This is a genomic window from Pedobacter sp. SAFR-022 (assembly GCF_051965375.1).
GTDB lineage: Bacteria > Bacteroidota > Bacteroidia > Sphingobacteriales > Sphingobacteriaceae > Pedobacter.
On record NZ_JBQCME010000003.1, the window covers coordinates 57,672 to 171,220 of the forward strand.

Annotated in this window: 116 protein-coding genes, 1 tRNA gene and 1 pseudogene (1 of these 118 only partly in view); 48 read left to right on the forward strand and 70 right to left on the reverse strand. The window is 43.7% G+C overall.

Annotation, left to right across the window (positions count from 1 at the left end):
• From hemN to ACTHQF_RS08590, 4 genes are all read right to left on the reverse strand, one after another.
• Positions 1-983 carry the 5' portion of an oxygen-independent coproporphyrinogen III oxidase gene (gene hemN / locus ACTHQF_RS08575; RefSeq protein ID WP_440429699.1) on the reverse strand. Its footprint begins 379 nt before the window's first position, so 983 of the gene's 1,362 nt are visible here — the first part of the coding sequence; its start codon is at positions 981-983; its stop codon lies off the left edge, out of view.
• Positions 973-1,446, reverse strand: a complete 474-nt coding sequence (locus ACTHQF_RS08580; RefSeq protein ID WP_440429700.1) for a lactate dehydrogenase — start codon at positions 1,444-1,446, stop codon at positions 973-975. The genes hemN and ACTHQF_RS08580 overlap by 11 nt, the downstream gene beginning before the upstream one ends.
• Positions 1,447-1,524: 78 nt before the next feature.
• Complete coding sequence (locus ACTHQF_RS08585; protein ID WP_440429701.1) at positions 1,525-2,583, reverse strand: response regulator; 1,059 nt, start codon at positions 2,581-2,583, stop codon at positions 1,525-1,527.
• Positions 2,576-3,766 carry a PAS domain-containing sensor histidine kinase gene (locus tag ACTHQF_RS08590; protein ID WP_440429702.1) on the reverse strand — a complete coding sequence of 397 codons (1,191 nt, stop codon included), beginning with the start codon at positions 3,764-3,766 and terminating at the stop codon, positions 2,576-2,578. The genes ACTHQF_RS08585 and ACTHQF_RS08590 overlap by 8 nt, the downstream gene beginning before the upstream one ends.
• Before the next feature lie 128 nt (positions 3,767-3,894).
• Between ACTHQF_RS08590 and ACTHQF_RS08595 the strand changes: the two genes are divergently transcribed.
• Together ACTHQF_RS08595 and ftsA are read left to right on the forward strand one after the other, a co-directional pair.
• Positions 3,895-5,688, forward strand: a complete 1,794-nt coding sequence (locus ACTHQF_RS08595; protein ID WP_440429703.1) for a hypothetical protein — start codon at positions 3,895-3,897, stop codon at positions 5,686-5,688.
• Between the two features lie 406 nt (positions 5,689-6,094).
• The gene (gene ftsA / locus ACTHQF_RS08600; RefSeq protein ID WP_440429704.1) at positions 6,095-7,426 is read left to right on the forward strand and encodes a cell division protein FtsA; all 1,332 of its coding nucleotides are present in this window, start codon (positions 6,095-6,097) and stop codon (positions 7,424-7,426) included.
• A 1-nt stretch (position 7,427) separates the two neighbouring features.
• On the opposite strand, the gene ACTHQF_RS08605 is transcribed toward ftsA, so the two are convergent.
• Positions 7,428-8,552: a glycosyltransferase gene (locus ACTHQF_RS08605; RefSeq protein WP_440429705.1), complete on the reverse strand. Its 1,125-nt coding sequence runs from the start codon at positions 8,550-8,552 to the stop codon at positions 7,428-7,430.
• A gap of 129 nt (positions 8,553-8,681) precedes the next feature.
• Here ACTHQF_RS08605 and ACTHQF_RS08610 point away from each other — a divergent pair, with 129 nt between their 5' ends.
• The 4 genes from ACTHQF_RS08610 (at position 8,682) to ACTHQF_RS08625 (ending at position 11,615) form a co-directional block, all read left to right on the forward strand.
• Positions 8,682-9,464, forward strand: a complete 783-nt coding sequence (locus ACTHQF_RS08610) for a glucose 1-dehydrogenase (RefSeq protein WP_440429706.1) — start codon at positions 8,682-8,684, stop codon at positions 9,462-9,464.
• An 83-nt stretch (positions 9,465-9,547) separates the two neighbouring features.
• A complete protein-coding gene (locus tag ACTHQF_RS08615) occupies positions 9,548-9,841 on the forward strand; it encodes a GNAT family N-acetyltransferase (protein ID WP_440429707.1) in 294 nt (97 codons plus the stop codon).
• 73 nt (positions 9,842-9,914) lie between these two features.
• On the forward strand, positions 9,915-10,568 hold the full coding sequence (locus ACTHQF_RS08620; RefSeq protein ID WP_440429708.1) for a DsbA family oxidoreductase: 654 nt from the start codon (positions 9,915-9,917) through the stop codon (positions 10,566-10,568).
• Between the two features lie 126 nt (positions 10,569-10,694).
• The gene (locus ACTHQF_RS08625; RefSeq protein ID WP_440429710.1) at positions 10,695-11,615 is read left to right on the forward strand and encodes a DsbA family protein; all 921 of its coding nucleotides are present in this window, start codon (positions 10,695-10,697) and stop codon (positions 11,613-11,615) included.
• On the opposite strand, the gene ACTHQF_RS08630 is transcribed toward ACTHQF_RS08625, so the two are convergent.
• From ACTHQF_RS08630 to ACTHQF_RS08640, 3 genes are read right to left on the reverse strand one after another with little or no spacing between them, the layout of a single operon-like run.
• Positions 11,608-13,866, reverse strand: a complete 2,259-nt coding sequence (locus ACTHQF_RS08630) for a cellulase family glycosylhydrolase (RefSeq protein WP_440429711.1) — start codon at positions 13,864-13,866, stop codon at positions 11,608-11,610. The two genes, ACTHQF_RS08625 and ACTHQF_RS08630, sit on opposite strands and share 8 nt — an antisense overlap.
• A 32-nt stretch (positions 13,867-13,898) precedes the next feature.
• A complete protein-coding gene (locus ACTHQF_RS08635; protein ID WP_440429712.1) occupies positions 13,899-17,573 on the reverse strand; it encodes an AAA family ATPase in 3,675 nt (1,224 codons plus the stop codon).
• A complete protein-coding gene (locus ACTHQF_RS08640; RefSeq protein ID WP_440429713.1) occupies positions 17,570-18,787 on the reverse strand; it encodes an exonuclease SbcCD subunit D C-terminal domain-containing protein in 1,218 nt (405 codons plus the stop codon). Before ACTHQF_RS08640 ends, ACTHQF_RS08635 begins: the two co-directional genes overlap by 4 nt.
• A gap of 119 nt (positions 18,788-18,906) precedes the next feature.
• Between ACTHQF_RS08640 and ACTHQF_RS08645 the strand changes: the two genes are divergently transcribed.
• A complete protein-coding gene (locus ACTHQF_RS08645) occupies positions 18,907-19,536 on the forward strand; it encodes a DUF4142 domain-containing protein (protein ID WP_440429714.1) in 630 nt (209 codons plus the stop codon).
• Positions 19,537-19,569: 33 nt separating this feature from the next.
• Here ACTHQF_RS08645 and ACTHQF_RS08650 read toward each other — a convergent pair whose 3' ends face one another.
• Both ACTHQF_RS08650 and ACTHQF_RS08655 read right to left on the reverse strand, forming a co-directional pair.
• Positions 19,570-20,055: a CinA family protein gene (locus ACTHQF_RS08650; protein WP_440429715.1), complete on the reverse strand. Its 486-nt coding sequence runs from the start codon at positions 20,053-20,055 to the stop codon at positions 19,570-19,572.
• A 9-nt stretch (positions 20,056-20,064) separates the two neighbouring features.
• The gene (locus tag ACTHQF_RS08655) at positions 20,065-20,343 is read right to left on the reverse strand and encodes a hypothetical protein (protein ID WP_440429716.1); all 279 of its coding nucleotides are present in this window, start codon (positions 20,341-20,343) and stop codon (positions 20,065-20,067) included.
• Between the two features lie 137 nt (positions 20,344-20,480).
• On the opposite strand from ACTHQF_RS08655, the gene ACTHQF_RS08660 reads away from it, so the two are divergent.
• Together ACTHQF_RS08660 and ACTHQF_RS08665 are read left to right on the forward strand one after the other, a co-directional pair.
• Complete coding sequence (locus tag ACTHQF_RS08660; protein WP_440429717.1) at positions 20,481-21,008, forward strand: sigma-70 family RNA polymerase sigma factor; 528 nt, start codon at positions 20,481-20,483, stop codon at positions 21,006-21,008.
• Between the two features lie 10 nt (positions 21,009-21,018).
• A complete protein-coding gene (locus ACTHQF_RS08665; protein ID WP_440429718.1) occupies positions 21,019-21,759 on the forward strand; it encodes an endonuclease in 741 nt (246 codons plus the stop codon).
• Here the strand turns inward: ACTHQF_RS08665 and ACTHQF_RS08670 are convergent.
• Positions 21,745-22,524: a DNA-formamidopyrimidine glycosylase family protein gene (locus tag ACTHQF_RS08670; protein ID WP_440429719.1), complete on the reverse strand. Its 780-nt coding sequence runs from the start codon at positions 22,522-22,524 to the stop codon at positions 21,745-21,747. The genes ACTHQF_RS08665 and ACTHQF_RS08670 overlap by 15 nt on opposite strands.
• A 65-nt stretch (positions 22,525-22,589) precedes the next feature.
• Here ACTHQF_RS08670 and ACTHQF_RS08675 point away from each other — a divergent pair, with 65 nt between their 5' ends.
• Positions 22,590-23,708, forward strand: coding sequence for a hypothetical protein (locus ACTHQF_RS08675; protein WP_440429720.1), 1,119 nt, complete (start codon positions 22,590-22,592; stop codon positions 23,706-23,708).
• Between the two features lie 213 nt (positions 23,709-23,921).
• Here ACTHQF_RS08675 and ACTHQF_RS08680 read toward each other — a convergent pair whose 3' ends face one another.
• Together ACTHQF_RS08680 and ACTHQF_RS08685 are read right to left on the reverse strand one after the other, a co-directional pair.
• Positions 23,922-24,197, reverse strand: coding sequence for a hypothetical protein (locus ACTHQF_RS08680; protein WP_440429721.1), 276 nt, complete (start codon positions 24,195-24,197; stop codon positions 23,922-23,924).
• 79 nt (positions 24,198-24,276) lie between these two features.
• Entirely contained in the window at positions 24,277-25,011 is a 735-nt protein-coding gene (locus tag ACTHQF_RS08685) for a DUF481 domain-containing protein (protein ID WP_440429722.1), read from the reverse strand.
• Positions 25,012-25,211: 200 nt separating this feature from the next.
• On the opposite strand from ACTHQF_RS08685, the gene ACTHQF_RS08690 reads away from it, so the two are divergent.
• The 4 genes from ACTHQF_RS08690 to ACTHQF_RS08705 all read left to right on the forward strand — a co-directional run bounded on the left by ACTHQF_RS08690 (position 25,212) and on the right by ACTHQF_RS08705 (position 29,972).
• Entirely contained in the window at positions 25,212-26,390 is a 1,179-nt protein-coding gene (locus ACTHQF_RS08690) for an acetyl-CoA C-acyltransferase (RefSeq protein ID WP_440430181.1), read from the forward strand.
• Positions 26,391-26,396: 6 nt separating this feature from the next.
• Positions 26,397-27,302, forward strand: coding sequence for a hypothetical protein (locus tag ACTHQF_RS08695; RefSeq protein WP_440429723.1), 906 nt, complete (start codon positions 26,397-26,399; stop codon positions 27,300-27,302).
• A 136-nt stretch (positions 27,303-27,438) separates the two neighbouring features.
• Complete coding sequence (locus ACTHQF_RS08700; RefSeq protein ID WP_440429724.1) at positions 27,439-29,139, forward strand: peptide MFS transporter; 1,701 nt, start codon at positions 27,439-27,441, stop codon at positions 29,137-29,139.
• 104 nt (positions 29,140-29,243) lie between these two features.
• Positions 29,244-29,972 carry a polyprenol monophosphomannose synthase gene (locus tag ACTHQF_RS08705; RefSeq protein ID WP_440429726.1) on the forward strand — a complete coding sequence of 243 codons (729 nt, stop codon included), beginning with the start codon at positions 29,244-29,246 and terminating at the stop codon, positions 29,970-29,972.
• Here the strand turns inward: ACTHQF_RS08705 and ACTHQF_RS08710 are convergent.
• The 3 genes from ACTHQF_RS08710 to proS are packed head-to-tail and all read right to left on the reverse strand — an operon-like array spanning position 29,969 to position 33,411.
• Positions 29,969-30,748: a TIGR02757 family protein gene (locus tag ACTHQF_RS08710; protein ID WP_440429728.1), complete on the reverse strand. Its 780-nt coding sequence runs from the start codon at positions 30,746-30,748 to the stop codon at positions 29,969-29,971. The genes ACTHQF_RS08705 and ACTHQF_RS08710 overlap by 4 nt on opposite strands.
• Before the next feature lie 5 nt (positions 30,749-30,753).
• Entirely contained in the window at positions 30,754-31,893 is a 1,140-nt protein-coding gene (locus tag ACTHQF_RS08715) for a cystathionine gamma-synthase (protein ID WP_440430182.1), read from the reverse strand.
• Positions 31,894-31,938: 45 nt separating this feature from the next.
• Entirely contained in the window at positions 31,939-33,411 is a 1,473-nt protein-coding gene (proS, locus tag ACTHQF_RS08720) for a proline--tRNA ligase (RefSeq protein ID WP_440429729.1), read from the reverse strand.
• A 109-nt stretch (positions 33,412-33,520) separates the two neighbouring features.
• Here proS and ACTHQF_RS08725 point away from each other — a divergent pair, with 109 nt between their 5' ends.
• Complete coding sequence (locus ACTHQF_RS08725) at positions 33,521-34,471, forward strand: hypothetical protein (RefSeq protein WP_440429731.1); 951 nt, start codon at positions 33,521-33,523, stop codon at positions 34,469-34,471.
• Between the two features lie 17 nt (positions 34,472-34,488).
• The gene (locus ACTHQF_RS08730) at positions 34,489-36,018 is read left to right on the forward strand and encodes an OmpP1/FadL family transporter (RefSeq protein ID WP_440429732.1); all 1,530 of its coding nucleotides are present in this window, start codon (positions 34,489-34,491) and stop codon (positions 36,016-36,018) included.
• A 93-nt stretch (positions 36,019-36,111) separates the two neighbouring features.
• Here ACTHQF_RS08730 and ACTHQF_RS08735 read toward each other — a convergent pair whose 3' ends face one another.
• On the reverse strand, positions 36,112-37,938 hold the full coding sequence (locus tag ACTHQF_RS08735; protein WP_440429733.1) for a UbiD family decarboxylase: 1,827 nt from the start codon (positions 37,936-37,938) through the stop codon (positions 36,112-36,114).
• 90 nt (positions 37,939-38,028) lie between these two features.
• Complete coding sequence (locus ACTHQF_RS08740; protein ID WP_440429734.1) at positions 38,029-38,508, reverse strand: Dps family protein; 480 nt, start codon at positions 38,506-38,508, stop codon at positions 38,029-38,031.
• A gap of 174 nt (positions 38,509-38,682) precedes the next feature.
• Between ACTHQF_RS08740 and ACTHQF_RS08745 the strand changes: the two genes are divergently transcribed.
• Positions 38,683-39,864 carry a LysM peptidoglycan-binding domain-containing protein gene (locus tag ACTHQF_RS08745; RefSeq protein WP_440429735.1) on the forward strand — a complete coding sequence of 394 codons (1,182 nt, stop codon included), beginning with the start codon at positions 38,683-38,685 and terminating at the stop codon, positions 39,862-39,864.
• Positions 39,854-40,504: a uridine kinase family protein gene (locus tag ACTHQF_RS08750; RefSeq protein ID WP_440429736.1), complete on the forward strand. Its 651-nt coding sequence runs from the start codon at positions 39,854-39,856 to the stop codon at positions 40,502-40,504. The genes ACTHQF_RS08745 and ACTHQF_RS08750 overlap by 11 nt, the downstream gene beginning before the upstream one ends.
• Here ACTHQF_RS08750 and ACTHQF_RS08755 read toward each other — a convergent pair.
• The 4 genes from ACTHQF_RS08755 to ACTHQF_RS08770 are packed head-to-tail and all read right to left on the reverse strand — an operon-like array spanning position 40,501 to position 44,628.
• Positions 40,501-41,160, reverse strand: coding sequence for a CoA transferase subunit B (locus ACTHQF_RS08755; protein ID WP_440429737.1), 660 nt, complete (start codon positions 41,158-41,160; stop codon positions 40,501-40,503). The two genes, ACTHQF_RS08750 and ACTHQF_RS08755, sit on opposite strands and share 4 nt — an antisense overlap.
• 11 nt (positions 41,161-41,171) lie before the next feature.
• Positions 41,172-41,876, reverse strand: coding sequence for a CoA transferase subunit A (locus tag ACTHQF_RS08760; protein WP_440429738.1), 705 nt, complete (start codon positions 41,874-41,876; stop codon positions 41,172-41,174).
• Positions 41,877-41,896: 20 nt separating this feature from the next.
• Entirely contained in the window at positions 41,897-44,269 is a 2,373-nt protein-coding gene (locus ACTHQF_RS08765; protein WP_440429739.1) for an endonuclease MutS2, read from the reverse strand.
• A complete protein-coding gene (locus tag ACTHQF_RS08770; RefSeq protein WP_440429740.1) occupies positions 44,266-44,628 on the reverse strand; it encodes a DUF4296 domain-containing protein in 363 nt (120 codons plus the stop codon). The genes ACTHQF_RS08765 and ACTHQF_RS08770 overlap by 4 nt, the downstream gene beginning before the upstream one ends.
• 70 nt (positions 44,629-44,698) lie before the next feature.
• Here ACTHQF_RS08770 and ACTHQF_RS08775 point away from each other — a divergent pair, with 70 nt between their 5' ends.
• The 5 genes from ACTHQF_RS08775 (at position 44,699) to ACTHQF_RS08795 (ending at position 49,340) form a co-directional block, all read left to right on the forward strand.
• On the forward strand, positions 44,699-45,379 hold the full coding sequence (locus ACTHQF_RS08775; RefSeq protein ID WP_440429741.1) for a YggS family pyridoxal phosphate-dependent enzyme: 681 nt from the start codon (positions 44,699-44,701) through the stop codon (positions 45,377-45,379).
• A complete protein-coding gene (locus tag ACTHQF_RS08780) occupies positions 45,379-45,837 on the forward strand; it encodes an N-acetyltransferase family protein (RefSeq protein ID WP_440429743.1) in 459 nt (152 codons plus the stop codon). Before ACTHQF_RS08775 ends, ACTHQF_RS08780 begins: the two co-directional genes overlap by 1 nt.
• A 9-nt stretch (positions 45,838-45,846) precedes the next feature.
• On the forward strand, positions 45,847-46,683 hold the full coding sequence (locus ACTHQF_RS08785) for a DUF3298 domain-containing protein (protein WP_440429744.1): 837 nt from the start codon (positions 45,847-45,849) through the stop codon (positions 46,681-46,683).
• Positions 46,670-47,944 (forward strand): aspartate kinase, encoded by a 1,275-nt coding sequence (locus ACTHQF_RS08790; protein ID WP_440429746.1) that lies wholly within the window; start codon positions 46,670-46,672, stop codon positions 47,942-47,944. Before ACTHQF_RS08785 ends, ACTHQF_RS08790 begins: the two co-directional genes overlap by 14 nt.
• A 91-nt stretch (positions 47,945-48,035) precedes the next feature.
• Positions 48,036-49,340 carry a THUMP-like domain-containing protein gene (locus ACTHQF_RS08795; RefSeq protein ID WP_440429747.1) on the forward strand — a complete coding sequence of 435 codons (1,305 nt, stop codon included), beginning with the start codon at positions 48,036-48,038 and terminating at the stop codon, positions 49,338-49,340.
• A 6-nt stretch (positions 49,341-49,346) separates the two neighbouring features.
• Here ACTHQF_RS08795 and ACTHQF_RS08800 read toward each other — a convergent pair whose 3' ends face one another.
• The 3 genes from ACTHQF_RS08800 to ACTHQF_RS08810 all read right to left on the reverse strand — a co-directional run bounded on the left by ACTHQF_RS08800 (position 49,347) and on the right by ACTHQF_RS08810 (position 51,922).
• Positions 49,347-49,982 carry a peroxiredoxin gene (locus tag ACTHQF_RS08800; protein WP_440429749.1) on the reverse strand — a complete coding sequence of 212 codons (636 nt, stop codon included), beginning with the start codon at positions 49,980-49,982 and terminating at the stop codon, positions 49,347-49,349.
• A gap of 275 nt (positions 49,983-50,257) precedes the next feature.
• Positions 50,258-51,352, reverse strand: a complete 1,095-nt coding sequence (locus ACTHQF_RS08805) for a S1C family serine protease (RefSeq protein WP_440429751.1) — start codon at positions 51,350-51,352, stop codon at positions 50,258-50,260.
• A 3-nt stretch (positions 51,353-51,355) separates the two neighbouring features.
• Positions 51,356-51,922 (reverse strand): RNA polymerase sigma factor, encoded by a 567-nt coding sequence (locus ACTHQF_RS08810; protein ID WP_440429752.1) that lies wholly within the window; start codon positions 51,920-51,922, stop codon positions 51,356-51,358.
• A 139-nt stretch (positions 51,923-52,061) separates the two neighbouring features.
• Between ACTHQF_RS08810 and ACTHQF_RS08815 the strand changes: the two genes are divergently transcribed.
• From ACTHQF_RS08815 to ACTHQF_RS08825, 3 genes are all read left to right on the forward strand, one after another.
• Positions 52,062-52,280, forward strand: coding sequence for a hypothetical protein (locus ACTHQF_RS08815; protein WP_440429754.1), 219 nt, complete (start codon positions 52,062-52,064; stop codon positions 52,278-52,280).
• A gap of 104 nt (positions 52,281-52,384) precedes the next feature.
• Complete coding sequence (purB, locus tag ACTHQF_RS08820) at positions 52,385-53,731, forward strand: adenylosuccinate lyase (protein ID WP_440429755.1); 1,347 nt, start codon at positions 52,385-52,387, stop codon at positions 53,729-53,731.
• Positions 53,732-53,809: 78 nt separating this feature from the next.
• Positions 53,810-54,367, forward strand: coding sequence for a NifU family protein (locus ACTHQF_RS08825; protein ID WP_440429756.1), 558 nt, complete (start codon positions 53,810-53,812; stop codon positions 54,365-54,367).
• A gap of 170 nt (positions 54,368-54,537) precedes the next feature.
• Here ACTHQF_RS08825 and ACTHQF_RS08830 read toward each other — a convergent pair whose 3' ends face one another.
• Genes ACTHQF_RS08830 through ACTHQF_RS08845 form a run of 4 tightly spaced genes read right to left on the reverse strand, consistent with a single transcriptional unit; the run spans position 54,538 to position 58,441 of the window.
• A complete protein-coding gene (locus ACTHQF_RS08830) occupies positions 54,538-55,329 on the reverse strand; it encodes an inositol monophosphatase family protein (protein ID WP_440429757.1) in 792 nt (263 codons plus the stop codon).
• A gap of 10 nt (positions 55,330-55,339) precedes the next feature.
• Complete coding sequence (locus ACTHQF_RS08835; protein WP_440429759.1) at positions 55,340-56,494, reverse strand: prolipoprotein diacylglyceryl transferase; 1,155 nt, start codon at positions 56,492-56,494, stop codon at positions 55,340-55,342.
• A 29-nt stretch (positions 56,495-56,523) separates the two neighbouring features.
• Entirely contained in the window at positions 56,524-57,843 is a 1,320-nt protein-coding gene (gene mtaB / locus ACTHQF_RS08840) for a tRNA (N(6)-L-threonylcarbamoyladenosine(37)-C(2))-methylthiotransferase MtaB (protein WP_440429761.1), read from the reverse strand.
• 34 nt (positions 57,844-57,877) lie between these two features.
• Complete coding sequence (locus ACTHQF_RS08845; RefSeq protein WP_440429763.1) at positions 57,878-58,441, reverse strand: UbiX family flavin prenyltransferase; 564 nt, start codon at positions 58,439-58,441, stop codon at positions 57,878-57,880.
• Positions 58,442-58,692: 251 nt separating this feature from the next.
• Here ACTHQF_RS08845 and ACTHQF_RS08850 point away from each other — a divergent pair, with 251 nt between their 5' ends.
• A complete protein-coding gene (locus tag ACTHQF_RS08850; RefSeq protein ID WP_440429765.1) occupies positions 58,693-60,609 on the forward strand; it encodes an ATP-dependent DNA helicase in 1,917 nt (638 codons plus the stop codon).
• Positions 60,610-60,706: 97 nt separating this feature from the next.
• On the opposite strand, the gene ACTHQF_RS08855 is transcribed toward ACTHQF_RS08850, so the two are convergent.
• From ACTHQF_RS08855 to ACTHQF_RS08880, 6 genes are all read right to left on the reverse strand, one after another.
• The gene (locus ACTHQF_RS08855; RefSeq protein WP_440429767.1) at positions 60,707-61,609 is read right to left on the reverse strand and encodes a helix-turn-helix domain-containing protein; all 903 of its coding nucleotides are present in this window, start codon (positions 61,607-61,609) and stop codon (positions 60,707-60,709) included.
• Between the two features lie 74 nt (positions 61,610-61,683).
• Positions 61,684-62,523 carry an SDR family NAD(P)-dependent oxidoreductase gene (locus ACTHQF_RS08860; protein ID WP_440429769.1) on the reverse strand — a complete coding sequence of 280 codons (840 nt, stop codon included), beginning with the start codon at positions 62,521-62,523 and terminating at the stop codon, positions 61,684-61,686.
• A gap of 108 nt (positions 62,524-62,631) precedes the next feature.
• Positions 62,632-62,925, reverse strand: coding sequence for a helix-turn-helix transcriptional regulator (locus ACTHQF_RS08865; protein WP_440429771.1), 294 nt, complete (start codon positions 62,923-62,925; stop codon positions 62,632-62,634).
• Positions 62,870-63,250, reverse strand: a complete 381-nt coding sequence (locus ACTHQF_RS08870; protein ID WP_440429773.1) for a VOC family protein — start codon at positions 63,248-63,250, stop codon at positions 62,870-62,872. Before ACTHQF_RS08870 ends, ACTHQF_RS08865 begins: the two co-directional genes overlap by 56 nt.
• A 105-nt stretch (positions 63,251-63,355) precedes the next feature.
• On the reverse strand, positions 63,356-64,186 hold the full coding sequence (locus ACTHQF_RS08875) for a ferritin-like domain-containing protein (RefSeq protein WP_440429774.1): 831 nt from the start codon (positions 64,184-64,186) through the stop codon (positions 63,356-63,358).
• Between the two features lie 9 nt (positions 64,187-64,195).
• Positions 64,196-64,876 carry a ferritin-like domain-containing protein gene (locus tag ACTHQF_RS08880; RefSeq protein ID WP_440429776.1) on the reverse strand — a complete coding sequence of 227 codons (681 nt, stop codon included), beginning with the start codon at positions 64,874-64,876 and terminating at the stop codon, positions 64,196-64,198.
• Between the two features lie 142 nt (positions 64,877-65,018).
• Here ACTHQF_RS08880 and ACTHQF_RS08885 point away from each other — a divergent pair, with 142 nt between their 5' ends.
• The gene (locus tag ACTHQF_RS08885) at positions 65,019-65,486 is read left to right on the forward strand and encodes a DinB family protein (protein ID WP_440429778.1); all 468 of its coding nucleotides are present in this window, start codon (positions 65,019-65,021) and stop codon (positions 65,484-65,486) included.
• Positions 65,487-65,492: 6 nt separating this feature from the next.
• On the opposite strand, the gene ACTHQF_RS08890 is transcribed toward ACTHQF_RS08885, so the two are convergent.
• Both ACTHQF_RS08890 and ACTHQF_RS08895 read right to left on the reverse strand, forming a co-directional pair.
• Positions 65,493-66,761, reverse strand: a complete 1,269-nt coding sequence (locus tag ACTHQF_RS08890) for an Hsp70 family protein (protein ID WP_440429780.1) — start codon at positions 66,759-66,761, stop codon at positions 65,493-65,495.
• A 41-nt stretch (positions 66,762-66,802) separates the two neighbouring features.
• A complete protein-coding gene (locus ACTHQF_RS08895) occupies positions 66,803-68,827 on the reverse strand; it encodes a BCCT family transporter (protein ID WP_440429782.1) in 2,025 nt (674 codons plus the stop codon).
• Between the two features lie 125 nt (positions 68,828-68,952).
• On the opposite strand from ACTHQF_RS08895, the gene ACTHQF_RS08900 reads away from it, so the two are divergent.
• On the forward strand, positions 68,953-69,528 hold the full coding sequence (locus tag ACTHQF_RS08900) for a cupin domain-containing protein (RefSeq protein WP_440429784.1): 576 nt from the start codon (positions 68,953-68,955) through the stop codon (positions 69,526-69,528).
• Here the strand turns inward: ACTHQF_RS08900 and ACTHQF_RS08905 are convergent.
• Positions 69,525-69,842 (reverse strand): hypothetical protein, encoded by a 318-nt coding sequence (locus ACTHQF_RS08905; RefSeq protein WP_440429785.1) that lies wholly within the window; start codon positions 69,840-69,842, stop codon positions 69,525-69,527. The genes ACTHQF_RS08900 and ACTHQF_RS08905 overlap by 4 nt on opposite strands.
• Before the next feature lie 122 nt (positions 69,843-69,964).
• On the opposite strand from ACTHQF_RS08905, the gene ACTHQF_RS08910 reads away from it, so the two are divergent.
• The 3 genes from ACTHQF_RS08910 to ACTHQF_RS08920 all read left to right on the forward strand — a co-directional run bounded on the left by ACTHQF_RS08910 (position 69,965) and on the right by ACTHQF_RS08920 (position 72,649).
• Positions 69,965-70,879 (forward strand): pirin family protein, encoded by a 915-nt coding sequence (locus tag ACTHQF_RS08910; protein WP_440429787.1) that lies wholly within the window; start codon positions 69,965-69,967, stop codon positions 70,877-70,879.
• A 163-nt stretch (positions 70,880-71,042) separates the two neighbouring features.
• Complete coding sequence (locus tag ACTHQF_RS08915) at positions 71,043-71,270, forward strand: hypothetical protein (RefSeq protein WP_440429788.1); 228 nt, start codon at positions 71,043-71,045, stop codon at positions 71,268-71,270.
• A 239-nt stretch (positions 71,271-71,509) separates the two neighbouring features.
• A complete protein-coding gene (locus tag ACTHQF_RS08920) occupies positions 71,510-72,649 on the forward strand; it encodes a PAS domain-containing protein (RefSeq protein WP_440429790.1) in 1,140 nt (379 codons plus the stop codon).
• Here ACTHQF_RS08920 and ACTHQF_RS08925 read toward each other — a convergent pair whose 3' ends face one another.
• Positions 72,650-73,048: a hypothetical protein gene (locus ACTHQF_RS08925; protein WP_440429792.1), complete on the reverse strand. Its 399-nt coding sequence runs from the start codon at positions 73,046-73,048 to the stop codon at positions 72,650-72,652. It abuts the gene before it with no gap.
• 106 nt (positions 73,049-73,154) lie between these two features.
• Between ACTHQF_RS08925 and ACTHQF_RS08930 the strand changes: the two genes are divergently transcribed.
• Positions 73,155-74,045 (forward strand): bestrophin family protein, encoded by an 891-nt coding sequence (locus ACTHQF_RS08930; protein WP_440429793.1) that lies wholly within the window; start codon positions 73,155-73,157, stop codon positions 74,043-74,045.
• Positions 74,046-74,069: 24 nt separating this feature from the next.
• Here ACTHQF_RS08930 and ACTHQF_RS08935 read toward each other — a convergent pair whose 3' ends face one another.
• The 4 genes from ACTHQF_RS08935 to ACTHQF_RS08950 form a co-directional block, all read right to left on the reverse strand.
• On the reverse strand, positions 74,070-74,966 hold the full coding sequence (locus tag ACTHQF_RS08935) for an NmrA family NAD(P)-binding protein (RefSeq protein WP_440429794.1): 897 nt from the start codon (positions 74,964-74,966) through the stop codon (positions 74,070-74,072).
• Positions 74,967-74,988: 22 nt separating this feature from the next.
• The gene (locus tag ACTHQF_RS08940; RefSeq protein WP_440429795.1) at positions 74,989-75,927 is read right to left on the reverse strand and encodes an alpha/beta fold hydrolase; all 939 of its coding nucleotides are present in this window, start codon (positions 75,925-75,927) and stop codon (positions 74,989-74,991) included.
• Positions 75,928-76,004: 77 nt separating this feature from the next.
• Positions 76,005-76,580 (reverse strand): Crp/Fnr family transcriptional regulator, encoded by a 576-nt coding sequence (locus ACTHQF_RS08945; RefSeq protein ID WP_440429796.1) that lies wholly within the window; start codon positions 76,578-76,580, stop codon positions 76,005-76,007.
• Positions 76,581-76,584: 4 nt separating this feature from the next.
• The gene (locus tag ACTHQF_RS08950; protein WP_440429797.1) at positions 76,585-76,962 is read right to left on the reverse strand and encodes a winged helix-turn-helix transcriptional regulator; all 378 of its coding nucleotides are present in this window, start codon (positions 76,960-76,962) and stop codon (positions 76,585-76,587) included.
• Positions 76,963-77,122: 160 nt separating this feature from the next.
• Here ACTHQF_RS08950 and ACTHQF_RS08955 point away from each other — a divergent pair, with 160 nt between their 5' ends.
• Positions 77,123-77,725, forward strand: coding sequence for an FMN-dependent NADH-azoreductase (locus tag ACTHQF_RS08955; protein ID WP_440429798.1), 603 nt, complete (start codon positions 77,123-77,125; stop codon positions 77,723-77,725).
• 59 nt (positions 77,726-77,784) lie between these two features.
• Here ACTHQF_RS08955 and ACTHQF_RS08960 read toward each other — a convergent pair whose 3' ends face one another.
• The 5 genes from ACTHQF_RS08960 to ACTHQF_RS08980 form a co-directional block, all read right to left on the reverse strand.
• The gene (locus ACTHQF_RS08960; protein WP_440429799.1) at positions 77,785-78,177 is read right to left on the reverse strand and encodes a putative quinol monooxygenase; all 393 of its coding nucleotides are present in this window, start codon (positions 78,175-78,177) and stop codon (positions 77,785-77,787) included.
• Positions 78,178-78,237: 60 nt separating this feature from the next.
• Positions 78,238-79,029, reverse strand: coding sequence for a 3-keto-disaccharide hydrolase (locus tag ACTHQF_RS08965; RefSeq protein ID WP_440429800.1), 792 nt, complete (start codon positions 79,027-79,029; stop codon positions 78,238-78,240).
• Positions 79,030-79,108: 79 nt separating this feature from the next.
• A complete protein-coding gene (locus ACTHQF_RS08970; protein WP_440429802.1) occupies positions 79,109-80,692 on the reverse strand; it encodes a glycoside hydrolase in 1,584 nt (527 codons plus the stop codon).
• 37 nt (positions 80,693-80,729) lie between these two features.
• A complete protein-coding gene (locus tag ACTHQF_RS08975) occupies positions 80,730-81,194 on the reverse strand; it encodes a DinB family protein (protein WP_440429803.1) in 465 nt (154 codons plus the stop codon).
• 22 nt (positions 81,195-81,216) lie between these two features.
• Complete coding sequence (locus tag ACTHQF_RS08980) at positions 81,217-81,564, reverse strand: aldo/keto reductase (protein WP_440429804.1); 348 nt, start codon at positions 81,562-81,564, stop codon at positions 81,217-81,219.
• 210 nt (positions 81,565-81,774) lie between these two features.
• Between ACTHQF_RS08980 and ACTHQF_RS08985 the strand changes: the two genes are divergently transcribed.
• The gene (locus ACTHQF_RS08985) at positions 81,775-82,797 is read left to right on the forward strand and encodes an LLM class flavin-dependent oxidoreductase (RefSeq protein WP_440429805.1); all 1,023 of its coding nucleotides are present in this window, start codon (positions 81,775-81,777) and stop codon (positions 82,795-82,797) included.
• Between the two features lie 12 nt (positions 82,798-82,809).
• Here ACTHQF_RS08985 and ACTHQF_RS08990 read toward each other — a convergent pair whose 3' ends face one another.
• Entirely contained in the window at positions 82,810-83,526 is a 717-nt protein-coding gene (locus tag ACTHQF_RS08990) for a helix-turn-helix transcriptional regulator (protein ID WP_440429806.1), read from the reverse strand.
• Between the two features lie 328 nt (positions 83,527-83,854).
• Here ACTHQF_RS08990 and ACTHQF_RS08995 point away from each other — a divergent pair, with 328 nt between their 5' ends.
• From ACTHQF_RS08995 to ACTHQF_RS09040, 10 genes are all read left to right on the forward strand, one after another.
• Positions 83,855-86,116 carry a TonB-dependent receptor gene (locus ACTHQF_RS08995; protein ID WP_440429807.1) on the forward strand — a complete coding sequence of 754 codons (2,262 nt, stop codon included), beginning with the start codon at positions 83,855-83,857 and terminating at the stop codon, positions 86,114-86,116.
• A gap of 28 nt (positions 86,117-86,144) precedes the next feature.
• Entirely contained in the window at positions 86,145-87,512 is a 1,368-nt protein-coding gene (locus ACTHQF_RS09000) for an HmuY family protein (protein ID WP_440429808.1), read from the forward strand.
• A 44-nt stretch (positions 87,513-87,556) separates the two neighbouring features.
• Positions 87,557-88,408 (forward strand): heme/hemin ABC transporter substrate-binding protein, encoded by an 852-nt coding sequence (locus tag ACTHQF_RS09005; protein WP_440429809.1) that lies wholly within the window; start codon positions 87,557-87,559, stop codon positions 88,406-88,408.
• Complete coding sequence (locus ACTHQF_RS09010) at positions 88,408-89,454, forward strand: FecCD family ABC transporter permease (protein ID WP_440429810.1); 1,047 nt, start codon at positions 88,408-88,410, stop codon at positions 89,452-89,454. Before ACTHQF_RS09005 ends, ACTHQF_RS09010 begins: the two co-directional genes overlap by 1 nt.
• Positions 89,451-90,236: a heme ABC transporter ATP-binding protein gene (locus ACTHQF_RS09015; protein WP_440429811.1), complete on the forward strand. Its 786-nt coding sequence runs from the start codon at positions 89,451-89,453 to the stop codon at positions 90,234-90,236. Before ACTHQF_RS09010 ends, ACTHQF_RS09015 begins: the two co-directional genes overlap by 4 nt.
• Positions 90,237-90,247: 11 nt before the next feature.
• Entirely contained in the window at positions 90,248-91,264 is a 1,017-nt protein-coding gene (locus ACTHQF_RS09020; protein ID WP_440429812.1) for a hemin-degrading factor, read from the forward strand.
• Between the two features lie 200 nt (positions 91,265-91,464).
• Positions 91,465-91,602, forward strand: a complete 138-nt coding sequence (locus ACTHQF_RS09025; RefSeq protein ID WP_440429813.1) for a hypothetical protein — start codon at positions 91,465-91,467, stop codon at positions 91,600-91,602.
• 56 nt (positions 91,603-91,658) lie between these two features.
• The gene (locus ACTHQF_RS09030; RefSeq protein WP_440429815.1) at positions 91,659-91,865 is read left to right on the forward strand and encodes a sigma factor-like helix-turn-helix DNA-binding protein; all 207 of its coding nucleotides are present in this window, start codon (positions 91,659-91,661) and stop codon (positions 91,863-91,865) included.
• A gap of 96 nt (positions 91,866-91,961) precedes the next feature.
• The gene (locus tag ACTHQF_RS09035; protein WP_440429816.1) at positions 91,962-92,243 is read left to right on the forward strand and encodes a hypothetical protein; all 282 of its coding nucleotides are present in this window, start codon (positions 91,962-91,964) and stop codon (positions 92,241-92,243) included.
• A 180-nt stretch (positions 92,244-92,423) separates the two neighbouring features.
• Complete coding sequence (locus ACTHQF_RS09040; RefSeq protein WP_440429818.1) at positions 92,424-93,242, forward strand: alpha/beta fold hydrolase; 819 nt, start codon at positions 92,424-92,426, stop codon at positions 93,240-93,242.
• Between the two features lie 66 nt (positions 93,243-93,308).
• Here the strand turns inward: ACTHQF_RS09040 and ACTHQF_RS09045 are convergent, their stop codons facing one another.
• The 6 genes from ACTHQF_RS09045 to ACTHQF_RS09070 form a co-directional block, all read right to left on the reverse strand.
• The gene (locus ACTHQF_RS09045) at positions 93,309-94,196 is read right to left on the reverse strand and encodes an NmrA family NAD(P)-binding protein (protein WP_440429820.1); all 888 of its coding nucleotides are present in this window, start codon (positions 94,194-94,196) and stop codon (positions 93,309-93,311) included.
• A 23-nt stretch (positions 94,197-94,219) separates the two neighbouring features.
• Positions 94,220-95,284, reverse strand: coding sequence for an alkene reductase (locus ACTHQF_RS09050; protein WP_440429821.1), 1,065 nt, complete (start codon positions 95,282-95,284; stop codon positions 94,220-94,222).
• Positions 95,285-95,382: 98 nt separating this feature from the next.
• A complete protein-coding gene (locus ACTHQF_RS09055; RefSeq protein ID WP_440429823.1) occupies positions 95,383-96,366 on the reverse strand; it encodes a helix-turn-helix domain-containing protein in 984 nt (327 codons plus the stop codon).
• A 38-nt stretch (positions 96,367-96,404) separates the two neighbouring features.
• Positions 96,405-96,923, reverse strand: a complete 519-nt coding sequence (locus ACTHQF_RS09060) for a DUF4269 domain-containing protein (RefSeq protein ID WP_440429824.1) — start codon at positions 96,921-96,923, stop codon at positions 96,405-96,407.
• A 37-nt stretch (positions 96,924-96,960) separates the two neighbouring features.
• Entirely contained in the window at positions 96,961-97,779 is an 819-nt protein-coding gene (locus ACTHQF_RS09065) for a helix-turn-helix domain-containing protein (RefSeq protein ID WP_440429825.1), read from the reverse strand.
• 114 nt (positions 97,780-97,893) lie between these two features.
• Positions 97,894-98,706, reverse strand: coding sequence for an oxidoreductase (locus tag ACTHQF_RS09070; protein WP_440429827.1), 813 nt, complete (start codon positions 98,704-98,706; stop codon positions 97,894-97,896).
• 214 nt (positions 98,707-98,920) lie between these two features.
• Between ACTHQF_RS09070 and ACTHQF_RS09075 the strand changes: the two genes are divergently transcribed.
• Positions 98,921-99,385 (forward strand): YciI family protein, encoded by a 465-nt coding sequence (locus ACTHQF_RS09075; RefSeq protein ID WP_440429829.1) that lies wholly within the window; start codon positions 98,921-98,923, stop codon positions 99,383-99,385.
• Between the two features lie 75 nt (positions 99,386-99,460).
• Here ACTHQF_RS09075 and ACTHQF_RS09080 read toward each other — a convergent pair whose 3' ends face one another.
• The 5 genes from ACTHQF_RS09080 to ACTHQF_RS09100 form a co-directional block, all read right to left on the reverse strand.
• A complete protein-coding gene (locus ACTHQF_RS09080) occupies positions 99,461-100,384 on the reverse strand; it encodes a helix-turn-helix domain-containing protein (RefSeq protein ID WP_440429830.1) in 924 nt (307 codons plus the stop codon).
• 151 nt (positions 100,385-100,535) lie between these two features.
• The gene (locus ACTHQF_RS09085; protein ID WP_440429831.1) at positions 100,536-101,390 is read right to left on the reverse strand and encodes an SDR family NAD(P)-dependent oxidoreductase; all 855 of its coding nucleotides are present in this window, start codon (positions 101,388-101,390) and stop codon (positions 100,536-100,538) included.
• Between the two features lie 297 nt (positions 101,391-101,687).
• Entirely contained in the window at positions 101,688-102,332 is a 645-nt protein-coding gene (locus ACTHQF_RS09090; RefSeq protein WP_440429832.1) for a response regulator, read from the reverse strand.
• A 29-nt stretch (positions 102,333-102,361) separates the two neighbouring features.
• A complete protein-coding gene (locus tag ACTHQF_RS09095; RefSeq protein WP_440429833.1) occupies positions 102,362-103,126 on the reverse strand; it encodes a sensor histidine kinase in 765 nt (254 codons plus the stop codon).
• A gap of 610 nt (positions 103,127-103,736) precedes the next feature.
• Positions 103,737-104,315, reverse strand: a complete 579-nt coding sequence (locus ACTHQF_RS09100; protein WP_440429834.1) for a hypothetical protein — start codon at positions 104,313-104,315, stop codon at positions 103,737-103,739.
• Positions 104,316-104,540: 225 nt separating this feature from the next.
• On the opposite strand from ACTHQF_RS09100, the gene ACTHQF_RS09105 reads away from it, so the two are divergent.
• Complete coding sequence (locus ACTHQF_RS09105) at positions 104,541-105,329, forward strand: DUF3575 domain-containing protein (protein ID WP_440429835.1); 789 nt, start codon at positions 104,541-104,543, stop codon at positions 105,327-105,329.
• A gap of 87 nt (positions 105,330-105,416) precedes the next feature.
• Positions 105,417-106,847, forward strand: coding sequence for a YfaP family protein (locus ACTHQF_RS09110; RefSeq protein ID WP_440429836.1), 1,431 nt, complete (start codon positions 105,417-105,419; stop codon positions 106,845-106,847).
• 308 nt (positions 106,848-107,155) lie between these two features.
• Here the strand turns inward: ACTHQF_RS09110 and ACTHQF_RS09115 are convergent.
• From ACTHQF_RS09115 to ACTHQF_RS09160, 10 genes and pseudogenes are all read right to left on the reverse strand, one after another.
• Positions 107,156-107,232, reverse strand: a tRNA-His gene (locus ACTHQF_RS09115).
• Positions 107,233-107,537: 305 nt separating this feature from the next.
• Complete coding sequence (locus tag ACTHQF_RS09120) at positions 107,538-107,783, reverse strand: hypothetical protein (protein ID WP_440429837.1); 246 nt, start codon at positions 107,781-107,783, stop codon at positions 107,538-107,540.
• A 70-nt stretch (positions 107,784-107,853) separates the two neighbouring features.
• Complete coding sequence (locus tag ACTHQF_RS09125) at positions 107,854-108,993, reverse strand: hypothetical protein (RefSeq protein WP_440429838.1); 1,140 nt, start codon at positions 108,991-108,993, stop codon at positions 107,854-107,856.
• Between the two features lie 8 nt (positions 108,994-109,001).
• Positions 109,002-109,988: a hypothetical protein gene (locus ACTHQF_RS09130; RefSeq protein ID WP_440429839.1), complete on the reverse strand. Its 987-nt coding sequence runs from the start codon at positions 109,986-109,988 to the stop codon at positions 109,002-109,004.
• Positions 109,989-109,991: 3 nt separating this feature from the next.
• Complete coding sequence (locus ACTHQF_RS09135; RefSeq protein WP_440429840.1) at positions 109,992-110,819, reverse strand: hypothetical protein; 828 nt, start codon at positions 110,817-110,819, stop codon at positions 109,992-109,994.
• Positions 110,820-110,827: 8 nt separating this feature from the next.
• A complete protein-coding gene (locus ACTHQF_RS09140) occupies positions 110,828-111,679 on the reverse strand; it encodes a GNAT family N-acetyltransferase (protein ID WP_440429841.1) in 852 nt (283 codons plus the stop codon).
• A gap of 139 nt (positions 111,680-111,818) precedes the next feature.
• Positions 111,819-112,253 (reverse strand): annotated as a pseudogene (locus ACTHQF_RS09145) (DUF6908 domain-containing protein).
• A 48-nt stretch (positions 112,254-112,301) separates the two neighbouring features.
• A complete protein-coding gene (locus ACTHQF_RS09150) occupies positions 112,302-112,775 on the reverse strand; it encodes a J domain-containing protein (protein WP_440429842.1) in 474 nt (157 codons plus the stop codon).
• On the reverse strand, positions 112,772-112,915 hold the full coding sequence (locus ACTHQF_RS09155) for a hypothetical protein (RefSeq protein WP_440429843.1): 144 nt from the start codon (positions 112,913-112,915) through the stop codon (positions 112,772-112,774). Before ACTHQF_RS09155 ends, ACTHQF_RS09150 begins: the two co-directional genes overlap by 4 nt.
• A gap of 56 nt (positions 112,916-112,971) precedes the next feature.
• Entirely contained in the window at positions 112,972-113,517 is a 546-nt protein-coding gene (locus ACTHQF_RS09160) for a hypothetical protein (protein ID WP_440429844.1), read from the reverse strand.
• Positions 113,518-113,549: the final 32 nt, after the last annotated feature.

The window sequence follows — 113,549 nt, forward strand, 5'->3', positions numbered from 1 at the left end:
GAAGAAACACCAAGTCCAATCATCAATCTGCTATACTGATCGGTGTAGCCCATGAAATTGCGATGCAGTTTGCCTTCCTGTGCGGCAAGGTACAGGCTATCGGTTTTAAGGGTAAAATGATCCATGCCGATTTCTTCGTAACCAGCAGCTTTTAACATCTGGCGACCGGTATCATAGAGCTTTTGCTTAAGGGCCGCATCCGGCAGGTCCTTTTCGGTATAACGGCGCTGGCCAGGTTTAACCCATGGTACATGGGCGTAACTGTAAAAAGCAATGCGGTCTGGTTTAAGACGGATCACCTCTGCTACGGTTTCTTGTAAACCTTCAAGTGTTTGGAGCGGAAGTCCATAAATGAGGTCGTAGTTAATGGAATTATATCCAGTTTCTCTGGCGACGGTGGTTGTATGTTCCACCTCTTCTACGGTTTGGATACGATTGATGATCAGCTGTACACGAGGATCAAAATCCTGTATTCCAAGACTCAGACGTTTGAAACCAAGCTGATGCAGCGTTTCCAGATGCGCCTGTGTCGTGTTGCCTGGATGGCCCTCAAAGCTGAAAGCAGCATCCTGGTGTACGGTTGCATGGTCCAAGATCCCCTGGATCAGCATCTGCAAATTGGCTGCGCTGAAAAATGTGGGTGTACCACCACCAAGGTGCAGTTCCCTGATTACCGGCTTTTTGCCAATGAGGTCGAGGTACATTTGCCACTCCTGAAGCACCGCTTTAATGTATGGCTCTTCTACTTTGTGGTTTTTGGTAATCCTTGTATTGCAGCCACAATAGGTACATAGACTTTCACAGAACGGCAAATGGATGTAAAGACTGATGCCTTCGCCAGCTTCGGTATTTTTAATGGCATCGATCACGGTTTTGCCCCAGGCATCGGGTGTAAAATAGGTCGCATCCCAGTAAGGAACCGTTGGATAACTTGTATACCTTGGCACCGGTACATTATATTTATGAGCTAAATTAGTGTTCATGTTTGGCGATTGCTGGGTTAAGGAAATCTACAGGGTCGCGGTCGCATGATCTGGAGCAAACACAGGCATTGCCTAAACAGGATTTTCCCTGCCAGGCATCAAGGTTTATAATGGTTTGCTCAGCAAGAGTTGCGGCGATTTCATCCATGGTTTTGGTTTGGAGTAAATCCGGAGGTACGGCTGCAATCTTGATATTCATTTCCCCAGCAGTATCGATATTGATGTGCTCCGTTGATACTGAACGTGTAGCGATGTACTTAACGCCTAATTCAGACAGCTTTCGTATAACCTGATCAGACAAGTCATCTTCTTTGGTTACCACCACAGCAACCTTTCCTGCAGCAAACAAGGCCGTATCCACGTTTAGGGGATTGGAAATCAGGGTGATTTCATGTTTCTTTCGGTTAGCCACTGCCAGCGGCTCTTTTTCAAAAGATTTGATATTGTAAGCGACTACTCTCATAATAAATATTTACCATCAAAAGTAGTCGCCTGCCACTGAAGGAGGAATGAGGTTAGTCAGCAGTAAAAATGATCTTCGTCAGTTTTTCATTTCCTGCAACATTTGAAGATTCAGGATCTGAATGTGGCTGCCTTTGCGTTCAATGATGTTCTCTGACTTGAAATCACTCAGAATACGGCTGACCGTCTCGGTAGCCATTCCTGCTAATGCAGCAAGATTGTCCCTGGACACCTTGATGTTCAGAGGATCGCTGGATTGTTCCTGTTTGTACAGTCGGATCAGCACTTCGGCAAGGCGTTTACGCACGGAGAAATAGGCAAGTTGCAGTAGCTGCTGTTCCCGGTCGAGCAGATTATTCGACAGGATCTTGATGAACTGGCGGCCGATGTCCGGGTATTTATTCAAGAGTTCTTCCATCAGCTCTTTCGGGAGCATACAAATGGTGCTGTCTTCCATGGCTTCTGCAGTCTCCGCATGCGGTTCATTGAGCAGCAATGAAGGGATGCCAAAGTACTGATCGTCGGTATAGATACCCACCATAAGCTCACGGCCATCGGGTGTCAATTTAAAAGTCTTTACCTTTCCACGCATCACCAGATAAATGCCAGCAATAGAATCACCTTCATAGTAAATTACCTGCTTTTTCTTGATACTGCGCATCTTGCGCTGGGCAATGGCTTTGCTAAGCGCCTGCATACCTGAGGCAGTGCCGATCAGATCATGAATATTTTCCAGCGATTTGCTGTAGAACTGCTCTTGTTTAATCTTCTTGTTAAGACGACTTTCCACCGCATTCAGCAGCTCCATGTCGTCAAAAGGTTTGGTCAGGTAATCATCCGCGCCCATCTCCATACCTTTACGCATATCTATGCGCTCTGCCTTAGCAGTAAGAAAGATGAATGGTATGGAGGCTGTCTGCGGGTTCTTACTAAGCAAGTATAGTACCCCATAACCATCAAGCTCTGGCATCATGATATCACAAAGGATTAAATCTGGCAGATGCTGATTGGCGAGTTCAATGCCCTTCTTGCCATTATCGGCAGCAATAACTTCGTAGTTGGCAAGTTCAAGTATTTCAACGATGCTCTCGCGGATATCGTCATTGTCCTCAATGATTTGTATTCTAGCTTTATCCATGATTTTCAAACGACAGTATAAAAGTAGTCTCCTTGTTGATGATGCTTTTGAATTGCAGCGTACCTTTCATCAGGCTGGCATAGCGGCGAACAATGTTCAAACCAAGCCCCGTTCCTGGAATGTTGCCGGTATTATGTGCTCTGAAGAAAGGTTCAAACAGATACACCTGATCCGTTTCTGGTATACCGATACCATTATCCTTTACAATCACATTGCAACCCTCCTCATTGATTTCGGTATTGAATTCTATGAAGGTGTTCTCTCCAGAGTACTTGATGGCATTACTGATCAGGTTGATCATGCAGTTTTTTAGCAGGTTCTGATCCAGGTGCACGAGACTTTTTGCACCAGTATGCTGGTAAATGATATGTTGGTTTTGTTTGGCAATCATTTGCATTTCTTCAGTGACCTCCTCGGAGAGCTTTACCAGATCAAAGGTGCTAGGGTTTACTTCCACCCGCCCGGCTTCCAGTTTTTCCAGAGAAAGGAAGTCATTAAGTATGGTCGTGAGGTTTCCTACCGCATTCTTTATCTTGTTAACATGTTTTTGAATGGGTTTACTGTCAAAAGGTTCGGCATACTTCTGGATCAAAGAGGCGGATAACTGTACCGAACTTAGCGGCGTACGAAATTCATGAGAGGCCATTGAGACAAAGCGGCTCTTCATCTGGCCGAGCTCCTTCTCCTTTTCGAGTGAGATGCTCACCTCTTCCTTTGCATCACGAAGGGCTTTAACAATCTCTTTCAGGGAGTTGGTGCGTTCATCAACCAGTTCTTCGAGTTTGGCAGCATACTGTCTTAATTGCTCTTCCGCTTCTTTTTCTTTAGATAGATCATGAACAAAGCCCGTGTAGATCTTACGGTCTTCATACTGAACCTCGCTTACAGCTAGTCGGAAAGGGAAAGTAGTTCCATCTTTTCGTAAGCCCCGCACTTCACGCCCTTTACCAATTATACGTTTTTCTCCGCTATGGTCATACCGGTGTAAATAGCCGTCATGGGCCGACTTGTCGGGCTCAGGCATCAGCACGCTGATGTTCTTGCCGATGACTTCGGTCTCCTCGTACCCAAACAACTTCAAGGCTGCCGGATTCAGGCTTTCAATTAAACCACGATTATCTATAGTGATTATACCATCTATTGCTGATTCAATAATGGCTTTCAGTAATGTTGCTTTTTCCATCGGAGTTTACAAATATATAATTTTTGTATTGCCATGAAACTTGATTACGATCATGCCATAAAGGTGACTTGGATCATCTTTTATAATTCAAAATGTCCGCTTCTTTGTCACAATCTATTAATTCATTCATGAGTCACACATTTCATATTCCCGTTCTAGGTCTAGGTTATTCTATTGATACCCCGTTGAAAGTTGCCCGTTTTGGGATTTCATCCGTTGTTTCTATCGTTGATGATGAGCTTGTTGAACGCATGCGTAAACACCATAGTTTAACTAACGGGCTGAGCTATGAACCCATAGCTGTTAAAGATCCGGACAGCCGGGCAAAACGAATTAGCGCTTATCTAAATCTCCTGAACATTCTGGTGAAACAACAGGTGGAAACGATGAAAGCACAGGAATTCATTCCGGGAAGTGATTTATGTAAGTACTTCGAAATTCTACCATCAAACTCGGCACTTAGACGCAAATACGAAGAATTCAAGGCGCTACCAGCCGGCGAAATAAAGGCTTCAACTGGCTTGGAATTAAAAAAAGAGATTAAGGCCGGCAGTATCGATGTGAACATTATGTCGAAGGTTGACAAGGCAAATTATACTGCTAATGGCGAGTATGCTGGTGATGATTTCACCGATGCGTTGGCTGCCATGCGGGGCTTCGAGGAGAGCGATCTAAAGTCTTCTGTAATTATCTCTGCAGGCTTAAATCCCCGACTATATGCCTATATGGAAAAATGCCTCAGCTTTTTTCCCGTAAATGGTACACCCTTGAAGAAGATCATTCTGAAAGTAAGTGATTATCGTTCCGCGATTATCCAGGCGAAGATGCTGGCAAAAAGGGCACTCTGGGTCGCTGAGTTTCGTGTAGAATCCGGTTTAAACTGTGGAGGACATGCCTTTGCGACAGATGGATTACTCATGGGTCCAATCCTGGAGGAATTTAAGGAAAACAGAACAACATTGTACGAGGACATCCTCAAGATCTATTTAGCGGCAAGTCTTGCGAAAGGCCTGAGGGTTTCGGAAAACCCTAAGCAGACGGTTACTTATCAGGGTGGTATCGGCACTGCCGAGGAACACCGCTTCCTTATGGAGCATTATAATCTTGACGCTGCTGGATGGGGAAGTCCCTTTCTGCTTGTTCCAGAGGCAACAAACGTAGATAACAAAACGCTGGATGCCTTGGTAACTGCAGAAGAAAAAGACTTTTACATCAGCAATGCCTCACCTTTAGGGGTACTATTTAATAATTTCAGGCACAGCACTGCGGAACAACTCAGATTGGACCGCATTGAAAAAGGACGACCTGGAAGTCCTTGCAAAAAAAAATACTTATGCACCAACACGGAGTTCACAGAAAAGCCAATCTGTACGGCATCCCGTGAATACCAGAACCTGAAAATTGATCAGCTAAAAGGCATGGGACTTCCCGAACCTGCCTACCGGGCACAATTTAATTCCATTACGGAAAAGGTATGTTTATGTGAAGGGCTTTGTGCTTCAGCCTACCTTAAGAACGAACTTCTGAGACCAAAGGAAAGTGATGCTGTGAGTATCTGTCCGGGGCCAAACCTCGCCTATTTCTCAGGCAAATACAGCCTAACAGAGATGATAGATCATATCTATGGCAGAATTGATCTGCTGAAGCAAGTAAACCGGCCCAATCTATTTGTTAACGAACTACGCTTGTACCTGGATTATCTTAAAAAAGACATGGAAACCCAGCTTGAGGTTGTGAACGATAAGAAGATAAAATATTGGAAAAAGTTTTCCGAACAGATGCATCAAGGGATCGCTTATTATAAAAACCTGATCCCTAAACTTAAATCAGGAAAGGAAGAACTCATCCGGAATATGGATCAGCAGCTTGCAGAAGCAGAGCAGCTTTTAGTAGACCTTTCTCAACCAGTCTGTACAGCATAATTCTAACTAAAATATTATGTATCACGGATGTGTACATATTCAACACCAGCGGTAAATATATTGTGCGTCTTGTTTTACACAATAAGCTGCAGCTGTTTACGATTATTGTTACCATACAGCAGGTGCGAACACAGGTTTTAAGGGTATGGTATTGGGAAAACCTCCGGAGAAACCTGTGTTTTTGTCTAACATTTTTCAGTGCATCTGCTGCAGTGCTTAGTCAAGAACTTAGTATTAGATTGAGTCGGTTCTACAGCTGAAATGCTCATTGATGAAGATCCAGCCTTTACGGATCAGCGGCGTTTTTAAATAAAGGCCTTTGAAATGAGCTTCAAAGCGTTCGCGAGCAAACAATTTTAAAAAACTATTCGTTTGTATAGAGAAGTTTATCTATACTTCACCCTATATGAAGAAAAAAGGCCTGCTCGCAATGTTTGAGCGTTTTAGTTCCGGCCAGTTTCCACAATTCAAATCGCTTTGGACAGAAGATAAGGAAACTTCACATGAGCCCGGGTTGCAAACCACCTCAACGGCTGCCCCGGAAGCTGCAATGCCGGTCATTTTAAACGATAATCCTAACGGGATAGCTGTGGGCTTGGACGTAGGATCAAGTAAAGTGGTTGCTGTAATCGGGCGCTTGGATACAAACCGCCAGATAGAAGTGTTGGGCATCGGTGAAGCGCTTTCTGAAGGATTGACAAGAGGTTCAGTTTCAAATCTTACAAAAACGACCACTGCCATCAAAGAAGCGCTGGCGGCGGCAAGCAAAACTACCAATCTGGAGATTAATCAGGTTATTGCCAACTACTCTGGTGTTTGTAATAACCTTGATCAACGCGGTGTAATCATCCGTGAAGACATGATCAGGGACATTCGAGCGGAAGATATCATCCGCCTGAAGAAGGAAATGGAAGGAAACCCCTATCCTGCCGGCGAACAGATCGTTTATCTGGAACCACAACATTTTATTATCGATGATGAACCAGATATTCGTGATCCCATAGGGATGTCCGGGCAACTTTTTGAATCTGATTTCCACGTCATCACCGGAGAAGTCACTGCCCTGAGCAATCTACATAAGTGTGTGCGTCAGGCGGGAAGTGGCATTAAGACCATCTATCCCACTGCCATTGCTTCTGCTGAAGCCGTGGTCTGTGAGGAAGAAAAAGAAGAAGGGATTGCGGTGATCGATATCGGCGCAGCAGTGACAAGCATCGTGGTATACAAGAGTGGCATCATGCGGTATGCGAACACGATTTTGCTTGGTGGAAATTCAATAACCGCAGACATTAAACAGTTTACAGGCTTGAGCAATAAACAAGCTGAATTACTCAAGAAAACCTATGGTTCTGTGCTGCCTGAGTATTCTGACCCTGCTGAAATCATCCAGTATAAGATCCTGAATGGCACCAAAGACCGTTTCATCTCCAAGGTCGATCTTGCACTTATCATTCAGTCGAGAATGGAAGAGCTTATCGGTGCTGCCTACAATGACATCGTACAGGCATTAAATGGTCGGTCACTAACTTGCGGAATTGTATTTACAGGCGGTGACTCAGCCCTGCAAAACCTTAGAAAGCTTGGCGAACAGATTACAGGACTTAAATGTCATGCAGGAACCCCTATCCTGCATCTGAAAACAGATCTTTTTGGAGCCAGGTTTGCTGAAAAGCTAAATAACCCTGTTTACGCGACCAGCATTGGATTGCTAAAAATGGGATTAACAAAGCTGGTATAATTTAAGCAGGTTGTTTTAGCTTGTACCTATCGCAATGAAAACGTATATGCGCTTTCCAATTCATTTCTGTAAATCCAGCGGCAGATTTTCCATAGCCATTCCGCTCAAGCGCATCAATATTGTATTCCTGCTCGAAATGGCTTGCTACACAAAGCATGAATACCCGGTTTAGAATGCCCGTGTATATGGTTCCATTTCCACCATGGCAAATCATGAGATTGGACCTTTCAAGTACTTTATTCAAGTTCAAGAACTTCCGATTGATGATGTGATCAGCCGAAAGTACACCTGCTTGATCGCCTGCAGTGATAATGGTGTACCTGCTATAATAGGGGTCATTTAAAAAGCGCAGCAGCTCCCAGTTGCCAGTACTTCCCATACATACACAGATCAGCGGCTTATTCCAGTTTACTTGATCCTGCCAATCAGGCTGATCTTCCGGGTGATGATAGATTAAGGGTCCGATGAAGCGGTAAGCAGCTGGAAGAAACTTCTGTGGAAATAGTTCAGGCATATCACAGATCAGATTTTCATCACCTTCTAGTTCCTCCAGATAGTCCTTTACTGCTGGCAAATTGTATTTCTTCCTTAAACTATCAAATGGAGCATGTATTTTCCTGAAGGCCAGCCGTTCCCCGACAGTCGTTAATGCTTCCGCAAAACGGGCTGGCAGTTGCTGCATCAGTTCATATGCCTTGTGTTTTCTGGGGATCTTCCGTGTCGCTGCATAATATCTGGTCATATAGCCATTTACAAGTGTAATATGCTTCACACCGGCAAGTTCAGCGGCCATTCTCAAGGTAGGGGCCACATCGCCAATCACCACATCTGCCTTCATCGCATTAATACACTTCACCTGACCGATCAGGACACGTTCAATATCCGTTCTATTGAGCCACTCAAAACTAAAATTATTGGTACAATGCATGACAAACTCAGCATCAAAACTCGCACAGGAGAACACTTCGTAACCCCGGGCCTTCACATACGTATTGTATCTATCCGAGCTTAGAAAGCGAATATCGTACGCAGTTTTGTCATAGGAATCTGCCAGCACCAAACACCTCAAGTAATGCGAAAGAAGATTAAGGGGGAAGAATAAAACACGTTTTCTTTTGCCTGCCATAACATAAGCTGAAATCTACTGCTGAACAGCATTAAGGCGAGTTTGTTTCCAAATAAATGTAACTTAGGAAAAATAACTTACGTACTGAATGTTACATTTTCAAATGACACTTAAAACTATATTGACGATATGAAGAGACTTGAAGGTAAAGTTATCGTAATAACAGGCGCTGCAATGGGCTTAGGGCAAGCCACAGCTATGGAATGCGCAAAAGAAGGCGCAAAATTATCATTAGTAGACTACAATGCTGCCGAACTGGAAAATGTCAGGAAGCTGTTAGCAAGTGAATACCCAAACACCAAGGTTTTAACCATTACCGCAGATGTTTCAGATGAAGCAGCGGTGAAGGCTTATGTCGTTCAGACTGTATCCGAATTTGGGACCATTGATGGTTTTTACAACAACGCTGGCGTTGAAGGAAAACAGGCGAAGCTTGCCGTGTATGATATGGAATCTTTCAAGAAAGTTATCGACATCAATTTGATGGGTGTTTACTACGGTATGCGCTATGTCATTCCAGTTATGCAGGCCCAGAAAAGTGGTCGCATTGTCAATGCAACCTCCGTGGGTGGTATCCGAGGAGTCTTAAATGAAGGGCCATACGTTGCAAGTAAACATGCGGTATCTGGATTAACTAAGAATGCCGCGGTAGAGTATGCAGAAGATGGTATTCTGATCAATGCCATCGCACCCGGCGCGATCCTCACGCCTATGGTTGAAGAAGCTTTCAAACAGATGAATCCGGAAAACCCAAAACAGGCAGAGCAAGCCTTCTCTCTTAATAACCCATCAAAACGTCTGGGCCTGCCCGAAGAGGTTGCGAAACTAGTCGTGTTTCTTATGAGTGACGATTGTGCCTATGTTAATGGCCAGATCATTGCCATAGACGGTGGACAATCAAACAGCTACTAGTCCAGCGTTGAACAATCCCACAATTCCAACACAATACAGGTTTGAAGTTGTTTATAGCTGAAATCGAGGATAAGCGATCAAATATGAAATATCAAGATATCGAACTTAAAGACAACAAAACTCAGCATGCCTTGGAATTGTGGGTTGAAGGACAACGCTCCTTTATCGGTTATGAGCTGGAAGGTGATAAGATCTACCTGATGCATACTGAGGTGCCTGAAGAACAGACCGGTAAAGGTGTGGCGGCTGATCTGGTAGAAAAGTCTTTCATCTATCTGGAGGGGAAGAACCTGAAGGTTGTACCGGCATGTTCATACGTGCGGGCCTATCTTAAAAGGCATCCCGAATGGAACAGGATTGTCGCAGAAGACCATTAAGCCAGGAATTCTTGCAATTCATCAACACTTGAATGTGTAGACAAAGCTACATTTGGAAAACTAATACACATATATGGAAGTTAAAATCTGGTCGGACGTAAGATGCCCGTTCTGCTACATCGGGAAAAGAAAGTTTGAAGCTGCACTAGCCGACTTTGCACATCAAGAGGAGGTGACCATCACCTGGAAGAGCTTTGAGCTTGATCCAAATCTTCAAACCGTTGAAGACACTAGCATCTATGATTATTTCGCAGCGGCTAAAGGCATTCCGCAAAGCGAGGCGGTCGAAATGTTTGACAACGTAACCAGGACCGCCGCGGAAGTGGGCCTTAACTTCAAGCTTGAACAATCTGTAGTTGCAAATTCCTTTAAAGCACACAGACTTATACAACTTGCAAAAACCAAAAACCTCGGAAACGAAATCGAAGAGGAACTATTCAGCATACATTTTACACAGGGTAAGAACATTGATGATGAGGGTGTCCTTATTGCTGCAGGCAAAAGTGTAGGGATACCGGAAGAAGAGCTTAGCGCGCTGTTTAGCTCCGAGGACTTTGATGCAGAGGTCAGGATTGACCAGCTGGAAGCGCAGCGTATTGGGATCCGTGGTGTTCCATTCTTCGTTTTTGATGATAAGTATGCAGTATCCGGTGCGCAGGCACCTGAATTGTTCCTGCAAACTATGAAAAAGGCCTGGGAATCCAAGGCTGATGTTAAAAAAGGTTAAACCGTCGGTAAATATTTATTTAATTTCCTATCTTGAGCTCGATTCACACACATGAGCCCTATCCATTCGTTTAATTTTCTAACATAGTAGACTATTGCTGAAAAATAAATATTCAAGATAACGGACATGAGTGAAGAAACTAAGTTCTTCTGTGATATTGAGGCTGGAACCTGCAACCTTCCTACCCATAGCCAAACTGCTTTAAAAAATCCCGGCTCAGCACCTGAGCAAAAGATAAGTATTCTATATTTTACCGATCCAATCTGCTCTTCCTGCTGGGGTATTGAACCACATCTCAGGAAGTTGAAACTTGAATATGGTGATTTCTTCAATCTGGAATACCGGATGGGGGGATTGCTGGCAAGCTGGTCTGCCTACAAAGGTAATGACGTGAAAAAGCCGGAAGATGTTGCGGGTCACTGGGATCAAGCCAGTAAACATTATGACATGCCTATAGATGGTGACATCTGGTTGGAAGACCCCCTACACTCTTCCTTTCCCGCAGCAATAGCTTTTAAGGCTGCACAACTTCAAGATCCTAATAAGGCACTGACTTTCTACCGCAGGATAAAGGAAATGGTATTCCTGGAAAAGAAGAATATCACGCGTGTACAACACCTGAAAACAGCTGCATTGCAGAGCCAACTTAATCCCGTGCAACTGGAACGTGACATGAACGGTCCTGCAGTGACAGATTTTGAGAACGACGTAAAATTGGCAAGAAGTTTTGGTATAAAAGGCTTTCCTTCCATCTTGTTCAGTGATGCCGATCAGCAATCCTATTTACTGTATGGTGTTAAACCTTACGAAGAGTTCGAACAAGCCATTCAAAAGTGGAACCCTTTAGCAACAAAAAAGCCGATAAACACGAATTACTTGAATCTGTTTAGCTACTACCCTACTATGACAACCAAAGAGTATGCGGTACTGACCCATAAGAACAAGGCTGAGGCAGAAACCTTTTTAAACCAGCTCTTTGAGCTGGACCGTTTGGACAGGTACAGATCAAAGAGCGGTTATCTTTGGCGTTTAAAGAATACTATTTAACCAGTTCAATTCGCTTTATACGAACTTCGTTCTGCTGGTCATCACCCTGCAGCAACACCTGGACCTTTTCAAGCTTCTGAATATTGAAGACCTGCTTTCCCTTGCGCTCAAACTGAAGTGCCTGGAAACCAGGATATGGGCGGGGCAGCAGCATAAAACTGCCAGGTTCCATGCTATTAATTAAGACCTTAACTGCATTACCGGTTGTTCCAATCTTTATCGTAGCGGAGACCGCATTTGCGTCCTGGTCTACTAAAACGATCTTACCTGCAGTCTCTTGCTGAGCCTCAACTTGCAGGGAAATGGTTTTGTAATCCAAAAGGCTGGAGCCTGCATTGCCGGGAATTCCCTTAACATATACCTGCATACCACTATTCTGCCCTTTTCCTGAAGGCTTGTGTTTAAGGTTCAGTGAACCACCATCTTGTTCTGTCCAGGTAAATGTATAAGGATCCGTGTCCCAGTCAGGTGAATATACAGCGACATTACTGGACTTATCTGTTCCATCGAATAATACTCGCCGGACACCGTTTCCTGCGCTTGCAGTTAAGTCCTGTCCGGCAGTTAGAGGCGCTGTTCTACTATAGACCTGCTCTGGAGCAACGAACTCCTTCAAGCCCAGCGTTCCAAGTTTCATTTGAGCTGCAGGCCTAAATACAAGCCCTTTACGTTTTATCAGGTAGGTACCTGGCGCAATGGTAAATTCATTGCCTTTGACCTTAGCCAGGTGTTTGTTACCATCATTTAGCGGCACAACCTCGAAACCGGCTCCCAGGTCCGGCAGGTTGACCCTCATCAGATGTTCTGCCCAGATGGTTGTCGTTACCGGTTTATCAAGCTCGTTCATGCCAAACGGATCTGTCAACGCCTTCACATCAGGCATCAGCTCCAGGCGCCACACGCCATCCTTTACTTTATCCAGGAAATACGCACCCGAGCCTTCATATTTCAGCACAACTGAAGAACCTACGCCTGCTATATGTTGCAGGGTCTTGATGTTTATGGGCTTAGATGAACTTCCACTGGTGTAATAGTATTCTTGCTCTGTATTCATCTCTGCAGCCGCAGCCTGCGGATCTAACTTAAACCCCGCGAAAGTCGTATTCGCAGGAAAGCTACCCAACTCCTTATATGCCGGAAGATGATGAAAGATCCTGGAAGCAATCAACAAACTGATCGCCTTCGATGGTGTGTAAGCCAGGTTTAGATAATGTGTCTGATATTCAGTATTTACATGGGCTGTACCCATCGGATCATAGGCAAACTGCGTAGCCCATTGCATACCTGCTGCTTTGAAGCTCCTCGCCATCGCAGGGTACATGTATGGTTTTAACACGTCTGCAGATTCAAACTCATAGATCATCCGGGGTTTATTCCGAAAAGCCGGAATCGTGTCAAACGGGATATGGTAGCGGTCTACATGTGGCAACAAGTTACCCTGTTGCTCATGTCCGGCGACAAGGCCGGTCGGATACCATTGAAAGCTGAATCCGTCTGCATTTGAACCTGCGACAGCATCCGCATAGCTTGGCGATTCACTGATATTGTAGAAGATTGGCTTGCTCCATCCGGTTTGCCGTACCGCTTTAACCATCCTGTTCACATATTCGGTTGCACGGGCTTTCGGGCCGGTATGTTTAGGCTCGTTATTGATTTCGGCAGCAATCACAAAAGGATCTTCGCCGTAAGACTTCTTCGTGTATGGATTTACATGCCTGAAAAACTGATCCAGGTAGCGTTCCTGAGCGATAAAGGCCTGCTCATTTACCACTGCGCCGCCCTTGCCATAAACTTCCACAAAACTTCCTGTTTTTTCATCTTGATCAGGATAGCCATTACCCCAAAACGCTATCGGTGTAATTAGAATCCTGATGTTCCGTTCCTCAAGTTTGGCGATAAGGTAATCGAATAACCGCAGGTGTTCGTTATTCTTCAGATTACCAAGTGAGTCACTGATCTCGGTATCCCAAACATGCACGCGAAAAGCGTTAATACCGAGCCGTGCGAGATGATAAACATCCTTATCAATGGCTTTTTCGAGATCAATATTCAGCTTCTTATGCGAGCGATAGCCGTAAGCAAATGGCAAGGTATAGTTCACCCCGAAGTAGCTGGCTTCGCGATTATCAGACTGCAATCGCAACAATCCCTTTTTATCAATGTAGATCTCATTCTTTGGATTACTTGTTTGTTGAGCCGTTGTTAATAGGGGGACAAACAGCAGAGCCAGTATGGAACGCTTAATTTTCATGTATTCTTCTAAATGATTTATAAGGGTGCAGGTTATACCATAACCGCACCATAATGTTGAATTCTGATCTTGCTGGAACCTCCAGGCTGTTTTTCAACCTGAATTTGCGTACCGATGCGATCCTTTAATGCTTCGACGTGCGATATGATGCCAACTGTCTTTCCTTTTGCCTGCAAATTCTCCAATGCGGAAATCGCGACATCCAGCGTGTCAGCATCCAAAGTCCCGAAGCCCTCATCAATAAACAAGGTGTTGATTTGAACCTTATGGCTCGCCAGATCAGAAAGCCCGAGCGCGAGTGCAAGGCTCACCAGAAAACTTTCTCCACCGGAGAGTGTCGCCATCGGCCTTGTGGCATCTGCCTGGTAATGATCTTCAATCTCGAGCCCAAGATCCTTATCCTTGCTTTTCAAAATGCTATAGCGGTTGGTCAGCTGTGCCAGGTGCTTATTAGCTAATTCCGTGAGTCTCGCCAGGGTCAATCCCTGTGCAAACATCCTGAAGCTGTTCCCATCCGCAGAACCAATCAAATTGCATAGCTTATTCCAACGGCTAAATTCCTGTTGCTGCAAATGAATCTGCCCGGTAATGGTTTCATGTTGACGGATCGTTGCTTCATCAGCAGCAAAAATCCCCTTAATGCGGCCAATTTCCTGGTTTAAGGCAGATAGCGCATCCCCGATCGTGTTTATCTGCGCCTGTAAGCTTTCCAGCGGAGTGCTGGTAAGCGCTTTCTTCAACTCCAGCTCCAGCTCCTGCTCCGTACGTTTGATCAACTCCTGATTGGTGCTGATACTTTCTTCAAGTTGACGTTTTAGATCTGCCAGCTCCACAGCCTGCGTCTCTGGAAGCAGGAGTCCCACAATCGCGCCAATACCAGCAATGCCTTCCTTCTGAAGTTGAACAGTCAGTTCCTCCTCTAACCGCTCCAGCTTGGCACGCAGTAAGCGTTGGTTTTCTTTAAGCTGGCGGATAGAAATTTCAGCTTCAGAATGTTCTTTTTGCATCTCCTGCTGCAACACCAGCGCCTTATCTTTGGCCAGACTGAGATTGCGGATCTCCAGGGTCAATCGGTTACGTTCTTCGATTGGATCTTTATCTCCAAACAGGGAAGCACGTTCAGCACTTAAATCCGACAGCTGCCTCGACAGTGCTGCAATTTGAATTTGCATCCGCTCCGCAGCTTTTAAATTTTCCTGCAGATTAAAGGCAAGTGGATCAAGTTCTTTTCCAAGCCTGGCGGTTTCCTCGCTGAGGGTTTTCAACTTTCTTTCAGATTCCTGATACCGCTCCGAACGTAATTTCAAGGTACTATGAATTTCATCCAATGTGTTCTGATCGAAGGCAATCTGAAGTGGATCCAGCAACGCCTGTATGCCAGACACAGCCTCCGCCTGGCGCTCTTCCAGCTGTTTGGTCACCAGCTGAATTCGTTCCAGCTGCTCCTCATTATTCTTAATGTTCTCTTTGATCAGCGCGGTATCACCTTCCAGGTTAATGGTTGTAATCTTTACTTCATCTTGTTGTTTCTGAAATTTGGTTACTGACTCCTTTCGCTGCTTCGCAAGTTGCAAGCTGCTTTTCAAGGTTTCCCATCGCGTTCTCGTGGCATTCCGGAGCTGTTCAATCACAAGCGGATCTTTGTCCCCTACGGCCTCTGGTAGTTCGTTGTTTATGGCCTCAAATTTCAGCTTCAAAGTCTTGCCTGCATCTAGTTTATCCTGCAGGGACTTGTCTGCATTCTCGACGGTAAGTTTAAGTTTCTGAACTTCCATTCTAGAAGCCAGCAGCTTTTTATCAAGAATATCGACAACCTTCCGCTGCTCTTCAAGCTGTCGCCGGGCCTCCGATAGTTGATGCTCGTGTGTACCCGAGGCAAAAGGATGATGCAAGGCCCCGCATAATGCACAAGGCTCCCCATCTTTCAAATGCACCCGGTCAGCCTCATACTTCTGAAAGCGCTGCTCCGCTTCGACAAGCCTTTCGTGTACTTCCAGGAGTTTCCTTGATGCCTCATATTCCAGCTCCAGCTTCGCAAATCGCTCTTCTTCTACACCTAGTTGCAAAGCCGCTGCTTTAAGAGAAGTTTGTATCGTGGCATATTCCTTCCGGAAAGTTACCAGCGCGGTTACAGTGTCCCATTGCTGTTGATAATGATTGATCAGCAAGGGTAAACCTTCCACCTCGGCCTCCAACTTTTCAAGCTCCCTACCCTGTAATCCATGGAGCAACTGCTCTTCCAAAGCAGTGATCTCACGCCCTAAATCTGCATAGCGCGTTTCGGCCGTCTTCAGTTGTGCCGCATGCTTTTCCAAGCTAAGCTGACCTTCTTTGATAAGATTTACCGTTTTTAATCGATCACGTTCTGCAACAGACAAAGCATTTAAAACCTCGTTTAATCGCTGCAGCTGCTGTTCAAATACCAATAATTGCCTATCTAAGTTGGCATCTGCCGTGTTTGCAAGCTGATAATCCTGAAGCTGCTGAAGTTCTACCGTAAAACGCTTTATTCTGGATTCATAATCTTCTTTTTTAGTGCTGATGGCAACAATCTCGGGCTGAATGGCTTTATGCTCGGCCTCAGCGGCAGCTAAGGCGCCAGCTAGACCTTTAAGGCCCTCGTCCTTTTTGATTGCTTCATCAATCAATGGATTTTGCTGTTCCAAAAGCCGTTCTGCATCAACATGACGCGCTACCGCAAGCTTCAGGGAGGCAATTGCACTTTTCAATTGTTCCGCTAACACGGGTAGCCCGGCTTCCATGTGCTGCAAGTTTACTGCAGTTTTCTGCTCTTCGGTAATCAGCTCATTGATGTTGTCGTACTGGGGCTTAAACCGGTAAGCCGCATGGTGCCATTTTAACTTTTCGAAGTCCTCCTGCGCTGCTGCAAATTTACCACTCAGCAGTGTTGCCTCCGTATTCAGGCTTGTTTTTCTGAGCTCAAGCTTTTGGATATTTTCTATCCAGGCGATATTCAAGGATGTCGCCTGTTGTTCCGCCCTGAGTTTGCTTTCTTGCGCAAAAAGCTCAGCATATTGTTGCTCATAGGCTGATTTTTCATCCGCACTTAGCAGTTTTACGTTGCCAAGCTGGCTTTCCAAGGCACTGAGTTTCTCTCTTTCTTCCTTCAGCTTATCAAATACAAACACGGATATCTGAGAATAGATTTCAGTGCCGGTGATGTTCTCCAACAAGAAACTACGATCTCTGTCGCTCGACTTCAAAAATTGTGTGAAATCTCCCTGGCATAGAATCACGGAACGCAGAAACTGCTGGTAATCCAGGCCGCAGATACTTTCAATCTGCTGGCGGATCTGTGTAACCCGATGTTCACCAATCATGACGTAGTCGCCATCCCGAAATTCGGACAGTTCCATCTTCTCTGCTTGCAACTTGCCGTCCGGCTTACCTCCCGCGCGGTGCAAAGACCATTTTGCACGGTACACCTGATTCCTTGCTTCAAACTCCAGTTCGGAATAACAGTCGCCCGTATGTCTGGACATAATCTCATCTACATCCCTGTTATGTCGGTGCACCTTTCCATATAAGGCTACGGTGATCGCATCAAGAATGGTGGTTTTACCAGCACCGGTAGGACCAGTGATGGCGAATAACCCGGTTTCTGAAAATGGAACCTGGCCAAAGTCAATTTTATGCTCCCCTCGCAGCGAGTTGAGGTTTTTAAATTTTACGCTTAGTATTTTCATTCTGCCTTCTGCCCCATTAATTCCAATGCTTCCTCAAACGTTTTCATTAGTTCAGGGAACTCTTCTTCAGCGACCTTTGATTCACAGCGTTTCACAAATACGGCTTTGGGTGTAAGGTCCTTCAATGCGAGTTCCTCCTGAAAAGCGTCAAGCGTTTTGTGCTGCCGTGTCCGGTTCTGCCTAGGAAAGAAACGTTCAATAAAAGGTTTTTCCGCCTGTATCTGCGCAAGCTGCTGATCCAGATCCAGAATCGCAGTTTCTGTTTCAACCTGTACCTCTACCCAGGGCTTATATTTCAGTCCTGGGTCTTCCAATGCCAGCAACTTTCGCTTCACACTTTCCAGATCACCTTTAATCCGGATGAGCTTACGGCCACAAGGTACCTCGTGTGGCACCAGGCTGATCAGGGTACCTGCTTGAAATTCGAGTATCAGCACCTGCTTTCTATCTTCATTCTCTGAAAAGCTCAACGGAATTGGTGAGCCCGAATAACGGATATGCTCCATCCGGTTCACCAGCTGTGGTCTGTGGATGTGTCCAAGCGCGATATAATTAAACTCCACCGGGAAATGATCACCATGTACCTGACCCAAGTTGCCAACATGGATCTCCTTCTCACTTTCAGACGTTGTGGAACCTGCAGCAAACAAATGGCCGGTTGCAATCACGGGAACGTTTGCTTCTTTATAAGTGGTGATGTGTTCCACGAAACGATGATAATGATCACTGATTCCCTGTTTTATGCGTTGCTCCCGCTCCTCATTACTTTCACCGGATATGGAAAGCCTGATGTCGCGGTCGCGAAGAAAAGGCACGGCACAAACCACGAGTTCGAGTTTGCCCTGCTGATCATGTATTGGAATGATCTGTTCTGTAAACACCTCTGGAACGCCACCAACAATATGTACGTTAAAATATTTTAATAGCGCCTTAGGTGCATTGAGCGTACTGATGGAATCATGATTACCGCCAATAATTACCACCTCCCTGCAACAGGTATCTTTCACCATACGTAGAAAGTGATAATATTGTTCTAATGCGGTATTAGAGGGTGATCCGGTATCAAACACATCTCCCGCAATGATTAACACGTCAATGCATTCTGCGCGAAGTTTTTCGATCAGCCAATCCAAAAAATCCTGGTGTTCCTCAGTCCGTTCACACTGCTCCAGTTTTTTGCCTAAGTGCCAGTCGGCCGTATGTAGTATCTTCATAAATAGTCTCCCTAAGTTACGGCAATATTTCTTTCAGCGCTATTGGGCTGGGCTTGCCGCCTTCAAAAAACACAAACTTTATTCGGAGTTGTAATGTTTATTATACAAAAATGACAACTATGAAAAAGAATATCGCCTATTGCTTTCTAACAAGCTTGATTTTTGTATTACCGGCCTGCCAGAGTCCGGAGACGCGTGCCGTAAACCAAAATACGACTGAAGATACCACATTCCAAAGTGATGCTGCCGGTTCAGCCTCTAAGGAGCTCAGCAGTTCCCCTGAACCTGGAGGTAATCGACCAAACGATAATAACATTTCCCAGCACACCAAAGTGTCTGACGACGATAAAATCTTTATGGATGGCGCCAAAGCATCTGGCTTGTTGGAGATCACTATGGCTAAACAGGCACTGCAGGTAAGTACCAATCCTAAAATCAAAGCCTTCGCAGAAATGATGATCAAGGATCATACACAGATGGATAAAGAAGCCGAAGCACTTGCAACAGAAAGCCAGATAATTCTCAAAGGTGATTTTAGCAAAGAGCAACGTGAAGAGCTGGATATGATGAAAGGCCTTAAAGGTGCGCAGTTCGACAAACACTATAAGGACATGATGATCAATAGTCACAATAAAGCGGTGCAACTATTCAAGTTTGGCGCAAATACCAGGGAAGAGAAGGTGAAACAATTTGCAGAGAAATCACTAGCCGTGATTCAAAGCCATTATGAGGCTGCACAGAAATTGTAACTGTGCTTAAATGCAACTACAAATAAGCCCCGATCAATGATCAGGGCTTATTTTTTGTATCAACTTTCCGGCGAAATGTTCGATACATTTCATGATGATCACCTCTTTACCGCCGGTAAATTCTATGCGGTCCGCAAATTCAAACTGATCGGAAATACAATGGATAAACATCGTCCCCACGGGCTTCTCTTCAGACTCGCTGCCGCCTGGGCAGGTTAATCCTGTAATGGCGACGTGAATAGATGCAGGCATGAGCGCCCTTAAACCTTTTGCCGCAGCTTCGGTAACTTCTGCCGATTCCGGACTGAACTGCTCCACCAGTTCATCATCTACCTTCAACAGATCTTCCTTTACACCGGCATCGTAACAAACTATTCCACCCTTTAAAATCTTCCCTGCTTCGTCCGTGAGCCCGAATTCGGCAGCCATACGGCCAACTGTTGCACTTTCGGCGAAGGCAATATTAAGCTCCTGCGCAGCTAACAACTTTGCACATTCTTCAACTACTTTTGCTGGCATAAACGCTCCTTATATTTTCGTGGGGTCAAAAGCACCCTCAGCAGAGTCATTATTCATCGCATCCTGATCCTGATCGAACTCTTCACGCATTTCCTTGATGCTTTTATTGGAATCGATATTACCGGATCTTTTATCATCCCGGCCTTCCATCTGCTCATCATGATCATCACCAGATTCCGCGAAACCGGGATCTACACTTGGATTTTCAAAATCAGTGTCGTTGTTCAATTTTACAGACTCCTCATCCGGCGTACCGCCGTTCTGATTTTTTAAATTTTCGTTCTCCATGTCCATCTTATTTGTTTAACTTATAAACAGCAAAGCTGATACTTAGTTTGGGACCGTATTTAAAAACATATTCGCAGGTATTAATACTTTGGTACATAGATTGTTCTGAAACTGAAACATCCTATAAATTAAAACCTATGAAAAATTTAGACATCAATTTACAGATCTGTGACCACAAGAATGCGCTTCAGGCGTTTGCCCTAAAATACACTCAAGATATTGATGATGCCAATGATTTGGTCCAGGATACATTGCTAAAAGCTTTCCGGTATTCAGGACTTTTTAAACAAGGAACTAATTTACGTGGATGGTTGTTTACCATCTTAAAGAACACCTACATCAACGAATACAGAAGGATCAAAAGAAAAGAAAACGTGATCGTCCAGACAGAGGAGATCAGTAATCAAAATCTCTCCAATAATGCTGAATCAAACACCTGCAACAGCAAGTTTGTAACAGACGACATCAACAAAATTCTCTCTAAACTACAACCAGAATACTACACCCCCTTCGTAAAATACTTTGAAGGCTACAAATACCAGGAAATCGCTGAAATGCTCGAAATTCCAATCGGTACAGTAAAAACCCGGATACACCTGGCTAGACAAATCCTGAAATCCAGATTGAAAGTTTACGCCGAAAACATGCATGAAATCGTTGATTAATCCAGCGTAAATGCCAGAGGGTCCCTCCATCATTATTCTTAAAGAAATTGTAGACGCACTGGAACTTAAAGGGCAGTATGTAAAAGGCGTAAGCGGCAATACTAAGATTGATAGCGAACGCATGTTAAACCAGCAGATTTTAGATTTTAAAAGCTGGGGTAAACAGTTTTTGATCTGCTTTGATGGTTTTAGCCTTCGTGTACACTTTCTACTCTTTGGCACTTATCTGATCAACGAGCGTAAAGATCGGGAACCAAGGCTGCGCCTGAACTTTGATCAGGATGAAATAAATCTCTATGGCTGTTCTGTTCAATACCTGGAAGGCGACGTCAACCTGCATTATGACTGGTCTGCAGATGTGATGTCGCCCTCCTGGAACGCTGCCGCAGCCCTGCTGAAGCTTCATGCCAAGCCTAAATTGATGGCATGCGATGCCTTACTTGATCAGGATATTTTCGCTGGTGTGGGCAACATCATCAAGAATGAGGTATTGTTCCGCATTAAGGTCCATCCGGCAAGTGTTATTGGCGCTTTACCGGAAACAAAACTCAAGGCCTTGATCAAGGAAGCAAAAACTTATAGCTTCGAGTTTCTGGAATGGAAAAAGGAATATACACTGAAAGCACATTGGCTTGCACATACGAAAAAGATATGTCCACGATGCCAGATCCCCTTTCATAAAGCATATTTAGGCAAAACAAACCGCCGCTCCTACTTTTGCACGAATTGTCAAAAGCTATACCTCATATAACACTTGCTCATCGGTAAAATAGGTTTTCCTGGCGCCGTTCTTCTTAATTTCAATCTTGTGCCCTGTTGGGCTTTCTGGATTTTTCGACTGGTGAATAACCATAAAATCGCGCAGTTCACCAGAAATGATGTCGGGCTGTTCTGCAAGTATTTTATCAATGGCTTGTTCTAGCACCTCCTTTATAGATGCTATCAATTTTCGGAGCGTTTTATCTGGCAATGCAGCGCTGACGGAGAAGGGCGATATCCGGGCATGCCAGAGAATTTCATCCGCATAGGCGTTTCCAATGCCCCTAATGGCATCCTGGTCTAACAGGACATTCTTGATGATTGCCTTTTTACCAGATAACAGCGTTTTTAAATAGGCAACATCAAGCCTATCTGATAGCGCATCGGGCACGTTTGATGGTTCAGGGTTTAAGGTCGGACGTGCTTGTTTCTGAAAATCGGACAATACCAGCTTTTCTTTACTATCCAGCAGGAGTTCGAAAACACTAAATTTCGGCTGCTCCTCTGCTTGCACAACATGTAATTCACCGTGCAACATGAGGTGTAAACCTAAAAGTACATCGTTCGAAAACCTAAGGCGCAACTGCTTACCTTCCCGGAACACGGCCTTGATATGCTGTCCTTTCAGCACCTGCTCCAGCTCGGCAGCTGTTACATTCGACTTCTTAGAAGTTAAAATTACGCCGCTAACCTTTTTCCCAGCAAGGCGCCGTTGAAGGTTTTGGCTAAAAGCCTGCAGGTCCGGTAGCTCTGGCATATGATATTGTTTTGATGATGAATTTGAATAATTAGAATAACTTAGCTCCAAATTACAAGAATCCGATGAAGAAAATAGTACCGGTAAAATCTAAAAGTGATTTAACATCCTTTATAGATTTTCCTCATGATCTATATGCACATGATCCAAACTATGTACCCGAATTGTTTATCGCACAGCGGGATCTGCTAACAACCCACCCTTTCCATAAACATTCTTCGCTACAATGTTTCCTCTTGTTCGACGGAAACAAGATTATCGGCCGCATCGCTGCTATCCATAACACTGCTCACAATGAATTTAACGGAACCAACGACGGATTTTTTGGTTTCTTCGATTGTATAAATGATCAGGAGACAGCCAATCTCCTATTAGATCAGGCGAAAAGCTGGTTGCTGGAAAAAGGACTCTCGACAATCGTGGGTCCGGTAAATTTCTCGACCAATGAGTCCTGCGGGTTATTAATTGAAGGCTTTGACTCTCCTCCTGTGGTCATGATGCCCTATAACGCCCCGTATTATGCGACCTTATTGGAGAACTGGCAGTTGGCAAAGAAGGTGGATCTGCTTGCCTGGAAATGGAACGGCGAAAACTATGACGACCGTTCGGTTAAGTTGATGGACAGACTTGAAGAACGGCTTCTGCGCAATGACATTGTGATCCGCAAGATCAACATGAAAAAATTCAAAGAGGAAGCAGAAGCGCTACGTGAGGTTTATAACAAGGCCTGGGACAAAAACCTTGGCTTTGTGCCGCTAAATGATGAGGAATACGATTACCAGGCTAAAGATCTGAAGATGATCCTTGACCCGGATTTCTGTTTCATTGCGGAGCAACATGGCAAGGTTATCGGTTTTGGCGCAGCCATCCCGGATCTAAATGAAATCTTGATAAAAATTAAGAGAGGTCGCCTGCTGCCCACCGGTATCTTCAAACTACTATTGGGCAAAAAGAAGATTAAAGGCATCCGCATTTTGCTGTTGGGCGTGGTTGATGGCTACCGCAAAATGGGTATCGAAGCTTGTATCTATGGTTCTATTATCAAATCGTACCGTAAGAAAGGTCTGGAATATGCAGAGGCAGGCTGGACACTGGAACACAATGATCTGGTAAATAACGCCATTATCGCAATCAAGGGTACACCGTACAAACGTTACCGCATCTACGAGAAATCCATTCCGTAAAGCTTACTGCTGTAAATACGAGAGGGCCAATTGCTTAAACAATTGGCCCTCTTTTTTTCTGTTCCCTGCTTTGGATCAACCGCAGATGAGCCGCACATCAAGCCCAGATCAACCGCACATCAGCCGCACACGGTAGGTGTGTTCGTTCTGCGTTTCATCTGGGTCTTAACTGAAGCTGATCACCGTACGTATTGGATCCACTTACAGGCTTTCCTAACTTTTTACGTTACTTTCTTCGTCAGATTGTCTCGGTGCAATTCCAGCCTCTGGATCAAGTGTGAAAGAAGGCTCAGCAGAATCCATAGCTTGTTCCAGGAGTTCAGATTCTGGCATCTGGATGCCGTCGTTATCTTCATCATCTTCCTTAAGCTGGTTTAAGACGAACTCGTCACTTAAACCATTGGAATGTACGTCCTGCTGACTTGATTGTTCATCAAAGTCCTGTCCCATGCTGTCGTCTAATGGTAATTTATTTTCTGGAGTGTCCATAGCTTTTCAATTTTAGTTTCTCTTGTATAACAACCCGGTTCTAGGGTTGTTTGGATAGTCAGGAAACTTAGTCGGGAGATTAGAAATACCGTTCGAAGCTCAAGCCATAACTAAGCAACAGGTTTTCACGATTGTTGCGGTTCACACGGTTGTAATCTACCTGCGCATTTAAATTTAGCCACTTGTTAAATTTCAAACCAAGGCGGTTCGTGGTTTTGATGTTGAAGTCATTCTTATTGGAAAGGGAATTCTGGATAAAGTTAGAGCCGTTAAAAACGATCTTTCCTTTGATCACAAAGTTGTAGTTGAAACGAAATGAGTTGCGTAGTGTTTCATATTTATCTGCAGTGCCATCTTCCAAAACAAGGTCGCTATGATCAACCAGAACACCGTCACTCAGGTTCAGGTAGGCATTCTCTTTGTCAATAATACTATAGGCGATCCCCACACCAGCAAGCCATTGCTGATTGATCTTAAGCGAAAAGCTCTTATTGAAATTCGCTAGTCCCCAGTAGTTAAAGTGCGGGAAGGTCTTGTAAAGGTTTATGTCAAATGCAGAGGATAAATCATCATTGGTAAGCTGTCCGTTCTGCTTACCAAAGACGTAGGCGTTGTTAAAATTCATGGACACACTCTTTTTCTTCATGCCAAGTTTAACGGCATTGTTGAGCAGATGTGCCGTTCCATCATCCGTTTTATTGATCGATCCGGTAAAAGCATAGCCAAAAAAGTAATGTGTGCTATCTGAATATTGCGCAAAGGCGTTTATACTGAGGAATAGAGAGAAACACAAGATTAGTAGGCTTCGGGTCATAGTTGTTCGTAAAATCTAAAAACAAGTCCTCCTGCAAAAGGTTTTCAAACGAATGCCTCATTGGCTGGCTAAGCTTATTTTGTTAACTTTGTTAGAACCAAATTATATAAACAAGTATGGAAACGATCATGATCTTTTATTTTAAAATATGAATGTTTAAGATCATGATCGTATCATCAGGAAAATGAAATATGAACAAGATGAAAGAAGTTGTTATCGTATCTGCAGTTAGAACACCAATAGGCGCTTTTGGTGGTAGCTTAGCAGGATTCTCCGCCACTCAGCTGGGTGGTTTCGCCATAAAGGGAGCCATTGAACGTGCCGGCATCAAGCCGGAGGACGTTCAGGAAGTGTATATGGGAAATGTGTTGTCCGCAAATCTTGGACAAGCTCCGGCAACGCAAGCCGCTAAAAATGCGGGTTTACATGATCTGCCAGCCACGACCGTCAATAAAGTTTGTGCTTCTGGAACAAAGGCAATTATGCTTGCTGCACAAAGTATTGCTTTAGGTGAACAGAACATTATTGTTGCCGGTGGGATGGAAAGCATGAGTAATGTACCGTTCTACCTGGATAAAGCCCGGACGGGGTACCGCCTGGGTCATGGTACCTTAACCGATGGGTTGGTAAAAGATGGACTTTGGGATGTTTATAACGATTATCATATGGGTTCGGCGGCAGAACTTTGCGCCAGCACTTGTGAAATTACCAGGGAACAACAGGACGCCTATGCCATAGCTTCGTACCAGCGTGCGCAGGCAGCAAATGAATCCGGCAAGTTCAAGACCGAGATTGTTGCTATTGAGAGCAAGGATCGCAAAGGCAACATTAGCGTAATAGATCAGGACGAAGAACCATCAACGGTGAAGTTTGATAAAATCCCAGGTTTAAAGCCGGTATTTGCAAAAGAAGGTACCGTAACGGCAGCGAACGCTTCGACCTTAAATGATGGGGCCGCCGCCTTGGTGTTGATGAGCATGGAAAAGGCCCTGGAGCTTGGACTTAAGCCGTTGGCGAAAATCATCAGCTATGCTGATGCACAACAGGCTCCGGAATGGTTCACCACTGCCCCTTCCAAAGCGATTCCGCTGGCACTGAAAAGAGGAAACATCGACATCAAGGATGTTGATTATTTCGAGATCAACGAGGCTTTCTCCGTTGTGGCAATTGCTAACAATCAGGCCTTGGAACTTGATGGTGAGAAGGTAAACATCAATGGCGGTGCAGTGGCATTAGGGCACCCGCTTGGCGCGTCCGGCGCCCGTATTGTGGTTACTTTGGTTAATGTACTTCATCAGAATGATGGTAAAATCGGCGTTGCGGGTATCTGTAATGGTGGTGGTGGTGCAAGTGCAATTGTTATCGAGAAACTAAATTAAAATCTAATGCGAAAGGCTTTAAGAGCTTTTATCATAATGGGTTATCTTTGCTGCGCTGGGTTTCAAGGCCGGGCGCAGCAAAATACACCCCATACGTTATCTCAACTTCAGGATAGCTTAAGCAGGATCAGCGAAGACATTACAAACGCGACAGAAAACACTGCGCGGTTTGAGCAAAATGCCAGGTTCATAAAAACACTTGTACAAGCCCTCAGGCTGCCAGGTTCGTTCGACTTCCCATTCGATTCTTTGCGCATGATCTCTGCGGTGAAGTCCCCGGACGGCGCTTTTAAACTTTACACCTGGTTTGTACCGACCAATGAAGGCGGCTTCAGGTATTTCGGTACCATTCAGATGCCATCAAAGAATATACTACAGCTATTTCCCTTAATAGACCATACAGAGAATTTACCGGATAGCAATGCTGTAGCTGAGCCGAAGACATGGTTCGGCAGTCGATATTATGAGATTGTGCCTGTGCAAAATGGAAAAGAAACCTATTATGCCCTACTCGGCTGGAAGGGTAACAGCCCAAAAACAACCAGCAAAGTGATTGAGATCTTGTCTTTTAAAAATGGCACACCAGTATTTGGCAAACCTGTGTTCGAGCAGGCGGGAAAGCTAAGTGCCAGGAACCGCTTGATTTTCACCTACAACAAGATGAACTCCATGACACTTAGGTTCGATAAGAAAGTGAATATGATCGTTCTTGATCATCTGGCGCCTTATGATCCGGCAATGGAAGGGAATTTTGAATACTACGCGTCAGACTCTAGCTTTGATGGTTATGCGATCAGTAAGGGCCGCCTGAAACTGCTGGAAAACATCGAGCTGAACAATGATCCCGATGATCAGGATGCCTTGTATATCGATCCTTCCCGTAAGGATATTCCAGCCAAAAAGAAGTTTTAAATAGCCCCTTGCAGCACATACAGCCACGTTGGGCCAACGATTTAATATTTGCGACTTTGACAATGTCTGATTAACTTGCCCAACTTTGATAATTTAGTTTTCTACGTCTAACATATTATTTACTTATAAACACACAATGGAAGAAATTCTACAACCTGAACACCACACAGGCACCAAAAAGGGACACCCGAAGGGCTTGTATGTGCTATTTACGACAGAGATGTGGGAGCGTTTCAATTTCTATGGAATGCGTGCCCTACTTACACTGTTCTTGGTTAACGCACTCGCGTTTTCAGATAAAGACTCCTCAATTATTTACGGTGGTTTCTTAGGCCTCTGTTATCTGACGCCAATGTTGGGCGGATTTGTAGCAGACAGGTTCCTGGGTAACCGGAATTGTATTATGCTGGGTGGTCTGGTAATGGGTATCGGACAGTTGTTGCTTTTCATGAGCGGATCGACTTACGACACCAATCTTGAACTTGCCAAAAACATGATGTGGATCGCACTGGGTACGATCATTCTAGGAAATGGTTTCTTCAAACCGAATATCTCCTCTATGGTGGGGCAATTATACCATAAAGGCGATAACAGGTTGGACTCCGCCTTTACGATCTTTTATATGGGTATCAACGTTGGTGCCTTTCTGGGCATGTCAATTTGCCCGTTCTTAGGCGACGTTAAAGTTGGTGAGGTCCGTGTGGTAGAAGCTTTTAGGTGGGGATTCCTTGCTGCAGGTCTGGCCATGTTCCTGGGAACACTGTTGTTCTTCATGCTTAAAAACAAGTATGTCGTAGACCCTAACGGTAAGCCTGTAGGTGCTAAACCAGATTTCAGCAAGAATGCTGCAGGTGAAGAGGTTGAAAAAGCGAATTTCACTAAACCAGCGATGCTGGGCTGTGTCATTTTGATGGTGGTACTTTATTTTTCTTTCCACTATTTATCGATTGACCCTAACCCGATAAAAAGCTGGGTATACCCATTCATCTATGCTGCTGCAATCAGTCTTGCCGTATTGATTCTTACTGATAAGTCTATAACGAAGGTAGAACGCGACAGGATTATTGTAATGTACATCATCGCCTTCTTTGTGATCTTCTTCTGGTCCGCCTTTGAGCAAGCGGGATCTTCGCTAACCTTCGTGGCGGATAAGCAGACCGATCTAAACTTCCTCGGCTTCCAACTACCTCCAAGTTTTGTACAAAACGCAAACTCGATCTTTATCGTTGTTTTCGCACTTCCTTTCAGCTGGTTATGGCTTAAACTTCAGGCCAGGAACCTGGAGCCAATTTCCCCGGTAAAACAAGCGATCGGTTTATTCCTTCTAGCCGTTGGTTATTACATCATTGCGGTGCAGATCGCAAAAATTGGTGACACTGGTAAACTTGCCGTACACTGGTTATTTATCATGTACCTTTTCCATACCCTTGGGGAATTATGCCTTTCTCCTATCGGCTTATCACTGGTGGCGAAACTGGCACCAAAACGTTTCTCCTCATTGTTAATGGGTGTATGGTTTATTGGTAATGCAGCAGGTTATGCACTTGCAGGTACTTTGGGTGCATTGATTCCACCAACAGGTGACAAATACGAATTTGCCGCTTCAAAAGGTATCGACCTGAAAGGTATTCTGGATGGTAACGTAACCGCCACTGCCGAACAAATTGCGATCATGACCAATGAGAAAATCGACCTGGTATACCCTACTTTTGTTGGATTTACCATCCACAACCTATATGAGTTCTTTATGGTGTTTGTTACCCTATCGGGCGTTGCAGCATTGGTATTGTTCCTGATTTCAGGTTTCCTTAAAAAAATGATGCATGGCGTGAGATAATATGGCTCGCCTCTAAATACAAACCCGTAGTAAGTTTTTACTACGGGTTTTTTAATTTTTAATCAATAGTTTTGCAGGACACATTTAAACCACCAATGCCCCGCGTGAGAGACAGCTTAGTAATTATTCCTACTTATAATGAAAAAGAGAATATTGAGAAAATTATAAGGAAGGTAATTGAACTGAATTCCGGATTTGAAATTCTAATTATTGATGATGGCTCACCAGACGGCACTGCAGCCATTGTGCAAAGCCTTCAAGCGGAGTTCCCTGGCTTATTGCACTTAGAGCAGCGAATTGGTAAGTTGGGTCTTGGCACCGCCTATATTCACGGATTTAAATGGGCATTGAGCCGGCAATACGAGTACATCTTTGAGATGGACGCGGACTTTTCCCACAATCCACTTGATTTGATTCGCCTTAAAGAAGCCTGCGTAAATGGTGCCGATGTTGCAATTGGCTCCCGTTATGTGAAAGGTGTCAATGTAGTGAACTGGCCGATGAGCCGGGTGCTGATGTCCTATTTCGCCTCCATGTATGTAAGACTGATTACCAGGATTGACATCCAGGATGCAACTGCAGGATTTAAATGCTACCGCAGAGTTGTGCTGGAAACCATCCCAATGGACAAGATCAAGTTTGTGGGCTATGCATTTCAGATTGAAATGAAGTTCACCGCCATTCAGTATGGCTTTAAAGTAGTTGAGGTGCCTATTATTTTTACCGACCGTACCGAAGGTGTATCCAAAATGAGCACCAGGATTTTCAGGGAGGCGTTCTTAGGGGTAATACAAATGAAAGTTAACAGCTGGTTCAGGAATTATAAGCGTTAAAATTTAGCCTCTACACCCAAACCAAACAAAGCGAAATCATACTTCACCGGATCCTCAGGATCAAACTCCCGTAATTTGGCCGTAAGTTCTACCGCAGTTAACCAATCCGTCTGTTTTCGAGATATCAGCCCCAAAATTCTGGCTACCCGGTCAACATGTACATCACAAGGACATACTAGCGCAGCGGGCCTTATTTTGCGCCAGAGGCCAAAGTCTACGCCACAGTTGTCACGCCTAACCATCCAGCGAAGAAACATGTTCAGCCGCTTACAGGTAGATTTCTGCATTGGCGAAGAAATGTGTTTCCTGGTACGATGCGGGAAGTCCGGCAAACTGAAGAAATAGGAACGGAAATGGTTCAACACCTGTTCCCCATCGAAAGAGCCGCTTCGTGCTTTTGGATTTGGTAAAAAGGCATCTTCAAGGGAGTCGGATTGACTATAATGGAACTTAAAGAATTCGACGAAATAAAGCAGGTCCGTATCATTGAAGGTACGGTGTTTAAATCCGAGCAAACGCTTAAGGTCGGCATCTTCATGCTGAAGCATAAATTGATATGGCGCGTTATCCATTCTGTTAAACAGCTCATTACATTTATTGATGATCGTTTCGCGCTGACCCCAAGCCAAAATTGCCGCAAAAAATGCGGCAATTTCGATGTCTTGCTTAACATGGTATTGATGTGGGATGCAAATCGGGTCATTGGCGATAAAGCCAGGCTGATTGTACTCCCGCACCTTTAGATCCAAAAAGGTTTGTAATTCTAAAAACTCCAAAGTATTTAGCTAAGTGCCTGATCAAGGTCAGCAAGCAAATCTTCGATATCTTCTACACCTACACTTAAGCGTAAAAGGTTATCTGTAACACCAACTTTCTCCCGTTCTTCCTTTGGTATAGAACCGTGGGTCATGCTGGTAGGGTGATTCACCAGTGACTCCACGCCACCGAGTGATTCTGCCAATGCAAAGACTTTAAACCTGGATGCGATACGGAACGTTTCCTGGAGGTCGGCATCTTTGATGGTAATGGAAACCATACCGCCGAAATCACGCATTTGTTTCTTTGCGACATCATGGTTAGGATGATCTTCAAAACCCGGCCAGTAGATCTTGTCGATCTTAGGATGGTGTTTCAGGTAAGCCGCTATACGGGCGCCATTTTCGCAATGCGCCTTCATGCGAAGGTGTAAGGTTTTAATACCACGAAGTACCAGGAAGGCGTCCTGTGGACCTGGTGTAGCACCGCAGGCATTGTAAATGAACCAGAGATTTTTGTAAAGCTCATCATCATTCACCAGCAATGCGCCCATCACTACATCGGAGTGACCGCCGATATACTTCGTTACAGAGTGCATAACGATGTCGGCACCCAGATCCATTGGATTCTGCAAGTAAGGTGAAGCAAATGTATTGTCTACCGTTAAGAGGATATTGTTTGCCTTGGTGATGTTTGCAATACCTTCAATATCAACGATCTGCATCGTTGGGTTGGTCGGGGTTTCAATCCAAACCAGCTTTGTCTTGTCGTTGATGTAAGGCTGGATATTTTCAGGCTTGGAAAGATCAAGGAAATGAAACTTAATACCATACTTCATATAGATCTTGGTGAAAATCCGGTATGAACCACCATACAGGTCATTACCGGTAATTACTTCATCGCCTGGCTGGAGCAATTTCATCACAGCGTCTGTGGCACCCATACCGCTGGAGAAAGCAAGTCCGTATTTGGCATTTTCAAGTGCAGCAAGGCAGGCCTCTAGCGCCTGGCGTGTTGGATTGGTCCCTCTGGAGTATTCAAACCCTTTATGGTCTCCAGGTGCTCGCTGTGCGTAGGTAGATGTTTGGTAAATTGGCGTCATCACCGCACCGGTTGTTGGATCAGGTTCCTGACCAGCATGAATGGCTTTAGTGGCAAATTTCATATTTTCTTTCATCACATGATTTAATTTATAGATGCAAGTATTGTTCTAGTATGCTCTTGCAAACAGCACACGCTGGCTAGAGGTTTTGCCGGAATAGATGCAAACGCCATCTTCCTGCTTGTTATTTAACGGGATACATCTGATTGTAGCCTTAGTTTCTTCTTTTATTTTTTGTTCCGTCTCCGGCGTTCCATCCCAGTGCGCTGCAATAAACCCTGCTTTGCCATCTAGCAATTCCTTAAATTCTTCATAAGAATTTGCTTCTGTGATGTGTTCGTTACGGAAGGTTTCGGCTTTGTTATAGATATTCTCTTGAATTTCGTTAAGGAGTTGTGCGATGTAGATCTCCAACCCTTCCTGCGTTACCGTTTGTTTTTCTCTGGTATCCCGTCTCGCAATTTCTACCGTTTGGTTTTCCATATCACGAGCACCAATAGCTACACGAACTGGCACACCTTTTAACTCATATTCAGCGAACTTGAAGCCTGGTCGTTGCGTATCGCGGTCATCGTACTTAACAGAAATACCCATTGCTTTTAGCTTTGGCATCAGCTTATCCACGAAGTTGGAAATGTTTTTAAGATCTTCATCACTCTTGTAGATAGGAACGATAACCACCTGAATAGGTGCAAGTTTTGGTGGAAGCACCAAACCAGCATCATCGCTGTGTGCCATGATCAATGCTCCAATTAAGCGCGTTGATACCCCCCAGGAAGAAGCCCATACATGATCGATCTTTCCTTCTTTATTGGTGAATTTAACGTCGAATGCTTTAGCGAAATTCTGTCCAAGGAAGTGTGATGTTCCAGCCTGCAATGCTTTACCATCCTGCATCAATGCTTCAATGCAGTAAGTGTCCAAAGCACCTGCAAAACGTTCGTTTGCTGTCTTTTTACCACGTACAACCGGAAGTGCCATCCAGTTTTCGGCGAAATCAGCATAGACATCCAACATACGCTCGGTTTCTTCTACTGCCTCCTGAGAAGTTGCATGTGCCGTATGGCCTTCCTGCCACAGGAATTCGGTTGTTCTAAGGAACAGGCGCGTTCTCATCTCCCATCGAACGACATTGGCCCACTGGTTAACCAATAGTGGCAAGTCGCGGTAGGATTGGATCCAACCTTTGAAGGTGTTCCATATAATGGTTTCAGAGGTCGGCCGAACGATTAATTCTTCTTCCAGTTTGGCAGTTTCATCTACGACAATATTGCCATTTCCGTCATTCTTGAGACGATAATGTGTCACAACAGCACATTCAGTCGCAAAGCCTTCAACGTGAGCAGCTTCTTTGGAGAAAAATGACTTAGGAATGAATAATGGAAAATAAGCGTTGCTGTGTCCAGTATCTTTGAATTTCTGGTCTAAAACCGCCTGCATTTTCTCCCAAATGGAATAGCCATAGGGTTTTATAACCATACAGCCTTTAACAGATGAATGCTCAGCCAGATCAGCTTTTATAACAATGTCGTTATACCACTGAGAATAATCTTCATTTTTGCTTGTAATACCTTTGCTCATAGCTGCTTGGAACGTTTTTTGTGTTTGATGACTTGTAATAATAGCTACAAATCTATAAATTTATAGCTATTAACGATTCAATATTCAACACACACAAACAATCAGATATATGAAACCAATCTATTTATTCAGCGGTCTGCTCGCGTGGACTTCCTTGGTTGTCACATCCTGTTCGACTCCCAAGATGGCGCAGAGCGTAGACATTCAGGATGATGTTTACAATTCGACCACCACTGCGGTAGCCTATGAACGGCCTGCGCCCTCTGCAGCTGCAAGGTATCAGGATTCGATTTCTAGCAACGAATATGGCAGCAGTGACCCGAACTATGATATGGATTACTATTCCCGTATAAACAGGTTTTACTATGGCGGTCCTTTCCGCTCGTATTATGACCCATACTTCGATCCATATTTTGACGGCTTTTACGGCGCCGGTCTTTATTCACCATTTTATTCTGGGTTTTCTTTCGGCCTTGGCCTAAACTATGGCTGGGGTAATTACTGGGGTCCATATTCCTATGGCGGCTTGTATTCACCTTTCTGGGGATATCGTGTATGGCCATATGGCGGTTACATGGGCGGCGGCTATTATGGAGGCGGATTCTTAGGCGGTGGTTACTATGGCGGTGGATACCTTGTTGGCAATGGTAATGTGACCAGAGGTGGCCGACCAAGCAGAGGTCGTGAAAACGGCATTGACTATAACAACGGCTCAACCAGGATAAACAATGGTATGGGTTCCAGAGGCACCAGAAGTTCAGGTGGTGGTGTGGTTCTTGGCGGAAGAAGTGACCGTCCGGCAACTTACAACCCGAACCGTGGCGCTACTTTGAGCACCAGACCAGGCGGATCAGGTGCTGCAGTGGGTAGACCAGCAAGAACAACCAGTGGCAGAGAAGGTAATCAAAGACCTACCAGAACAGAGAGTTATACCCCGGATAGATCCAGCAGACCAACCTACACCCCAGCACCAAGCAGCGGCGGCTCAAGATCAAGCGGTAGCATGGGCGGCGGTGGCGGCGGTGCCAGCAGACCAACAAGAGGTGGAGGACGAGGCTAATTAACGTAAACTCATAAATGAAGAAATTTTTATCGACGCTGATACTAGCTACAGTAGCTGGCACAGGAACATTATATGCACAATACGCCGAGGATGCCTTGAGATTTTCTCAGGGCAACTATGGCAGCTCATCAAGATTTAAAGGTTTAGGCGGTGCTCAGATTGGATTAGGAGGAGACATGAGTTCTCTTGGGGGTAACCCGGCAGGATTAGGTATGTTTACCAGATCTGAATTCAGCATCACACCGGAATTTAATAACACTGGCGCTAAATCGAATTATCTTGGTCAAACTACAAACGAATCAAAAAGTCAGCTGAACCTTAATCAGGCTGGTGCAGTATTCTTTAGCCCGATCCGGAAACGTCAGGGTGCGGCACTCGACAAAGGTGCGCTGAGTATTGTCTGGGGTATTGGTTACAACAGAAACAATGACTTCAGTTCAAACTATAGGTATGAGGGTCAGAATAACAACAACTCTATCGCTGATTATTATTCAGAGTTGGCGAATGGTGCTGGCGTTGTTCAGGAAGATTTCCAATCGGGTTCATTGGAAGCTATGGCTTACGATAACTACCTGATCGATGCCATTGCTGGTAATGCGACGCAATATCAGCCAGCAACCAGTCAGGAGAACTTTCAGCGGAATTATGACAATAGAACAGGTTCGACCTCGGAGTTGAATATCGCTGCAGGTTTAAACATCTCCAATCAGCTTTACTTAGGTGCTTCGATCGGCCTGGTTAATGTACGTTATGACAGGAACTTCGAATACCTGGAATCAGGACAGAACATATCGACTGACCCAAATAACAAAGAAGTTGGAAAAGACTACCTTTTATCTTACCGAATAAATCAGGTTACTGATGGATCTGGTGTAAACGGCCGTTTGGGTTTAATTTTCAAGCCTACAAATCAATTGAGGATCGGTGCCACTTTCCAAACGCCAACCTGGTTGCATATTCAGGATAACTTCTCTGAAGTGCTCAACACAGATTATACTGGCAATGGAACATCAACTCGTTACACCAATAATCCGACAAACTATCCTGCGGAATATAACCTGAGGACGCCTTACAAAGGTTCATTGGGTGCAAGTTTAGTTCTGGGCAATAACGCTTTGATCTCGGCAGACATCGATTACGTTGATTATGCCAGCATGAAGTTTAGTAACTCAGACAACTATGCGAGCAATATGATGATTGCAGATAACAACGCTGAGGTTCAATCTACTTATACTAATGCGATTAACTATCGTGTAGGTGGAGAATATAAGTTAGGTCAACTTGCTTTGAGAGCTGGTTTCGGCTTAAACGGATCTCCATATAAGAATGATGACGACAATTTTTATGACACCAAATTCTATAGCGGAGGTTTAGGTTACCGTTATCATAACTATTATTTCGACGTGGCTTACCAACGTGTAGAGACCAACAATATATTTAGTCCTTACACACTTGCGAATGATAACCCAGTTGGTCCAGCACCAACCGCAGACGTAAAGCTTGCGAAGAATAATGTATTTTTGACCTTTGGAGTTCGGTTTTAGACTTACGAATGTTATTTATACAAAAAAGGTCCTGTGCAAATGCACAGGACCTTTTTTGTATATGGCTTATTGAACTTAAAAGTCTTTTGAGCTCTATTTGTTAAACTGCAGTGTACGCAATATCCTGATTGTGTTTTCCTCAACTGCAGGATCTTTAATAAGTTCCGGTGCATGGTGTGGCTTTTTTCGGGCATCAATAATAACGGGCCCCTCGCAACCCCAATGCTTATGATTGGTGCTGCTCCGGATACCATATATATCAGCTGCCGGATTACTCCGGGTAAAGGTAACCCATACCAGGTTGTTGATGTTCATCGCTGTGAAGGCACTGTCATCGCAAAGCACAATCATGGCCGTACCGCTAAGATCCAGCCCTTTGACCGCTCCGTCCAGCAGCTGTATATCGCGCTCCGCCTGTTCAGCGGTACTGAATGCATCCATCTCTAAGGTGATTACCCCAGGCATAGCAATTCGTGGGTTTTTATAGGTAACTGGCAGGCTGAGTCCTGACGGTAACTGATTGGATAATGTTCTTTTTACCGCGCCAGCCGCTGCAAACACGACTTTAGATCCTGAATTCAATCCGGTTCCTGTATAATCAAGCGTATCAATTGTGGTCTGGGTATGGAAGTGCAGATCACGTGTGAAATCTATTCTTGAGAGTACATGCATCAGGAAATGCTGAAGATCGTGTGTGGTCAACTTTTCATCATCTTCCCTGGCTGCGATGAATAGGTATTTAGCCAGGCTAAGTTGGTTTTTACCGAGGATGTGGTTTGAAATCGTAAGGATTTCTTGTGGTCTTCGCTCCTTCAAGTATGGTGTATAGCGTTCACTTCCGATGGCAAAAAGTAGCGGGTGTACACCTGCTGCGTCAACGGCATTCACCTCTTTCAGGCCATGGATCTCTTTCGGCAGTGCGGATCCTGTGATTTCATGTATGAGCGCCCCGAAACTGGTATCTTCCTGCGGTGGTCGCCCAACCACAGTGAAAGACCAGATCGCGTTTTCACGATGGTAAACATTATGTACCTTCATTACTGGGAAAGGATGTGTGAGGCTGTAGTATCCCAGGTGGTCACCGAAGGGTCCTTCAGGCTTGTTATCGTTGGGGTAAACTGTTCCAGTGATAACAAAATCTGCATCGGCAGAGATGCAGAAGCCTTCTTCATCATAGAAATACCGGAAACGCCTGTTTCCTAATGCACCTGCAAATGTCATCTCAGAGAGACCTTCTGGCAGGGGCATAACAGCGGCTAAAGGATGTGAAGGTGGTCCTCCGACAAAAATACTGACCTTCAATGGCTTTCCGGCGGCATTTGCCTTGGATTGGTGCACGCCTATACCCCTGTGGATTTGGTAGTGCAATCCGATTTCCTGATCCGGCAGGTATTCATTACCAGCAAGTTGAATGCGATACATACCGAGATTAGCATTGAGGATACCCGGTCTTTCAATATCTTCAGTGTAGACCTGTGGCATGGTAATGAAAGGACCGCCATCCATGGGCCAATTGACGATCTGGGGTAGGGCCGAGATGGTTGTTTTTTTAAAGGTAGACTTAAACAAGCTTTGTTTCATCGGCAATGCAGATAAGGCCGTAAGCCCCGCCCCTGCCGTTTTGATTGGGTTCTTGACAGCTTTAATTGGGTCCGTTCGCAAGGCTACCAATTGCTCCACATTCTTGAGACTGTCGCGGAACATGAACTTGGATCGCTCCAGGGTCCCAAAAAGGTTGGAAACCGCAGGAAACTTGGATCCCTTTATATTTTCAAACAAGATTGCCGGGCCTTGTTCCTCATATACCCGTAAATGTATAGAGGCCATTTCAAGGTAAGGGTCCACCTGTTCCTTGATACGAATCAAATGACCGTGCTTTTCTAAATCTTCAACGCATGCTGCTAAACTCGAATATCCCATCAGGATCAAAGGTATAAACTAATTATTTAGAAAAATCACTAACAAAAAAAAGCCACGCTTGGGGGCGTGGCTTTTTTTGTTAAGGTGTTATTATTTTTTGTTTGCAAAGGATCTAAGCATCCAGGTGTTTTTCTCTTTGAACTGCATGAAGCGGTTGACCATATCATTTGTGCCTTCATCTCCGGCTTGTTCCGTTTCCTCCAGAAGTTCACGTTCCATCTCGATCAGCTGTGCCATATCATCTAAAATTGCGTCGATCATAGCCATATCCTGCATGCCGATGGTGTCAATTTCTTTAATGCGGGATTCATTAATGTAATCAGCAAAACGACTGTGTGGTGGCTTACCCAAGGTTAATACACGTTCCGCAATTTCATCTATAGTCGTCTGAGCTTCGGTATATAACTCTTCAAATTTGACATGTAAAGTAAAAAAGTTCTGACCTTTGATATTCCAATGACATCCACGTAATTTCTGGTAATGTATGTGATAGTTAGCTAGATAGTCATTTAAAAGATCAACAACTGGCTTAACTTCTTGCTCGTCTAAGCTTATTTCTTTTGCGTCCATGGTTTATTATTTTTTAATTTGTAATATTATTGAAACAGGTAATTATAACAAAGCTCCATTCAAATGGTTTCCATCAGAGGCAATTTGATACAATAGAGCGGTAATTTCCTCGTTTACTATTCGGAATAAGGATCAACTAAGATTTTCTCATTCGATTAACTTATAAAAATATTAATGTATAAATATATTACTGTTCTATTGGCTGCTAATTTAATGTTTCTGGCCAATATAAAAGCTAATGCTGTTGTTGACTCTATTGGTGTAGAAAATCTGAATGGCAGCAAGGTGATCATCCACCAGATCGTAAAAAATGACACCTACTACTCTATTGGAAGAAGATACAATGTATCGCCAAAAGAGATCATGACCTTTAATGAGAACAAGTACCTTCAGGTAGGTGTTTTAATAAAGGTTCCGACCAAAATCCCCTTCGAAAACCAATCTACATCAGGCAGTGCAATCAACAAGGCTACGGGTGCTGCTAATACAACTGAACCTGCTTTCATCGAGTATGAAGTTAAGCCTAAAGACAACCTAAACAACATTGCACGAACACATGGTACAACGGTGAATGAACTTAAGCGAATTAACGAGCTAAGGACTATAAACCTAAGAATTGGTCAGGTGCTGAAAGTTCCATCAACAGGCGTCAACACACAACCTGAGTCTTCAACTACCACAGCAGTTTCAACACCTTCAGCTACAAGCAGCTATCCGGGTAAGCCAATGGAACAACCGAAGCCAATTCTTCCTCCAGGATCAAACAACGCTGCCAAACCTGCACCGAAGTCTGTAGATAGTACAACGCAAAAACCTGGGGCTGACGAAAAATTCATCGAACATACAGTAGCGTCTAATGAGACAATGTATTCCATTGCTACGACCTACCACATGACCGTTGATCAGCTGAAAGCGAAAAATAATTTACCAAATAGCTCTTTACGTGTTGGGCAGAAACTATTAATCAGCGGACAGTATCCGCCGAAAAATCAACCTGTAGCTGATAGCCTTGATGATGCAACAATCAAAGATCCCTCTTTGAGAGGTGATGCTAGCAGGTATGGTCTAAATCAAGTTGATGAAAAAGGTACTGCCATCTGGATCACGGATCAAGATCTGGATCCTGTTAAAATGCTTGTGCTGCATCGTACTGCTCCAGTGGGCACCATCGTTAAAATTACTAATCCGATGACAAACAGATCGGCTTTTGCGAAAGTTGTCGGAAAATATACCGAAAATGAGTCTACAAGAGATGTAATCCTGGTGATGACCAAAGCGGTTGCAGATTCTATAGGTGCAATTGACAAGAGATTTTTTTGCAACATAACGTACAGCGGACAAGATAATGAGCAGTAAGAAGCCTTTTATTATAGGCGTAGCAGGTGGTAGTGGTTCAGGTAAAACGTTCTTTCTTAAATGTTTTTTACACCATTTTAAACCGGAGGAGGTTAGTTTAATATCACAAGATGATTATTACCGACCTAAAGCAGAACAGAAGATCGATGAAAATGGCTGGATAAACTTTGACTTACCCGAAGGGATAGATGATCAGCGTTTACTGCATGATCTAAAAAAACTTATTGCCGGGGAATCGATCGAGAAAAAAGAATATACGTTCAATGTTAATGAGGAAAATGCCAAACTTTTGAATATTGCCTCAGCGCCGATCATTATTGTTGAAGGTTTGTTTGTGTTTCACTTCAGGGAAATTGCAGAATTGTTTGACATGAAGATCTTTATGGATGCCGATGAAGAGGTGACATTAAACCGGCGGATTTCGAGAGATGAAATTGAGCGTGGGTACACACGAGATATGGTGATGTACCAATGGGTTAATCATGTTCTACCTGCTTATAAACAGTTTTTGCTGCCTTATAAAAACAGCTGCCACAAGATTATCATGAATAATAAGCATGTGGCAGATGATATCATAACCGCTTCTCAACAGATTTCTGATGAGTTAAAGCATCTTCTTGAAGTCCGGGAAGACGCTTAATCAAGGCGCATTTCAGGTGTGTTTTCCGGCGCGATCAGGCGGCCGGCAGTGGATTGTTTGATATATTCTATGCTTACACCGGGCGCTCTTTCCAGCAAATGGAAACCTCCTTCAGGTAGTATATCGAGCACGGCAAGTTCTGTAACCACTTTCTTAATGCAGTTTACGCCTGTTAAGGGTAAGGTACATTTTGGCAATAGCTTACTTTCACCAGCTTTATTTACATGTTGCATAGCAACAATGATGTTTTTTGCAGAAGCCACAAGATCCATCGCTCCCCCCATTCCTTTTACCATCTTTCCGGGAATTTTCCAGTTCGCGATATCGCCGTGCTCGGAAACCTCCATGGCGCCGAGAATTGTCAGGTCTATTTTCTGGCTCCTGATCATACCAAAACTTAGCGCAGAATCAAAGATCGAGCTTCCAGGTAATGTTGTAATGGTCTGTTTACCTGCATTTATAAGGTCAGGATCCTCCTCGCCTTCAAAAGGGAAGGGCCCCATCCCCAGTAAGCCGTTCTCTGATTGTAGCACAACGTTGATATTTTCAGGGATATAATTGGCAACCAAAGTTGGAATTCCAATACCCAGGTTTACGTAAAAACCGTCTTTTAACTCTTTTGCAATTCTTTTTGCAATACCGTTCTTATCTAACATGTTCTGTGCGTTTATGGGTTCTTGGATCTAACGGTTCTCTGCTCAATGCGTTTCTCATAGTTCTCGCCTTGGAAGATCCGGTGTACGTACACTCCTGGCGTATGGATTTGATCAGGATCAAGCTCACCCGCCTCTACGAGGATTTCCACTTCAGCAATAGTGACCTTACCTGCGGTGGCCATAACAGGATTGAAGTTCCGGGCAGTGGACTTATAAATCAGGTTACCTGCAGTATCCCCTTTCCAGGCTTTTACCAAGGCAAAGTCCGCTTCAAAAGCATATTCCATCAGATATTCTTTGCCATTAAAAGTTCTTGTTTCTTTTCCTTCAGCGACCTCAGTGCCAACCCCTGCCGGGGTGAATATTGCCGGCATACCGTAGCCTGCCGCAAGACAGCGAGTGGCTAAAGTACCCTGAGGAATCAATTCCACCTCAAGTTCAGCTCTAAGCAACTGCCGCTCGAACTCCGCATTTTCACCTACATAAGAGGAAATCATTTTTTTAACCTGACGCTGCTTGAGTAGCAGCCCAATTCCGAAATCATCTACACCTGCATTGTTTGAAATACAGGTAAGGTCCCTTATTCCTTTTTTTACTAAAGCATTTATGCAATTTTCCGGAATGCCGCAAAGACCAAAGCCACCAAGCATTAAGGTCTGCCCGTCTTTTAAATCATGGATTGCTTCATCAGCACCCGACACTACTTTGTTGATCATATATTTGGTTTGCGGCTAATTTAATTAAAATATACATAAGAGATGCCATCTCCCCCACGGTCCTGATGTTCATCTTCCACCCGGTTTACCTGGCTGTATTTTCTAACATATTCACGGATCAGCTTTCTCAATATGCCATCACCCTTGCCATGTATGATTTTTACGTACGGAAAGCCCAGCATGATCGCTTTGTCAAGGTACTTTTCAACCTCATAGATTGCATCTTCTCCGCGCATTCCTCTGAGATCAAGCTCAGCGTTAAAGTTGGTGATTGCATCGGAAATCCGCCCTGAGAAGGAATTACTTTGCACAACTTTCTTAGCCTGCTTGTTACTGATCTTCTCTACGCGATCTTTTTTGACTACCGAGCGAAGATCACCAATGGCAAGAACCAGATTACCCCGATTGATTTCAAGCACTTGCCCGGTGGTTTCTGTATTACGTAACTGGACCCAGTCGCCGACCACTATTGGCGTGTTACTCACCACAACAGGTTCTGGCTTTTTGTCTTCTTTTACCTGATGGTTCAGCAGTTCTTTCTGAAGGTTCTGGCGCAACTGCTTGGTAACGGTCTTATCTGCCTGCTTCTCCTTGATTTGAGAAATGGTGTTCTCCACGAGCTTATTGGCATCCTTGATTATCCGTTGTGCTTCAAGCTTCGCTTCTTTAATTAGCACCTTTTTATTCTCTTCCAGGTACTGCTTCAGCTTCTCGTTCTCAGCTGCAAGATTCTTTGCTTTATTCTGTTGATTTGCAAGCTGCACTTTTTTATCGTAAATCTCCTTTTTCTCGCGCTCCAGATCTACAAGAAGGCTGTCGATCCGGTTTTGATTGGTTCCTGTCTTCTTTCTGGCAAGCTCTAGAACTTCTTTCTGCAGGCCTATATTTTGTGCAATCTCGAAAGCATATGAACTTCCAGGCTTTCCGATTTCTAGCACGTACAAAGGACGCATCTTGGTGTTATCGAACAGCATGGAAGCATTTTCCAAGCCTTCAGTATCACCAGCAAACAGTTTCAGATTGGAATAGTGCGTCGTAATTACCCCTCGGACTTTCTTATTATTTAAAACCTCTAAAACCGCTTCGGCCATTGGACCTCCAAACTGCGGATCGGTCCCTGTACCAAACTCATCGATAAGCATCAGTGATTTGGGTGTGGCATGAGCCACGAAGTAACGCATCTTGGTAAGATGGGCACTATAGGTACTTAAATCGCTCTCAATCGACTGGTCATCACCGATATCGGCGAAGATCTGGTCGAAGATTCCGACCTCCGAAGCCTCATCTACCGGGATAAGCAGCCCTGATTGAATCATGATCTGAAGTAAACCTACAGTTTTCATGCAAACAGACTTTCCTCCGGCATTTGGTCCAGAGACCAACAAAATCCGCAGGCGTTCATCCAGATGAATGTTCAAAGGGACAACAGTTCTCTGCTCTTCCCGGAAGGATAGCAGCAGTAAAGGATGGCAGGCATTGATCAGCTTCGTCTTGGCTTCTTTGAGCAACACTGGCATATCTGCTTCTACTTCAATGGCAAATAGAGCTTTTGCACGCACAAAATCGAGTTTGGTGAGAAAGCCATGGTAAGATAAGAGTAATGCCGTGTATGGCCTTAAATCTGTAGTGAGTGCGATGAGAATACGTATAACCTCTCTTCGCTTATCAAACTCAAGGTCGCGAAGTTTGTTATTGAGTGTAAAGACTTCTTCAGGCTCCATGTAAACCGTCTGTCCGCTGGCAGACTCATCATGGATGAATCCTTTTAGTTTACGCTTATTCTCCGCGAGAAGAGGGATACACATCCGCCCGTCACGTATCGTTAAGCTTCCATCAGCGACCCAGTTACGGCTTACAGCCATCTTGTAAATGGAATCCATCCGTTTACGAACCTCCTGCTCACCTTTCGCAATATCTCCGATGATCTCCAGTAAGGCAGGCGATGCATTTGGTTTGATCTTACCTTTTGGATCTAAAACTGTTTCGATCTTCTTAAGGATGTTTTTTTCCATCGGAAGATGCTCAAACAGCGCCTCCAGGTTGGGATATGTCTCTTGCCGATCTTCGAAAAAGCGAATTACCGTGAATACCGTCTGCAGCGAGATATACATCTGGAAGAGTTCTTCTTCCACTAGGTAACTTCCTTCCGCACGGATCTTGTCTGCAAGGTATTTCAGATCATAGAACGCGCTGATCTGAAGTGGCTCCTGATTTTCGAGGATACTTTTAAATTCTTTGGTTTGTCGTAAAAATTTATTGATCTGGTCATACTTTGTCATGACCTGCATTTTGCTGACCAATTGCCGGCCCATTGGACTCAGGCAGTATTGGGTTATGCGTTGTTTGACTTCATCAAATCCAAGTCTTTCTAAACAACTTTCGGGGTATATCATATAGCGGCTACCGGTTTAACGGAAACTGTGTCTTGCTTTTGTTTTGTTTTCTCAAGATCTGTTTTAATCTTCTCATACATTTCCGTTAGTAGCGCAGGATGGTTGTAATAATAATCCATGCTTTTATTATATTGAACGGAGTCTGTTTTGAACTTCTTATATATGCCTCTGTAGAATGCAGAAGAGACCTTCTTTGCGGAATCTGCATCACCAATGGTCGTGACATAGGCATCAACCACGTGGATATCATACAGGATTTTTTCCATCTGCTTTGGCGGAATGATCTCCTTTGGGATCTCTTTAGATTTGCAACAGATTAAAGATAAACTGATAAAAATTAGCGAGAGAAGTTTCCTCATTTAGTTAAAACATTACGTTTTCTTAGCCATTGTAGACTAAGGTTGTTAATTTTACCAAAAATACTGATTAATGAGCATAGCGAATAACTTATTAAAATATAAAAAAGAACTTGATGCCAGCGCCGTACAGCTTGTTGCCGTATCTAAATTTCAGGATGCTGATGCGGTACTTGAAGCCTACAACGCCGGACAACGGGTTTTCGGGGAAAATATCGTGCAAGAACTTGTCGAAAAACAAGCAGTGCTGCCGAAAGATATTGAATGGCACCTGATAGGACATCTGCAAACGAATAAAGTAAAATACATCGCCCCATTTATCTCAGTTATTGAGTCTGTAGATAGCATGAAGTTGCTTCAGGAGATCAACAAACAAGCGCTAAAAAATAAGCGGATCATTGACTGCCTTTTGCAGGTTTACATTGCTGATGAGGATACGAAATTCGGTCTCGGCTTTGACGAAGTCATTGAATTACTTAGATCCGATGAGTTCCAGGAAATGAAGAATGTGCGCATCATCGGCTTAATGGGCATCGCCAGTAACACCGACACAGAGAAGCAGATTCGGGATGAGTTTGAAGAATTGAAAGTTCTGTTTGACGGGGTTAAACTTTCTTACTTTAGAAAAGAAGATTCGTTCAAAGAACTTTCCATGGGTATGTCGTCCGACTACAAAATTGCTGTCGAAGAAGGCAGCACCATGGTAAGAATTGGCAGCAGTATTTTTGGTAAAAGAAAAACGAAAAACGATTAATGGATATTAACATCAGGTATGCTGTCGAAGCAGATTGCGAGCGATTACTAGAACTTATTCACGAACTCGCTTTGTATGAAAAAGCACCGCAGGAAGTCACTGTAACATTAGAGGAGTTTGTGACTGCAGGGTTTGGAGCAAATCCGGTCTGGAAGGCGTTCGTCGCCGAACGGGACGGCAAAATTCTCGGCTTTGCCTTATTCTATATCCGCTACTCTACCTGGAAGGGCTGCAGATTGTATCTCGAAGATTTTATTGTTACTGAGGACGAGCGCGGCAAAGGAATTGGAAAAATCTTATTTGAACGTGTAATGCAGGAAGCAAAAGATAAGGGCTACAATGGAATGTCCTGGCAGGTACTCGACTGGAATGCTCCAGCAATAAATTTCTACAATAAATATCAGGCAAATCTGGAAGCAGGCTGGTTGAATGCTTCTTTCGCCAAGGAACAATTATAAACAAATGCCATGAGGAAATTAGCAATCGGGCTTATCTGCCTGGGTATGCTTGCATGCCAGAGCGAGAATAAGGATAAAAGAAACTTAGATTCCGCTGCGAATGCTAATAGTGCATCTGCTGCAGATTCGCTGAAATATAGCTATGACTCGGTTAAAGTTGTCAGTAAACATGTAGTCTCTGGTGAGGAGCGATTTTCCGATACCACTAAAGCTGTAATAACGTTTCCAAAATTTCAGGAAGCCGACTTAAACAAGCTTGTTGAAGACCGGGTATGTCGCAATGCTTCTACGCCTGATAGGACCTTCAAAACTTACCAGGAGGTTGCTAACAATTTCGTTAGGGGTTTTGATGATTATCTAAGCTATAATGAAGATAATATTCAAACCTGGTTTCTCGATGTTAATGTGGATGTGATCTTACAAAATCAGGCGCTACTCGCACTAAAATTCACCCAGGCCGATTATATGGGCGGGGCACATCCAAACTCGAGCTTTAACTACCTGAACTACGATCGACAGGCCAAGGCGGTACTAACCTTGGATTCTATATTACAGCCAAATACTTTCTCCAAACTAGAAGCTGTGGCTGAGCAGATCTTCCGAAAAAACGAAGGATTGACACCAACACAGAGCCTCGCCGATGCATACTTTTTTGATAAAGATGTATTTCACCTGAACGCAAACTTCACCTTAACAAACAGCGGCATTGAGTTCCTCTATAACCCATATGAAATCAAGCCGTATGTAGCAGGCACAACAAAACTAGTGATCCCCTACACAGCAATCAAAGACTTAATCAAACCGAATTCAATCATTTACAGACTTAACAATAATGCAGGTATATAAATTTGGTGGTGCCTCAATCAAAAACGCAGATGCGATAAGAAACGTTAGCGAAATTCTGAAAGGCGTCGAAGAAGATCAACTTCTGATTGTCATTTCCGCCATTGGCCAGACGACAAATAAGTTGGTTGCCCTCACAAATGCTTACTTGAATTTACAAGCAAATGTAAATGACTTACTGGAAGACATTAAACAAGATCATTTTACAATACTTCAGGATCTTTTTGGTGCGGGCAACCATCGGATATTTGATGAGGTTAGCAATGCTTTTGTAGAAGTTGAGTGGCTTTTAGAAGATGAACCTGCAGACACGCCCGACTACATTTACGATCAGATCGTCTCTATAGGCGAAGTGGTTTCCAGTAAAATCATGGCAGCCTATTTAAACGAAGTCGGCTGCATGTCCACCTGGGTGGATGCAAGGAATTACATCAAGACAGACAACAATTACCGGGAAGCTAATGTGGACTGGCATAAAACCGAGCTGGAGATGAAGAGAACCTTACCCGCCATATTAAACAAGGGATACGTGATTACTCAGGGATTTATTGGCGGGACCAGCGAAAACTTTACGACCACCCTTGGAAGAGAGGGATCGGATTATTCTGCAGCGATCTTTAGTGCATGTTTAGATGCAACTGCCTTAACAATATGGAAAGACGTCCCTGGCGTTTTAAATGCAGATCCAAAGTGGTTTGAGCGAACAGAAAAAATACCGGAATTGTCTTATCATGATGCCATAGAGTTAACCTATTACGGGGCTACAGTGATCCATCCGAAAACGATCAAGCCACTTCAAAACCATAACATTCCATTGTTCGTACGATCGTTCAAAGATCCTGGAGAGCCAGGAACCAAGATCAGCAGTGTGGCTGCTCCGGTTAATATTCCATCATTCATTTTTAAGGTTAACCAGGTACTGATCTCAATAATGCCCAAGGATTTATCTTTTATCATCGAAGAAAACCTGAGTGACATTTTTCAAATCTTCCACGGCTACAAAGTAAAAGTGAATACCATGCACAATTCAGCAGTGAGCTTTTCAATCAGTGCCGACTATGAAGAAAACGAGATCACGAAACTCATCGCTGAACTTTCCAATAAGTATCACATTAAGTACAATACCGGCGTGGAGCTTGTAACGATCAGATACTACAACCAAAGTACCATCGATAGGGTCACGCTCAATAAGGACATTCTCCTGGAAATTAAAAGCAGGCATACCTGTCAGTTATTGATGAAAAACAAGCCCAGTACCGAATAAAAGCAGATTTACAGAAGTCAAACAGGCAAACTAGCGCGCTTGGCAGCCACAAACAACCTTGGCTTTAAGCCGGAAAAACCAGTATCAACAATTGAACAAAGCGATATTAGATAAAGCGGTACAAGAATATATAAATGTGCATTTGAAAGATGATGTACATAGAATCGCCATGTCTAAAAGTCCCTTTGAGGCGGTCAGTGCTCAAGAACTTGCAGGCCAGATAGCGGCTAAGAATCGCGCTGAGAAAAAACTGCCGACTTGGTTTGAAAGTTCAGGAATTTATTATCCACAGCTACTCTCGATCGAACAATGCTCGTCAGAAACTGCTGCCGCATACAAGGCAACATTGGCGGTTGGGTCTCAGGTGCTAGATGTAACTGGCGGCTTCGGTGTAGATAGCTTTTTTTTCAGCAAAGTTGCAGCAAAAGTCACTCATTGTGAAGTACTTCCTGAACTTTCCGAAATTGCGGCGCATAACGCCAGCATTCTTCTTGTCAATAACATCGATTTCAGGAATACCGACGGCATCCAATTCCTTTCAGAAACCCAGGAACAATTTACAACCATCTATATTGACCCTGCTCGCCGAGGGAAAGCCGGGAAAGTGTTTATGCTAAAGGATTGTAGTCCCAACGTAGTGGAACACCTTGATTTGTTACTGGAAAAAGCTGCAAGGGTCATTGTCAAAACTTCACCTTTACTTGATATTTCAGCAGGCGTTAGAGAACTCCGGAATGTATCTGAAGTACAGATCATCAGCCTTAAAAACGAGTGTAAGGAACTATTATTTATCCTCGATGCCGATTATAGTGACGGGCCTTTAAAGATCACCAGCGTCACGATCAACGAAGAAATAAAGAAGGTAAGCTTTCAGAAAAGCGAGAACGGTTTTCAGCAGGCACACCTAGAATTTGGCACGACAAAAAATCACAACTTAGAGCTCCAGAATACACCGGTTCCCAAATCATCAACGACAAGAGGTGTAACGGATCCTGAAGCGCCTGAGGTTCTTCCCTCCAGTCCACTCGCACACGGATTAAAAAGCTACCTGTACGAGCCTGATGTCGCATTGTTAAAAAGTGGTGCATTCGATGCTATCGCTGAGCTCTTTGATCTTGAGAAGCTGGATGTACAATCTCAGTTATATACGGCCGATCATTTTAATCCAGATTTCCCAGGAAGAATATTTAGCATCAAGGAGGTGCTTAACAAGAAAGAGCTGAAAAAACAGAAAGACCTGACCGGAAACGTCATTGTAAGAAACTTTCCAGCTAAGCCGGAAGAATTAATCAAAGCCTTCAAAATCAAATCTTCTAAAGAAGAGTTCCTGATATTCACCAAAGTTCGGAAAACAGGCTATTTGATTCTGAAAGCTTTAATTTTACAGCACTACTAACCAGATCTACCTGTTTGGCTGTGGTGTTGTTCTTAGATACGGTTTGATAATCTTATGTCCTTTTGGAAAGCGCTCCGGGATTTCCTCATTTTTGATGCTGTTCATAATTACCACGTCATCTCCATCATTCCAGTCAGCAGGTGTAGCAACACTGTAGTTTGCCGTAAGCTGAAGTGAATCGATTACACGCAAAACTTCGGTAAAATTTCTTCCTGTAGATGCCGGATAAGTCAACATCAATTTAACCTTCTTATCGGGTGATATAATGAATAACGATCTTACCGTCAAAGTCTCAGATGCATTTGGATGAATCATATCGTATAAGTCAGCAATCTTTTTATCTTCGTCAGCGATGATCGGGAAATCAACATTTGTATTCTGAGTCTCATTGATATCGTTGATCCAACCCTTGTGAGATTCAGCAGAATCAACACTCAATGCCAGCACCTTCACATTTCGCTTTTCAAACTCATCCTTCAAAGCAGCTGTCCGGCCTAGCTCTGTGGTACAAACAGGCGTGTAGTCGGCCGGATGCGAGAACAAGACGCCCCAGCTGTCTCCTAGAAATTCATAAAAATCAATGTCTCCAATGGATGTTTTTGCCTGAAAATTTGGTGCAACGTCTCCTATTCTGATACTCATAATTCTGGTTTTAAGTTTAGTATCTGAAATTAAGAATCTTATTATAAAAACAAGAAGCAAGCGGGATATTTGTTCGTGCTGTGCAGGTAGCATCAGAAGCAATCACTGCTGTATAGAATAACATCTAGAAAACACACTGAACACCTGCGACCCTACTTGGAATACCCGACGTGCCGTTCAGAAACCACAACCTCCCTATTATACGTTAGACCAACTGGCTTAAAAAACCCCGAAGATTTCGCTTCAGGGTTTTCATACTTTTTACTAGATAAAGCCTAGTTGTATACTTTGATCATGAAAACATGATCCTGAATTTTTTCGATCTGCTCCGTGCGGTGTAAACCTTGTAGAGGATTTTTCTTATTTAGTTTTACTGTACTTCCCAATGAATCCTGTGGGATCGCACGAAGGGCTTCAAGTACGTACTTGGATTTGATCGCGTATGCTGCCCCATCGATAGAGGTTTCTTTTGCACTGATCACGCCAATGATGTTGCCTTGATTGTCTAACAAGGGACCACCACTGTTACCCGGGTTTACACGGATGTCGACTTGGTAAGACAATGTATCCCCCCCGAAACCAGTATTCGAACTCAGGTAACCCTCACCCAACACGGCATCGTCTTTAGGGAATCCGAGTGTGTACACATGCTCACCCATTCCGGCATTGTTCAACTTCAATTTGTATGGTAAAGCATTCAGGGCGGTAAATTGCGAATCTACTATCTTCAAAATTGCAAGATCATACTGTGGATCCTGATAAACTACCTTCACCTTGTAAGAATCACCTTTACTGTTCTGTACATAAATCGAGTCAGCTTTATCGATTACATGATAGTTTGTACACAAGTATCCGTTAGATGTTAGTGCAAAACCGGTCCCCCCAAACTGTGCCGGATTCACGGGAGCCTTCACTGCTTTATTATTAGAGTTTACATTCCGGATCAATCGGTTTTGTGAGTTCTGGATCTTTACCAGTTCCCGGCGCATCATCTCATAACTACCGTTTTGTTTGCTGCTATGTGAAATCGAATAAATAGAAACAAAGGTCAACACCAGGAACGATGCGGCAACAGCAAAAGCAGATTTGTTCTTTCTCCAAAGATTTACAATGAAAGATGGGTGTGGCCTTAACTCTTCACTAAGCGTATCTACGTCAATCGTTGAATGTATCTTATTTAACTTGTCTTTCAAAGAACTTTGGTTCCCAAAATCACTTAAGGACTCGAGAAACATCTTATGAGCAACCACCTTATGATCCAGTTGTGGGTCTTGAGCACGTCTCAATTCAAACGCATTCGCTTCCGCTTCACTAAGCCGGCCACTTAAGTAATCCTCAATCAATACTTCTAATTCTATCTCGTTTCTCATAAATTAAATCTGAAAAAACAACTTCTTCAATCGTTGCAGGCACTTATATTTCTGCGTTTTTGCGTTATCGGTATTCGTATAACCAAACTTCTCCGAAATATCCTGCATGGATAAATTGTTGATGTAAAAATCCTGAATAATCGTCTTGCAAGGTTCTCCGAGGCTTTCCAGCGCAGTTCCCATCTTCTCAAACTGAAGGTCCTTTGCCTCATGAAGCTCTACATCAGTTTCAACAGCAATAACATCTTCAAACTCTGAAATGTTGTTCGACTTCTTACTATGCTGTGCAAGTTTCTTCAACCAGATTCGTCTGCTAACCGAATAGATATAAGTCTTTAGTTTACTCGTTAACTCAAATTCGCCAGTCTTGATCTTATTATATAATATAATAATACACTCCTGGTAAACGTCCTTAGCATCATCCTCATCCCCGTTATTATTTAAAATAAATTGTAGTACCATCGGAAAATAGCCAGTGTACAATTTATTTAACGCATCCTCAGAATCATTTAATATCCCTAATACGACCTCTCTATCTGTTGGAACTGAATTGCTTAACTTCTTATTCACTAATTAATACGTTTAAACCTGAATGGTAACCCAACCATAACAAAAATATTTTTAAAAGTTTTTTTCAAAACCTGGGTTACCTTTTACCCTTACGAGTATTAATCAGTAAAATTAATTAATTATTTAAAACAGAATTGAAATGAAAAACTTATTTAAATTTGGCTTTTTAGCTTTAGCAATCTCTTTATCAGTAGCAGCTTGTAGCTCAGAAGGTTCTGGTTCAGGATCTGATACTACAATGACTGATTCTTCAGCAGTTATCACTGACACTACTGCAACTGACACTACTATCACTGACTCAACTGTTCAAGATACTACTGTTAAAGTTGAAACTTCTACTACTGAAGTTAAACCATAATTTAACTTTACTCATAAAAAAAGAGGCTTTCCTAACCGGAAGCCTCTTTTTTTATGCATTAACAATTAATGTTACCTTTGCAGGGTATCAATAGACCCTTATTCATGAATTTCTCTGCACTTCAAGCCATCTCACCGGTAGATGGACGTTACAGGCTAACTACACAAAACCTGGCCAATTACTTTTCTGAGTCTGCACTTATTAAATACCGCGTTTTTGTAGAAGTAGAATACTTCATCGCTTTGTGTAATGCCGGACTTCCAGGATTAACTGCATTTGACAATACAAGATTCGAAGGACTCAGAAGTATTTACCTCGAATTTTCAGAGGCAGATGCACAAGAAGTGAAGGATACCGAAAAGGTAACGAACCATGACGTGAAAGCTGTTGAGTACTTCATCAAGAAAAAATTTGATAGTCTTGGTTTAGCTGAATACAAAGAATTCATCCATTTCGGTCTAACTTCTCAAGACATCAACAACACCGCAATTCCTTACACTTTCAAGTTAGCCTTGGAAGAAGTCTACTATCCTGGTATCGAACAGCTCATCCAGAAAATTACTGAACTTGCTGAAAACTGGAAAGATGTACCCCTGCTTGCACATACACACGGACAACCTGCATCACCGACCAAACTGGGTAAAGAATTCATGGTGTTCGCGGAGCGGATGAAGATCCAGCTAGAGAATCTAAAAAGAATTCCCAATGCAGCGAAATTTGGTGGTGCTACCGGAAATTTCAATGCACACCATATTGCCTATCCGGCCATCAACTGGGTTGATTTCTCAAATGATTTTGTAAACAACACCTTAGGCTTAAGCCGTTCACAATATACCACTCAGATTGAGCACTATGATCAGTTTGCTGCACAATGCGATGCCTTGAAACGTATTAATAACATCATCATCGATCTTGACCGCGACATCTGGACCTACATCTCGAAAAACTATTTCAAGCAAAAAATTAAAGAAGGCGAAATTGGTTCTTCGGCAATGCCACACAAAGTAAATCCAATTGACTTTGAGAATGCCGAGGGCAATGCAGGGATCGCTAATGCCTTATTTGAATTTTTCGCAGCCAAACTTCCAATATCAAGATTACAACGCGACTTAACGGATTCAACTGTACTACGTAATGTAGGCGTGCCAATGGCCCACACCATGATCACCATCAACTCCACACTAAAAGGATTAAACAAGATCATCTTGAACAATGAAGCGATTGACGCGGACCTTGAAAATAACTGGGCAGTCGTGGCAGAAGCAATCCAGACCATCCTGAGAAGAGAGGCCTATCCAAATCCATATGAAGCTTTAAAAGATCTGACCAGGACCAATCATAAGATCACTGCAGACACCATGGCAACATTCATCAACGGACTGGAAGTCAGCGACTCCGTTAAAGCCGAGCTCAAGCTGATCACGCCATTTTCGTACACCGGTATCTTTTAAACATAATGACCTAAAACAGACATCGATGTCTTAGATTAGAATGTTTATTAATTATTTTTGTAATAAAAAAAGAAGACAATGACGATCAACGTATATACAGAACAAACGCCTAATCCTGCTACAATGAAATTCATGGTCAATAAATTATTGATCAATGGCAGTGAAGATTTCGCTACAAAAGAAAGTGCAGAGCACTCTCCTTTCGCTAAAGAACTGTTTAAGTTCAACTTTGTAACCGGTGTGTTTTTCGCAAGTAACTTCGTTACCATTACAAAATCAGAAGACGCGGACTGGGCAGACATCGAACCAATTTTGAAGGAGTTTGTAAAAGGCGCGGTTGAATCTGAATACAAGATTAAGGAAGAGACATCTGATGAGGCACCGAACTTTGAAGGTTCCGATATTGAAAAGAAAATCCAGCAAATCCTTCATGACTATGTTCGTCCCGCTGTTGAGCAAGATGGTGGCGCAATCAGCTACAAGTCTTTCGATGAAGGTGAAGGAGTTGTTACCGTAGAGCTTAGAGGTTCATGCAGCGGTTGTCCTTCTTCTACCATCACCCTAAAATCAGGCATACAAAACCTGCTACAACGCATGGTTCCTGAAGTGAAAGAAGTTGTGTCTGAAGCACTTTAGTGCGTAACCGGTACTTAGCCTAGATATATAATAAATAAAAAAGACCCGTTCAGCGGGTCTTTTTTATTTTATAAGAAAATCAAACATCCAGTATATGCTGCAAATATTGATGCGGGAGTAAAAACGCCTGCTGAGGAACACCCCCACGCCCGAACTGAAACCGGAAAATATTATTTGAAATGCTGCTGAATATATCCAAGCAGCTCCGCATCCACCCTGCTGTTCGTCGCGAGTAGCTCTCGGGTTTCCACAAACTCCTCATCACCAGAGAAATTCATTATACGGCCACCCGCCTGTTGCACAATAAATGCACCCGCAGCAACATCCCAGGCATTCAGGTTGTACTCGAAAAAGGCGTCAAAGCGGCCACATGCCACGTAAGCCAGGTCTACTGCTGCTGAACCAATTCTTCTTAGCCCATGACACTTACGCATCAGCTCCGTAAATAGCGCCATATACTGGGGCTGCTTCTCAAAATCATAATATGGAAAGCCTGTCGCCAATAAGGTGTCAGCGATCAGATCCCGGTTGGATACACGAATAACTTTATTGTTCAGATAGGCTGCCCCACCTTTGTAGGCATAGAACATCTCTGCACGATTGATCTCGTAAACTACACCGATAACCGGAGCGCCATGTTCATAAAGTGCGACGCTTACCGAATAAGTTGGTACACCATGTATGAAATTTGTTGTACCATCTAAAGGGTCAATGATCCAGTTGTAGACCTCCCCTGTTTTATTAATGGTCTGCTCTTCAGTGATAAATCCAGATTCTGGCAGCAGTTCAGCAAGATTGTCGACCAGGATTCTTTCAGCTTGTTTATCTACATAAGAAACGAGGTCATTCAATCCTTTAAACTCGATTCTGTTGTTGTCGAAATTCATTGATTCTTTCCTGATGAAGTTACCCGCCAAGCGGACAACACCCAGGACCTTGGTACATAACAATTCATAATCCATGCTTACAGATTTAGTAGTTAGCGTGTTTTTCCTTGTTCTTGATGGCAAACAATACCATAACCAAGCCAGAAATAAAGAGAATAGTAGAGATTAATTCAGCTTGTGTAAAGGCAATATCTCCGACGTGATATTTGGTATTAACGCGAATCAACTCCACCAGGAAACGTTCCAGACCGTTAAACATCAGGTAAATCCCAAACAACATTCCAGGATAATTGATCTTGTGGCGGATTTGCCAAAGAATAAGGAACAAAATGAAGGCAGCAATTACTTCATATATCGGCGTTGGATAAACCGGCTGTGGAAGCTCAAAGCAGAACTTGCCAACGCAGTTGGGTATCTTCAGCCCTTCCATGGCAACGTTATTTGGATAGGTATATGCCCACAGCCAGTCTGGCAACCAGCTGAAAGGTTTAGGGTTCAGGTTCACAATGCCCCAGTCACCATCGCCCGACATATGACAACCGATACGGCCTACGCTGTAAGCCAGCATCATTCCGGGACCACCCACATCCAGCATATGCAAAGGCTTGATACCATTTTTTTTGGCAATGATCAAAACCGCGGCACCGCCACAAATCAATCCTCCATAAAATGTCAAACCGCTGAAGGATAACAATCCACCAATAGGGTCCTGGATAAAAGTATCCCAGTGCTCCAGGTTGTCAAAGATCTTAGCCCCTAAGAAACCCCATACCGCCGCCCAGACAATCAAATTGCCCATCAGCTGATGTGGATATTCCGTTACTTCTACCGTCTTCGGTTTATCAAGTTTGTGTTTGTTTTTTTCCTGGATATCCCAGTAGATGAACAATCCCGCAAATGCAAGACCACCAAGAATATTTCCTTTAGTCGACAGCAAAACGGTTTGGGCGTCATAAACAAATTGACTATAGTTGATTAAAGCATATACCAGTTTGTATCCGACCAGAAATCCAAAGACACCGTTCATCACAAGCTCCGTGGTGGTTGCCTTTTTGCCAATTACATATGTTTTTTTCCGTGGATGTAAGATCCCAAGCGACTCCTTACGTTGCATTTCCTTCGTAAACGCCCAGTACCCGGCAATAAAGGCCAGTGCAACAAAAACGCCGAAAGTATTAAAAGGTAGAGGGATCTGTACGCCGAAAAGGTATTCTAAAAAATGCGAGACGGTAGGGAACATATATAAAAGTAGTTTATGCGAATATAGGATTAATGATGTAAAACCGCTTCTGCTTCGGCAACTTCAACTTCACCCTCTGCAGTCATAGACAAAAGTTGAACCGCCTTAAGCTCATTCACCATCACTGGATCATATTTCGCCCTTACCTTAACATAGTTCTTGGTAAAGCCGTGCATAAAACCACCTTTCTGGTCATCTTCGAAAAGCACTTCGCCTACTTTCCCAATCTGAGATTGGTAAAACGCCCGTCTTTTCTTATCAGACAAAATATGTAACATCTTACTCCGGTCAGCACGGGTGCTGCCTGACACCACGTCCGGCATTTCAGCAGCCGCCGTTTGTTCACGTTCAGAGTAGGTGAAAACATGTAAATAGGAAACATCCAGGCCATTTAAGAACTGATAGGTATCAAGAAAATCCTCCTGTGTTTCACCAGGGAACCCAACAATCACATCAACACCAATACAGCAATCTGGCATCACTGCTTTGATGGCAGCAACACGTTCAGTGTATAACTCACGTCGGTAACGACGTTTCATCAAACCAAGGATCTTGTTGGAACCAGATTGTAATGGAATATGGAAGTGTGGTACAAAACGTTTTGATGTAGAGACAAACTGAATGATCTCATTGCTCAGTAGATTTGGCTCTATAGACGAAATGCGGATTCGCTCAATGCCTTCCACTTCATCCAATGCCTTTACCAGGTCGAAGAACTTATCTTCTCGCTGACCATTCCGTATCCCGAAATCGCCGAGATTAACGCCGGTAAGTACAATTTCTTTAACACCGCTAGCCGCAATCTGTCTTGCGCGGTTCACCACATTTTCAATGGTGTCGCTGCGACTTCCGCCCCTGGCCAAGGGAATGGTACAGTAAGTACAAGGGTAGTCACAACCGTCCTGCACTTTCAGGAAGGTACGGGTCCTGTCGCCAATAGAATAAGCGGCAATGAAATTATGATTTACTTTCTCTATATTTTGCTGGTGTATAACGGCCTTCGGCTGTTTGGTGAGGTCAGAAATAAATTCCACAATACGGAATTTCTCTGCTGCACCAAGCACCATGTCTACGCCTTCAATTTCTGCAATCTCCTGAGGCTTTAACTGTGCATAACAGCCAACGATGGTCACATAAGCGTTCGGCGAGTACTTCAATGCCTCTTTAACCACCTTACGGCACTTTTTATCTGCATGTTCGGTAACCGAACAGGTATTGATCACATAAACATCTGCACCCTCGGTAAATTCTACAACCGAGTAGCCAGCGTCTGTAAACAGTCGACCTATGGAAGAGGTCTCTGAAAAATTTAACTTACAACCTAATGTATAAAATGCAACTTTCTTCATTTCGAGTGTGCAAAGATAGGTTTTTTTCTAGTAATCAATCATTCCAGCGGTAGCTATCCTGTTCCAGGCCAGCAAGATCAATAACGCGGCTTACCACCGTTTGTGCCACCTCTTCAATCGTCTTCGGCATACTATAAAAGGAAGGATTAGCTGGGCAGATGATCCCCCCTGCTTCGGTGACGGCTTTCATATTGTTGATGTGTATCAGGCTGAAAGGCGTATCCCGCACCACTGTGATGAGTTTTCTACGTTCCTTCAAAATCACATCGGCAGCCCGCGTGATCAGGTCGATCGAGATCCCCGTTGCAATTCTTCCAAGGGTTCCCATAGAACATGGAATGATAATCATTGTGTCAAACTTTGCAGAGCCCGAGGCAAAAGGTGCATTGAAGTCCATTTTCGGATAAAAGTCAAAGTTATAATCATCGTATGCATCATTACCCAATTCAAAGCGCCAGACTTCCTTGGCATTGTCGGACATCACCACGCCTACCCGCTCAATCTGATCGGCCATTTGCGCCAAACTGTCCAACAATAATTTCGCATAAATGGCGCCGCTGGCACCGGTAACGGCAACAATGATTTTCTTTTTTCTCATCAGTTAAAATAGATACATAAGCTATGCCATAAAAAAGGGCCGAATACAAGTATTCGACCCTACATCTACCTATGAAAAACATACCCCCTAAAGGGTAAGCCCAAATGTAATTTATTTTTTTAATAAAAAAAGTTACTTTCTTGAATATTTCACACTTTCTTTCATACAATGAGCAATAATTATAACGTATAGTAGAGTAACTCTCTTTAATCTACAAATCCCTGAAGCATAAATTCTCGTAAATTTGCCGCATGATCGATGCCACACCATCAAACTTCGTTGCTGATAAAGTATTAGAATTTATAGAATACACCAAACAGAATATTTTCCTGACCGGCAAGGCCGGAACCGGGAAAACTACGCTTCTGAGAAAGATTCAATCCAGTACATCTAAAAAGATGGTGATCCTGGCACCTACAGGTGTTGCCGCAATGAATGCCAAAGGAACAACGATCAACTCCTTCTTCCAGTTGCCGCCCGGATCCTTCTTTCCTGGTGATATCAGTATGGAAAACCTCCAATCGGGGATTCTATCAATACAGTCGATGGTTGCTGACCTTAGCTACAGTAAAGAAAAGACAGATCTTTTTAGACTCCTTGAACTGCTTGTGATCGATGAGGTGTCTATGGTGCGCTGCGACTTGCTCGATGTGATAGATGCCATTCTAAGAAAAGTTCGTGGCATCAATGAAGCTTTCGGTGGTGTGCAGCTGCTGCTTATCGGTGATCTATACCAGCTCCCTCCCGTGACCAAAAGGGAAGAATGGTCATTCCTGAACAGGGCATATGCTTCGCCTTATTTCTTCGATGCCCAGGTGATCCGCCGTAGTCCGGTATTGCAGGTAGAACTTACCCAGGTCTTCCGCCAAACAGAACCAGCGTTCATTAATATTCTGAACGACATCAGGAACAATACCATCAGCGAAACCAGCTTAAATCTCCTGAATGAAAGATATGATCCGGATTTTAAAGCAAGCGAATCGCTGAACCCCATTATCATTACTTCACACAACGCCGAAGCCAATGCCATCAATAAGCAAAAGCTGGAAGAACTTCCTGGTCAGGAATACACCTTTGAGGGCGAAACTAACGGTACCTTCCGCGACCTCGGCTTACAGGCAGAGCAGAGCCTGAAACTTAAAACAGGTGCGCAAGTCATGTTCATCAAGAACGACGTGGGCGAAAACCGCAGATATTACAATGGAAAGATCGGCAAGGTCAAATCGATCTCTCTTGATGCAACTGAAATTTACATTGCCTTCCCAGGTGAAGAAGATATGCTCCTGAAGAAAAGTTCATGGCAGTCTTTCGAGTATAAAGCTGAGGGTGATGAAGACATTATGCAACAACAGGTGGGCGAGTTCAGCCAATATCCAATTAAGCTTGCCTGGGCTGTGACCATTCACAAAAGCCAGGGCTTAACCTTCGACCATGCCATCATTGACGCAGGTAAGTCCTTTATCGCCGGACAGGTATATGTAGCATTAAGCCGTGTACGAACTTTAAACGGACTAATCCTCCGATCCAGAATCAGTACAGAAAGTTTAAGGTCGAACCCAGAAGTTATTAACTTCATGAAGCCTGCGTCGGTGAAAGTTTTGAATAGCCAAATTACCACTGCCCAGGAAAGGTTTATCCTCCAACTGATCCTCAGGAACTACACTTTAATTAGTCTTAGAGACGGACTGGATAGCCTGGTCAACAACCCAGATGTAAAAAAAACTGGCCTTCCAGAGCTGCAAATCGCACTGAACCATATGGACAAGTCAATTGATGACCTGAGTACTTTGCTTGGGCGCTTCCATGGTCAGCTCATGTCCCTGCATGATAGTAAAGGCTTTGATCAGGAGCAACTCGCGAGCAGGCTGGATGCAGCATTTCAATACTTCAGCAAGGAATTAACCCTTCAGCTGTTAAACCCACTCAACAAGAGTATCCGCGTAAAATCGAAGACAAAAGTGCAGCAACACGTACAACAGCTGCTCATTAAATTCAGACAAACCATAGAACATAAGCTGATTCAAATGCAGCAATCTCTTGAGCTCTTAAAAGAACCGATTAAACCTGAAGGCTACAAAGCCTGGATAAGCAAGCAGAAAACACAACTAACTACAAAACCTGCGAACCCTGCTGGAAACAGCAATGCGGTAAACCTGCAACTTTTTTAAGGGTATTCCCTATTTGGGCACTGCGACATCTGATGGTCTGAACCGGCTTAAAATAATGATTATTAGGTGAAAGTTGGTTGATTTGGTGGACTTAACCTTAAACATTCCGGAACGATCCCGGCGTCAGATGCACATTTTTCTTGAAGAAGTGGATAAAATGTGGCAACTCCTCGAAGCCCAGACACCAGGCAATCTCAGAAATGTTCCAATTGGTATGCTTCAGCAATGCCCTGGCCTCCTGCAAAATCCTTTCTGCAATAAGCTGTGAAGTCGTCTTTTCAGTCACTTCTTTCAGCGAGCGGTTCAAGTGATTTACATGAATACACAAATGATCCGCAAAGTCCGCAGGCGTACGCAATTTCATCTGCTGCATCGGTGACTCAATTGGAAACTGCCGTTCTAAAAGCTCAATAAACAAGGAAGCTACGCGAACAGCAGCTTTCTGTTTTCCAACTGGATTGGACGTTGCAGGCTTAAACTTCAAAGCGCTATGAATGATCTCGAATACCAAACTTCGCAGCACATCGTACTTGTAAACGTAATCTGACGAGATCTCTTCAAACATCCTGGAGAAAATTCTACGAATTTCCTGACGCTGTTCCTCATCTAAACTATAAACCGCATCGGCACCAGGTTTAAACACCGGGTATTCTTTAAAGTTGCCATATTGTTGAAAGAAGGCATCAGTGAAGATGCAGAAAAATCCACTTTGTGCATCATCCAGCGACTCCCAATTATAAGGGACCTGAGGATTCGCAAATAGTAAAGCAAATTCATCAATAACCACGGTCTTATCCGCATAATAGATGTTGTTCCGACCCTCAATAAGGCTGATCTTGTAAAAGTCCTTACGACTGTAAGGAATCGGCTTTGCATGGCAGCCAACAAAATCATCCAACTCGAATACATTGAAGTGCCCCATCTCCTTCTTTAGGTTGTCAGGTATCCAGTTCAACTTGGACTGGTAAAACTCTTCTATACTCTGCGCTTTATCCATCATTCAAAAATAACTTAAATTGTTGTTAGCAGAAAGTATCCCTGTCGGCCTTCACAGGGATACTTAACCGGTTTTTATTAATCGTTGAAAGCTGTTGAAGTCGCCAGATATTTCAGCAGTTCCATTTCCCGCTCAACATTTCTAATCTTTTCGTTGACCATTTCGTAGGCATCATGACCTAAAAACAAGTGTAAAGGTGCCTGGTCAAGTTCAGCAGCTTCAATGAATACATCTGCGGCTTTTTCAGGATCATTCGGCTGGTTACCGTTTATCTGTTCCTGGTGCATGGACTGCGAAGCGCGAACAGCCTCATAGGCTTCGATTGGAGTAGATGGTGTCGCAAGCGATGAATCCAGAAAGTTCGTTCTGAAATAGCCCGGTGAAACAATGGTCACTTTGATGCCGAAGGGTTCTACCTCGGTAGCAAGCGACTCTGACAAGCCATGAACGGCAAATTTGGTCGCACAGTAAATACCAAAGCCGGGGAAGCTTCCGGTGAAACCGCCAACAGAAGCAACATTAAAGATATGTCCGGATCCTTGTTTCCGCATCTGCGGCAATACATTCCTGATCACGTTCAACATTCCAAATACGTTCACATCGAAGTTGCTTCTGCTTTCCTGGTCGCTTAGCTCCTCCAACCCACCAACCAAGCCATAGCCGGCATTATTCACCACGACATCCACGCTACCAAACTTCTCCACCGTGGCGTTCAGCGCTGCAGCTACACTGTCTTCACTGGTTAGATTAACCTCCAGCGGCAATAGATTTTCATGTTTACCGGCAGCTTTTTCAAGATCTGCAAGACGTCTGGATGTTGCTGCCACCCGGTGGCCCTGACTGATTAATTTGTTGATCAAGGTTAGCCCCAAACCCTTTGAAGCACCTGTTACGAACCATACTCTTTTATTTTCCATAATATTATGATTTGATTGAGAACAAAGGTATTTCAATGGCTGTCCGGCCTTCATGCGGCGATCAATCCGATAGTTGTAAAAATCAAACAAGCGCTGCCGTCACCGCCGCTAGTCACTGAAAAGCTGCCGGAAGTTCAAAGGTGATGGACCAGTTTTTTGCTTAAAGAGCTTATTAAAGGATTGTGGATGTTCGAAGCCCAGCTGGTAGGCCACTTCTGCGATTGTTGAAGAACTGGTAGGAAGCAATCTTTTTGCTTGTTCAATCAGTCTGTTATGAATATGTTGCTGCGTACTATGACCTATCAAGGATCTAAGCATATCCGATAAATATCTGGGAGAGACCTTGTCAGTGTACAAGTGATGTGATCCACCACGTATTCCCAAATGGATCCAACACCCCACAGGTTCTACCGTAGTTCTGGTCTGAGAGCTCCATCACGGTACTTGCGCCATGTAAAAGTGCCAAATGATAAGTGTCATCTGCGCTGTCTACATAAACAAACAGATTTGCATTGGCGAGAGGCCACTGAGCATCGGTGTCTGCAAACATGATTGTACTACCGGCAATTATGATTTCAGCGTGCATGATCAGATCAGGCCGTTCATCCCGCATTTCCTTCATGCCCTCAGTAGCGTTGAAGACGTTTCTGGTAAATCCAATAAATCCTTCGGCATTGTTTAACATCAGGTAGGGCATTACACCCTGATGGTTTTCAGGTATCCTCATAGCTAAAGTTCTTAGTTCACCTTAAGTTACTAACTTGGCATTTAAAATAGGTTCAAAAACGAAAAAAGCAGCCTTACAGCTGCTTCTTCAACCTAATAAAACATCTTATTTAATAAAAAGACTGGCAATTGCATTGACATCAGCCATAGTTAAAGTTTCATCGAAAGCCTCTGTGGCAACTTTTTCGGAATAACCGAGATTTCTGATGTTCACACCCCCTTGGGTAGTATTCTCTTCTCCTTTGTAAACGGCATCGACCTGTGGTACACCGCTGTCATTGCCACCGGTGATCCAGGGTTTCATTGCCGTTAACCCACCGCCAGCAGGTGCCCGGCGCATCTGACGAATATGTGAAGCATGCCGTGCTTCTACCGAATGAATCTGCAAAGCTGTTTGAAGTACCCCAGGACTGGACATTAAATTGCCGGCCTGCCCCTTGTAAGCCCTTACTCCAGTATCTTCCAAGGCCTGTGCGACAGCCAGGAAAGTCTTGTAGTCCGAAAATACATTTGGGAAAGTACCTTTAGCAGTATAATCAAAATCGGTCGCCGTGAAGACCACGGGCTTTTTACCCAAACCAGCTATTGCACCTTTTAACAGGTTAGCATGTTGCCACTCATGTTCACGGATTGTGGCAATCGCGCCAACACCTGGGCCTGCAGGAATTAGCCCGTTGGTTGCTGAGCCAGTTTTATAAAAGAAGTACTCCAGGTATTCCAGGGTAAGCGCAAAATTTAATACTTGCTCCACAGCTACAGGCGCAGTCTGTCCGTAAGCTTTGTTGAACATAGACCCCAGGGAAAGGGGAATAGCTGCAGCCGCAACTTTTGCACCGAAGCCGTAGAACTGCTTCATTGCTGCGCGGCGTGGACTCAGTCGTTCATAGATTTCACCATCTACTTTTTCTATCTCTGATAATAAGTTTACAATATTCATGGTTGTTGGTTAAGAAGGTAAATTGTTTGCGTTAATTTCAGTTTTGATATAGGTTTTTGCTATGGCAAGCACCTCTTTAGGACTTCGCGCTACATCAAGGCCAGTAGCATCTACAACTTCCATATTAGCAAAGCTGCCATTTTCGATCAGGTCACGTATCAATGCGGCATGCCTCGCTTCAACAGAAACAATCTTGCCGGCAAGGGTTAGATAATCGGGCGATTGGATCAATCTGCCAGCACCATTATAGGCTGATACACCCAGATCTTCAAAGGCTTTTGCAGTCCCAAGTACCGAGGTACGGTCGCTAAAGTTAATGGAGGAAAAATCTACTTCTAAGGCAGGGATTGCTTGATCACCTAAGGCCGCCTTGAAGAAATCACGATGTGCCAACTCATGGTCCCTGATGTCTGTTAAAAATACCTTCTCCGTTTCAGTCATCCCACCAAAGGGTGTTTTTACCACTGCCTCATAAAAGGCGGCCTCTAGCTGCTCCAGTGCATAAGCATAATTTAAAATGCCGATGTCGCCAGAGCCAAGGTCAACAGCCCCAGTTACCGGATCTACCATGCCATCGTTATCCTTCTTGCAGCCTGCCACAGTTAATGCAACTGCAGCCATTCCTGCACCTGCATAGCGCAGAAAGGACCGGCGCTGAATCCCTGATTCTAAAATGTTTTGATTTTCCATCGTCTGATTTTTGATTGGTTATGCAGAGACTTACGCAGCAATCCTTAGCTCGGATTTTTGAAAAGGAATTTATTTTTAGAATATGGTTTTTCTTGTAAATGGCTGAAGATTTGCCACAACTTAAATCCATAACGAACATGCCATGAACCTTCTTGAAGCGCAATACAAACTTGTACAATCCTCCCGTGAAGTTTTGCTTAACTATTGTTGCAGCATAGAACAGCCTGACTTTATCAAAGAGCATACGACTTTCGGACCTGGAAGCATCCGAAATCTGCTGGTCCACATCGCAAACACTTACGAGCAATGGATCGGCATCCATGCGCTTGAAAAGAATATGCAACTAACCAGATACGAACCTGTTCATACAGCCGTTGATGCTATTGAACTTTTCCAGCATACCGATCAGCTGATGCAGGAATTTTTCAGGGTTATCGACAGCCGGATAATGGAGCCTAAGGAGCTACGATTCAATGACCACACGAGGTTCATCGATGGACTAACATTTTTCAGTCACGTCATTACACATGAATTTCACCACAAAGGTCAGATCATGTCACTTTCAAGACATCTGGGCTATCTACCCGTTGACGCCGACATATTGCGTTAGCAACTGCTATTCCGCAAACAAGTACCCGCTAAGCGCCAGGCCGTTTGCGACACTCTTGAAATTGTCACCTGAATTCAGGTTTACCTGCGGAAAACGTTGTTTGAAAAGTTTCTGAATGCTACCTACCATGGAGGTTCCGCCAGTTAAGAACAAACTGTCGATCCTGGCTGGATCGATATTATGCTGCTCCATAAAATGGTCCAGATATGCAGCAATCTGATTGACGTTTTTAGAAATGATCTCATCATAAAGTGCAAGCGAAATTTCCTCATCGATGTCAATCTCCATCTGATGGTAACTGAAGCGAGAAGATTCTACAGCAGAAAGTTCAATTTTGGTTTGTTCAATTGACCTGAATACGGAATAACCCAGATTATTGTCGATAAGGGTAATCAGGTTCTTAAACATCCTGTCCTTGCCAGAGAAATAGTAATAATCTTCAATGTCTTTTCTGATTCTCGGACCATTGAAAAAGTTCATCTGTTCCCAGGAGCAGATGTTTGCAAACAACGATTTGGGAACCGTAAGGCGCTTACCGGGAGTCGCTTCATATTCGGTGTACTTACCGAAGTACGGTGTACCACGCTCCCACATAAACGCAGCATCCAGACTATCACCACCAATGTAAATACCGCCAGTGGCCATCATGTCATTCTTACGATCTTTGCTACCCACCTTCTCCGGATCCAGTACCAGGTAGGTGAAATCCGTCGTACCGCCGCCTAGATCGGCAACAAGTACATGTTCTGCCTTTGTTAAGCTGCGCTCATAAGCAAACGCTGCACCGATGGGCTCAAACTGGAAACGAACCTCCGAAAATCCGGCCAACTCAGCAGCTTTACTAAGCCGTGTTTGCGCCAGCGTATCCTTTTGAACGTTATGATCATCAAAGAAAACCGGCCTTCCAATGACCGCTTTACCGCAGTCCTCACCCACCAGCTTATCAGCCCGCGCTTTAAGCGCACTAATGATGATGGCTACAAGCTGTGATGCATTGTAACGTGTTTGCTGAATACGAGTTTCGATGAAACTACTGCGCGATAAGATCTGCTTTACTGACTTGATGAAGCGGCCTTTCATACCTTCGCTCAGGTAAGCGGAAATGGCTTCCTCGCCCACCACAAAGTTCGGACTGCCGTCAGCCTTACGATGCTCAAAAAAGTATATCAGTGATGGAATAATGATCGTGTGCTCAATTGCTCCAGTTTCTTCGTTGTAAACTGCTAAGGCAGAATTGGTGGTTCCGAAATCAATTCCATACATATACTTTCCCATAACGCAGCCTTAAATTTTTAAGGGGGCGAAAGTATCAAAAATTATTGCGGTTCCCGCAGCGAATTGTCAGTGAACAGTTCGTTTTTCACTTCAGAAGATAATTGGATGAAGCGTTCATACTGTTTTAAGGCATCTGCAATCACTTCCCTCTGGTTAAAATATTCAATGTTATAGCCAACTCTGTTGTCGCCGAAATAAGTCTTGGGGATATAGGTCTTATTTCCCTCAACTCCAGGAATATTATCTTCATTAACCAGAAATTCTGATATCAACTTTGACTCACTTCTTACCCCATAGGTAAAGTCCTCTATAAGATCGTGTTTTATGGTTAATGCGACATCTGTAGGTTTTTCATTAACGGTCACCGTGGCGGTGATCCCTTTGTTACTAAATTCCATAGCAAGCTCCTGCAGTGCGACCAATACCGTCTCCCGCATAAACTTATCCACAGCATCCCGATTCTTAAAGGACAGAATTTTTTGCAGCCTTTCTTTCCAGAATTCTCCGGACCAGTTGTTGGCCGCATGCGAGTAAGACCTGGAATAATAAATATCATCTACAATTAATCCTTGAACAAGGCTATAGCAGAACATGCATATCAGCAAGGAAAAAGGAAGGGCTGTAATAAGCGTCATAGTTTGCAGCGACTGTAGCCCGCCTGCATTGAGTAATACCAAAGATAGAAGGGCCAACAAAATTCCCCAGAATACCATCTGCCACTTTGGAGACTTAAGGGCATGATTCGTTGCAATGCTATTCATCACGAAAATCCCGGAATCTGCCGAGGTGACGAAAAAGACAAAGATGATAAAGATAGCAAGACCGCTACTCAAATTTGAAGCTGGAAGAAGGTCTAAGAACCTAAACAACATTTCATCTGTCTTATCTGCAATTCCGCTTAAAACACCCTTTGCAGTATTACGATCCAGCCAGGTTGCGCTATTCCCAAGCACGGTCATCCAGAGAAAATTGAAAGCTGTAGGAATAATTAGTACTGCACCGATAAACTCCCGGATGGTACGCCCACGGGAAATTTTAGCGATAAACAATCCTACAAAAGGTGACCATGAAATCCACCATGCCCAGTACAAGATGGTCCAATTGAAAAACCATGGCTGACTTTCAGGCTCGTAGGCATGCGTATTAAACGTGAGATTGAAAAATTGCGTAATGTAGTAGCCTATCCCTTCGGAGAGTGAGCCCAGCAGGAAAACGGTAGGACCACAGATGAGGATAAAAAACAAGAACAGGATCGCAGCAACAATATTCAACTGGCTCAGGAACTTAACACCTTTATTTACCCCTGATGTTGCGGAAAAGGTAGAGATGGCCATGATCACGGTTACGATGGCCACTTGGTACCGGAAGCCAGTTTCCTCCATTAAACCGAGTTCTACTAAGCCTGCATTTAGTTGCACGACCCCAAACCCGAGTGTAGTTGTAATACCAAAAAAGGTACTGCATAGGGCGAAAGTATCGATCACATCACCAGAGGGACCATTGATCCTATTTTTTAAAATTGGATAGAAGCAACTGCGAAGTGAAAGGGGCAACCTGTATCGATAGGTAAAATACGCCAGTGATAAACCTACCAGGCCGTAAATTGCCCATGCATGAATCCCCCAGTGGAAGAAGGTATAGAGTTGCGCATTTTTAGCGCGCCTGATCTCATCCAACCCCGAGAAAGTAGGGTCGGAGAAATGTGACACTGGCTCCGCCACCCCAAAATACATCAGTCCGATACCCATTCCAGCCGCAAAGAGCATGGACACCCAAGAGAAAAAAGAATATTCGGGTTCAGAATCATTATCCCCCAGGCGAATGGCACCATAGCGACTGAAAAACAAGAATATCAGAAACAGAACAAAGATCGTTACGGACCAAACATAAACCCAGTTCAGATTAATGAAAATCCAGTCCTGTACAATCCCTAAATATAAAGCAGCCTCCCGCGGAAAAATGCTGGAAATGAAGGTGATCGACAGTATGAAGATCAGGCTGGGAATTATGATGCCCTTTTTGAAAGTCGTATTCGAAAATAAACTACCGCTCCTATTTGTATTCATGTGCTTCCTCCTGTTGTAAGGCAAATATAACCTTTCTTTGCTGGGTTAGTTTTGAACCGAGATTTTGAACAACATTAACACCCATGTTTACAGTATTTTAGCTAAATTAAAGAAACTACAATGCCATGAAAAGGAATACATTTATCACCTCCATCTTTACCCTGCTCGCGACACCAGGATGGACGACTCCACTACGCACAATAAAGGTCGCTTTAGACAAAGGCTTTAAGGTCTCTGCTGGTGAGGGACGAAAACATGGACATCTAAAGCTGAAAGGCGTCAATGCAAATGTGCTGGACGTTAAAATATCGGGTACTGATACCAAGGGCGACCTGGCTGTTTTTGAACAAACGTCACTCAGCCAGGGCCGTGGAACCCCATTACACGTACATCCTCTACAAGATGAGATATTCTATGTGGTTCAAGGTGCTTATCGCTTTAAGGTCGGTGAGGAGCAATTCGCATTGGCGGCTGGCGAGACGATTTTTCTGCCAAGACAAGTCCCACATGCCTGGATTCAGGATTCGGCAGCAGGGAAAATGTTGGTTATCCTCCAGCCCGCTGGTAAACTTGAGGATTTCTTTGTCTCTATGGCAGGTCTTGATCATGAACCCACTGCCGAAGAGGTCAAACGTTTGTTTGCCGAAAATGAAATGCAGGTGGTCGGGCCTCCGCTAGAACCGCTGAATAAGTCTGTTTAGAAATCCAGGGTCATCTTCTTTTCAGACGCGCGGAGCTCCAGAGGAAAGACAGTTCCATCCAGCTTTATGAACTCTATTTTGTAGGATTGCTCACCATATAAGGATATAAGGTATTGCGCTTTTTTGAACTTAATGTCCGGCTGCAAACCTTTAAAATTCGCAGGATTGATATCCTGTGTAGCCGTTATCGAGATCTGCATCGTATTCTCTATGGTCTGGTAAGTAACCTTGTAATATTCACCTGCAGAATAGTCTTCTTTTTTGCAGGCAATAATGATCACAGCAAATAGTAGGAGCGTTAATAGTCTTTTCATACCCGCTAATATAACTGATCATTTTTTTTTAATGCAAAAATCAGTGTCATTTCCGCCCCTATCCTATTTGCCCTATTAATAATTGTTAAATTCAGCTATTGTTTCACAGATCTTAGAAAGACATGCTTGAACTCGTAATTGATTCCCGGATAGCAGCCATCAGTGCTGAAATGAAGGTCAAACGAATCCTTCCTTTTCGGCTGCGCCGGATGATCGGCCCATTCATCTTTATGGACCATGCCGGTCCCGTAGAAAACATCGCTGCACAATCCTCCAGCCTTGATGTACTCCCGCACCCACATATTGGATTATCAACGGTGAGCTACCTGTTTGGTGGTGAGGTTACCCATCGCGATAGCCTTGGTATAGAGCAAATTATCCGTCCAGGAGAAGTAAACTGGATGACTGCCGGCAGCGGCATTGCACATTCGGAGCGATTTGAGAGTCCCGCAGCACTCGCCGGTGGTCTGGAAATGATACAAACCTGGGTAGCTTTACCTGAAAAAGACGAGGAGGCTGCACCATCCTTTCTGAACTATAAACCAGCAGATCTGCCGGTATACACAGATAAAGGCGTTTGGATGCGACTAATTGCCGGAGACGCTTACGGTCTAAAAAGCAGCGTACATACCAACTCACCATTGTTTTACCTGCATGTGGTACTGCAGTCAGGTGCAACCTTCGCGCTCCCTAAGGAACATTCCGAACGCGGATTCTACATTGTAAAAGGCAGCATTGAAATTGGGGCCACAACGTATCATGCAGGACAAATGCTTGTTTTTACCAAAGGTGTAGATCCGGTTCTACTGGCTAGACAAGATACAACCCTGATGCTGCTTGGAGGCGAACCTTTGGGTGAACGATTCATCTGGTGGAACTTTGTATCCTCGAGAAAGGAGCGCATTGAGCAAGCTAAAGAAGATTGGAAGCAGGGCCGCTTTACCTTGCCGCCTACCGACGATCAGGAGTTTATTCCCCTACCTGATGACCGGTCGAGGCCGGCAGGCAGTTCACCCAAACCCGAGCCACTATCTTAGCCCGCGGGTACCTGTACCATAGATCTGTGCAAGAGAATTTTACATAAACAGAAATTCACTCAATAGATTACGTGAGGTCCAGGTGTACCGTTAAGGTAATACAGATTTGTAGTTAAGTTTAAACCACAAGCATTTCTTTGTATTACAATTTAGCAGCTACATCATGAGAAATTCAATAAGCCCAGACCTTCAAAAATTCATCGACAAATTTGAGCCATCTAAATATAAATTAATCGAAAAAGGGCTTGAGATAAGAGGAGTGCGGGACATGCACCGTAACCTCACGCAAGCTAAAGAACTGATCGCCCGGTTGGAGCTTAATTTAACAGTATTCCATGATGCCGAAATGCTAAGCTATGGCGGCTTTGAGGTACTTCCCCGTTCGCGGTAGCCTTTGCTCTGATGATCATACATACCTGATGGTGCCCATACTGCCTGTAGACCAGGCTTTGAACATTTTATAGGTGTTTATCAAAATATCGACACTTTGACAAAATCATGCTGGCACCTCGTTTCGGAAAATGATTTTTATCATGCAAAGGCCGCGACCCCAGATTTAAAAACGCCCTATTACATTTAAAATCTTGATTTACGATTTAATTTGATTTACTTCGTTCATATTAACGTAGTATGAACGAAGGATTAAGATTAGCAGCACTGAGGGCATTCGGTCAACTTCGATTAGAAGACAACACGGAGCTTCAGGATGCCTTGCTTATCGCAAAAAGCATATTCGAGACCCCAGTTGTGGCGCTTACGCTGTTCGATGAGGATAAACATACGATCAGGTTAAATATTGGACTTTCGAACACCAACCTCACCAACGTTATTTCCCTCTGCAACTACACCAGTGCTCGAAGGGAAATTTTTGTAGTAGAGGATACTCAAGATCACGAGCATTTCGCTCCACTATCCCAGTTACCGAATCAAGAAACCATTCGATTTTATGCTGGCTCTCCCCTCATCACCAAGGAAGGCCTATGTATTGGCACCTTGTGTGTTATGGATCACATCCCGCATGAAAGGTCCGGCAAAGATGATCTTAGCTTAACGTTGCTTGCTAAACATGTCATTAGTATTTTGGAGGCCAAGCTGAATCTTAGCAGGCTGGATCGTAGTTTCGCAGAACTTGAGCAGGCCAGAGCAAATGCAATCAGCAATGAAATCAAGTTACGTGCACTCTTCGAAAGCCTTACCGATGTTTATGTCTTTCTGGGCATGTCCGGAGAAATCCTGGACTTCAATCAAGCTGCATACGACTATATCCTAAAATTCAAGGGAAAGAAGATGATGAGGGGCGGCCACACCGCAGATTATCTAAACGAAGTTGACAACGCCGCCTTTATGGCCAACTTCCGGTCCGCACTAAATGGTGAGCGTATAAGTCAGGAAATGCTGAGTAACCCGGAAATTGCAGAAAGGGTCTGGTGGGATAGCATATTCGAACCTGTACGTAATAAAGATGGACAAATGATGGGCGTGTCTTATATCGCCCGGAACATCAATAAAAGAAAATTGGACTCCGAAAGGATTCTGAAGCAAAACAAAATCCTCAAGAAGATCGCCCATATTCATGCACATGATTATCGCGCACCCGTTTGCGCCATCCTTGGAATTATGAACTTAATTGAAGGCGATGGTTATATCGCCTCCAAAGACTATTTGTTGATGCTTCAGAAAGCCGTCAAAGAACTTGACGAGAAAACTCAAAGCGTCATCAGCCTGATTTCCGACCTCTCCATGGTTAGCGATACCGAAAAGACCAGATAGCTACTTTGTGGCCGTCGTATCTGCGCTGACCGGCTCCACCCGGTGCAGAACCTTCGATTTATGATTAGAAATTCTTACCCGGACCCTGGCCTCCCTGCCTGATGCATTAACCAGGCTTGCAGAAGCCTCTGGTTCAATGATCGCCTTAACACTTGCTTTTGTAATCATCAAATTGTCCAGGCCTTTTCTTTCCAATACCAGCGTATCGTTGGACTGGTTTTCAATGTCCAGGTTGAAGCCGGATTTGTCCTCCAAGGCAATCATCATCTTAGAATGCGCGGCTATGGTTTGATTGATGGTGAATGCTTTGGAATCCTTGTTCAAAACACCACATCCAAGGCCCAAAAGTGGCAACAATAAAATGATTATTCCTTTAACCGGGTTAATTTTTCTTTCCATAAAGCGACAAATCAATTGAGAAAATATAAATTAAATATAAGATAACTTGTTGGCATGATTGTTCGTAAGTCGAGTCTTGTAAAATCTACAATTCTAAATATCATCTATGCTTCTTGCACAAAATATTCGCATCAGTCGGATTTTAAAAGATACCTGGCAGGTAGATCTAATTATGATCGTATCCTGCACCGTTGCTTACATGATCCGCGAACACCTCATCGCCAACAACTATGTTATCCCTGCAATTATACCTACCCTGTTGGGAACGGCCATTGCGTTCTTCATTGGTTTTAACAACAATCAGGCCTACGATCGTTGGTGGGAAGCACGAAGGATCTGGGGATCGCTCGTAAACGACTCCCGCTCTTATGCCCGTAGCCTCCTGAATTATGTGGATGGTGACGAAAAGACCATCAAGCGAATGATTTTCCGGCATATTGCCTTTCTGTATGCCTTGAAGACAAACTTGCGAGGCGGAACCAATGATTGTAACGTGCGATATTTGAATGATGCTGATAGGCTCGCCATACAGGGTGCCAGCAACTTACACAATGCAATTTTGAATCTGCAATCCGCAGATCTTCAAAGGCTATCAAAAAATGGCCATATTGATGGCTTCCGTTTTATGGAGATCAATGCCATGCTGGTCAGATTTTCAGACAGCATGGGCATGAGTGAGCGCATTAAAAACACCGTGTTTCCTACTACTTATTCGTATATGACCAAAGTTTTTATCTGGCTTTTCGTTGTGACCTTTACGCTGGTCATCAGCGAAAGCGCAGGTGTGGTGTCTATTTTCCTGGGCTGGCTAATTGGATTTGTGTTTGTCTCTACGCAGATAAACGGAATGAACCTGGTTAATCCATTTGTAAATAACTCCGCCAGCATACCGTTAAACCAAATCACAAGAGGTATAGAAATCAACCTCTTGGAAATGATGGGTGCAGAAGAGGTACCAGAGCCGGTGAAGCCAATCAATGACGAGTATGTGTTATAGCAGCACAAACAGAATGCTGATCGCTTATCGAACAAAGGTCTCCAGGTATTCCCTTCCGGAAACCCAGGCGATCTCTTGATAGCGCCCATTTGCCAGCTCGGCATGCTGCGTTGAAAACATGGAATACATATACTGACTTTGCTGCCATTTAGCATAGAGTTCATATTCTCCTGCAGGATCGTTCGCCCTTTGTTTCTCTATGTAAGCTGCAAATTCCTCTAATGAAGACATCATAATTATACTGAAACCACTACCTGTAATTTCCTGAACCTGAGTACGCAGCTCATCAGGACTAATCTGAAAACTTGCAATCTGCAAATCCCTTGGAGCGCTGTCATCAAGTGCCACAGCTGCAGTAAATGCAGCAGTATTGTCCATTGTTGTGAAGTCCAGTTTCCAGTGAGCCTTATCACCCCAATACCCAATGCTTTTATCCTTGAGATTCAAAACCGGTATATTATATTTAAGAATGTCTGCAAATGCGCCGTTGAATATAGAGGATGCCTGGATCCCTGTACTATCAAGATAACTTTTAAAGGTTCTTCTTAAGTCAAAATTCCTGTTGTCACCAGGTTCGAGAAAGTTGTAATCCGTGCAGAAGTCAGAGGGAATAAACCTGGGAACGCCAGCCTTTAACGCAGCATCAAGCACACGAGTTTGTAAATCGACAATCACCTCGGCTAGTCCCGCAAGTGCTGACACGACACAATTAATTCCCACACATGACTCCGCGATGTCATCAACTCTGCTCAGATCCCGGACTTCAACTTCAACGCCCAAGCGTCGAAGTGTTTCAAGCTTTTCCTGGTCCGAAGAAGGTCTAACAATAGCGCGTACAGACGCCCCTTTTTTAATCAATTCACTGCAAATCCTGGTGCCAAGGTTCCCCGTTGCACCGGCTACTAAAACGTTGCTCTTCATATTTTAACTGTAGATTATTTAATTATTTCCCTAAAAAGCTTAGGACTGCCCTAAGCACCTGTTCAGGTTGTTCCTCATATAAGTAGTGTCCGCTATCGGAGATTTCAATCAGCTTAAGGTCAGGCGCAACTGCTGGCAGCCCCATCTTCATATAGTTGTAGCTGATATAACTTCCAATCGCCAAAACGGGCATGCTGAGCTGCTGATAGCTTTTGGAATCTTCAATATCTTGCCCGAAAGTTTGATACCATCCATTAGATGCCCTGATGCTATCTGCATCATTGTAAGCAGCAGCATATACCTCACGATCAAAACCCGACATCTTGCGATCATCAATCATTACATAGTTAAACAACCAGTCTAGCAAATGCTCAAACCTACCTTCCAGTAATTTTTCAGGTAATCCTTTTACCTGGTTAAATCCCATCCACCATGCATAAGGCCGTGCTGCATCCATCATAGCTCCAAAACTCCCGGGAGCAGGTACCAGTGGCATGTACAACATTCCTTCACCCGGATGTGATCCATCTAATACAACAAGCTTTTCAGTGTGTTGCGGATAATTGAAGGCAAAACTCATGGCGATCATCCCGCCAATGTCGTGCCCCATGATGTGTATCTTGTCATACCCGAGTTGTTGTATAAGCCTTAGAATGTCTGTGGCCATTGTTTTCTTATCATACCCCTCCAATGGCTTTTCAGAGCTTCCCATGCCCCGGATATCTACAATGATAACGCGGAAGGTTTTTGCGAGTTCTGAAGCAATTGGATGGTAAGAATACCAGGTCTGCGGCCATCCTGGCAAACAGATCAGTGGCATACCACTCCCGCCTTCCACATAATGTAAGCTAACACCATTAATGGTGGAATAGTTATTTTTAAAATCGGGAAAGTTTTTAATTAATTCATCGTCATCAAAAGTGTTCTGCGTCGGGATTGAGTTCTCATTCGGGTGAGTCATAATTTATGTCTTAGATTAGGACTCAAATGTAGCTCGAACTGGAAGGCTTGATTCTACCATGTGGTAGATAATGCAACTCACTTAATATTTTTCCGGATTCGGCTTAAAGCATTTGGTGTAATGCCCAGGATGGCTGCGAGTTGTTTTACAGGGATCTTCTTCAGAAATTCAGGATTGCTCATAAATTCCATATACCGTTCTTCAGCAGAAAGCGTCTGGAAGTTGATGATCTGATCAATCATTCTCACTGCAGTTGCCTCCCATATCTTTCGCCCAAACTCCTCCCATGCAGAAATATGGGCGTAAAGAAAATCCATGTCTTTCTTATCGATGACCACCAGTTCAGAATCTTCAATGGTTTCTATATTGAACCGGGAGGCTCTTTGTGGGTTTAAACTGGAGATCTCTGTAAAAAACTCATTTTTAAAAGAGATCCATGTCGTATTTTCCCGTCCATCCTGTTCATAAAAGAACCGGATTCCACCGGCAGCAATGAAAAAATACTGGTTTGCAATCTGCCCCTTTCGGAGAATGAGTTTTCCTTTTGGAACCTTGCGGTTTACACATCTGGAAAGCACCAGATCCAGATCTGAGTCGTGGATGCTTACAACAGACCTGATAAATGACACGAATGCCTCGCTACATTGCTCCATGATATTACTTCCTCATGCTACTTCTGATCTTCTCCCGGTGCTGCTCGCCCCATAAGCTTAACTCATGTAGTACCTTTCTTAGTGTCGCACTGTGTTCAGTTGCTTCGTAGATGATTGTCACTGGTGTAGTTGAATATACCTTCCGTTCTACAAATTCATTAAGTTCAAGGTTTTTCAGCTCGTTCGCCAGGATCTTAGGCGAAATGCCTTTAAGCTCATGTTGAATTTCATTGAAGCGCTTTGGCCCGTCTATGAGGCTTAAGATCACCGGGAGCTTCCACTTGCCTCCCAGCACGTACAATGCGTCAAGCACGTTTTTCATGGAGCCGGCACATTCTTGCCGACCCAGTACCAATTGCTGCTCCTTAATCATCGTTTCCATACCCAAAGCTACGTACTTTCCTCTAAGTAAGCGCTTTCCTTTAGGTAAGTACTATCTTTTTAGTAGTAGCATAAAATACCTTTGGTGACAAGAATTGCGGATGCAACAGGGTCTTAATACCAGCGCGGCATCCGCTTTTAATCACTAAATATAAAGAAACATGAAACGAATTCTTCATTTAATTTCCAGCATCCAGGGGGCACAATCCTACAGCATCAAATTAGGAAAAGCGGTCGTCGAAAAGATCATGGAGAAACATCCAGGCAGCATCGTTGAAGAGGTAAATCTTAACGATCTGGAGCTTCCACATCTGAATCTCCGGATTCTTCAATCAATGTTTACCCCAGGTGAGCAGTTGACGCCGGAAAACCGGGAATCATTACGCTACTCGGACGAAGCCATCAAGCAATTGACGGCAGCGGACATCATCGTTATTGGCGCGCCGCTTTATAACTTCAGCATCCACACCGCCTTGAAGGCCTGGCTGGACCTTATTACAAGAGCCGGAATAACCTTCAGCTATAATGAAAGCGGCCCGGTCGGACTCGTTCAGGGCAAGAAAGTCTACATCGCGATGTCGTCTGGAGGTGTATATTCTGAAGGACCTGCTCAGCAGAACGACTTTGTAGCACCATACCTGAAATCCTTCCTCGGCTTCCTGGGCATGAAGGAAGTTGATGTTTTCCGCGTTGAAGGTGTGAAGATCCCTGGCATTATGGAGCATGCTTTAGAAAAAGGCATCGCAAGCATTCAGGTGGACTAAAAGCAAACTGGCAGGTACCTCGGTCCTAAACCAAGGTATCTGCCAATTTTAAATGCGCATTATTCTTGCTCTATTTTTCTAAAGATCTTCTTCATACCCTCGGGATCGATGCTTTTCATATCCACCAGCTTCAGCGATTTTACCATCTTTTGAGTACTTGTTTTGTAATGCAGGAAATGCGGTGTTTTTAAATGGGACAGGTAGGCATCCTTATTGGCATACATTTCAACGATGCGGATCTGATTAGGATAATCATTTTGATACATTGGAAAGATTGCCAGTACACCAGGTTCAAGCTCAACCGATGCAGCAGCCTCAGCCTTCAGTATTACGAGGTATTCCTCCAGGTATTGCGGAAATATCTCAATTTCAGCAATGCGTAACATCATGCGCGAATCCGTTTTCTTTTTATCTGGATTCACCTGTGCCCAAGAGGTCTTAAAGCTGCCCATCAACAGCATTAAAAAAACGAAATTTATAATCTTGTATTTACCCATTTGTGAGGTGTTATTCTATTTTTTGGACAAATCCTGGAGTTCTATATTCCTGAAGTCAATTGGCTGACCTTCACTTTGCAGGGCGATGTATCCACGCTTTAGCAACTTTCCATCCTGTTTAATAGCCGGATCGTATCGGTTTACCACGTCACCACCAATCTGAGGTTTTGAATACTTCATAACCGTGTCGCCATTGATGATGTGGGTGATGAGCGAGTCGCCTAGCACAATCAGCTCGGCCTTCACCCACTGGTCGCCATCGTAGGTTTTTGATTTCGAATTAATGCAGTGCCGTTCGTCCAGTTTCCCTTCATAAATGATTTTTGTGCCAGGGGAACACATGTTTCCCGTAGTGCGCGGTTTACCGTCGCCCAGTCCACCAAGGAACTGGAACTCCACAGATATTGGCCAATCTTGTTCCTTAGGCATGGTCCGCGGATCTTGCGAATGGAACATCACACCACTATTCCGCAAGGTATAATCGGGCGCACCCTTTTGCAGCTCCCCTACAAAACGGTACTCCAGCTTAAGATGGTAATAGGAATAAGGCACCTTGTAATACAGATGTCCAAATTGATCATTGAAGTCTCCATATTGATCATAGCGAACCTTTATGATCCCATCCTCTACCCTGAAGGTATTTCCAAAATTCTTGCCAACTTCATGGTGGTGGATCTTCACAAACCAGTCCTGAATGTCTTTACCATTGAAGAGCTGCACCCAATCTTGCCCCCCTCTGGAAGGCTTAACCGATTTGCAGCTATTTAATGCCAGGAGCAGCAGGAATGAGAATTTTAATAAACGCATAGTCAAGATTAAAGGCTTAACCGTAATTTACAAATATTATCCTGCCAGCGAAAAAAAACATTACAGATGGTCACTGTTCTTAATTCATAGTAATGGTTGTCACAGAGCGTGGCGCCAACCTGAAGGTTCCACTGAATTTCTGTGCAGCAGATGGCTTTAGATTATCCTTTACATCAGCTGTAGTCACGTAAGTACGGTGGCTTTTAATCCCTTTAAAGTTCTTCAACTCCGGGAGGATCGTCCTTGGCTGATCCGTGTAGTTTACCAGTACCATAACCAGCTTATCAGCTCCGCCACTGAACGCAGAAACCATTACATCCTGAGCAACTTCAACTGCATCACGTCCATCATTCCTGCTCGTCGTTAGACGCGTCATACCAGGGCGCACGAACAGACTGTAGTTCCCCATAGCCCAAAGATTTTTGGTGATGCTAAATTCACCATCTGTATACTCCGGATTAGCCGGATCTAAAGCAAGCAGATAGTAACGCGTGTCCCATTCAGCACTGCCTGGTTCCCACACATTCCAAAGCTGCCATGCTGCAGCATTACCAACAGTGAGATCCTGATTGATGACTTTTGCCAGAAATAATGCACAATCCATCTGCGTACGTTTTGCTTTCGTCCCCTCCCTAAATCCATCTCCTAACATGGAGTATTCCGACTGCCAGTATTCAAGTCCATATTTGGCTGCAGTGTCTGCTAAATGCTTGCGCACCGCCACCATACTACTGTCTCCATTATCCGTAAAGTAGCTATGGCCCGCAATTATGCGAGGTACATGTTTGACGTTTTGAAGACTGTATTTACTTTGCTCCCCGAAAAATTCCTGAATCTGGTTTGAAGCAGCAGATGTTCCACTGTATAGGTAGGTAAGCATGCCTGCCTCCGGGGTCAGGATTTGAGCGCTTAGCTGTTTCTTTTGCAGAGAGGCATCCAAGGCACCTACGACTTGATGTATATCGGCATTGCTCCAGGGACTACCTTCCTGGCTGGCCTCACCAGGTTTGTTAGACCAGTCCCATTGCGGTTCATTTACAGGACTGATGTATTTGAAGTGTAGCCCCTGCTGATCGAAGTGTTTGAGCACTTCCGTCAGGAAATCAGCATAGTCGTCGTACTTGTCGGGTTTCAGATTCGTTGTATAATCTTTTTCGGTTTTGAAACCAAGTCCGTTCTTTGTAAACTGGACCGGAGGCGTATTCGAAAAAGCAATCAGGTTTTCCACGCCATAGTCCTGTGCCTTCTTAACAAACCAGATGTAGCCAGACTGTTTGTTCCAGTCATAGGCTCCATCAGGTGCAAGAAAGGATTCCACCCGCTTACGAAAATCCTTAATGCCACTGCTGTCGCCCTGTTCTGCCGTACCACCACCGATGTTGAAGCGCCATGCGGATAAACCAATGCCTTTGAAACTGCCATCAGCGGCCTGCGCTTTGCTAAAAAGCAATTCAGCCATTCTTTCGCGTTTTTCAAGCGGCCAGTATTTACCCACTCCCTCAGAAAACCAGCAGCCGGACGCACCAAAGTTGTGGATGGTTTGCGCCTTGTTATTGGCGTCGATGGAGATCACCAGGGTCTTATCCGACCGGCTTTGACCTTTGGAGCCGAGCGAGAAAAGCAATAGCATGGAAAGCGACAAGTATAGGTTAAAGTTTTTCATCTATGGGGATTTTCAACACCCAATATAATTAAAAACCTCATACATGTAGATCAATATCCAGCAATCGTCTGTGGTAATTAACCTGTCCAAGATGATAATTTAAATGCGTGGCAAGATGGACCAGAAAGTACTCGGTGGTCATTTTGTAATCAAACACTTGATCAGGGTATTCATCGCTCAGTTGCGCTTCCGTGATGCTCGGTAGTACAGCATCAATCATTTGAATCGTACGATCTAATTCGTTGAGCAGTGCTACCCTTGGGACATTCCTCCGGGAGAACTCCTCAGGTCTGTTTCGAACATAACCTGTGTGCCCCAGAACAGCGCCAATATAGGTGTTCAGGTTGCCAAGAAGATGAAGACAAAGGTTGCCTGTGGCATTGGAGATATTATTATCTACAAGCCACAGGTTTTCTTCATGATTGTACAAGCTGAGTTCCGCTTTAAGTTTCAGAAGATCCCGCTTGAATATCAAAGTCAAAGTATCAGTAAGCATCGCCATATTTCTGGTAAATTAACAATTGTTAAATCCTATTCAAACCCAAGGACCGGATGTGGCTGATAAAGTTCTTCCAATCTTTGAATATCCGCTGCTGATAGTCTTTTTCATTAGCTACTTCAGTCAACCTTTCGACAATTGCAAAATCAGCATCCGCGCCGTACAGTTTTTTGCCAAAAGCATCTGTTTTCGCACGTTCCGTTTCGTTCCGCTCCTTAGTTCTTTTACCGGTTAACAGTCCACGGGCGAGGGGCAACCATGATATTACTGCAAGCTTCTGATCTACGCAGAACGGGATCATCTCGCGTTCCTGTTCACGGTATATCAGGTTATAATGTGGCTGCATGGATACACCAAATCTTACATATTCCATAGCTGGTGTTGTTAATTCTTAATGTGTGTTAAACTTAACAACACCGGCAGGTATCCGTTTGAAAAATCTGCGTAAACTTAGCAGCAATCGTCCCTTGAAATTGTAGGCATGCCCGAGGTTGAAATTTTTCAAAGGCATCTGTATGTGTAGCCGCCATACAAACAGGCAGGGTTGTTGGTGCATATAATAAATCATTAGTTTTGTAATAGAATGAAGAAAATAGGATTCTTATCATTTGGACACTGGTCCAACCACCCTGCTTATGCAACCCGAACTGCAAGTGACACCTTGCTACAGTCTATAGATCTTGCAGTCGCTGCCGAAGAGATTGGCATAGATGGCGCCTACTTCCGCGTCCATCACTTTGCAGCGCAGCTGGCATCACCCTTCCCCTTATTGTCTGCAATCGGTGCGAAGACCAGTAACATAGAGATTGGTACTGGTGTAATCGACATGCGGTATGAAAATCCCTTGTATATGGTGGAAGATGCCGGCGCAGCCGATTTGATCTCTGGTGGGCGCTTACAACTCGGGGTAAGCCGCGGCTCGCCCGAGCAAGTGATTGATGGCTGGCGTTACTTCGGTTATGAACCTGAAGCGGGACAAAGCGAAGCAGATATGGGTCGTGCAAAAGCACTGGAGTTTCTGGATAAACTATCTGGAAAGGGCTTCGCTAAGCCAAACCCGAACCCAATGTTCCCGAATCCACCGGGTTTGTTACGCCTGGAACCCCATTCAGAAGGATTGCGGGAACGCATCTGGTGGGGCGCGGCAACGAACGCCACGGCCATCTGGGCAGCAGAAAACGGCATGCACCTGCAGAGCTCCACGTTGAAATTTGATGAAAGTGGTAAACCTTTCCATATCCAGCAGGCGGAACAGATCAGGGCTTACAGAGAAGCCTGGAAGAAAGCAGGACATCAAAGGGAAGCTCGGGTGTCGGTGAGCCGTTCCATTTTTGCGCTGGTAACCGATGAGGACCGGTATTATTTTGGACAGCAAGGCAAAGGTTCTGATCATTTTGGTTATATAGAACCTGGTACACGTGCAGTCTTCGGAAAGAGCTACGCAGCCGAACCCGACAAGCTAATCGAGGAACTCGCAAAGGACGAAGCACTGCAGGAAGCAGACACCATCCTATTGACTATCCCAAACACCATTGGCGTTGAATACAACATTCACCTGCTGTCTTCGATTCTGGAGCACGTGGCACCTGGCCTGGGTTGGCGTTAGTTGCCGGTTCCTTCAATCTTCATAATTTAAAATCTTACTGGGCAATACCTGAAAACGTTTCTTGAATACAGATGTAAAATGCTGTGGGTTCTTATAACCCACAGCATCTGTAACTTCATTCACTGAAAGCCCCCTTTTTAACAATATCTTCGCTCTCTCCATGCGAAGCTCGCTGAGATACCCAAAAACGGTATAGCCATAGGCTGCTTTAAATCCCTTTTTGAGTTTGAAGTCGTTCAAGCCGACCATTCTCGCTAACTCCAGCAATGAAAATGTATGTTTAATATTTTGCTCCAGCAGCTGCCTTGCCTGTTCCAGCTTCATCGCATCCGCTGAATTAACACCACTAAACACCGGGGCTGGATCATAGCTGAAATCCTGATTCAGATGCATCGAGAGAACTTCCAGTATCTTCGCTTCCAGATATATTCGCCGAATATGTGCTGGATGCTCTGCCCGGCAGATCTCATTAATAATCTGCTCGATCCTCTTTGGCACTAATTTGTTGCAAGGCATATAACTAAGCTTCTTGCTGCCAGCAATTCCGTGATCCATTAACATTAAACGATTGCCAGCGCGATACTTCAAAAAATTACGGGTCATGCAAATTGAAAGCATGCGCAGCTCCTCTTTGATCTCAACCTGTATGTTCAGTTCATCGCAGTAAAGGCAACTGTAACATCCCGCTTTTAACGCGTTTACCTCCCCCGCTAAAACGAAGTTCATCATTAAATAAGAGTTTTTGCAAGACACCTTCAGCATACATGCACTATTGCAATTAACTGAACTTAACAGCACCATTGCCCCATCAAACCATTGTTCCTGGATCTTTATGTTCGCCCAGGAAGCTGATGTGGTTGATAACCGTTGTTCAAATCCCTTAGAGCCAAAAAATCCATCCGGGTGCTTTAGTGCCATATCGATTTGCTCCAAACCAGAAGCGGTGAAAGTAAGCTTCATAAAATCCGTGTAACTGTGTTTTTAATCCGTTTTGCGTTAATCGTCATCGGCAGCAATAATACACATTTGTACTGTTATTTTTAATTAATCTAAATAAATGAAACACACCATAACCTTGTTAGCACTGCTTGGTATCACGCTAAACTTAAATGCACAAAGCCCCACAAGGGTGTCTGGAAAGATTTTAAGTCGTGATGGACAGCCTGCAGCAGGCATTACCGTTGTCATTGATGAGCATCACTTATTGTATACGCAGGAGAACGGAAAGTTTTTGGTTGAGCTTAAACCAGGTATACATACCCTGGAGACCAGCTTTCTTGGAGTAAAGGAGAACCACAGGAGTTTTACCGCGGTTGAAGGCCAAACGGTTTCGCTGGAGGATATCATTTTAAATGCAAGGGATTATCAGTTAAACGACGTTGTGGTAACTGGCCAATATGAGGCGCAAACACTTAAGCAAAGCGTGTATCAGGTACGTACGATTAACAGTGAGCGTATCCGCTTGAGAGCAGCGACCACCTTACAAGAGGTGCTGAGCACAGAATTGGGGGTGCGCATTGTAAACGACCTCACCTTAGGCACAGCGGATGTGCAACTACTTGGGATTAGCGGACAACGTGTGAAGATCTTATTGGATGGATTGCCGCTCTTAGACCGTGGCGACACGCGGGAAAGCCTTAGCCAGGTGGACATCAACACCATCGACCACATCGAGATCGTTGAAGGACCAATGTCCGTGATGTACGGCACCGATGCTTTAGGTGGTGTCATCAACCTGATCAGCAAAAAAGTGGCAACTGGCGACAACAGTCTGGCACTTGGATTCCGGCTACAGGAGGAAAGTGCCGGCGAGCAGTACAAAGGTTTCAGTGGAAAAGGCAGCCACAATCAAGCGGTTAACATCAAGTGGCAAAAAAGCGGCTTTTATGTGGCCACAGATTTATCCCGTAACAACTTCGGCGGTTGGGATGGCGGAAATGGAACAAACACCTGGCTGCCCAAAGATCAACTGCTGGGGAGCTTAAGCACCGGATACCAGAACGGGAAATTACAGGCCTGGTACCGGATCAATGCGGCCAACGAAGATATTTTCAGTGCGGGTATGCTCAACCCAAGCACCTCAGTTTCTAAAGATCAGAAATACATCACCCGCCGTTATTTGCACCAGATACAGGCGGACCTGAAAGCAAGTTCAAGGCTGAGCCTCAATTTGGCTGCTTCCTACACCGACTATAGTCGCCGCACGCAAACAACAGAATTCAACCACCTCACCGGCGAGCGGAGACTCACAGCCCTGGCATCCGAACAAGCCGAAGCCATTTTCGACAATACACTGCTTCGTGGTACCGCAGTTTATAAGTTATCACCGGCAATAGCTCTACAGCCAGGATTCGAAATCAACCTGACGGGCAGTTCCGGCGACCGGATACTCGGTACACCATCCATAAATGATTATGCCTTCTTTGTATCGTCGGAAATTGCATTAGGATCAAGGGTCAACATTCGACCCGGATTAAGGTTCATTTATAACTCGGTTTATGATGCACCGCCAGTAATTCCATCTATAAACGCGAAAATTGCACTTTCAGCGGCCATAGATCTGCGCATGGCCTATGCCCGGGGTTTCAGGTCGCCCGCTCTGCGGGAATTATACTTTAACTTTGTTGATGCAAGTCATTCCATCTACGGCAATGAAAACTTGGAGGCCGAATACTCCAACAGCTACAACGGTTCATTAACCTGGCAGCTGCTGAAAAGTCAACAGCTCAACCTTAAATCGGTAATTGGCGGCTTCTACAATCGCTTTCACAACTTCATTGGGACAGCCAACGTGGTAGATGATAGCCGGGGCAATGTAACCAGCTATTTAAATATCGAAGAATACAAAACGCTGGGGTTCACCTTGGAAAACACCGTTGCCTATAAAGATCTTCAAGCAACATTCGGTTTTTACTTTACCGGACGGTATAATCGTTTAAAGGACGAAGATGGCTCGCTTCCGGAATTTAGCTGGACCCCTGAATTCAACAGCAACATCAGCTACAACATCAAGTCCTGGAACACCAGCATCAGCCTTTTCTATAAACTAACGGGCAGAAGACCCAACTATGAGTACGTTCCTGCAACAACGGACATCAGGAGGGCTTTCACCGGGGCATACAACACAGCAGACCTGACTCTAAACAAAAACTTGCAAAAAGGTCTGAGCCTCACGGGCGGGCTACGCAACCTGTTCAACGTAACGCAGATTAACAACACGTCGCTTGACACCGGTGGCGCGCACAGCACCGGCGGGAGTGTTCCAGTCGGGTATGGAAGATCATTCTTCCTCGGTCTTAACTATCAATTTCTAAAATAAATAACCATTTAAAACCAAAATCAATAAAATGAAAAAATTACTATCTATTATTTGTTCGACAATCATTTTGCTTACCGCCTGTAAGAAAAGCGACCCGCCGTTGGTTGATAATACGGTAAACTTTCAAGCTGATAAACAAGGTTTCTCGGCTGAAGATGCGAGCTCAGAAATCAAGCTCAACCTGAGCCGTAGTTCAGATGCTGCTGTACCGCTGAAGATCAGTCTTCAAAGCAATGGATTGACCTATGGAACTGAATTCACCACTGAACCTGCAGCAAACAACGGCTCCATCGATTTGCTCATCCCTGCAGGAAGTAGTTCAGCAAGCATCAAAGTGATTAAAGCCGCGAATATACTCCTAAGCGGCACCGAGTCAGTTGAATTCAAAATCGCTTCCGCAAGCAGCCCGCTTATAGTCGGCTCAACGAGTCAGCTGCAGTTAAGCTTCTCCTCCATTGTATCCACAGGTGCGCAGTTGACGCTTGAGGGTGGCAACGGTGGCTCCTCCGCGGTGAACACAGTTTATGTGGACCTTAGTGCGAACAAGCAAACAAGCGTAGCTCGCGACAGTTGGGATCTTGGTTTTGCTAGCGGCACTGCGTACCGGGTAATTCTGAACAACAGCCTTGCAGCATCGGTGCTTCCAACCAGTAAAACGGATATCAATACGGTAACCGCAGCCGATGTAGATGCCAGCAAGCTTGTTTTAGGCTTCGGACAAGGATCGTTCGACATCATTGATGATGTAAATGGAGACTTAAGTAAAACAGCAATTGCAGAAATCTCGGCAAACGATGCGGATAACAAAGTATATGTGCTAAACCGTGCAGGCGGTGCTGGTAGCGTTTTGCCGGCTGCGGAATTGATGAAAATTCGAATCCTGCGCAATGGCAGCAATGGTTATACGCTGCAGTACGCAAAGCTGAATGAAACCACGTTCAAAACCCTTACCATAGCTAAAGATGATCAATACAACTTCAGGTACATCTCCTTTGCCAAAGGTGCAGTTGAAGTGGAGCCAGCCAAAGCTAACTGGGACATTCAGTGGGGCTACAGCATCTATTATACTGGAAACATCCCCTATGCCTTTTCTGACCTCGTGTTCAGTAATCACCTGGCCGGAACTGAAGTGGCAGAGGTCCTGACCAGTACAGTTGGCTATGATGCCTATGGCGAAAGTCATATCGCATCAACGACCTTCACCAATAGCCGTAACACCATATCATCCAACTGGAGGGTGACCAGCGGAGGCAGTGTGGGCGTAAAAACCGATCGTTTTTATGTGCTGAAAGATGCGGCAGGTAATGTCTACAAACTCAAGTTCATAAGCTTTGGACCCGATGGCGGAACACGCGGCTATCCGGTGTTAAGCTACGCCTTAGTTAAAAAAGCCTGATTGCTGCAAGTCCAATAAATGTATCTACTAATTATAAAATCATCATGAACTTAAAACGATTAACTCTGATTCTACTGCTTACAGGCTTGAGTCCAGCCATAAGCCGAGTAAGTGCTCAAACACCTGCAAAACAAAGAATTGTCTCCATTAACGGGACCGTCAGCGAGATATTGGCTGGTATCGGACTGGAGGAGCATATTGTTGGTGTCGATGTGACCAGTACCTACCCTGCCAGCCTAAAAAACAAACCTAAGATCGGTCATAACCGCAACCTTTCTGCTGAAGGTATTCTGGCTTTGCAGCCAGATGTGGTCACTGGATTAGCCAGCGACCTCAAACCCGAACTTGCCTCGCAGCTGAAGAGTGCGGGTGTGAAACTGATACTATTCAACCAGGAGCTTACACCTGCAGGCACCAAGAAACTGATCCGTGAAGTATCAAATGCTTTTGGAAACAAGGCCAAGGGCGAAGTGCTCGTGAAGAAGCTCGACCAGGATTTAGCTGCAGCAGCAAGGATCAGCAATGCAGCAGCAAAGCCGAAGGTGCTCTTCATCTATGCCCGCGGAACGGGAACAATGATGGTTGCCGGTCAGCACACACCCTTAGAGAAAATGATCCAGCTTGCAGGTGGACAGAATGCGGTTAAAGGCTTCAGCGATTTCAAACCTTTAACCCCGGAGTCTCTGGTACAGGCCAATCCGGATGTCATACTATTGTTCAGCAGCGGCATGCAAAGTTTGGGCGGCCCGTCAGGCTTACTCGACGTACAAGGGATTAACCAAACCAAAGCTGGTAAAGCCAAACGTTTTGTCACCATGGACGGAGAACTATTAACGGGCTTTGGGCCCAGATTAGGATTAGCAATTGCCGAGCTGGCACAAAAACTAAGATCGTAGTGCTAAAGAATTATAGTATCATTTTAACCATGCTGTTTGTGCTGCTGCTGAGCGTCATGTTGATCTCGGCATGTTTAGGGGCTGTACAGATCCGCCTTCCGGAGTTAGGTTCAATCATTGCGGCACAGTTGGGTTTTCAAACCGGACCAGGCTTTCAGCCGCAGCAGGAAGCCGTATTATTTGCGATACGCTTTCCGAGGGTATTGCTTGGTGTGCTGGTGGGTGCAGGATTAGGCATCTCCGGCGCATCGTTACAGGGACTATTCCGGAATCCGCTTGCAGATTCCGGTTTAATCGGCATTGCCTCTGGTGCCTCCCTCTTTGCTGTGATGATGATCGTCTTAGAGGCAACCATATTCATTCAACTGCAAGATGTTTTAGGCTATTACGCCCTTTCCATCGCCGCTTTTTTTGGTGCCTGCATCACGACGTTTGTCGTCTACAGAATATCTGTGCAGCAAGGTAAGTCTGACATCACCACGCTGTTACTTGGGGGCATCGCCATAAATGCACTTTCCGGCGCTTTGATCGGATTGATGACTTACATGGCTACAGATGAACAATTGCGGAACATTACTTTCTGGAACTTGGGAAGCCTGGGTGGCGCGAGTTGGAAATCCGTTACAACCTTGCTCCCCTTTATTGGTGTTCCAGTCTTGCTCTTACCCATGCTGGGCAAATCTTTAAATGCATTTGCGTTGGGTGAATCACAAGCAAGACACATGGGTGTAAACACCGCGCTGATCAAACGCTTGGTTATCGTGCTTGCCACCATGGCAGTTGGTGCTTCCGTGGCGGTGTCCGGCATCATTGGCTTTGTGGGGCTGATCATACCGCACATCATACGTATGGCATTTGGTTCAGATCACAGGCTGTTGCTACCCGCATCTGCAATACTCGGCGCGGCAGTACTTACCCTCGCGGATTTGGTCAGCCGCACAATTGTGGCTCCGGCAGAGCTGCCCCTCGGCATTGTTACCGCATTACTTGGTTCACCCATGTTCATTTACATCATCGTAAACCAGAAAAGGAGGACACAACTATGATCAGGGTAAAAAATGTGGGCTACAAAGCAGGCAAAAAAATGCTGCTGGATAACATTAGTTTCGAAGTGCGGCAAGGTGAGTTGCTCGCCATCATTGGCGCAAATGGCGCCGGCAAAAGCACTTTAATGAAGTTGTTAAGCGGCGATCAGCCGGCTCATACTGGTGAGATCTGGTTCAATGAAAGCAAGATCCAAAGCTTGACAACCGCTTCACTGGCAACACGGCGTGCCGTACTTAGTCAGCAAAATACCTTATCCGTGTCGTTCTCGGTTGAAGAGCTTGTACTCATGGGTCGGTATCCACACTTTCAGGTGAAACCAGGCGATCAGGATCTCGACATTGTAGCAGCCGTGATGCAAGAGACAGGTGTGAGTCACCTTGCCACCCGGGACTACACCAGCCTATCCGGTGGCGAACAGCAGCGGGTGCAACTTGCAAGGGTACTTGCGCAGATCTATGATATACAGGGCGCATACCTGTTCCTGGATGAGCCAACCAATGGACTTGATCTTCTATATCAGGAACAAATCCTAAGTGTTGCCCGTAGGATGGCAGATAAAGGTTACGGAGTGGTGGCTATCCTGCACGACATCAATTTCGCTTCCCGGTATTCCGACCGGGTACTCATCTTGAAGACCGGGAAAATGCTGGCCATCGGCCCGGCTAAGGATGTAATCAATGTGCAGAACATAAAGGAAGCATTTCAAATACAAATGCAGCTACTAAGCCCTGAGGGATGCAAATCCCCATTTGTGGTACCTGAGGGTATATTTTTAATTTAAAATCAAAAACAATGGAAAATACAATCACATCAATCAAAGAACAATGGGCAGCATTTAAAACACAGCACCCAAAAGTAAGAATACGTGATGCAGCGAAATCAATGGGTTTAACAGAAGCACAGTTGATCAACACCGGGATTGATGACAATGTTGTGCGGCTAAAAGACCAATTCAAGGAAATCCTGAAAGAAGTAGTTTCACTAGGCTATGTTATGGCACTTACACGAAACGATTACTGCGTTCATGAGCGTAAAGGGGTTTATCAAAAAGTTGGATTCAATGGCCATGTAGGTCTGATTGTTACGCCTGACATTGATTTAAGGCTTTTTATGAATAATTGGCAATTTGGATTTTCCGTGAACGAAAACGAACGATTAAGTCTGCAGTTTTTTGACCAACATGGCGATGCCGTTCATAAAATCTACCTTGTAGAACAAAGTAATGTTGAAGCCTATCATACATTGGTCAACAAGTTCAAGGCGGAACAACAAGCGTCTGATCTTGAAATTGAAGGATTAAGAAATGAAGTATTAGAAACCGACAACCATGAACTGGACCTTAAGGCATTTCGGGAAGACTGGATCAATCTTAAGGATACACATGAATTTCATGGCATGCTGCGGAAACATAAACTTTCGCGCACCAGAGCTTTGCAGCTTGCACCTGATGGCTACGCCGAGCAAATCAATGTAGACACCGTTAAACAGCTATTGCAAAAAGCGTCAGTGCAGCAGACGGAGATCATGGTATTTACGGGCAGTCCTGGATGCATTCAGATTCACACTGGCCAAGTAAACAAACTTGTGGAGACTGGACCATGGTTTAATGTTTTAGATCCGGAATTTAATATGCATCTAAAGCTTGACGGCATAGCTAGTGCCTGGTTGGTCAAAAAGCCTACAATCGACGGCTTAGTGCACAGCATCGAAGTGTTCGATGCAAAAGGCAACACCATCGTTCAGTTTTTTGGTAAACGAAAACCCGGACTTCCTGAAAGCGAAGCCTGGCGCAGTATCTTACTTAATTGACGTCATGTTGTCTGCGTTAGCACGCTTGATCCTGCTACCTTTTACAGGCAAAATAGTTTAAGCATAATTATGTGGAAAAAAGAGGTCAGCCATATGACCTCTTTTTTTAAGTATGTGGTTAGCAAAAGCTTAAAAAAGCAACAAATTTTGTAGTTTTTTAGATCTCTTCGATACTAATTAGAAGAATTTAAAATTTGAACATGGAAGGCACTTTGGAAACCAAATTCCTCGAGCACATCAACGAAAATATCGGGATCGCCCACAAGGTATGTAACATCCATTTCCAAGATGCCGAGGAAAGAGCCGATGTACTGCAGGAAATGTTTTATCAACTCTAGAAGAGCTATCCGGGCTTTCGTCAACAGTCAAATTTTTTCACCTGGATGTATACGGTGTGTTTGAATACGGCAATGACCATTCTGATGATTATGAAGAACAACGCAACCTGCTTCATAAACTTATAGAACGCCTGTCCCCCCTAAACAAGTCCATCATTCTGCTCTATATGGAAGGTTTCAAATACAATGAAATTTCAGCGATCACCGTAATTGCAAAGACTAATATCAGTGTCCGCCTCGTGAGGATTAAATACGAGCTTTAAAATGTGAACCTAAAGGCATTAGCATGCAGTACTTCTGGGCTGTGATGGTATTGCAGATTACTCAGCACACAGGCATATCAAAATGTCGCTACACCCTTGAGCAACTACATTCGTGAGCAGCACAGGCTGTTGCTGAAACACCATCAATTCAAGAAAAGATATGAATTCCTGCTGATAACCTGCAGTGTGGTCATCCTGACCTGGGTAATCCTAAGAATTTACTTCCCTGACGGGGTTATGGATCATCCAATCCTTGCAGCATCTATATTCTTCCCATCACTTGCAGTGTGCTTAATCGTTTCGCGTAAGGATGACCAAAAGCATTTTCATGCGCCCTTGAGAAACCTGGAAAATATAATTGCTGATCTAAATAGTTGATGAGTATCATTTATTCATTTAGATGCTTCATTTAAGATAAAAACTGTAAATTAAAGTATTAAGATCAAGAATTTAACAAAATATTAATAAAGTCACCAACTGAACAATCATTTTGTTCCCCAAATTGCAAGAATAAAGCACCTAAACTAGCTACATAAAACCTAATTAAACTTAAAACCTATGAGCATCATCAAAGTAAAAGACGGCACTGAAATTTATTACAAAGACTGGGGAACGGGCCAACCAATTGTGTTTCATCATGGATGGCCATTATCAGCAGACGACTGGGATAACCAGCTGATGTTTTTCCTCCAAAAGGGCTATCGCGTGATCGCCCACGATCGCCGTGGTCATGGTCGTTCCGGACAAAGTGGAACCGGCAATGACATGGACACCTACGCGGCTGATGTGGCTGAACTAACCGCGGCACTGGATTTAAAAGATGCGATACACATCGGCCACTCTACCGGAGGCGGTGAAGTCATCCGGTACGTTGCGAAACATGGTAAGGAGCGGGTCGCAAAAGCCGTCCTGATTAGTGCTGTCACACCGATAATGATTCAGCATGATGAAAACCCTGACGGGGTGCCGATCACCGTGTTTGATGAAATCCGCCAGGGCACAGGTTTTAACCGGGCAGCATTCTTTTACGATTTCCCAGTTGCATTTTATGGATGGAACCGCGAAGGCCAGGAAGTTAATGAGGGTATAAAACATAATTGGTGGCGGCAAGGCATGATGGGTTCGGTTTTGGCACACTATGAAGGGATCAAAGCCTTTTCGGAATCCGATTTTAGAGAAGACCTGAAAAGCGTAGAGATCCCAGTACTGGTGTTACACGGTGAAGATGATCAGATCGTACCTTCCAATCAGGCACCTAAAGCAGCGGCACTGCTCAGGAATTCGAAATTAATCACCTATCCTGGCTTTCCTCATGGAATGCCTACCACAGAAGCAGACACCATCAACAACGACATCTTAGCATTCATCCAGGACTGAAGCTAGAATTGATTCAAGAGAAAAGAGGTCAACCCTATTGACCTCTTTTCTCTTGAATCAATTTGGTTAAGCCTGCAGGTACGCTGCCTTAAATGTTTTGGCAAATTCTTCCAGCTTGATCTGCCCCCTTACTTCCCCGCCCTTATCGAAAAAGTCCCTGGTGATGATCCCTGCACGAACACCTTGTCCCATTTCGGTGATCAATCCTACCAGTTCTGATGGCAGGCCTGCAGACTGCATACCCTGTTTAAGCTGTTCGTCCGGGATGTTTGTCCAGGTCAATTCCGGTTTGCCTATCGCCCGACCAAATTTCGCCGCAAGCTCATTTCCAGTAGCAATGTCACTTACTATATATTTCAGTTCGAAGCCATTTCCCCTGACCTGTAATGCTTCCGCAATGGCTTCGGCAAGATCTTCAGGATGCGTAAGCGCCAATGGAACATCGCCACCATAATTGTTCCCGAAAATGTTCCGGCTCTTGATTAATGGAATATCCCGCAAGAAGTTAAGATAGAAAAATCCTGATCTTAAAACCGTGACATTCACGCCCTCCAATTCCTTCAGTATTTGCTCAACCCGGTGGACCCCCTGCACCGGACCCGTTCCTTCAGGAGCATCGGCCCCAACACTGCTGAGCATTACGACCCGCGGTACACCTGTAGCTTTTATGGCCTTTGCATAAGCCTGACCCGCATCTGCGATGTTCTCGATCATGTTGCTGGCACCCATTGCAGGCGGCATCATGGTGTACACTGCATCAGCTCCTGTAAAAGCTTCAGTTAGGAATGCTGCATCGCTGATCAAACCAAGGGCTGCTTTGGCACCTAATGCTTCAATTTCTGGCTGGCGATCTGCCTTAGTGCTGATCACGGTAACTTCGTGACCAGCTGCGATAAGTTTTTTTACTAAGGGTTTGGCTATGTTACCTAATGATCCTGTTGTTGTAATTTTCATGGTTTTATTTTTTTGGTTGATAATTAATTTAGTACTGGGTAGTCGGTGTAGCCTACTTCTCCGGGTGTGTAGAGCGTGTTGTATTTCGGCTCATTTAAGATTTCGTTTTTTTGTATGCGCGCAATGAAGTCGGGATTAGCCAAGAAGCTGCGTCCAAATGCGATCAGGTCTGCGGATCCATCCTGCAGTTTGGCTTCTGCGGTTTCAGCAGTGAATCCATTGCAATAAATGATGGTATTGTCAAAAGCATGGCGTATTGCCTGATGTGTTCTTTCCGGTATAGCTGGATTATTCGAGATGTGCAGGTAAATGATGCCGAGGCTGTTTAGCCTGTCAGCAAGCTGCAGGTAAGTTTCGTGTACCTCATACGCCTCATAGGCTGGCATACCATTAGATGTTAAGAAAGGGGAAATGCGAACACCAACCTTAACCGCGCCAATGGCTTCTGCAATCTGTTCTGCGATCTCCAATGTTAAACGGCTACGCTTTCCAATGGAACCTCCATAAGTGTCGTTACGGTTATTCACATGCGGGTTTAGCGATTGTTCCAACAGGTAACCATGCGCAGCATGCAATTCTACGCCGTCAAAACCCGCGGCAATAGCATGCACGGCAGCATTTACGTGATCCCGGATCACACCTGCAATTCCTTCCGCATCAAGTGCAAGCGGATACGAATACTCCTGCAAGCCACTGTCCGTATAGATCTCGCCGGCAGCTTTGACGGCTGACATGCCGATCACCTGCAGGCCATCCGGCAGGTTGGATACATGAGCAACCCTGCCGGTATGCATGAGTTGAAGAAAGATCCTGGATCCACTTTCATGTACCGCGTTGGTCACGGCTTTCCAGGCTTCCACCTGCTCCGCGGAGAAGATTCCAGGAATACGGGGATAACCTAAGCCCTCAGGACTCGGCGAGGTCCCCTCAGTAATGATCAGCCCGGCACCTGAACGTTGTTTGTAGTAGGTGGCCATGAGCTCGTTAGGCAGATTGCCCGATGCGCGGCTCCGGGTCATGGGTGCCATTACAATTCGATTTTTCAACTGTAATCCGCCTTTCTCGTAAGGCATGAATAACTTTTTCATTTTGCTATGTTTTAAATTACATAGCAAATCTGCCACTATTCAGGAGCTGAAAATAGCGCAATAAGACTTAAAATTAGTCGTATCCGACGATCGGCTTTTCATGCTTGTCTGGAATATCGTTTTGGATTAAGGCCGTAATGCCTTACAAAAACGCGACTAAAGTGGCTGAGGTTGGAAAAGCCCAGTTCATACCCAACTTCAGCAACAGAACGCCGGCCTTGTTTTAGCTGGAAAGCCGCTTCTTCCATTCGTGCCTGCTGATAGTAATTATAGATTGTGTCTCCGAAGGTCTGCTTAAACAACAGTTTCATTTTGGTCTCGCTCATGGCTGCGATTTGCGCCAATTCACTTAACACCGGGGGCACACTCAGATCGCTGAGCAGCTCATTACGGATATGAAGCAATTTTTCTGCATCTACGCTGTTGATGCTTTGGTGTACGCTACTTTCACGCGAGGCAAGTTGATGGAAAAGCAGGTACAATAATTCCTGCACTTTTATCTGCATGTAAAACGTGCTCAGGTTCTGGTCCATATCAATCGCTGCAATATGCTTGAGCAACAGCTTACATGCGGCATTCATACTTTCAAAAAAGAGAAAAGAATTGCCAGGACCCGTTATGGTCCTTAAAACAGAATTAGAGTCATTTGTGGCCAGCAAAGCCTTTAGATAATTAGGAGAAAGAGCCACTACGACATAATGAACATGATGGTTTGCAGGAAAACGGATGGTCGAACTCAAGTCGTTTGAAGTGACCTGGATGGCAGACTCATTGCGTTCGGAGAAAAGTACCAGGGGATCATCATTAAAAGCAATGCCGAGTGCCTGTTCGTTGCTGTAGAAAAAAATAGTGATCAGTTCATTACCCATTCCGGAGGTGTTACGCTTAATGATCAGGTCCTCCTGAAGCGTATAGCGGTGCAGGGTGATCTTAAACTCCGGATTAAAGCTTAGCCTGCGTATATACCCCTCGCCGAGCTTTTCAGGCATGATCAGCAGGTCATCATAAAGGGGCACTTCAATATGCCTTGCAAATTGCGTCAGAAAATCGAAACCGGGTGTAGCGGAGAAGCTGAACAACATGCCTGCTAAAATCGCGATTTAAACTTAAATTCTGCATATTACTCCAAATCTAGTAATGCGAGATAAGGATCTCCATCCAGGCCAAGCAATAATGCAAAAGCCGGTTCCGTTTTTAGACCCTGACGTTTCAGTTCAAGTACTTGCTCACGGAAATCCGCTCCATTCTCCTTCAGCAGTTTATGCTCGATCATCATGTGGCGATATGCAAGTTGCTGACGAGTAGGAAGCCCTTGACCAAAAATTTCAATTTTCAAATCGGCTATCCTAAAGCTTGCCACAAGCGCATAATCCTTTGATTTACGGGATGCACGAATGCTAAAGCTTTGCTGGTCTCCAAAGCAAGAGGTCACTGTATTTAGAAAGCTTTCCTCACGCTCAAAGCAGCAGCAGATATCAATGTCGCTGTCAGGCAGATCTATTCCAATGGGAATTGTTCCAACAACAACCGGATCAAAGGCAGTAAGCTTATCGAATAGACCATTGCTTAACAGTACTTCGTGCACCCGCCGCTGTTTCGCCGTTCCGTCTTTCAGGTATTCAATTCCTTCAAAGTTCATTTCTAAATCTTGCTTTCAAATTCACAGCCAAAACCATCTACCACTGTTGTGCTGCTAACTTGGTTGGTGCTTGCCCAAAAAGCTTTTTAAATGCAAAAGAAAAATGCGACAGATTTTCAAATCCAACCTCAAGATAGACCTCTGAAGGACGTTGATTTTTCTTCGAGATTAAGTAGTGGGCTTGTTCCAGGCGCTTGTGCTGCAACCATTTCTCCGGTGTAGTTCCGAATATTCTGGTGAAATCCCGTTTAAATGTCGAAAGACTACGTCCGGTGAGCTTGGCAAAGGAGGAGACCGGAATATTGAATTTGTAGTTATGGTTCATGTAGGCCTCCAGGTCAATCTTATGTGGTTCCTGGAAATCAAACAGGAAATTGTTCAGGATACCACCCGTTTGAAGCAGCAGCTCAATAGCTTCAGAAGTCTTTAGTTCGGCAAGCTTAGCGCTGAGCTTTCCCGGATGATCAATGTAGGGAGTTAAGGAGTTAAAAAAGGCTTTTAAAAACACATTTCCAGACAGGTTGATCATGGGTAAACCTTGATAAGCATCTTGTTTGAAAATATGATGCTCCCTGGCGTATTCATGTAGCGCTTTCTGGTCAAGAAAAAGGCTAATTAACGCAATTGGGTCCCCATTTTCGCCCAGCGTTTTCATTTTTCTAAACAGATGATTTCTCCGCATCAAACATATACCACCTGCTTTCATTACAAATGTCCCTTCATTGGTATAATACTGTGCGTCCCCCGACAGCATTATCCCTAAGGCATGCTCGGGGAAGTAATGTTCCGTACTCATAATATTCTGATCGCTACAGGAATACACAATGTTATGCTGAAGATTGATGAAATTTTCCAATTTTCTTAGTTAAATTGAATGGTCGAATGAACTTAGTAAAATATCCTGAATAAAACCTTGCTCGTACCCTTGAAAACATGCAGGAAAGGGATCAAGATCGGTTGCTTCATTTTATTACTTTGTCTGGCTCATGATCAATCGATCAAACACCCTGTCAGACAAAATGCTTCGTAAAAACAATAAGGGTTTTGCCATATTACCGCCAGCATATCGGGTTCTCGGTTTGCTTACTTCAATCGCTTTTTTAATCAGTCTTGCAATCACGATGGGCTCCGCGTTATTGGCTTCTGTCCGTCTGAAGCTTTTTTCTGCGCCTTTTGCCATGTCTTTATAGGCAGCGTTTCCCGAGACACGAACCAGGTTATCTATAGCAATGTCGCCCCATTCTGATTTTACACCACCCGGTTCGATAACGATTACGTCTATACCGAATGGCTTTACTTCCATCCGGAGGGAGTCACTTAATCCCTCAATAGCAAATTTGCTGGCATGATACCAACCACCCAAAGGCAAGGCAATCTTACCACCTACTGAGGAGATGTTTATGATCTTGCCGTATCTGTTTTGCCGCATTTTTGGTAAAACCAATTGTGTCAAATGCATGGCACCAAACACATTTACCTCCATCTGGTATTTTGCATCTTGTTTGCTTACTTCTTCAATGGCACCTTCGGAACCGAAGCCTGCATTGTTTACCAGGATGTCAATTGTGCCGGCCTCCTGGAAGATCTGTTCAACACAAGCCTCCACACTTTTGTCTTCTGTAACATCTAATGCAATGGGTTTAATGCCGTATGCTTTAAGCTCTGCCAATTTCTCAACCCTGCGGGCAGCACCATAAACATTATAGCCGTTTTCTGCTAAGTAAATTGCGGTTGCTCTACCAATTCCGGCCGAAGCACCTGTGATTAAAACTGTCTTTTTCATCTTTGCGAATTTTGTATTACAAAGCTATCCCGTTCACAGTTGCTGTGTTTTGTTGAAAGGACCAAATTCTTTTGTTGAAAGGCTTAATGCTTATAACGAGCAGATTTGGTCGAGCATATTGAAGCGCAAAGAATGGATTAATATCGTTTGAAGATAAGCCTTTAGGAAGGTTTAAACCGATTATTATCTACCTTTAGGTTAAACAAACAGCAATATGAAAATTACATGTATTGTCACAATCCTCGCGCTGCTATCATTAGCTTCAAAAGCGCAAACGCAGGGAATAAACAAAAACTATAATGCACAATTGGCTAAGGCGCTGAATGCAGATGATTATGGGATGAAGAAATATGTACTCGTTATCCTAAAAACCGGGAGCAAATCAGACCTGCCGAAAGCAACCAGGGACAGCATTTTCCGAGGCCATATGGCAAATATCAACCGGTTGGCTGATGCCGGCAAATTGATCGTTGCTGGCCCGCTGGACAAAAATGCGCTAAGCTATAGGGGTATTTTCATATTTGATGTAGAAGATATCGAACAAGCTAAGGCACTGGTCGAAACAGACCCTGTAATAAAAAGCAACCTGATGGCTGCTGAATATCTCAGCTGGTACGGCTCAGCCGCACTGAAAGAAACCCTGAAAATCCATAGTACCATTGAGAAAGTAAAGCCTTAACCGTAGCTAAGGGACGGCGCGACGATGGCAAGGATTCAGATGAAACAATATCGCTTGAAGATGAGCCTTCAGGTGTCAGTTCCGGTTGAACGATCGCCTGAATGCTAAAGGTGAAACATCGGTTTTCGCCTTAAACAGTTTGTTAAACGATTGCGGATGCCCGAAGCCTAAGGCATAAGCAACTTCACTAACCGACAAGGTTGTGGTTGATAGCTTTTCTTTAGCTTTCTCGATGACCTTATCCTGGATAAATTGTTGCGTATTCTGTCCGGTCAATGAACGAAGCAAGTCGCTTAAGTAACTTGGGGAAATATTTAGTCGTTCAGACAGGTAATGTACTGTTGGAATGCCGGATTTCAGCGTTTGCTCCGTATCAAAATACTCGTTTAGAACATCTTCAAGTTTTAGTAGCAAAGTGTGGTTCACCACTTTTCTGGTAATAAACTGCCGTTTGTAGAAACGGTTTGCATAATTAAGCAATAACTCGATTTCGGATATGATCACATCCTGGCTAAAGTCATCTATCCTGCTATTCAATTCAACTTCAATATTCTTGAAAATGGAGAGGATTATTTCGCGTTCAGTATCTGAAAGATGTAAGCCTTCATTGGCCGAGTAGGAGAAAAAGCCATATTGCCTGATCTTTTTTGCCAGGGGATAGTTCCATAGGAAGTCGGGGTGGATTAACAAGGTGTACCTGGAACATACCTCCCCATCACTGCTGCTATCATGACCAATAATCTGGTTTGGCGCGGCAAACAATAATCCACCTTCATTGAAATCATAGTACGCCTGCCCATATTTAAGTTTACCGCTGAGGCTCGGCTTGTAAGAAATTTTGTAAAACTTCAATACGTGGGTCCGGGGCAACTTTGAAGTAACCACTTGACTGCTCGCAGCATCTATCAGACTGATGAGTGGATGGGCAGGTGCCGGTAAACCAGCCATAGCGTGTATATCAGAGAGTGAATCCATTCCAGCTGACACTTCTTTTTTCATGATACATTAATTTAGTTCGATGTTACACCCATACATACGATATTCCTGAAATTGTATTAGGCCGTACAATGAAGATCCGTCGATTAAAATTAACAAATTGAACTGGCTAATGCATTCCATCAGCCAGCACAATCAGGTTTTTACCGGAAGATTATCTTGTGCTACCTTGGGCCTTTGCAGAAACTGAATCCCATTCCTCCCATATTGCTATCCTTTCTGCATAGGCTTTACGTACGGCTGGCAGATTATGACTACCCAAATTGAAGCGCAAAGGTGGATTTTCGGAATCCACAACAGCAAAGATTGCTTCCGGTGTTGCATTAGGATCACCCCTTTCTGCTTGAACAAGTCCCTTAAAGAACTCTTCCTTAAAGGCCTTATAGACATCCATGCCTCCAGCAAATTGTAAAGATTCCTGGCTGCCGAATTCCGTTGCATAAGCACCCGGTTCAATGATAGTGACTTTAATGCCGAAAGCTTGCACCTCGGCCGCAAGACTCTCATGAATCGCTTCGAAAGCCCACTTAGAAGAGCAATAATAACCAATTACGGGTACGGTTACATGGCCGAGATTACTCGATGTCCCAAGGATATGTCCCCCACCCTGCTTGCGCATTAAAGGAAGTGCGGCTTGGATCACTGATACAGGTCCAAGAATGTTCGTTTCATATAAGTTCCTGATGTCATCTGCAGTCGCTTCTTCTATCGTGCCAATCAATGAATAGCCGGCATTATTAAGCACGATGTCCAACCTACCAAAATGTGCATGCGCTTGCTCTACCGCAGCTTCAACCTGTTCCTTATTGGTTACGTCGAGCGCTAAAGTTAGGACACTGTCTCCGTATTTTTCTTTCAGATGCGCAATGCTTTCTACCCGGCGTGCTGTCGCTGCTACTTTGTCACCGCGCTCGAGTGCCGCCTCAGTCCAAACTTTTCCGAATCCCCGGGAACTGCCGGTGATGAACCAAACTTTTGTTTTGCTTGAATTAAAATCTTGTTGTGCCATGGTTTTTGTTTTTTGTTACACCACAAACTTCGATAAACCATGCCTCGCGAATGTTGCTCAATCGGGGACATTTGTAGCCGGATGAAGAAAATCCTTTTTTGTCATTTGAACATTGGTCCAATCATCCTTCGCCCATTTACTTTTCTAGGTTTTAGAATTTGGATTTACACAGTGGGGCTCAGCGAGGAGCATTATATATCACCTTGGTACCAGGCGAACACTTGTTACCGGTGGGCTCAACTTACTATATCTCATTTAGTGTTTTGCGGCTCCTCCACAAAGCGGTGCTCCAAGCATTCACATCAAATTATGTTTAATAGCGTACAATACAAGGCCTATCCTGCTCTTGGCATTCAACTTTTCCAGTAGATTGTCCCGGTAACTATCAACGGTTCTTGGGCTGACACACATGATGTCCGCAATCTCTTTATATGTTCGATCAGTGCACAAGTGGCGTAAGAATTGCCGTTCGCGTTCACTTAGATCACCTTTAATCTTTTGGCCATACTGAAGGTCTCCCATTTTGTTAATGGAACTTATCAACCTACTACTAACCATATCATTGAAATAGTATCCCTTCGTAATAACAGCATTGAGCGCCTGCTTCAATTCCTCGGGTCGACAGTTTTTTAACAAGTAACCCTTTGCACCACATTTCAGCATTCGAATTATAGCAAGTTCATCATCCATTACAGTCAGTGCGATAACCTTAAGGTCTGGATGGTGAATTTTAAGCCAGTTTGCAGTACTGTAACCATCCATTTCAGGCATTGTTATGTCCATCAGAATGATGTCTGGTAATCCCTCTTTATTTAGATTATCAATTAACTGCTTGCCATTGTCTGACTCGAAAAGCACTTTGTAATTCGGAAAGGAGTTGATTAGTGATGCTAATCCTTCCCGAACCAAGATATGGTCATCAACTAAGGCAATGGTGTACATGTTGCTGAATTTAGAAACAATTGAACAATTTAAAATAGTTTGAAAGCGATTTCGGTGCCACTACCAGGGCTACTTATGACTTTAACTTCAGTATTGATCATAGATGCACGTTTATGTAGGTTCTGATGGCCAATTCCACTTGTGTGATTTACGCAGGTGTCAAATCCCTTTCCATTGTCACCGATTACGATGGTAAAACAATCCTCATTTTTCGACAATTGAACATATACATGATTTGCCTCAGCATGCTTAATAATATTGTTTAGTACTTCCTGCGCCATTCTATAGAGGATTATTGTTTTTTCCGCATTTGGCTCTCGAAATCCAGCATCGACCTGCATATCTACACTAAACTTTCCTGACTTCTCCAAATGCTGAAGTTCAACTTCTAAAGCTTCCTTTAACCCGACCTTTAATATTTGTTCCGGATTCAGGATTTTACTTAGCGTCCTCAGATCGTTGATGGCCTTCTCAACTAGGTTTGTTGTTGAATTAAGCCGATCTACATCGGGGGATTTCAAGAGGTTTAAATTAAGGGCAACTAAACTTAAGATTTGACCAATGTTATCGTGTATTTCATGACTGATGTTTCGTAACGTTTGTTCCTGTATTTCTAGTTGTGACTTTAACAGTTCCTCGGCAAACTGTATTTTCATCAGTTCCTGCTCTCGTTCCAATAACCGTTTCCTTTTTATAAAAGTTAGAAAGATTAATAAAGCAAATACAACAAGTACCACAATGATCAAGATTGCAAGCACAATGGCTACAACGATATCTCTTTGGGATTTTTCCATAGTAGAAATGACACACACAAGCAGGAGTAAAGAATTGGGCTTAAAATTCTTGGTATGATATGATACAGGTATAAGTTTAAAATTCTTAATTCGTTCTCTTTAATATAGCCATGAAGGGAAAAGCAGATCGACACCGCACTATAGAAAATGAGTAAGCCGGAAGCCATCCATAAGCCGCTATCCCAAGCCTTCATTTGCACTACATCACTCGATGTAATATATTGATAAAAAAAGGTACAAGAGAAATAAACCTGCATCAATCCTCCCGATGCAATCAGGTAATAAAAATAAGAATATTCAGCATCGTCGTTGAAGTGCCCAAGGATGCAAATCAAACAGTAGATTGTTGCTAAGCAAATGAATACTCTTCGTTGCTTTTTGCTGGTTGTGTAGTTATAAAATATGAAGGTATAAAAGCAATGTGTTAGTGGATTTAGAATGGAGTAAAGCAAAACCGTATTGCTTGCATACCAGGCAAAGATTTCGCCCAAGATCAGAATCACTAAAAAAGGAATAAAATAAACCATAAAACTATTCTTAAGCCTTGGATAGCTAATTAAAGCTATCGCAAGGCTTAAGAATTCGAAACAGATATGGATCATTTCTAGGATCATGGTTTAAGGCTGCCAAGATTGTAGGCCGGTAAAGGCTTAGCTGTATTTGGAAACAATGCTGGCTTATTGTTTTTATAAGCTCTAAGTATTACGGTTAGTCTTGGCTTTGCTATTAAGCTATCTCGCTGAGCGTTGTTCAAATGGGTTCTTGCCGTTGGATGGTCCATAGCTTCTTTCGTGTAGACACCAAAACAGACCCGAATTTCTGCACCTTGATCTAAAGCCCTCACATTGTAAAGCCAGTTTGTTAAAGAGTCACCCTCAAACGATACAGCCCATGTGTACGCTTTTTCTAGAACCTTTAAGTCAGCGTTTGTAGGTTTACGATATAGTCTTTGGAAACCGTTCATACATAACCTTGCGAATAACGTATCTACTGGACGACTTAGAAAATCTTTCGTCAACTTATCACCTCCTTCAAAGAGTCTATGCCACTTGATTGAATCGGCCTGGAGAATAGAATCAGTCGTCGCAAGAGCAAGGTCTTGTTGATCGTCTTTGCTTGTGCAACTGAAGAAAATACAGCTGGCTAAGAACAGTACTAAAGCTGTCCAATTTTTTGGCTTTGTTTTCATATTTTTTTGTTTAATGGTTGGTTGTTATTAAAGATAATCAACCCACCAGACATAATTGCGACTACACAGAAAATTATATGTATAAAAAGTTAAAAATCAGTGTTTTAACGGCACGACCACCGTCAAAACACTGATTCAAGATTCCGTTGTTAGACCCCCATGGCTCCCCTTACTCCAAGGTAATTTTGGTCTGAATCAAATGCATGATTCACTAAACCATCAATTATGAAAACAAAACGATTATCGGCCCGGCCTCCAATGGTTGTCCTTGCCAGTTTTTTAATGTCACTTACCTTATCCGTAAGGGCTCAAAATGAACCTGGAGCTTATCCGAAGAACTCTATCAAAATCAACCTTTCGTCGCTAGCACTAAAGAATTACAATTTCACCTATGAACGTTCGATAGCACGAAAAATCACGGTGGTTGGTGGGTATCGCTTTATGCCGACGTCTAATTTGGGGGAACTTTCAGCAGTGAGCAAAGTTTTGGATAAAATCGATGATAGTGATATTGCTGATGATTTAAACAGCATTTCTGCTTCCAATAAAACCTACACCGGGGAAATAAGATTCTATAAAGGTAAACGCGATGGCAATGTAGGGCTTTATACAGCCCTATATGCCAGATACGCCAAGTTCAATCTTGATTATGATTATGACTATTCAACCAATTCCAGAACCTATAATATTCCGCTTCGAAGTGAGGTAAAAGGTTTCGGGGGCGGCATCATGTTCGGTGCGCAATGGCGAATTGCTAAAAGGCTGAACTTCGACTGGTACATCATCGGTGCCCACTGCGGTTCTTTGAAAGGGACGATTAATGGTGCTACAGATTTAAGTTCAATGACCAACGAGGAACGCGCAAACTTGAAAGATGATCTAGAGAGCGACCTTTCCATTGGCGATAAAAGTCTGGTAGAAGTAGATGTTCAGACAAATGGTGTCAAAGGTAAACCTTCTGCCCCTTTTCTCGGGGTCCGCGGGCTAGGGTTCAATCTCGGATTTACATTTTAATTCCCATAATAGCAGTCTTGAGCTTCTCACACAATCCTAGAATATTATTCAACTATTAAAAATCTTTCCTTCTCAAAAAATACAATCATGAAAAATATATTGATTTTACTACTAGCCCTTAGCATGCTATGTGGCTGTAAAAAAGATGGCAAAACACCAGGCGTTCCGGAAGAACCTGTTGTAAATGATACTTTAGCGGTAAACTACTATAAACCATCTGTTACAACGGAAACCGATGTGCCACAGTTTACAATCAAGAATAATAAGGTGCAGTTTACAGCACTCGGTTCAAACGAGAACGGCCGTTATAAAAAGATTAACCAAATCTATATTTCAGATGCTGATAGTAAAACGGAATGGGTTAGTCTATTGAATGGTCTAAATCAACCGGAGTTCTTTTATGCTGTAAATACCGATACAAAAGAAAAGCTGCCTGAGCTCTACTGGATGGAACATAAAGACGGCGGCACGGTAATACTTAGGTACTACAAGTATGATTGGACTAACAGGCTTGGTACGCTGGTTTATGAAGCAGATGTAGATGTAAACAATGAAGTCCGGGTTTTATTCGACAACACCGTTAACGCATCAGCCCCAAATACAACATCGTCGATACGATCTTCTAGAGGCGCTGGAACTGCTGTGCGTTCGAGCGAAAAATCTGCTTTTTCTCCGAAGTCCTTTCCAAGTCCGGTACTGGCATTTGAAAGGTTCAGCAGCACAGATGATGATACGTCCGTTGACGTCGATATCAATGATTTTATGGCCGAATTAAAAAAGTTAAAGGAGCAAGGCATAAAAGCATCATGTAGAGTAAGTTCGCTCCTGAATACCGCAGATCGTGGGCTTGTTTGCAAATTAGCCGACGTGCTGGACCGGTACGTCAATGCGCAATTGTTTAACGAAGTGGCCCGGCTCGATGAACAGCAGCGAAGCAGTGATTTATTCGACTTCCAGGGCGATGATAATGACTATACTGTACAAAGTTTTGTCAATTTCGAAGGTCTATCCAATCTTGGCGAAAGGCATTTCAATTCCATCAGGTCGGCTATTCCTGATATTGGATCATTCAGAGATTGGTTCACATCATTGTTAGCGACCTCTAATGCAACCGTTGATGATCTGGATGATTTAAGTGATTCAAATGGCGTAATTCAGGTTGGATTGAGCTGGGATACCGACCAGACTGATATTGACTTGCATGTAACAGATCCAAGTGGTGAAGAAATATTCTTTAGCCATCCAAATTCCGCATCTGGTGGGTATCTTGATCGGGACGACACAGACGGCTTTGGACCAGAGAACATCTATTGGATCAGTGATATTCCAGACGGCACCTATAAAGTTCATGTGGTTTACTATGGACCTTCAACTGGCCCAGCTACCAATTACACAATCAAAGTGATCAATGGATTAGGTGTTTCAAGGAACTTTACTGGAAGCTTAAGCTTTGATATTCGGAATGCCGTTCCTGTTACGTCATTCACCAAACGTGGCAATCAGCTTACATTCAATTAGTCTGGGCTTATAAGATTTTTATTCCTTAAGCTTACAGCTGCAAAAATTATAAGAACTGTCTCAATGATCATTATTACTCAATGTATGATCGTTGAGATAGTATTTTAAGTCTTTTTAGCTATTCCCAAGGCCATCCAGAAAAGAAGAGTTCTAAAACTTTGAGCCAGATTAATGTTTAGAAAATACAAACACTATTATCGACACATTTATCATAGAAGAAGAGTAATTACAAAATTGCGATCAGTCCAATGTATGCCTATGAATAACTGCAAAAAAAAAAGCAGCCCATCTGGACTGCTTTCAAAAACTGGGGTGGAATATGGGGCTCGAACCCACGACCCTCGGTACCACAAACCGATGCTCTAACCAACTGAGCTAAAACCACCATGTTTTACGATGACAAAAGTACGATTAATAATATTCGAAGCAAATTTATTTAAACTTTCTACCTTAACTTTCTGATAACCCTATCAACATCAAACAATTAAATTTCAGCCATAGGGTGGAAAGACCTACTGTTGTCTACGGATTTTATGTACGATTTGACGCGCCTAGCGAATATAAGAGGGAAAATGATGGAGATCGACCCACAACTTCCAGCTTCAAGTTTAGCATCTTAGTGCGTTTTTTTCGCATGCATTTATTTCAATCAATTTAATCCCTAGTAGAGAGTTTAATCTCGACTGGGGATTATTCTTTAACGGCAATTTTAGCACGAAGACCGATTAGCTCCTGAGTGTTGTTATCAACGTCATACATATACTCATAATTTTCTGGTTTCCTGTTCCCTGACAGGTGAATTTCAAAGACAAATTCATTACCGTCTTTATTTAGAAAAGTAGCTTCACCAATGTTAAACTCATGGTTTTCTATAATAACGTACTTTTTTCCTTCATCAGCAGTTGCATCCGAGGATATTAAACTTTGGTGTTTCATAGCTACAAAATTAAGGATTAACCAAGTTCTTTACTATGTAATTTTTTATTACTATAATCTCTACTAAGTATTATATAAAACACTTATCACTGATATCGGAAATACCGAATCGGATGGACGATGCGGGGATCGGGTTTTTATTATTTAAAATTTTAAGTATTCCGTAGTAGATCAGTTGAATATTTAAATTTTTGAGCCCCCAGTAAAGCTTAATGATCAGAAGCTTGTCTTGCAGCTCATTTTGCTTTTTGGGTACATAATCATATAATCTATAATTAGTTCCGCCATGCGCCACTTCATTCCTGATTCTGAAACAATAAGTCAACAATTCCTGGATTTTTTTTGCATCGGCCTTGCTTTCTGCAACAATAACCGACGATACCAATTTCATGATTTCTGTAGAGGTATTATTATCATAGAAACTCTCCAGGGTAAACATCAGGTCAAGAAAATTATCAATTGTAATATAATCTGAACGAACGCCCTTCAGAAACCGGTAAAAAGACCAGATATTTTTATGCCAGACTTTGGCGATTTGAGGCAAAACGGTTGTTAACGCCGGCAGCCTATCTTCTTCGATCAATAAAGGATAGGAAAAAATATCGGAGTGTTCGTCCATAATGTATTCGCCATTGCCGGAAAACGATAATAATCCGCTCGATTGAGGTTTGAAAGACTCGTGCGAGTTATTATGCGTAGGGTACGTAATGTGAAGCCCTAGCAGGAAAAAAGAACAAATATCGCTGACTAGTGAAATCATTTTACGTCTCATATCTTCAAAATCCATGTCCCAGTTCATCATTTTTTCGATGTCTGTTTCTTCCGAAGTTTTGAGATTCTCTGTATAAGAATAATTACCTTGAAACTCAACTGTGATCACCGCCAGTCCTTTGGCAAGCCTTAAGTTTCCTCTGTGAATGATATGTTCAAAATCTTTGAACGGCCCAATTTCCTGTATCACAAGCGCATTGGCTTCATGCGTATTGCTCATTGGAGCCGACGTAAACGGATGGATTACAATTGAGATACGTTCAATTAGCGATGCAAATGTTTGATCATAGCTATGCTGTGTGTCAAACTTGACCTTCTTTTCGTAATAATCAGGTTGGCTTAAAAAAATCTTACAGTCATTGATAATATCGAACTCTAACTTTGAAGTTCTGCTTCTCATCGACGTTGGTAAAAACCATCGGAAAATATGTTTTTGCATAATGAACGTTATTTTGAATTGCCACCTTTCCGCACTCGTAAGGTCTTTCCTTTTTCAACAATCAAAGAGTCTTTACAACCCACTATTTCTCCATTATCATAAATCAGGGTAACAGGGTCAGAAAAATTGAAGGTATAAAATTCCAAATGGTGCGGGTGCAGGCCATCTTTGCTTTCCGGATAATTATTATATAAAAGCCTGTTATGTTTCGGCTTTAAAGCGTTAATAAGTGCCTTTTCTGCGTCTAAATAGATTACGTTATCCTCTATAGGCTTTTCACCCATGAGCATTTTAACCGCAATATCCATTTCATCATCGTCCGGCGAGAAAGTGTTCATGAAAATATTGTCCTTGAATGACAGGAATAGAATCGCAATTTCTTCTGTAGGCAGGGTTCCGTAATGGAATGGCCTTTCGACCGACAATATATCTTGTAGATGAGAATGGCCAGTCAGCCTTTTTATGATATCCTGTTCTGTTGCCTTACCAATATAATGAACCTTATATTTCAGGAATTGGGTAAAATCGCCCTTTATCCTGATGTCCAAAGCATCCCTCAAATAATGATAAATGAGTTTCTCCGGGGAAATCCAGTAATAACCTTCTCCGGTTTTAACCACGAAATTCGCCATAGACGTGAATGGCATAGGGTGCTGGAAGACAACTTCTGATTTCGGGTAGGTATAGTTAATCGCAATATCGCACCGGCTACCAAAAGGTACGTTAAACTCATCCTGAAATAATGGGAACTCACATTCAAGTATTTCGCTTGTGCCCTTTTGATGGACTTCAAATTTCAAGACTGGGTTCTCAATGTCCTCATTGTCTATACAGAAATTTTCAAAGGTCAATACCGGGCGCTGGGCAATAATATACAGCTTTCCCGAGTTGATGAACTGCTGGATAATCGCATCGTCTTTGACCATTACAAAATCGTAATTGCTTAAAGGGGTATAAGCTAATTGTAATACATTAAATAGTCGTTGTTCGGCCATAACCTATTTCGGATTTGCTAGGTTTTTCTTTGCTTGTTCAGCAGCCATCTCCAATGGACGCTTCACCATAACATCATACCATATTTGTTCGCTTACGACCATGATTTGATTGTCGCTAACTTTCACGTTAGTGAAATCTGCCATAAAGTTACCAGCAATATCTTTTTCAGCTTTGAAAATGTAAAAGCCAAATTTGTCAACGAGTAATGAAGCTGGGTTGCCAGGATTAATAGCCGCCAGGACATTCTTGGTTTCATCCTTAAATGCCCCTGCGGTCATAGTGGCATAGGGATGGATTGTAACTTGCTTTGCTTTCATATGGGCTTGCAAATCTGCATTGGTCAAAGCCTTAAATTCCAGCAAATTACTTCTTAATGATTCAGCTAAATCTGGATCAAGCTTATAATCCTCAAATGATTCCAACGATGAGATGTCAGCTCTCCAAAACATGGAATAAACCAACAATCGGATGATCAAAGGGTCTGGTGAGTTAAGATGTACTAATTTTAAATGTGGATGGATAGGAACTATTTTTAATTCACCTTTCATAACTTTTGCCTGCCAAAATTTAAGCGAGGGCGCAGAAGCAGTTTCAAGTAGGCTAAAGTAGGCTTCGCATTCATCACAAAGAATATAATCTTCTTTCGGTGAATCTTGCACGGTTTTGGGTTTGACGGACAGTTCGTTTTTCCCATTCAGAAGAAATCCTTTTCTAGGAGTACCTTTTGCACCTAAGAACCCTGTTGATATGAACCTTGGTAAAATATGTGAATTGGTCTTGGTTGCAGCATTAATCCTGCATAATAAACATTCGTCTGTTGGCTTCCTCATTTCTTAATTTAAATTGTTTCACGCGTTGTATGAACAGCAATATATCGGCTAATTTCTTTGAACCCGATTTCTGAGAACATTCCGTTTGTAATTGGATCGCTCGCATCCGAGACGATTCCGCATCGCCCTTCACCATCTGTTGTGATTTGTCTTGTAATTTCATACACCAAGCACTTCGCATAGCCTTTTCCACGAGCATCGGGATTGGTGTATAGACTACCTATGATTGGTAATTCTGTTTTTGAATCTAATACACTTGCTATGGTTGTAATTTTACCCTCTGATTCCCAATGGCAACTGGTTTCCTGCAATATTGATTGATAGGAAAGTTGCCTGGCATAATCTAAATCTCTTCCTTCGCGTTCGCCCCACTCTTCAATCCCATATTTGTAGGTCATTTCTGCTACAGTCTCCAAATCATCAATTGTACTAAAAAATGCTGCCCCTTCACATTGCTTGGTTAAAAGCTCGACTCTTTCACATTCATATAATACCCGCTCTTTAAAAATTTGAAACTCTACACCACTTTTATTAAATAAATCAAGCAGAAGTTGGCTTGTACCACAAAAAGAAAATCGCTTGGTGTATTTGCCCACATTTATTTTGCTCAATAAACCGTCTATTACAGTGTCTGACCATTTCAGTGAATACAGGTAATAAATGGAATCGCCCCAAACTGCAATTACATTTCCACCATCATCGTCTATAATATTGTAAGCTTCGTAAACGGATTGTCTTCCTGCGTTTAATTCGTCGAAATATTGGATCAAATGGTAGTGCGCCAGTCTATTTTTGTAAATGACCTTTTTATTTTCATTAAAGAAATCTTGAACCTTCGGGTATTCAACGACCTTAAACATATTTCATAACATTTGATTAAATGTACAAAAGAAAATCAAGACCACTTTTAAAAACGCTTATGCCCCGTAAGGGGCCGCCCGGGATTTTGGGGACACCTTACAGGGCATACAATATTGGTGGGTATGTTAGTGTACTTTGCTAACCATTTAAAAATCCTTGTTGCCGAATGTTTGTTAACCATATCTCGGCAAATTCAGCGTGTTCGTACTGCATTTCATCGTCACATTTGATAGTAACACCATTTTCATTAAAAATGAAGCTTTCCTCATCAATGCCCATGTTTGCCTGTTTGAATGAATAAGGTGTTACTTGTACCTCCTCGTAAGCTTCGGTATGGTCACCCCTGTGATCCACCACGATAAAACATACTTAGGGGTCTGCCATCAGGTCGCCGAGTTGTACGTAATAATGGCAAAAACTGTAAAGTTTTGCTTCTCCGCCGTAGGCATCGCCGATATGCTCAATGGTCAACGGCATAAAAGGCTCAATTTCAATTTTAAGGTGCTGTTTACCGTTCATCTTATCAATGAGCAAACAGAATATTTTCGTAGTATCTATATTTAACGTTTTCATATCAAAATGCGCCCTTTACACGGCTGCGCCTCCGTCTAGGTTAGTTTTTCAAAATTGGCGGTTGGGTTTGTTGCTATTTAATACCTCGCTGCCATATTTAGCTCGTATCTCGTCAAGTGATTTTTTACCGCCTTTATTTACTTTATACTCAGCCGTGCGGAAGTACCAAGCCAGTTTTTTAGAGGCAAAGAAAAACCCTGCTTTTTTTAGCGTGTCTTTAACTGGTCGGGTCAAACCCGTTACCCAAATCCACCAGCCAACCAGTTCAATAGCGATCCCGTCTAAATAGATAATGGCTTCTATTGCCTTGCGGTAAGCTTCCGACGATAATATTTCGTGTTCGGTTTCTTCTTCGGACAGGTTAGCGCCCTTAATCGCTTTGGCGCTGGCAAAAGCATATTCCTTGTTGATTTCCTGCATGGTAACTGTATCGCCGCCCAGGTCGGGGTGAAACTGTTTAGCCAACTTTTTGTAGGTCGCCTTAACCTCGTCAAGCGATTTGCACTCATTAAACCATTTCATAAGCGTATTTTTTTTGTGCCGTGGATTTCCGAAAACTCCGCTAACTGCCTGTAAAAACTTTCTGGGTTGTCTTCCCTGAACTGCTCGCCGTATCCCTCAAAATAGAGTTGGTCGAGGTGTTCTAAAAATGCCTGTTCCATGATGTTGATTTTTAAATGATAAATAGCCCCTGCCGATTGGCAGGGGCGTTGATGGTTTAAGCAGGCAATACAATACCCGCTTCAACCTCGGCCAGTCTTTCTGCAAAACGTCCGCTGATAAAAGCTACTGTACCTTTGATTACTGACGGGCTTTTTGTGGTAAACCTGTTACCCTTGGTATCGGTAATCACCAGTTCACATTGCTGAAAGGCGGTTTCATCTTCCAGTTCGTCAATGTTCTCTTTTTGCTCCTGCTCGAACCCTGTAAGTTTGTCGATGTACTCTTTGTACTTATCCCTTAATGCTGTTTTTTTCGCCAGTTCAGCCACCAATTTTAAGGTCTGCTCTAAATTCATTGCGGGTTTTTCTTCCGCTAAATTTGCTTTGATTTCCTTTTTGGTCGGCTCGGCCTGTGGTTGCTCTTCCGCTTTTGGCGTTTCTGCCTGTGGTTTTGTTTCCTCGGCTTTCGGCTGTTCCTGTGGCTTGTGTTCGTCTGCTTTAGATACAGCGTTTACAGGGTTGCCCGCAACGAATTTTGGGGTTTTGTCGGCTTTAACGGTGTTGACATTTGCTTGTCCGTTGTTTTTTGCTTTCGTTTCCATTTTTTTAAAAATTAAAAGTTTAAACCGGCGTA

Coding starts and splice junctions, on each gene's coding strand:
- ACTHQF_RS08960 (WP_440429799.1), bottom strand. CDS start 78,177: ATGGGCAGCTTTAAGACCTCTTGGGCACAGGTGAATCCAGATAAAAAG.
- ACTHQF_RS08890 (WP_440429780.1), bottom strand. CDS start 66,761: ATGGGAAAGTATATGTATGGAATTGATTTCGGAACCACCAATTCTGCC.
- purB (WP_440429755.1), top strand. CDS start 52,385: ATGAATTTCTCTGCACTTCAAGCCATCTCACCGGTAGATGGACGTTAC.
- ACTHQF_RS09125 (WP_440429838.1), bottom strand. CDS start 108,993: ATGCAAAAACATATTTTCCGATGGTTTTTACCAACGTCGATGAGAAGC.
- ACTHQF_RS09135 (WP_440429840.1), bottom strand. CDS start 110,819: ATGAGGAAGCCAACAGACGAATGTTTATTATGCAGGATTAATGCTGCA.
- ACTHQF_RS09100 (WP_440429834.1), bottom strand. CDS start 104,315: ATGAAAACAAAGCCAAAAAATTGGACAGCTTTAGTACTGTTCTTAGCC.
- ACTHQF_RS08835 (WP_440429759.1), bottom strand. CDS start 56,494: ATGTTCCCTACCGTCTCGCATTTTTTAGAATACCTTTTCGGCGTACAG.
- ACTHQF_RS09070 (WP_440429827.1), bottom strand. CDS start 98,706: ATGAAAAAGACAGTTTTAATCACAGGTGCTTCGGCCGGAATTGGTAGA.
- ACTHQF_RS08735 (WP_440429733.1), bottom strand. CDS start 37,938: ATGGGATATTCGAGTTTAGCAGCATGCGTTGAAGATTTAGAAAAGCAC.
- ACTHQF_RS08605 (WP_440429705.1), bottom strand. CDS start 8,552: ATGGCAGGCAAAAGAAAACGTGTTTTATTCTTCCCCCTTAATCTTCTT.
- ACTHQF_RS08595 (WP_440429703.1), top strand. CDS start 3,895: ATGAGTCACACATTTCATATTCCCGTTCTAGGTCTAGGTTATTCTATT.
- ACTHQF_RS08965 (WP_440429800.1), bottom strand. CDS start 79,029: ATGCGTTTATTAAAATTCTCATTCCTGCTGCTCCTGGCATTAAATAGC.
- ACTHQF_RS08625 (WP_440429710.1), top strand. CDS start 10,695: ATGAGTGAAGAAACTAAGTTCTTCTGTGATATTGAGGCTGGAACCTGC.
- ACTHQF_RS09040 (WP_440429818.1), top strand. CDS start 92,424: ATGAGCATCATCAAAGTAAAAGACGGCACTGAAATTTATTACAAAGAC.
- ACTHQF_RS09000 (WP_440429808.1), top strand. CDS start 86,145: ATGAAAAAATTACTATCTATTATTTGTTCGACAATCATTTTGCTTACC.
- ACTHQF_RS08935 (WP_440429794.1), bottom strand. CDS start 74,966: ATGAAGAGCAACGTTTTAGTAGCCGGTGCAACGGGGAACCTTGGCACC.
- ACTHQF_RS08785 (WP_440429744.1), top strand. CDS start 45,847: ATGAGGAAATTAGCAATCGGGCTTATCTGCCTGGGTATGCTTGCATGC.
- ACTHQF_RS08755 (WP_440429737.1), bottom strand. CDS start 41,160: ATGTTAGATAAGAACGGTATTGCAAAAAGAATTGCAAAAGAGTTAAAA.
- ACTHQF_RS08635 (WP_440429712.1), bottom strand. CDS start 17,573: ATGAAAATACTAAGCGTAAAATTTAAAAACCTCAACTCGCTGCGAGGG.
- ACTHQF_RS08880 (WP_440429776.1), bottom strand. CDS start 64,876: ATGGAAAATCAAAACATTTTAGAATCAGGGATTCAGCGCCGGTCCTTT.
- ACTHQF_RS08630 (WP_440429711.1), bottom strand. CDS start 13,866: ATGAAAATTAAGCGTTCCATACTGGCTCTGCTGTTTGTCCCCCTATTA.
- ACTHQF_RS09080 (WP_440429830.1), bottom strand. CDS start 100,384: ATGAAAAAAGAAGTGTCAGCTGGAATGGATTCACTCTCTGATATACAC.
- ACTHQF_RS08855 (WP_440429767.1), bottom strand. CDS start 61,609: ATGATGGATAAAGCGCAGAGTATAGAAGAGTTTTACCAGTCCAAGTTG.
- ACTHQF_RS08670 (WP_440429719.1), bottom strand. CDS start 22,524: ATGCCAGAGCTACCGGACCTGCAGGCTTTTAGCCAAAACCTTCAACGG.
- ACTHQF_RS08725 (WP_440429731.1), top strand. CDS start 33,521: ATGAAACCAATCTATTTATTCAGCGGTCTGCTCGCGTGGACTTCCTTG.
- ACTHQF_RS09045 (WP_440429820.1), bottom strand. CDS start 94,196: ATGAAAATTACAACAACAGGATCATTAGGTAACATAGCCAAACCCTTA.
- ACTHQF_RS08815 (WP_440429754.1), top strand. CDS start 52,062: ATGAAAAACTTATTTAAATTTGGCTTTTTAGCTTTAGCAATCTCTTTA.
- ACTHQF_RS08685 (WP_440429722.1), bottom strand. CDS start 25,011: ATGACCCGAAGCCTACTAATCTTGTGTTTCTCTCTATTCCTCAGTATA.
- proS (WP_440429729.1), bottom strand. CDS start 33,411: ATGAGCAAAGGTATTACAAGCAAAAATGAAGATTATTCTCAGTGGTAT.
- ACTHQF_RS08850 (WP_440429765.1), top strand. CDS start 58,693: ATGATCGATGCCACACCATCAAACTTCGTTGCTGATAAAGTATTAGAA.
- ACTHQF_RS09015 (WP_440429811.1), top strand. CDS start 89,451: ATGATCAGGGTAAAAAATGTGGGCTACAAAGCAGGCAAAAAAATGCTG.
- ACTHQF_RS08940 (WP_440429795.1), bottom strand. CDS start 75,927: ATGACTCACCCGAATGAGAACTCAATCCCGACGCAGAACACTTTTGAT.
- ACTHQF_RS08770 (WP_440429740.1), bottom strand. CDS start 44,628: ATGAGGAAACTTCTCTCGCTAATTTTTATCAGTTTATCTTTAATCTGT.
- ACTHQF_RS08860 (WP_440429769.1), bottom strand. CDS start 62,523: ATGGAAAATAAAAGAGTATGGTTCGTAACAGGTGCTTCAAAGGGTTTG.
- ACTHQF_RS08870 (WP_440429773.1), bottom strand. CDS start 63,250: ATGAGGATACCTGAAAACCATCAGGGTGTAATGCCCTACCTGATGTTA.
- ACTHQF_RS08715 (WP_440430182.1), bottom strand. CDS start 31,893: ATGAAATTTGCCACTAAAGCCATTCATGCTGGTCAGGAACCTGATCCA.
- ACTHQF_RS09090 (WP_440429832.1), bottom strand. CDS start 102,332: ATGTACACCATTGCCTTAGTTGATGACCATATCTTGGTTCGGGAAGGA.
- ACTHQF_RS09105 (WP_440429835.1), top strand. CDS start 104,541: ATGAAAACAAAACGATTATCGGCCCGGCCTCCAATGGTTGTCCTTGCC.
- ACTHQF_RS09130 (WP_440429839.1), bottom strand. CDS start 109,988: ATGGCCGAACAACGACTATTTAATGTATTACAATTAGCTTATACCCCT.
- mtaB (WP_440429761.1), bottom strand. CDS start 57,843: ATGAAGAAAGTTGCATTTTATACATTAGGTTGTAAGTTAAATTTTTCA.
- ACTHQF_RS08740 (WP_440429734.1), bottom strand. CDS start 38,508: ATGGACGCAAAAGAAATAAGCTTAGACGAGCAAGAAGTTAAGCCAGTT.
- ACTHQF_RS08975 (WP_440429803.1), bottom strand. CDS start 81,194: ATGGCGATGCTTACTGATACTTTGACTTTGATATTCAAGCGGGATCTT.
- ACTHQF_RS09060 (WP_440429824.1), bottom strand. CDS start 96,923: ATGAACTTTGAAGGAATTGAATACCTGAAAGACGGAACGGCGAAACAG.
- ACTHQF_RS08995 (WP_440429807.1), top strand. CDS start 83,855: ATGAAACACACCATAACCTTGTTAGCACTGCTTGGTATCACGCTAAAC.
- ACTHQF_RS09160 (WP_440429844.1), bottom strand. CDS start 113,517: ATGGAAACGAAAGCAAAAAACAACGGACAAGCAAATGTCAACACCGTT.
- ACTHQF_RS09020 (WP_440429812.1), top strand. CDS start 90,248: ATGGAAAATACAATCACATCAATCAAAGAACAATGGGCAGCATTTAAA.
- ftsA (WP_440429704.1), top strand. CDS start 6,095: ATGAAGAAAAAAGGCCTGCTCGCAATGTTTGAGCGTTTTAGTTCCGGC.
- ACTHQF_RS08580 (WP_440429700.1), bottom strand. CDS start 1,446: ATGAGAGTAGTCGCTTACAATATCAAATCTTTTGAAAAAGAGCCGCTG.
- ACTHQF_RS08945 (WP_440429796.1), bottom strand. CDS start 76,580: ATGGAGCAATGTAGCGAGGCATTCGTGTCATTTATCAGGTCTGTTGTA.
- ACTHQF_RS09155 (WP_440429843.1), bottom strand. CDS start 112,915: ATGGAACAGGCATTTTTAGAACACCTCGACCAACTCTATTTTGAGGGA.
- ACTHQF_RS08620 (WP_440429708.1), top strand. CDS start 9,915: ATGGAAGTTAAAATCTGGTCGGACGTAAGATGCCCGTTCTGCTACATC.
- ACTHQF_RS08750 (WP_440429736.1), top strand. CDS start 39,854: ATGAGCAGTAAGAAGCCTTTTATTATAGGCGTAGCAGGTGGTAGTGGT.
- ACTHQF_RS09025 (WP_440429813.1), top strand. CDS start 91,465: ATGGAAGGCACTTTGGAAACCAAATTCCTCGAGCACATCAACGAAAAT.
- ACTHQF_RS08790 (WP_440429746.1), top strand. CDS start 46,670: ATGCAGGTATATAAATTTGGTGGTGCCTCAATCAAAAACGCAGATGCG.
- ACTHQF_RS08905 (WP_440429785.1), bottom strand. CDS start 69,842: ATGAAAAGACTATTAACGCTCCTACTATTTGCTGTGATCATTATTGCC.
- ACTHQF_RS08655 (WP_440429716.1), bottom strand. CDS start 20,343: ATGGAGAACGAAAATTTAAAAAATCAGAACGGCGGTACGCCGGATGAG.
- ACTHQF_RS09140 (WP_440429841.1), bottom strand. CDS start 111,679: ATGTTTAAGGTCGTTGAATACCCGAAGGTTCAAGATTTCTTTAATGAA.
- ACTHQF_RS08990 (WP_440429806.1), bottom strand. CDS start 83,526: ATGATGAACTTCGTTTTAGCGGGGGAGGTAAACGCGTTAAAAGCGGGA.
- ACTHQF_RS08970 (WP_440429802.1), bottom strand. CDS start 80,692: ATGAAAAACTTTAACCTATACTTGTCGCTTTCCATGCTATTGCTTTTC.
- ACTHQF_RS08590 (WP_440429702.1), bottom strand. CDS start 3,766: ATGGAAAAAGCAACATTACTGAAAGCCATTATTGAATCAGCAATAGAT.
- ACTHQF_RS08805 (WP_440429751.1), bottom strand. CDS start 51,352: ATGAGAAACGAGATAGAATTAGAAGTATTGATTGAGGATTACTTAAGT.
- ACTHQF_RS08775 (WP_440429741.1), top strand. CDS start 44,699: ATGAGCATAGCGAATAACTTATTAAAATATAAAAAAGAACTTGATGCC.
- ACTHQF_RS08700 (WP_440429724.1), top strand. CDS start 27,439: ATGGAAGAAATTCTACAACCTGAACACCACACAGGCACCAAAAAGGGA.
- ACTHQF_RS08875 (WP_440429774.1), bottom strand. CDS start 64,186: ATGAATATTGTAAACTTATTATCAGAGATAGAAAAAGTAGATGGTGAA.
- ACTHQF_RS08920 (WP_440429790.1), top strand. CDS start 71,510: ATGAACGAAGGATTAAGATTAGCAGCACTGAGGGCATTCGGTCAACTT.
- ACTHQF_RS08650 (WP_440429715.1), bottom strand. CDS start 20,055: ATGCCAGCAAAAGTAGTTGAAGAATGTGCAAAGTTGTTAGCTGCGCAG.
- ACTHQF_RS08585 (WP_440429701.1), bottom strand. CDS start 2,583: ATGGATAAAGCTAGAATACAAATCATTGAGGACAATGACGATATCCGC.
- ACTHQF_RS08915 (WP_440429788.1), top strand. CDS start 71,043: ATGAGAAATTCAATAAGCCCAGACCTTCAAAAATTCATCGACAAATTT.
- ACTHQF_RS08745 (WP_440429735.1), top strand. CDS start 38,683: ATGTATAAATATATTACTGTTCTATTGGCTGCTAATTTAATGTTTCTG.
- ACTHQF_RS09075 (WP_440429829.1), top strand. CDS start 98,921: ATGAAAATTACATGTATTGTCACAATCCTCGCGCTGCTATCATTAGCT.
- ACTHQF_RS08825 (WP_440429756.1), top strand. CDS start 53,810: ATGACGATCAACGTATATACAGAACAAACGCCTAATCCTGCTACAATG.
- ACTHQF_RS08930 (WP_440429793.1), top strand. CDS start 73,155: ATGCTTCTTGCACAAAATATTCGCATCAGTCGGATTTTAAAAGATACC.
- ACTHQF_RS08800 (WP_440429749.1), bottom strand. CDS start 49,982: ATGAGTATCAGAATAGGAGACGTTGCACCAAATTTTCAGGCAAAAACA.
- ACTHQF_RS08760 (WP_440429738.1), bottom strand. CDS start 41,876: ATGATCAACAAAGTAGTGTCGGGTGCTGATGAAGCAATCCATGATTTA.
- ACTHQF_RS08730 (WP_440429732.1), top strand. CDS start 34,489: ATGAAGAAATTTTTATCGACGCTGATACTAGCTACAGTAGCTGGCACA.
- ACTHQF_RS09120 (WP_440429837.1), bottom strand. CDS start 107,783: ATGAAACACCAAAGTTTAATATCCTCGGATGCAACTGCTGATGAAGGA.
- ACTHQF_RS08640 (WP_440429713.1), bottom strand. CDS start 18,787: ATGAAGATACTACATACGGCCGACTGGCACTTAGGCAAAAAACTGGAG.
- ACTHQF_RS08900 (WP_440429784.1), top strand. CDS start 68,953: ATGAAAAGGAATACATTTATCACCTCCATCTTTACCCTGCTCGCGACA.
- ACTHQF_RS09055 (WP_440429823.1), bottom strand. CDS start 96,366: ATGTTGTTCAGCTTCTCCGCTACACCCGGTTTCGATTTTCTGACGCAA.
- ACTHQF_RS08695 (WP_440429723.1), top strand. CDS start 26,397: ATGCGAAAGGCTTTAAGAGCTTTTATCATAATGGGTTATCTTTGCTGC.
- ACTHQF_RS08985 (WP_440429805.1), top strand. CDS start 81,775: ATGAAGAAAATAGGATTCTTATCATTTGGACACTGGTCCAACCACCCT.
- ACTHQF_RS08780 (WP_440429743.1), top strand. CDS start 45,379: ATGGATATTAACATCAGGTATGCTGTCGAAGCAGATTGCGAGCGATTA.
- ACTHQF_RS08680 (WP_440429721.1), bottom strand. CDS start 24,197: ATGGACACTCCAGAAAATAAATTACCATTAGACGACAGCATGGGACAG.
- ACTHQF_RS08765 (WP_440429739.1), bottom strand. CDS start 44,269: ATGATATACCCCGAAAGTTGTTTAGAAAGACTTGGATTTGATGAAGTC.
- ACTHQF_RS08955 (WP_440429798.1), top strand. CDS start 77,123: ATGAAACGAATTCTTCATTTAATTTCCAGCATCCAGGGGGCACAATCC.
- ACTHQF_RS09110 (WP_440429836.1), top strand. CDS start 105,417: ATGAAAAATATATTGATTTTACTACTAGCCCTTAGCATGCTATGTGGC.
- ACTHQF_RS08910 (WP_440429787.1), top strand. CDS start 69,965: ATGCTTGAACTCGTAATTGATTCCCGGATAGCAGCCATCAGTGCTGAA.
- ACTHQF_RS09095 (WP_440429833.1), bottom strand. CDS start 103,126: ATGGAAAAATCCCAAAGAGATATCGTTGTAGCCATTGTGCTTGCAATC.
- ACTHQF_RS08675 (WP_440429720.1), top strand. CDS start 22,590: ATGAAGAAAATAGTACCGGTAAAATCTAAAAGTGATTTAACATCCTTT.
- ACTHQF_RS08830 (WP_440429757.1), bottom strand. CDS start 55,329: ATGGATTATGAATTGTTATGTACCAAGGTCCTGGGTGTTGTCCGCTTG.
- ACTHQF_RS08645 (WP_440429714.1), top strand. CDS start 18,907: ATGAAAAAGAATATCGCCTATTGCTTTCTAACAAGCTTGATTTTTGTA.
- ACTHQF_RS09050 (WP_440429821.1), bottom strand. CDS start 95,284: ATGAAAAAGTTATTCATGCCTTACGAGAAAGGCGGATTACAGTTGAAA.
- ACTHQF_RS08845 (WP_440429763.1), bottom strand. CDS start 58,441: ATGAGAAAAAAGAAAATCATTGTTGCCGTTACCGGTGCCAGCGGCGCC.
- ACTHQF_RS09150 (WP_440429842.1), bottom strand. CDS start 112,775: ATGAAATGGTTTAATGAGTGCAAATCGCTTGACGAGGTTAAGGCGACC.
- ACTHQF_RS08950 (WP_440429797.1), bottom strand. CDS start 76,962: ATGGAAACGATGATTAAGGAGCAGCAATTGGTACTGGGTCGGCAAGAA.
- ACTHQF_RS08885 (WP_440429778.1), top strand. CDS start 65,019: ATGAACCTTCTTGAAGCGCAATACAAACTTGTACAATCCTCCCGTGAA.
- ACTHQF_RS08980 (WP_440429804.1), bottom strand. CDS start 81,564: ATGGAATATGTAAGATTTGGTGTATCCATGCAGCCACATTATAACCTG.
- ACTHQF_RS08895 (WP_440429782.1), bottom strand. CDS start 68,827: ATGAATACAAATAGGAGCGGTAGTTTATTTTCGAATACGACTTTCAAA.
- ACTHQF_RS08690 (WP_440430181.1), top strand. CDS start 25,212: ATGAAAGAAGTTGTTATCGTATCTGCAGTTAGAACACCAATAGGCGCT.
- ACTHQF_RS09085 (WP_440429831.1), bottom strand. CDS start 101,390: ATGGCACAACAAGATTTTAATTCAAGCAAAACAAAAGTTTGGTTCATC.
- ACTHQF_RS08610 (WP_440429706.1), top strand. CDS start 8,682: ATGAAGAGACTTGAAGGTAAAGTTATCGTAATAACAGGCGCTGCAATG.
- ACTHQF_RS08660 (WP_440429717.1), top strand. CDS start 20,481: ATGAAAAATTTAGACATCAATTTACAGATCTGTGACCACAAGAATGCG.
- ACTHQF_RS08615 (WP_440429707.1), top strand. CDS start 9,548: ATGAAATATCAAGATATCGAACTTAAAGACAACAAAACTCAGCATGCC.
- ACTHQF_RS08925 (WP_440429792.1), bottom strand. CDS start 73,048: ATGGAAAGAAAAATTAACCCGGTTAAAGGAATAATCATTTTATTGTTG.
- ACTHQF_RS08665 (WP_440429718.1), top strand. CDS start 21,019: ATGCCAGAGGGTCCCTCCATCATTATTCTTAAAGAAATTGTAGACGCA.
- ACTHQF_RS09005 (WP_440429809.1), top strand. CDS start 87,557: ATGAACTTAAAACGATTAACTCTGATTCTACTGCTTACAGGCTTGAGT.